This window comes from Pseudomonas sp. L7 (genome assembly GCF_046605565.1).
In the GTDB taxonomy this organism is placed as follows: domain Bacteria; phylum Pseudomonadota; class Gammaproteobacteria; order Pseudomonadales; family Pseudomonadaceae; genus Aquipseudomonas; species Aquipseudomonas wayambapalatensis.
This window is the reverse complement of record NZ_CP176784.1, coordinates 2,888,189-3,000,753: the sequence shown is the minus strand read 5'-3', so window position 1 is coordinate 3,000,753 and position 112,565 is coordinate 2,888,189. Positions and strand designations below refer to the sequence as shown.

Genomic DNA, 112,565 nt, shown 5'->3' with positions numbered 1-112,565 from the left:
CTACTCCTCTTCGCTGGTGTTGATCTCGCTGTGCGTGGCCATCCTGGCGTCCTACACCGCACTCGACCTCGCAGGCCGCATCGCCACCGCCAAGGGACGCGCGGTGTATCTGTGGATGGGCGGCGGGGCGCTGGCGATGGGAATCGGCATCTGGTCGATGCATTTCATCGGCATGTTGGCCTTCGAGTTGCCCATCGAGCTGGGCTACGACCTGGGCTTGACCGCGTTGTCACTGCTGATCGCCGTGTTATCTGCAGGCTTTGCCTTGTGGTTGGTCAGCCAGCCGCGGTTGAGTTGCCCGCAGGTGGGCTTGGGTGCGCTGTTCATGGGCACCGGGATTGCCTGCATGCACTACACCGGCATGGCTGCCTTGCAGATGCTGCCCGGGATCGACTACGACCCGGCGCTGTTCGGTGCTTCGCTGGCCATCGCCGTGGGCGCCTCGGCGGCAGCCTTATGGATTGCCTTCCGCCTGCGCAGGCAGACGCCGTACGTTCGGCAGATCCGCGGTGCCGCAGCGGTGCTGATGGGGGTTGCCATCGTCGGCATGCACTACACCGGCATGGCGGCGGCCAACTTCCCCGAGGGTAGTTACTGCGGTGCGCTGGTCGGCGGGTTGTCTGGCGACTGGCTGGACTATGCAGTACTGATCACCACCCTGGCGGTGCTGGCGGTGGCCTTGCTGACGTCGGTGCTGGACGCGCGCCTCGAATCCCGCACCGCGGAACTTGCGCGCTCATTGACCCAGGCCAACCAGGAGCTGACGCAACTGGCCCTGCACGACACCCTGACCGGGCTGCCGAACCGCACCTTGCTGGCCGACCGTATCGAGCAGGCCATGGCCAAGGTGGCAGAGCAAGGTGGTTGCTTTGCGCTGATGTTCATCGACCTGGACGGGTTCAAGCCGGTCAACGATGCCTTCGGCCATCATGTTGGCGACCAGTTGCTCAAGGCGGTGGCTGCGCGGCTGCGTGGACATCTGCATAGCCAGGACACCTTGGCGCGGATTGGTGGTGACGAGTTTGTCCTGCTGGTCGAGTTGCAGGAGCCGGACGATGCTGTGGGCGTGGCGGACAAACAGGTTAACTTGGTAGCCAGGCCATTTCGTGTTGCAGAGCACGACCTGCAATTGTCGGCAAGCCTGGGTATCGTGCTCTACCCGGGTAATGGCCAGGACCAGCACGAGCTGCTGCGCAATGCCGATGCGGCCATGTATCACGCCAAGAGCGCGGGCAAGAACGGCTACAGTTTTTTCGACACCTCGATGAACAGTAACGCCCGCCAACAGCTGCAATTGCTGCAGGACCTGCGCGCGGCGCTCGAGCATGACCAGTTCCGGCTGTATTACCAACCCAAGTTCGAAGCGCACCAATGTACGCCGATCGGTGCCGAGGCCTTGTTGCGTTGGGAGCACCCGCAGCAAGGGCTGTTGCTGCCGGACCGTTTCATCGGCCTGGCGGAGAAGACCGGCCTGATCATCCCCATCGGCGAATGGGTGCTGGGCGAAGCCTGCCGGCAGATGCGCCTGTGGCTGGATCAGGGCCATGGACACTGGCGCATCGCGGTGAACCTGTCGGCCATCCAGTTCTGCCATTCAGGGTTGGTTGACAGTGTCTCGCGAGCCTTGGCCGACAACGGCCTGCCGGCCAACCGCCTGACCCTGGAAATCACCGAAACCACCGCCATGCGCGATGCCGATGCCAGCCTGACGGTGTTGCAGCGCTTGTCGGACATGGGCGTCGATTTGTCCATCGACGACTTCGGGACGGGCTATTCCAGCCTGATGTACCTCAAGCGCCTGCCGGCGAACGAGCTGAAGATCGACCGCGGTTTTGTCCGCGACCTCGAGCATGACAGCGACGATGCCGCGATCGTTTCGGCGATCGTTGCGTTGGGGCAGGCATTGGGTTTGCGGATCGTTGCCGAGGGCGTTGAAACCGATCGTCAGCAGGACTTCCTGACCCGCCTGGGCTGCGATTCGCTGCAGGGCTACTTGCTGGGTCAGCCGGCACCGGCCGAGCAGTTCATGCAACGGCTGAAGCAGGGCGAGAACGGCTAACCCGCGTCGCGCAGGGTAGGGAAGGGGTTGAAGGCGTCCATCTCGGCTTCGACTGCCTCGATGATGCGCTCCACATCTGCCGCAGCCATGATCGCGGCGCAGGGAATGCCGGCGATGGCCAGCAGGGTTTCGCCAGTGGCCCGGTCGAACAAGCGCGCGACCATGCTGCGTGGTGCATCCATGCTGGCCTCGAAGCCCAGCGGGTGGAAATGCCAGCGCATCACCTGGCAGGCGTTGGGGAACGTCATCTTGTTCATGCCAGCCTCCATTTCCGGGTGTTCGGGCGCCTGGTCGCTGAACCCTGTGCCTGGCCTTGTCGTGAAGGGCGGGGGGACAGCGAAACTTAAACATAGCAGCTACGGCGCCAGTGTCGCGCAGCGAAGATGACAAATCGGCGAATGCATGACACAGGTCACATCCACGTGGCTCCGGCAAATCACGGGCGTCCATGGGGGCAAACGTTTTCCGCGTGGCTTGGCGAGCAACGGGCGCGAACCTGACCGACCTGCGCTTTCGGACCAGCGGTCAACTGAGCAGGCCGGCGGCGATATTGATGGTGAAACCCAGGATCGCGGTGTTGAACACGAAACTGACCAGGGAGTGGGCCAGCACCACCCGGCGCATGGCTCGGCTGGCCACGCCTATGTCCGAGGTCTGGACCGCGACACTGAGGGTGAAGGAGAAATAGTGGAAGTCCCAGTAATCGGGGTTGCGTTCGCCATCGGCGAAGCGCAGAGGGGGCTCCTTGTGGCTGTCGGTGTAGAACAGCCGCGCGTAGTGCAGGCTGAAGATACAGCCGATCAACAGCCAGGATCCGGCCACGGTCAGGCCGGTATACAGGTAGTGCAGGGCCTGCGCGCTGCCGTGCAGGCCGCGACTGGACGCCAGTTGCAGGGTCACGGCGACCAGGCTGGCAATGGCTGCAATGCAGACGGTGAACAGGACCAGGCCTGCGTTTTCGTCCTCGACATTGGCGACCTTGCGCACGGTTTGGGATGTAGCGCGCCAGGTCAGCCACAGCACCAGCGTTAGGTACAGCCAGACACCGAGGTTCCAGCCTGCGAGAAAACGCTGCGTCCAGTCGTCTGCGGGGATCAGCCAGCCGCCGAGCAGGCCGACAAGCGTGGCAAGGGTCAGGCGTGGGTGGGTTCGGGTCAGGCGGTGGAAAGCCATGGGCGCTCGGCGGTGGTCTGGGTTGTCTTCCACTTTAGCCTGCACCAGGTGGTGTTGTGTCGCCGCGCGTTCGATCCGTGGTCGATCATCAGGTACCATCCGCGTTCGCCATCGATAAAAGCCTTGTGTATCAAGGTGATGACTCGTTTCACGCTACAGGATCCACGTTTTGACCGATTCCCTGCACAATCCCTTGCTGCAGTACCTGGCGCGCCTGGCGCCCTCCAGCCAGTTGACCATGCGCTATATCCTCCAGGATGCCGCCGACCGGCTGGGGTTCGCCGATTGCGACATCGCCGCGGTGCCCTGGCACCTGATCGAACCTGGCCACGTCATTGCCCTGGTGGCAGCCTTGCGTGCCGATGGTTTTGCACCCAATACCTCTTCGCTGTACGTCAACGCGGTGCGCGGGGTGATGAATGAGGCCTGGCGCCAGGGGCTGATCGACCACGAGCATCTACTCAGGATTCGCGAGGTCAAGCCTGCGAGCGGCACGCGCCTGCCACCCGGGCGCAACCTGCGACGCAGCCTGATCCGTGAGCTGATGGAAGTCTGCGCTGCCGATCCGCGGCCGCAAGGTGTGCGCGATGCGGCGATCATCGCCTTGCTGTACGGCACCGGGATGCGCAAGTCCGAGTCGGTGGACATCGACTTGTGCGATGTCGACTTCCACGAACACAGCCTGCAGGTGCTGGGCAAGGGCAATCGGCAACTGGTCAAGTACGCCCCGGCCTGGGCCTTCGACAAGCTGCAGGCCTGGCTCGAGCTGCGCCGCGCGCAGTTGCCGGAGGGCGCGGCGGACGATCCCTTCCTCTTCAACCGGATTCGCCGGGGCAGCCATATCACCCGTGCGCGCATCACCAAGCATGCGATCTACTACATCGCCCGCCAGCGTGGCGCGCAGGTGGGAGCCAAGATCATGCCGCACGATTTTCGCAGGGCGTTCATTACCCGGGTGATCGAGGAGCACGACCTGTCGATTGCCCAGAAGCTTGCCCACCATGTGAACATCCAGACCACCGCAGGGTACGACCGACGTGACGACAACGAGCGGCGGCGGGCAGTGGAGCGCTTCGACTATTGAGATCGGCGTTGTGCCCCGCTCAATGAATGCTCGAGGCCAACTCGAAGATCGGCATGTACATCAGGATCACGATCAGCCCGATCAGCAGCCCGATGAAGGTCATCAGCAGTGGTTCGAACAAGCGCACGAACCACTCGACCCAACGACCGATCTCCTGGTCATGGAAATCGGCGCAACGTTCGAGCATCTGCCCCAGGTTCCCTGATTGCTCGCCCGCCCGCAGCAGACGCAGCGACACCGGCGTGACCAGCCCGCCAGCCTCCAGCGCCGCCGACAAGGCTAGCCCTTCGCCCACCTGCCGCGCTGCACGCTCCAGCCCTTCGCCTGCAGCGCTGCCGAGCAGTCCGCGCGCCATCCCCATTGCGGTCAGGATCGGAATGCCACCCTGCAGCAGGATCCCCAGCGAACGATAGAACCTCGCCAGCTCGTACATCAGCAAGCGCTGGTGCAAGGCCGGCAGGCGCTGCAGTTGGCGGTTGGCAACGCGGCGCACACGCGGGTGGCGGCGCAGCAGCACCAGGGTGAGGATGCCTGTCAGTGTGCCGAGCCCCAAGGGCAGTTGCTGGGCATGCAGAAACAGGCCGACCTTCATCAGCACCCGCGACAGCCACGGAAGTTCGCTGCCCATGCCCTCGAACACCAGGCTGAAGCGCGGCACCACATAACCGAGCAGAAACAATACGACCCCACCTCCGACCAACAACAGCAACAAGGGATAGACCGACGCGCCCACAAGCTTCTGGCGCACCAGGTCCAGGCGCTGGCGATAACTGATATAGCGGCCGAGGGCATCACCCAGGGCTCCGGTGCGCTCGCTGGATTGCACCAGCGCCACATAGAGCCCGGGGAAGATCCGGGGCTGCTGGGCCAGCGCCTGGGACAGCGAACGGCCTTCGTACAGCTGGCTCACCAGTTGGCCAAGCACCTTGCGCGCCGGGGCGTTCGGCGCCTTTTGCGCCAGGCTTTCCAGGGCGTCGATCAGGGACAGGCCGGCGTCGAGCAGAGTCCCCAGCTCCTGGCTGAACAGCACCAGGTCGAAGGGCTTAGCGCGCCGCCAGTTGCCATGCGACCAGGACAACCCCTGGCGTTGCAGGCTCACTACCCGCAGCCCCTGGTCCTGAACCTGGCGCCGGGCATGCTCGGCATCCTCAGCTTCGACCTGCATTTGCACGATACCCTGCCTGCCGAGGGCCTTGAGGCTGTAGCGCATGGCGAATGCCCTCACTGCCAACTGGTGACTTCGGCGTTTTCGCCGTCACCACCGGGCTGGCCGTGCTTGCCCATCGACAGCAGATCGTACTCGCCACCGTTCTCACCCGGCTGACGATAGATGTAAGGGCGGCCCCAAGGGTCTTGGGGCACGGCCTTCTGCAGATAAGGGCCGGACCAGCGCGCCTCGCCACCGGGGGCGGTGACCAGCGCCTGCAAACCCTGCTCGCTGCTGGGGTAGTGGCCCACCTCGAGGCGGTACAGGTCCAGTGCCTTGCCCAGCCCTTCGATCTGCGCCCGGGCAACCTTGGCTTCGGAGCGGCCGAGCTGGCTGAAGTACTTGGGCGCGACGATGCCGGCCAGCAGGCCGAGCACCACCAGCACCACCAGAAGTTCGAGCAGGGTGAAACCACGTTGTGTGCGAATGCGGCGCTGCATGGCGATGCCCTCCGATGCGTGTGCAGGCCCCCATGCAACAGCCGTGCACGTCTGCCTTGCGGCCTTGTGGCATGCGGCTCAGGCAAGCGGCACGCTGCTTGCGTGAGAGCTGCAGGGCCCGGGTTTTTCGGGGCATTTCCCCCACATCGGGGGGGGCACGGCGGGGAGACGACCGACATGCGTGGACTCATCCTTGGCTTGATCGGGCTGCTGGCAGGTGCGGCCCAGGCTGACGTGTACATCTCCATCGGCGCGGGTGGCACCTACGTGCTGTCCAACGTGCATCGACCGGGGCGCCAGTATGAGCGGGTCATCAGCGAGACCCGCCCCCAGGCCGGCCCTCTGGAGGCGCAACTGTTGACTGGGCGCCCCTACGCTGACCTGGTAGCGGATGCGGCCCGCCTGCACGAAGTGCCCCAGGCGTTGCTGCATGCCGTGATCAAGGCCGAGTCCGGCTACAACCCCAAGGCCCGCTCGGCCAAGGGGGCTGCCGGATTGATGCAATTGATGCCCGATACCGCCCGGGAGATGGGGGTCAAGGACGTCCTCGACCCCAAAGACAATGTGCAGGGCGGGGCGCGCTACCTGAAGCGCATGCTCAGGCTGTTCGACAACGACATCACCCTGGCCGTGGCAGCCTACAACGCCGGGCCTGACGCGGTGATCAGCCGTGGTCGCGTGGTGCCGCCCTTTGCCGAAACCCGGCGCTATGTGCCCAACGTGCTGCGCGACTACCGGCGCCTGCAGGGGCTCGCCGAGGGTGGGGCGTGGTGAGCGGTGGATCAGTGCGGGATGACGGAGGGCACTTCGCCGCCCAGCGAAAAGCGATAGCCAATGTCGATATCGGGGGCTGGCCGGTGGCAGTGGGTGCGACTGAGCAGGAACTCGAACGCCGGCTCGTACAGCCCGTCACGTACTACTGCGCCGGCAAGGACCTCGACCTGGTACCAGCCGTTGTCGAGTTCGATCATCGGTCGGCCCGGCACCTGGTAGCGGGCCATGAAGTCGCCAAGGGTTTTGTTGGTGAAGTGCTGCAGCATGCGCCAGGTGAACAGCATCAGCGCGCGGTTCTCCACGTGCAGCACGTAGCCTGCGCGGCGGTGTGCCACGCGACTGCCGGCTTCGAGCAGGGCCGGGGTTCGTTCGTCAAGGCTGAAGATGATGCGGTAGGGCAGGTTATCGATGCCTGCCAGGGGCAGTACCACGCCTTCGAGCACGGCGCGGTCGCCGCTGTCGGTGTCGGTGCGGGGGTGGGTGAATTCGTGGGCAAGGTCGTCGGGTAGCGCGTTGTCATCCTTGAAACGCGCCAGTCGCTGGATGTCGCCGACGAGGAAATAGTCGACCAGGTCGTTCAGGACTTCGCTGAATTCGTAGCGCATCGGATTTTCCTTGTTCTATGTGCGCTGGCGGGTAAACAGAATGTAGCGGATGCCGTGAGGGCTGTCGCCTCTGCCGGCAGTCCGCTGTGATCAATGGCGTTGGGCGATCTGGATCAGGTTGCCACAGGTATCGTCGAACACCGCCACGGTGACAGGCCCCATTGGCGTAGGCGGCTGGGTGAACTGCACGCCGCCGGCGCACAGGCGCGTGTACTCGGCCTGGATGTCACGCACGGCGAAGGAGGTGGCCGGGATGCCGTCGGCCTTGAGCGCGGCCTTGTAGGTTTTGGCAGCCGGATGAGCGTCGCGCTCGGGCAGCAGCTCGACACCATTGGGGTCGTTGGGGGAGGTGAGGGTGAGCCAGCGGTACTGGCCCATCGGGATGTCGTGTTTGGGCTGGAAGCCCAGAACGTGATGATAGAAAGCCAGAGCCTTGGCCTGGTCGTCGACGAGGATGCTGGTGACTACGATCTTCATAGGCTGCACCGTTCCTGAGGGTCGTAGCGTTAAGTAAAGACGCTGCGCGCCATTTGACCAGTCTGATGGCGGGGCGAGGCACCCTTGATCCTATCTGCAGGAGCGGGGGGCGGCGCTCCGACTTGACCCGCGATGGGGCGCGCAGCGGCCCCATGCATCCGCCTTACTGCGGCGACCCGAACAATGCCGTCCAGTAGATCCCCGCATCGCTCTTGGGATCTACGGCATAGGCTGCGCCCAATTCGCGGTAATCCGGGTTCATCAGCGTTGCGCAGTGGCCAGGGCTGGCCAGCCAGCCATCGACCACCTTGCGTGGCGTATCGCGGCCGGCAGCGATGTTTTCGCCGATCTGCTGATAGAGATAGCCGGCAAGCTCGGCCCGATCACCCGGCGTGCGGCCGTCGCGGTCGATGTGGTCGAAGAAGTTCTGGTTGGCCATCGCCCGCGTGTGGTTGGCGGCGACACCGGCCAGCGTGGTATTCCAGCTCAGGGCCGCTGCTGCTGCGAAAGGCTGCCCACCGCATTGGCGCGGTATCTTGCGCGCGGCGTTGACCTCCTGCAGCAGTTTCTGGCCTTCGGCTTGCCAGTCGCCGAGGCGCCCGCTGAGCAGCGGGCGTGCCAGCACGATGCGCCAGTCGCGGCCTTCCTGGCTGACACCGATATCCACGAACTGCGGGTCGAGCACCACCTGGCAGAAGCTTTCTTCGATGGCGCTCATCGCCGCCTTGGCATCCCGTGGCCCGGACAAGCTGATGGCCTGGACATTGACCATGGGGTAGGCGGCACGGGTCATGGCCTGCTGCAGGTCGCGGGTGCCTTCCGGCGACAGCGCCAGACGGGTGTCGCTATTGAGCGGCGGCAACTCCAGCGAACCTGCGTCGCCGCAGCGCTGGGCCTGGCTGCGGTAGGCATTGATCGACTCGATCAGTTGCGCTTCGTCGCCGCTGATCGCCAGGGCACTGGTGGAAATGACCAGGCCGAGTGACAGGGCGCCAAGGCAGGCAACAGATGACAGGACGCGCATCAAGAATCTCCCTATGACTGGCAGCGACCTCGTGTTGGCGCTGCCCATCCTACACAAGCTGCAGGCTTTTGGCCTCGTCTTGTGCGTTGCAGTAAACCACCGACAACCGATTGTTGCGGCAAAAGAGGCAGTAGACCGGCGAAGGGCGAAAAAGTGCAATTGATTGGAAATAATTCGCAATATCCATTATAAACACGACTCAATCGCAATCATGCATGCCAGGAAGGCGCTCCATTCACTTCATCGGGAGCCTTTCATGGCACGTTCCTGTCCTTTTCGTCCGACCCTGCTCGCCCTCTGCTGTTCCCTTGGCGTAGCCGCCCATGCCGCTGATGCGCCGCTGGAGCTCGACGCCACCGCGATCAACGCCGATGCCGTCAAGGCGCCTCGCACCCAGTTGCCGGAGGCCTTCGCAGGTGGGCAGCTGGCCCGTGGCGGGCAGATGGGCGTGCTGGGCAACCAGGACATGATGGACGTGCCGTTCACCATGACCAGCTACACCTCGCAGTTGATCGAGGATCAACAGGCCGAGGACATTGGTGATGTGCTGCTCAATGACCCCTCGGTGCGCCAGTCGTTCGGCTTTGGCAACCAGTCCCAGGTCTTCGTGATCCGCGGCCTGCCGTTGAGCGGCGACGACGTGTCGTTCAATGGCCTGTACGGCGTGCTGCCACGGCAGATGATCTCCACCGACGCGGTAGAGCGGGTCGAGCTGTTCAAGGGCCCCAATGCGTTCCTCAACGGCGCCAGCCCCACTGGCACCGGCCTTGGTGGCAACGTCAACCTGCAGCCCAAGCGCGCCGGCGACACGCCGACTCGTCGTTATACCCAGGACATCAGCAGCGATGGGCGCATCGGCGAGCACCTGGACATCGGCCAGCGTTTCGGTGAAGACAACCGTTTCGGCGCGCGCCTGAACCTGTCCCAGCGTGAAGGCGAAACCGCCGTGGACGACCAGGACCAACGCAGCAAGCTGTTCGTTGCAGGCCTGGACTATCGTGGTGACCAACTGCGCCTGTCGGCCGACATCGGTTACCAGAAGCAGCGCGTCAATCACCTGCGCAACTCGGTGCGCCTGGGCTCGGCGGTGACCAGCATCCCGCGTGCTCCGAGCGCCGATCACAACTACGGCCAGGATTGGTCGTGGACCGAGACCGAGGATACCTTCGGCATGCTGCGCGGCGACTACGACTTCAACGAGAACTGGAGCGGCTACATCAGCGGGGGCGTCAAGCACACCCGCGAGAACGGTTTCTATGGCACGCCGGTCCTCACCAACGCTGCCACGGGCGCCGCGACCATCGGCGGCTCGCAGATCCCGCACAACGAAGACAACACCAGCCTGATGGCCGGGATCAACGGCCGCTTCCAGACGGGCCCGGTGAGCCACCAGTTGAATCTCGGTGCCGCGAGCATCTGGACCCAGCAGGAAAACGCCTACGTCTTCTACAGTTCGCAGAACACGAATATCTACAACACCAGCCCACTGCCCAAACCGACAACGCCTACGCTGGTCGGCGGCATGCTCGACGACCCAGGTGTGACCGGCAAGACCCGCAACCGCAGCCTGGCGCTGTCCGATACCGTGGGGCTGTTCGACGACACGCTGCTGCTCACCGCTGGCGTACGCCGCCAGCAACTGCGTGTCGAAGGCTATGCCTACCGCGGCACGGGTGTGGACGCCGGGCGCACTGCGTTCTACGACGAAGCGGTCACCACACCAGTGTATGGCATCGTCTACAAGCTCAACCCGTCGGTCTCGTTGTACGCCAACAGCATCCAGGGCCTGGCCCAGGGCGCCACGGCGTCGGGCCAGGTGGTCAACGTCGGTGAGGTGTTCCCACCGGCCAAGACCAAGCAGATCGAGGCGGGCATCAAGTTCGACCGCCAGACCTACGGTGCCAACCTGGCGGTGTTCCGTATCGAGCGGCCCACCGATGGCTACGTGCAGGGCAACCTCTATGTGCAGGACGGCGAGCAGGTCAACAAGGGGATCGAGCTCAGCGTATTTGGCGAGCCGGTGCCGGGCCTGCGCCTGATGGCCGGTGGCACGCGCATGGACACGGAGCTGAAGAACACCCAGAACGGCACCAACGATGGCAACAAAGCGGTGGGGGTCCCGACCTTCCAGCTCAATGCCAGCGTCGACTGGGATGTGCCTGGGCTCGACGGCGTGGCGCTCAATGCCCGCATGCTGCGCACCGGCGGGCAGTACGCCAACCCGGCCAACACCCTCAGCCTGCCGACCTGGAACCGCTTCGACGTGGGCGCGCGCTATCGCTTCAAGGTGCAGGAAAAAGACATCACCTTGCGCATGAACGTCGAAAACCTGACCGACAAGAACTATTGGGCCTCGGCCAACGGCGGTTATCTGACCCAGGGCGACCCACGGCTGGTCAAGTTCTCCGGGACCATCGATTTCTGATGGCCCGTCGCCTCGCTATCGCGCCAGTGCCTGGTTGGGCTTGTAGAAGATGAAATGCGTGGTCTGCGCTGTGCGCCGATAGGCCTTGGCCCAATCTGGCCGCACAGTGCGATCATGGAAGTACAGCGCCCCCGCGGTGCTGTCCTGCAGCTGCTGGTTCAATGCCTTGCGCGCGATTTCCTTGGCGACCTCGTAGCGCTCCTTTTCCTCGACCTGGTCAGGGCGCCCGTCACACCACCAGGAGAACTGGCAGCTCTTGCTCTCGACGCCTTGCTTGACCACGCCGCAGATGGTGTCGGGGAAGCCGTCCTTGCCCAGGCGGTTGAGCACTACACTGGCCACTGCGCTCATGTCTTGCTCGTCAGCGCCCTTGGCCTCCCAGTAGAGGGTGCGGGCAAGGCAGGTGATGCTGTCGTCCAGCGGCGCTTGCCCGGCCGGATCCACGGCCTGCACCTCGGTGGGGGTGATCTTCTCCGGCGCCTTGGGTGGCGGGGAGTCGTTTACCACTTTCTGTTCCAGCGCCTGGGCCTTGTCTTCAGCGACTGCGGCCTTGGCGCTGTCGGCGGCATGCAACGGGCCTGCAGGCAGGGCCAGGAACAGGCTGATGACCATCCACGAGTGGCGCATGATCGGGCTTCCGCGTCAGTGAGCTGATTACATTCTAGCCAGTGGTTTCAACTCAGTGTGAGGCTCAGCATCAATGGCAGGGTGACCGCTGCGGCGACGGTCTGCAAGGCGATGATGGTCGCCATCAGCGGCGCGTTGCCCCCCATCTGCCGGGCCATGACGTAGGACGACGACGCGGTGGGCAGTGCCTGGAACAGCACGGCCACCACGGCGGCCTGGCCGCTGAGGCCGAGCAGGCGACACAGGCCGAAGGTGGTCAGTGGCATGACCAGGAACTTGAACGCCGAGGCGGCCACCAGTGGTTTGACCTGCTGACCCATCCGCGCGCCGCCCAGGGCCGCTCCGACGCACAGCAAGCCGAGGGGCAGGGCGGCCTGGCCAAGGGCCTTGACCGTCGGCTCCAGCCCCGCCGGCAGGCCAAGCCCGGTGACCCGCAGCAGCAGGCCACCCGCGCAACCTACGATCAACGGATTGGCGAAGATCGCCCGCAGCACGGTCAGTGGCGAGCTGTGGCGAGCACTGAAACGGGCGAATACCAGTACGCAAAGCAGATTGACCAGCGGCACGATCGCCGCGTTGGCCACGGCCGCCAGGGCGATGCCGGCGCTGCCGTAGATGCCCGCCGCCAGGGTCGCGCCAATGTAGTTGTTGAAGCGTATGCCACCCTGGAACACCGAGGTGAAATCAGCACCATCGTGGGCTGCCGCGCCCTGGTAGAGCACCAGCAGCAGCGCGCCTGCGAGGGTCGAGAGCATCAGCACCCCAACCATGCCGAACACCGGTACTCCGTCCAGGTTGGCGGTGGCCAGGCCATGCAGGAACAGTGAGGGCAGCAGCACGTAATAGCTCAGGCGCTCGGCGCCGGGCCAGAAACCCTCCGCGAGAAAACCGCGCACCCGCAACAGGGTGCCCAGGGCGATCAGCAAGATGATGGGCACCAGGGTGGTGAGGAGCAGAGGCAGCATGGTTGCGGTTCCGTGGTCGGGTACCGGCACAGGTTAGCGAGGTGAGTCAGCAGAAAAAAACGTTGTTTTCTGCATTCACCGTTGAGAAAAACTGCATGGTTGTAAACAGTTGCCTGATCAACTGCCCAGGGCGGTCTTGAGTACCGCGCTCAGGTGCCGGCGTTGGCTCTTTTCATGTTCCAGCAACACCACGTGGCGGCTCAGTTGCGGCTCGCCAAAAGGCAGCACCGTGGCGGGCGGCAGCCGTTGCAGGTCGTCGTCGCTCATCGGGATGATCGCCACCCCGAGGCCCATTGCAGCCATGCGTGCCAGGGCCTCCTGGCTGTCCAGCTCCATCTGTTCGCTGACCTGCAAATGCTGGCGGCGCAGTTCCTGTTCGATCTGCCGACCGGCCCAGGCGCGTTTGTCGAAGCGCAGGAACGGCTGGTTGGCGAGTAGTTGCGCCAGGCTTTGCCCAGCCAGGTCGGGGCTGGCCACGGCCCAGAAACGGTCGGAGAACAGCGGACTGAACTGCAGGCTCTGCGGGTAGGGGCTGACCGGTTCGGTGGTAATGGCGGCGTCCAGCTCACCGTCCTCGATCCGCCGCGCCAGTTCCGCGGACATGCCCGAGACCACGCTGATGTGCAGTTGCGGATGGTGCGCCTTGATCCACACCAGCGCCTTCGGCAGGCGCCGGGCGAGCACGGTATGGATCGCACCGATACGCAGGCGTCCACGCAGGCTCGGGCCGCTGGCCAGGGTATCGGCCAGCTCGTCGTAGGAGGCGAGAATGCTTTCGGCGCGCGCTACGGCCAGTTGCCCGGCTTCGGTGAGTATCACCTGGCGACGGCTGCGGTCGAACAGCGGCACTTGCAGTTCGTCTTCGAGTGTCTTGATGTGCAGGCTTACCGCCGAAGGGGTCAGGCTCAGCAGGTCGGCGGCGCGGGCGAAGGTGCCGTGGCGGGCGATGGTGACCAGGGTACGCAGGGCTTTGAGGGACACGCGACGGTTCTCCTGCACGGGAATGCCCGGCACGGTACGCGTATCGCGCCTCCTGGGGCAAGCGCCAGGCAGGTCAGTAGACCCACACCTCCACCCGGCGATTGCGCAGGCGCCCCTGTTCCAGGTCGTTGTCGGCTACCGGCAGTTCATCACCCATGCCGGTGACATCCCGGATCTCCACGCCGCTGCGCGCCAGTTCACGGCGCACGGCCATGGCGCGCAGGCGCGAGAGCAGGGCGGCGCGGCCGGGCGTTTCCTTGGGGTCGCCAAAGCCCACCAGTACCGTTTTGTCATGCAGTTTGCCGACCTGGCGCAGATAGTCGCTGACCCGCTGCACATCGCGCAGGGCCTTGTTGTCGAGGCTGGCGCTGCCCTCCTGGAAGCGGAAGTTGACGCTCAGCCGCCGGGCCTCCGCAGCCAGGGCACGGTATTGCGCGGGCATCTCGGCCTGCACTGCGACCGGCACTGCCTTGACCTGCTGCGAGACGAAACCCTGAGCGGCGACAATGGCCTGCCCGGCAGGGCCCTGGGTGAATTCAGCCAGCGCCCTGGCCTGGTCGGTCGCTTGGGCCGGCAGGTAGAAGAACAACCGCCGCGACAGCGGATAGTCTTCGCTGGCCACGCCAGCGGCGGTTGGCAACAGGGCCGGTGCATCGCCTTCGGCGATGGCCAGCAGCTTGGCGCCATGCACTGTGGTCAGGCTGCTGAAACCGATGGCCGCGGGATCGGCCTTGACCCGTTCGGCCAAGGCATCGCCGGATTCGAAGCGTTTGGCCCGTGGCGAGAGCTCCAGTGCCCGTGGTTGCAGTACCAGCGCGCGAAAGGTTTCGAAGGTGCCGGAGCGATCGTCACGGGAGTACAGGTGAATGGGGCCGCCCGCTACACCGAGTTGTTCCCAGCGTTGGATCTGGCCGGAGAAGACCTGGGCCAGTTGCGCGGTACTCAACTGCTGCAGGCGGTTGTCGGGGTGCACCATGACCGCAACGCCGTCCAGGCCGATCACCTGCTCGCTGGCCGCGCTGCGCAGGTCGCCCAGGCGCTGCAGTCGCAGCACTTCCTGGTCGGAAATCGGGCGCGAGGCGGCGGCAAGGTCGGCTTCGCCACTGTCCAGGGCACTGAAGCCGGTGCTGGAACCATGGGCGGCGATCGTGATCAGCAATGGCTGACCCTGGGCGTCGCGGGCACGGATATCAGTCTCGTTGGGCTGTTTCCCGCGCTCGCTGCGGATGTCTTGCGCACCTTGGCTTTGCAGCAGCCCACGCACCAGCGCAGGGCCCAGCGCCGCGCCGATGGTGTTGGAGCCCTGGATACGCAGTGTGGCTGGCTCCGCCTGAGCCAGCAGGGGCAGCAGGCAGAGCAGAAGAGCGAGTGGGCGGGGCATGCCGGGATCCTTGAGGCACAGATATGTCCGGCAGATTACGACAGCGGTGTGAATGAAAAATGACGGTCAGGCGCAGGCCAGCGGTCAGAAGGTGGGCGGCGTGATCACCCAGATGACCACCGTGTCCACCTCGCCAGGGTTGCCATAGCGGTGCGGCTCCTGGCTGGGAAAACTGAAGCTGTCGCCTTCATCGAGCAGGAAGTGGCGCTCTCCCACCCACAGCTCGAAACGCCCTGACAACACATACCCGGCTTCCTCGCCTTCGTGGCTGTAGCTCTCCTGGCTGTAGGCGCCCGGCGGGAAGCGCGAATGCAGCATCTCCAGCTGGCGGTTGGGCTGCGGGGTGAGCAACTGGTCGACCACGCCATCTTCGTAATGCACGCTCAGACGGCTTTGCCTGCGCACCACGAAGCCCTGGTCCTCGGGCGCGGTGCTGGCTTCGCTGGCGAAGAACCACTGGATGGTCACCCCCAGGCTGCGGGCGATATTGAACAGCGCTGGGATCGAGGGGTATGACAGGTTGCGTTCCAGCTGGCTGATGTAGCCGGCGGTCAACTCGCTGAGGCGGGCCAGCTCCGCCAGGGTCATGCCGCGGCGCTTGCGCAGGCCGCGGATGCGGGTGCCGAGGAACTGCGGCGCGGCGGCACCGCCTTCGGCGAGTTGCGGGACGAGGGGGCGCTGGCTCATCGAGGGTCGGTCCATCGGTAAAAACCGGGAGTATGACCAGCCTCAGAGCGACCAGGCAACCGCCAGGCCGTCATGGATTGCCTCTTCAGCTGTTCGTGGAGCCAAGCAATCGCCGATGCGCCGTACTTCGACCAGCCCGGCCAGTTCCTGGGCCAGGGTGTCGACAGGCTGGTGACCGAGGCACAGCACCAGGGTGTCGATCTGTTCGAAGATCATGGGTTCGCCACTGGCGGTGTGCTGCAAGTACACGGTGTTGTCGTCGGTGCCATAGAGGCGGGCGTAGGGGGTGATGGGGATACCCAGGCGGTGCAGTTCGCCGGCCATCTGGTCACGCACGTAGAGCGGCAGGCTCTCGCCGCAGTGAGTGCCATTGACAGCCAGTTGCACCTGATGACCTTCGCGCACCAGGCGTTCGGCGATGCCTGGGGCGATCCAGTCGCAGCGCCAGTCCAGCACCAGCACCGAGCGCCCCAGGGCGTGCTCGTTGCGCAGCACCTGCCAGGCATCCACCACCTGCAGCTCGCCGCTGCGCTCAAATGCAGGCCAGTAGGGGGTGGCACCGGTGGCCGCGATCACCAGGTCTGGCCGTTCGCGCTCGACCAGCGCGCGGTCTACACGGGTATTGCGTACCACCTGCACCCCTGCCAGTGCCAGTTCGCGCTGCAAGTTGGTGCTGGCGCCGCCGAACTCGCTGCGCCGTGGCAGCAGTTGCGCCAGCAGCACCTGGCCGCCGAGCTGCGGGCCCGCTTCGTACAGCGTCACTTCATGGCCTCGGGCGGCGGCGACGATGGCCGCCTTCATGCCTGCCGGACCACCGCCAGCCACCAGGATACGCTTGCGCTGCGGGGCCGGTGTGACGGTGCCGTACTGCAGTTCACGACCGGTTTCCGGGTGCTGGATGCAGGAGATCGGCAAGCCACGATGGAAGTGGCCGATGCAGGCCTGGTTGCAGGCGATGCAGGCGCGCACGTCCTCGACACGGCCTTGTTCGGTCTTGGCCGGCATTTGCGGGTCGCAGATCAGCGCACGGGTCATGCCGCACACATCGGCCTGGCCACGGGCGAGAATCAGTTCGGCTTCCTGCGGCTGGTTGATACGGCCAGTGACGAACAGCGGGATGTCCAGGCGCGCCTTGAAACTACCGGCTTCGCGGGCCAGGTAGGCCGGTTCGATGGCCATCGGTGGGACGATATGCACCGCGCCACCCAGGGTCGCCGAGGTGCCGGCGACGATGTGCAGGTAATCGACCTGATTCTGCACCGCGATGGCGGCCGCCAGTGATTCGTCTTCGCTCAAGCCTTCGCTGTCACGCTCGTCGGCACTGATGCGCAGGCCGACGATGAACTGTTCGTCAGTGGCTGCACGCACCGCTGCCAGCACTTCGCGCAGAAAACGCAGGCGTGCTTCGAGGTCGCCGTTGTAGCCATCGATACGACGGTTGACGCGAGGATTGAGAAACTGCGCGGGCAGGTAACCGTGGCTGGCCACCACTTCGACGCCGTCCAGCCCGGCCTGGTGCAGGCGCCGGGCTGCACTGGCGTAGCCCTGGACGATTTCGTCGATCATGGGCTGCTCCAGGGCGCGCGGCATCACGCGAAAGCGCTCGTTGGGCACCGCCGAGGCCGAGTAGGCCACTGCCAGCAGGCCATCGGCCGATTCCATGATCTCCCGGCCGGGATGGAACAGCTGCGACAGCACCACGGTGCCGTGTGCGTGGCAGGCCTAGGCGATACGTCGGTAACCGTCGATGCAGGCATCGTCGGTGGCCATCAGCACATGCGAGGTGTAGCGCGCACTGTCGTGAACCCCGGCGACCTGCAGCACGATCAGGCCGGCGCCGCCCTCGGCGCGGGCGCGCTGATAGGCGACAAGCTTGTCGTTGACCAGATTGTCGGTGGGCAGGCAGGTGTCGTGACCACTGGACATGATGCGGTTCTTCAGGCGTTTGCCACGGATCTGCAAGGGTTCGAACAGGTGAGCGAAGGCAGTCGACATGCGTACGAGCTCCAGCGTGCGTTCTTGTTTTTTTTCATGGAAGTGTACCTTAAGTAAAAAATCAACTTGTTTTTTTACTTTGGCAGGACTAGCGTTCGGCTCATCCCTTCGTACTGGGATAAGCTCGTCCCCACAAGAACAACCCTGGATGACACCATGCACCCCAGCGAACGTACCCTGCGTGAGGAACTGGCCGCCTGTTATCGGCTGATTGCGCATTTCCGCATGACGGACCTGATCTTCACCCACATCTCGGTGCGCGTGCCCGGCCCCGAGCATCATTTTCTGATCAACCCCTATGGCCTGCTGTTCGAGGAAATCACCGCGTCCAACCTGGTGAAAATCGACCTGCAAGGGCGTGCCGTGGAGGCGTCGCCGTACCCGGTCAATCCGGCTGGCTTCGTCATCCACAGCGCCATCCACGGCGCACGCGAGGATGCCCAGTGTGTGTTGCACACCCACACCCGTGCCGGGTGCGCGGTGGCGGCGCTCGAGTGCGGGCTGCTGCCGGTCAACCAGATCTCCATGGAGTTCTACGGCAAGGTCGCTTACCACGACTATGAGGGTGTCGCCCTGGACATGGACGAGCAGCAGCGACTGGTCGCCGACCTCGGGGACAAGCCGGTGATGATCCTGCGCAATCATGGGCTGCTGACGGTGGGGCGCACGGCCGGCGAGGCGTTTCTGCGCATGTTCTACCTGGAGAAGGCCTGCGAGATCCAGTTGGCGGCGCAGAGTGCCGGGAAGGTGGTGCTGCCATCGCCCGAGGTCTGCGCGCATACCGAGCAGCAGTTCAATGCTCCGGCGAGGCCGCTCAAGCCCGGTGAGCTGGCGGACCCGGATGCCATGGGGCTGGCCTGGGGGGCGCTGTTGCGCTTGCTGGAGAAAGTGGCGCCGGATTATCGGGACTGACGGCAGAAGCGGCTTTTTGTAGCGAAAGGCCGCTTCTGCAAAAGACCGGTGTCGTCGGTCAATGTGCCTGGGGTTCGATCAACTGCGCCGGCGCTTGCCTGGCCTTGCCACGGGCAACCCAGTAATACAGCACGCTGGGTACCACCAACCCGATCAGCCACGACACATCGACACCGCCCAGGTGCGCAACCATGGGCCCGGTGTACAGCTTGGTGTCAATGAAGGGCATCTGGATCAGCACGCCGATGCTGTAGACGATGATGCCGGGCCAGTTCCAGCGGCCATAGCGCCCGTCGGGATCGGCCAGGGCAGGGATGTCGTAACGCTCGCGGGTAATGAAGTAGTAGTCCACCAGGTTGACCGCGCTCCAGGGCACGAAGAAGGTCAGCAGGAACAGGATGAACGACTTGAACGCACTCAGGAACGAATGCTGACCGAGCAGGGCCACCAGCGTCGCAGCACCCACGATGCCGAGCACGAACAACAAGCGCTGCAAGCGACTGATCTGCAGGCTGCCGCGAAAACCGCTGATGATCGTGGCGATGCACATGAAGCTGCCGTAGCTGTTCAGGGTTGAGATGGTCACCTTGCCGAAGGCGATGGCGAAGTACAGCAGCGCCGCGGTGGTGCCGGCGCCACCCAGGCCGACGATGTAGGCCACTTCACGCCCCGAAAACTGACCGCCGGCAATCGCTGCGGCGAACACGCCGAGGATCATCGATGCCTGGGCGCCGATCACCGAGCCCAGGCCGGCGGCGAGGAAGGTCTTGAGCGGCGACGTGTTGCTGGGCAGGTAGCGTGAATAATCGGCGACATAGGGGCCGAAGGCGATCTGCCACGAGGCGGCCAGCGACACCGCCAACAGGAACGAGGCCCAGCTGAAGTGGCGGTTGTCGAGCAGTTGGCCGATATCGGCGAGCATCAGGATACGGCTGAACAGATAGACGAACGCAATGATTCCCAGCACGCTGGCGACACGGCCGATCCAGTGGATCACGCGGTAGCCGGCGAGGGTGGCCAGTACGATCACGCCAGCGAAGATCAGGATACCGGCACTGTCGCTGACACTGAGCAACTGGCCGATAGCCTGGCCCGACAGCACCGTGCCGGTGGCAGTGAACCCCAGGTACATCAAGCACACCAGCACCATCGGGATGGCGGCGCCATAGACGCCGAACTGCACGCGGCTGGAGATCATCTGCGGCAGCCCCAGTCGCGGCCCCTGGGCGGCGTGCAAGGCCATGACCGCTCCGCCAATCACTTGGCCCAGCAGCAGGCCGATCAGCGACCAGAACACATCACCGCCAAGCACGACGGCGAGGGCGCCGGTCACGATGGCGGTGATCTGCAGATTGGCTCCCAGCCACAGGGTGAACTGGCTGTACACGCGTCCGTGGCGTTCAGCTTCGGGAATGTAGTCGATCGAGCGCCGCTCGATCACGGGCTTGCTGGACATGTGGGGCTCCGCTTGTTTGTTGTTGTAGGGCGGGGAGGGCATCCAGAGGGATGACTCTGCTCTTATGTCATCATGTATATACAAGATGGTCAATGCGCAGGCATCGACTTTTGGGATAGCGAAAAGGTCACTGCAAAACCATCCACCACTTGCATAAACAGCTGACTGTTGCGCAACCCTAGGCCGCAACTGTGCTGGTCGCTGGCGAAGGAATACCCTTATGCTGTAACGAAATATGTCGTGAAATGCCTGATAGAAGGAACACCGCAATGCCAGTCAAGGACCTGCTGATCGCCCTGGTGGTGATCATTGCCTGGGGCGTCAACTTCGTGGTCATCAAGGTCGGGCTCGACGGCCTTCCGCCCATGCTGCTCGGCGCCTTGCGTTTCATGCTGGTGGCCTTTCCGGCGATCCTCTTCATCAAGCGCCCGAACCTGCCCTGGCGCTGGCTGATCGCCTATGGCGCGACCATCTCCCTCGGGCAGTTCGCCTTCCTGTTCCAGGCCATGTACAGCGGCATGCCTCCGGGGCTGGCTTCGTTGGTACTGCAATCGCAGGCGTTCTTCACCTTGGGTTTCGCTGCGCTGTTTCTGGGGGAGCGGTTGCGCCCGGCCAGTGTGCTCGGGTTGCTGGTGGCGGCCGGCGGCCTTGCGGTGATCGGCAGCGAAGACAGCAGTCATGTGCCATTGGTGGCGCTGCTGTTGACCCTGTGCGCCGGCGCCATGTGGGGCATGGGCAATATCATTACCCGGCGCTTTGGCTCGGTGGACCTGGTGGCCCTGGTGATCTGGGGCGGGTTGATCCCGCCGCTGCCGTTCCTGGCGCTGTCGTGGTGGTTGGAGGGGCCGCAGCGCATCGGTCATGCGCTGGCCAACATCGGCATGAGTTCGGTGCTGGCGTTGCTCTACCTGGCGCTGGTCGCCACCATGCTCGGCTACAGCCTGTGGAGCACATTGCTCTCGCGTCACCCGGCCGGCAAGGTCGCGCCATTTTCGCTGCTGGTGCCGGTGATCGGCCTGAGCTCCTCGGCCTGGCTGCTCGACGAGCGCCTGAGCGCCGCACAGGGTTGGGGGGCGCTGCTGGTGATGCTGGGGCTGCTGATCAATGTCTTCGGGCCCCGCCTGGGCCAACGCCTGCGAGCTGCCAGCGCGCAGTAACCTGTCGAACGCGAGGCTCTGTTAGCATCTGGGGTTTTCCAGAACCACGGAGCCGTGCCCATGATCATTTCCACCACCAGCCAGCTCGAAGGTCGCCCGATCAGCGAGTACCTCGGCGTGGTCAGCGCCGAATCGGTGCAGGGCGTCAACTTCGTGCGCGATTTCTTCGCACGCTGGCGCGACTTCTTCGGCGGTCGCTCGCAAACCCTGGAAAGCGCATTGCGCCAGGCGCGCGAGCAGGCCACCGAGGAACTGCTGGAGCGGGCACGTCGCTTGCAGGCCGATGCAGTGGTGGGCGTGGACTTCGAAATCAGCATGCCGTCCGTGCAGGGTGGGATGGTCGTGGTGTTCGCCACCGGGACGGCTGTGCGTCTTAAATAGCGGCGAGGTGCCACTGGTCGGGCAAAGGTCTTTCGTCCGGGTGGTCTGCAAATGACCGGCTAGTCTCAGTTCAACGAGCCGTGTTTCTCTGGGCAAGCAGGCTGCTTGCCGACGCGGTCGCCTTTGGAGGGGAGACAGGGTATGAGCGAGTCCTATATCGAAGACCTGAACGACGCATTCCCGATCAACAGCCAGGTACGTTGCGGCCAGACGGCCTTTCACCTGGGTTTTGCCAACATGACCCTGGACGAATCCGAGCAGCTTCAGCCGGCCCACTTGCAGCGCAGCAAGAAAGGGCGCTTCACGCCACGGGTGCCCGCCAAGAAGTCATCCTGACGCCTCATTGATGCCCATCGCAGGGGCCTGCTCCGGGCATGAAAAAGCCCGGCCTTGCGGGCCGGGCTCAAGTAGCGGTGTACAACTCAGTTGAGTGGGTCGATCACCTTGACGGTCTGCTGCTCACGGGCGGCAGGCCATTCTTGTTGCAGGGTCATGAGTACGCGTTCGACGAACTGAGTGTCGGCGGCGGCCTTCTTGCCGACGTAGCCCTGGCCACGGCGGTAGACCTTGAAACGGGCGCACATGCTGTCGGGCATATGCAGGTCGGATTCGTCTTCGACGGTGTTGGCCGGCAGGCGGTCGAGGCGGACCTCGCCAGTCTGGCTGACCCACAGCAGGTGGTCGTCGAGGCTGTCCTTGCGTGCGGCGAACAGCTGAGCCAATTGGTCGATCGTAGGATTGTTGTTCAAGTTCATCATAAAGCCCCCATTACCCATTCGTTGGTGATTTTCACAGTTGGCGCCACAGCGGTGTAGCGCTCTACCAAGGCTGCTACAGCAGCATCGCAACAGGGGCTTTCTCACGCTGCCTTTTGGACAGTTTCCCTCTCCACGGACGGCCTGCGTTACCGCGCAGGCCGTCTGGAACACCCTTGCCACCGCTCCCGATCAGGGAGACGGCCTCATCATGCACAAGGCTGGGGAAGGGCGTCAATGGGTTTGTAGTGAAAATTTTTAGTCACTACATCTTGTCGGACAATCCTGCTTTTTCAGGGGGGGAGCGTGTACTCAAGGTCATCCCTTTCAAGGTGTTCGCGTGCGATTGTGTGAGGGCTGGCAGGGGCTTGCCTGAAGCTGTTCAGCGTCTGTGAGATCGAGCGCCGCCCGCGCGGCGCTTCGCGGGCAAGCCCGCTCCTACATTTGTTTCGGGCCAATGAATTCTGTGGCATTTTCGCGCGACCCCTTTAGCGCACGGCGCGTTACCGAGTCGTACACACCAGGCGTCGAGCGCCTATGGCACAGGCATAACTGGCCCGAAACAAATGTAGGAGCGGGCTTGCCCGCGAAGCGCCGCGCGGGCGGCGCTCGATCTCATAGACGCTGAAAATCTTTCGGCGAACCCCTCTCAGCCTCTACGCAAACACCTTGAAATGCATGGCACTCAAGGCGCTACGGCAGACAGGATCGCGTGGGCTGCGCGGACCCGTTCATCGTTGGGGTAATTGCGATTGGCGAGCAGCGCGATGGCGACCCCCTTGGCAGGCACAAAGGCGACGTAGGCACCGAACCCGGTAGTGGCCCCGGTCTTGTTGTACCAGTACGCCGGGCCGGCCGGTTGTGCGGGTTGCAGCCGTGTAGCGATTTGCGGCTCACGGATCATCTGCACACCATTGCCCTTGATCAGGGTGTCGAGTGCGACCGGGTAGGGGTAGCGTTCCCAGCCCAGGCCCTGGGTCATGTCGCCCACCTGGAAGTAGCCGCCGTGGGTGATGGCGATCGCCTTGGCCATATCCGCCGACAATCCCCGTGGATCGAGTTGCGCGCGCAGGTAGGTGAGCATGTCGGTAGCGCTGGTCTTGATGCCGTAGGCTTCGTCGGCGAAGGCGCCAGGGCTTACGCGAATCGGGCGCTCATTGGCGTCGTAGCCCTGGGCGTAGTGGCCGCGTTCTGCTGCCGGGACCTGCAGGTAGGTGTGCTTCAGGCCTAGGCCCGGGAGCAGGCCTTGCTGCATCAGTTCGGCGAACGGGCGCTTCTGCGCCTGCGCCGCGAGGTTGCCGAACAGTCCCAGGCTCGGATTGGAATAGCAACGGCGGGTGCCGCGCTCGGTTTTCTGCTGCCATTGCTGGAGGAACACCAACGCCTGCGCGTCGTTGGCCACCGCGTCGGGGAACTGCAAGGGCAGGCAGTCGGCACTGTAGGCGCCCAGCTCCAGCACGCTCGCCGTACCCAGGTCCGACTTCGCCAGCGCTGGCTGGTAGCGGCTGGCCGGGGCATCGAGGTCGAGCTTGCCTTGGGCGCTGGCCAGGGCGACGAGGGTGGCGGTATAGGTCTTGCTCACCGAGCCGACCTCGAAAAGCGTGTCGTGGGTCACAGGCCGGTTGTCGTCCTTGTCGGCCACGCCGTAGCTGAAGTAGTGCGCCTGGCCGTTGGCGTAGACCGCCACGGCCATGCCGGGAATGTGTTGTGCCTGCATCAGTGGCTGGACGATGGCGTCGACCTGGCGTTGCAGGTCGTCGGCCAGCGCAGGGGGGGCGGACACCGCCAGGGCCAGGGTGAGCAGGACGGGGCGTAGGCTGTACATCGATAGGTTTCCTTGCCTGGAAGAGGGCCAATGTCCGTTCAGCGACACTGGCGGGGGTTCCGGCGTTAGCGCCGAGAGAGCGCAGACCTTATCGTCAGGCCTTGCACCATGACAAGACGGACACTTCATGAAGTACCTGCGCATGCTTTTCGATAAATTCACCCTGACCCTGCTCTCGGTGGTCCTGCTTGCCACCTTGCTGCCCTGCTCGGGTGACGGCGCGGTCGCCTTTGGCTGGCTGACCAACCTGGCGATTGCCCTGCTGTTCTTCCTGCACGGCGCCAAGCTGTCCCGCGAGGCTATCATCGCCGGGGCCGGCCACTGGCGCCTGCACATCCTGGTGTTCTCGTGCACCTTCGTCCTGTTCCCGTTGCTGGGCCTGGCGTTCAAGCCCCTGTTCGTGCCGCTGGTGGGCAACGAGCTGTACCTGGGCTTGCTGTACCTGTGTGCCTTGCCGGCGACCGTGCAATCGGCCATCGCCTTCACTTCGCTGGCACGTGGGAACGTCCCGGCAGCGATCTGCAGCGCGGCGGCCTCCAGCCTGCTGGGTATCTTCCTTACGCCGTTGCTGGTGATGCTGTTGCTGGGGGCTGACGGCGATACCGGTTCGGGGCTCGATGCAGTACTGAAGATCACCTTGCAGCTGCTGGTGCCCTTCGTGGCCGGGCAGATCGCCCGTCGCTGGATCGGCGCCTGGGTCAAGAAGAATGCACGCTGGCTGAAGATCGTCGACCAGGGTTCGATCCTGCTGGTGGTCTATACCGCGTTCAGTGAAGCGGTGGTGACGGGCTTGTGGAGTACCGTCTCGCCGCAGCACTTGCTGGGTCTGTTCGTCGCCTGCGGCGTGTTGCTGGCGGTGGTGCTGCTCGGTACCCGCTTGCTGGGGCGCGTGCTGGGCTTCAGCGTCGAAGACCGCATCACCATCCTGTTTGCCGGCTCGAAGAAGAGCCTGGCCACCGGGGTGCCGATGGCTCAGGTATTGTTCGTGGGGAGCGGGATCGGCGCGATGATCCTGCCGCTGATGCTGTTCCACCAGATCCAGCTGATGGTGTGTGCGGTGCTGGCACAGCGCTACGCAGCGCGTGAAGTGGTGGGCGAGGAAGCTTCGGCGGCGTCCTGACGCAGAGGGTGGTGTGAGCGGGACGCGAAGCGCGTACCGTTCACACCAACGCTCGCTCTATCCCGCCCGCCACCAGGCTCTCCATCAGCCCGACGCCCTGCAGCTCGGGCACGCCACGCGCTTGCAGCACGCCCGGCAGCTGGTTCAGCAAGCTGCCCAGCACATGGCCGGCCGCTGCCAGCACCTCGCCGCCATGCCGCGCCTTGGGCGCGACCAGTTGCAACAGCCCGGTTTCGTAGTCCTGGCGCAGCTCGCCCAGGCGTCTCTGCTGAGCCTCGCTCAGGCAGCAGAAATCCCGCTCTGCCAGACGAAACTGCAAGGGCCGTTCTGCATGCAGTTGCCAGTGTGCGGCAATCAGGCCAGGCAGTGCCGGCTTGCCCCGGGCCAGTGCCCGGCGGCCCTGGTCGAGCGTAGCCAGCAGTTCTTCGTACAGTTCCTCGATCAGGTCGAACAACAAGTCCTGCTTGCTCGGGAAATGGTGGTACAGCGAGCCCGCCGTCAGCCCGACATGCGCGGCCAGCTCGCGCATGCTGACCTGGCCGAAGCCTTTTTCGGCGAACAGCGCCATGGCCCTGTCGCGGCGTTCCTCGAAATTGGCGCAGCGCAGGGCAGCAGTGACTGGCATGGCGCGCGCTCCTCAGTAGGTGAAGAAACCACGGCCGCTCTTGCGCCCGAGGTATCCGGCGGCAACCATCTCCTTGAGCAGCGGTGCAGGGCGGTACTTGCTGTCGTTGAAGCCCTCGTGGAAGGCCTCCATGATCGCCAGCAGGGTGTCCAGGCCGATCAGGTCGGCCAGAGCCAGCGGGCCGATCGGTTGGTTGCAGCCCAGGCGCATGCCCGTGTCGATATCCTCGGCGCTGGCCAGTCCCTCCTGACGCACGAAGATCGCTTCATTGATCATCGGCACCAGGATGCGGTTGACCACGAAGCCCGGGCGATTGCCCGCAGTGATCGGTGTCTTGCCCAGTTTCTCGGTGACCAGCAGCGCCTGGGCGTAGGTCGTATCGCTGGTCTGCAGGCCACGGATGACCTCGACCAGGGCCATCATCGGCACCGGGTTGAAGAAATGCACGCCGATGAACCGCTCAGGGTGCTCGATGCTGGCGGCCAGCTGAGTGACCGACAGCGAGGAGGTATTGGTGGCGATCAGGCACTGTGCAGCGACACTGGCGGCCACCTGCTGGAGGATGCGCTGCTTGAGCGCCAGGTTTTCGGTGGCGGCCTCGATCACCAGTTGCGCGCTCGACAGCTGTGCGTAGTCGGTACTGGTGCGGATGCGTGTCCTGGCTGCTTCGGCTTTGTCCGCCTCAAGGGTGCCCTTGCTGACCTGGCGCTCCAGGTTCTTGCTCAGTGTGGCGACACCGCGCTCCAGCGCAGCGTCACTGACATCGATGAGCAACACCTGGAAACCGGCTATCGCGCACACCTGGGCGATGCCGTTGCCCATGGTACCGGCGCCGATCACGGCGATCTGTTGAATGGTCATGTCGATGCTCCCGTCACACGCGCTCGAAGACCACGGCGATGCCTTGGCCGCCGCCGATGCACATGGTGGCCAGCGCATAGCGGCCCTGGATACGCTGCAACTCGTGAATGGCCTTGGTGGCGATGATCGCGCCGGTGGCGCCGACCGGGTGGCCCAGCGAGATGCCCGAACCGTTGGGGTTGACCTTTTCCGGATCGAAGCCCAATGCCTGGGCCACGGCGCAGGCCTGGGCGGCGAAGGCTTCGTTGGATTCGATCACGTCCAGGTCGTTGACCGACAGGCCGGCTTTTTCCAGCACCTTGCGCGTGGCCGGGATCGGGCCCAGGCCCATCAGCTCAGGTTCGACCCCGGCATGGGCGTAGGCCACCAGCCGTGCCAGCGGCTTGAGACCCAGGCGGCGCACCGCATCGCCAGTAGCCAGGACCAGGCCAGCGGCGCCGTCGTTGATCCCGCTGGCATTGCCAGCGGTGACGCTGCCGTCTTTCTTGAACGCGGTGCGCATCCCCGCCAACTGCTCGGCACTGACATCCCCGCGCACGTGCTCATCGATGGCGAACTGCACGCTGCCTTTGCGGGTTTTCAGTTCGATCGGCACGATCTGGCTGTCGAAGCGGCCTTCGGCGATGGCGCGGGCGGCGCGACGCTGACTGGTCAACGCCAGTTCGTCCTGCATTTCACGGGTGATGCCGTGCTTGGCGGCGACGTTCTCTGCGGTGATACCCATGTGGAAGCCTTCGAATGGATCCTGCAGGATGCCGACCATGTAGTCGATGCCCTGCAGGTCACCCATGCGCGCACCCCAACGGGCTTGCGGGAGCAGGTAAGGGCCGCGGCTCATGGACTCGGCGCCAGCCGCCAGGGCAATGTCGGTATCGCCCAGCAGCAGGCCCTGGGCGGCGGATACGATAGCCTGCAGGCCCGACCCGCACAGGCGGTTGACGTTGAATGCCGGGGTTTCCTTGGGAATGCCGGCGTTCATCGCCGCCACTCGGCCCAGGTAGGCGTCGCGGGGCTCGGTCGGAATCACGTTGCCCATCACCACATGGCCGATCTGCTCGGCGGCCACGCCCGAGCGCTCGATGGCAGCGCGCGTTACGGCGGTGGCGAGGTCGGCCAGCGGCAGGTCCTTGAGTGAACCACCAAAACCACCGATGGCCGAACGCACTGCACTGACGACGTAGATTTCTGCGCTGCTCATATATAGCTCCGATTGCGAAGGCGTGGCGGGACGGTGCCGGGCTCTGCGAGAATGGCGACCGTTGCGGATGGGCTCCGAGTCTAGGCAAAGGCCGAGAAAGGGCCTATGCCGAAACTGCTCAGTCAACCTGGCATTTTTTGCCACTCAGCATAGACAGCGGATATCCGTCATGCGCGAAAGCGATTCGGTCGCGGTGTACTTTCTCAATGCCATGCTCCACGCCCTGCGCGATCGCCCCGAGGCGCGCGATGCGCAACTGCGTGCGGTCGGCATCGACCCGGCGCTGCTGGCCCAGCCCCAGGCGCGGGTGCCGGCCAAGGCGTTTGCCCGGCTGTGGCTGGCGCTGATCGAAGACCTGGACGACGAGTTTTTCCGTCTCGACAGCCATGGCATGCCGATGGGTAGCTTTGCCCTGATCTGCCGTGGCTTGATCCAGGAGCTGACCCTGGAAAAGGCCCTGCGCCAGTGCCTGGGCAATTTCGCACTGTTCCTGCGCGATTTGCGCGGCAGTTTTGCGGTGCGCGGCGGGCGTGCCGTGATCAGCGTGCAATCGAACATCGGCGATCCTCTGACCCGGGTCTATGCCGAGGAAACCTTTCTGGTGCTGGTCGTCGGCCTGCTGTGCTGGCTGGCTGGAAGACGCATCAGCATCGACCGCACCGAGCTGGCCGTGGCGCGCCCCGCACAGGACGACGACACGCTGCTGTGGGGACCGGACCTGCGCTTGGGCAGCGGGCGGACCGAAGTGGAGTTCGACAGTGCCTGGTTGCGCCTGCCGGTGGTGCAGGACCTGGCCGCGCTCAAGACCTTCCTGCGCAGCGCGCCACAGGGCCTGGTGATCCGTTTTCGCAACCAAGGCGACCTGGTGGCGGAGGTTTATCGCCATCTGCGCAGCCGTGGCTACGGACAGTGGCCGACCCTGACTGCCATGGCCGAGCGCCAGGGCCTGAGCGCCAGTACCTTTCGCCGGCAACTGGAGCGCGAGGGGCGCTCGTACCAGCAGATCAAGGACGAAGTGCGCCGGGCCATGGCGTTCGAGCGATTGCGCGAGGGGCAGTTGAGCATTGCCGAGATCGCCGAGCAGACCGGGTTCCAGGAGCCCAGCGCCTTTCATCGTGCATTCAAGAAGTGGACGGGGCAGAGTCCGGGGAGTTATCGGACCCGGCTGGGCGTGAACCCATAGATGGCCTGGGCCGCATGGCGGCCGCAAAGGCTCCACCTCAAGCCGGCACCATGGCAAAGCCGACACCAAAGCGGTTCCAGGCATTGATGGTAGCGATCGCCAGGGTCAGGTTGGCGACTTCGCCCGCTTCGAAATGCTCGAGCAGCGCTTCGTATTCGGCCTGCGGTGCACCGCGTTCGGGCAAGCGGGTGAGGCTTTCCAGCCAGGCCAGCGCGGCGCGCTCACGGGGCGTGAAGAAACGGGTTTCCTGCCAGACGCTCAAGGTCTGCAAGCGTGCCTCGGTTTCGCCTGCCTTGCGGGCATCGTTGGCGTGCAGATTCACGCAATAGGCGCAGCCGTTGATCTGCGACGCGCGCAGGCGCACAAGTTCGAGCAGTGAATGCTCCAGGCCGCACTTGGCCAGGACCTGCTCCAGGCCGACCATGGCCTTGTAGGCTTCAGGGGCGTGCCTGGCCCATTCGATTCGATCGTGCATGGTGATTCTCCAGTCAGTTCAAGTCAGGGGTGATTCGTGGTGCCAGCGTAGCGCCGTTGCCTGCAGGGCCCGATAGCCAATCCCACTATTTGCCGGGAGACCAATGCCGGCATTCGTGCGGCCACTGACCTGCATCCAATCTCTTCATTTCTGCCGCGCGCCAGCAGCCGGGATAATGGCTGCCTGTTGTTCGAGGAGTATCGATTCATGTCCAACGAAACCTTCATGCGTGAAGCATTGGCGCTGGCCCGCGCCAATATCGAGGCGGGTGGCCGCCCGTTCGGTGCAGTACTGGTGTATCAGGGCCAGGTCGTGGCCCGTGCGGTCAACGAGATTCACAGCACCCAGGACCCGACCGCCCATGCCGAATTGCAGGCGATCCGCAAAGCCGCCCAGGCCTTGGGCCGGTCGCGTCTGGACGGCGCTGAAGTCTATGCCAGCGGCCACCCGTGCCCGATGTGCCTGGCTGCCATGCACCTGTGCGGCATCGAGCGGGCATGGTTTGCCTATGACAACGACGAGGGCGAGCCTTACGGGCTGTCCACGGCGGCGGTCTACGCGCAGATGGCACGTGCGCCGCAGCAGCAGAGCCTGCCATTGCGGGCGCTCAAGCCTGAGGGCGAGGGCGGCCTGTACCAGCAGTGGCGGCAGGCGAACCCGGCATGAGAGGCGCGTTGAACCTGCTGCTGGTGATCCTGCTGGCCCTTAACCTGCGGCCGATCCTGACCAGCATTGGTCCCTTGCTCGAACCCATGCGCAACAGCACCGGGCTTGGCTACCAGCAAGCGGCGTTGCTCACGGCGCTACCGGTGCTGTGCATGGGGTTGGTACCTTTGCTGCAGCCTTGGCTGCGGCGTTGGATCAGTGAGCATGGCGGGATGCTGGGAGGGCTTTTGGCGATTGCCGTGGCCTGCCTGTGGCGCCTGCAGTTGGACAGCGCTTGGGCGTTGATCGCCAGTGCGGCAGTTGCCGGGGTTGGAGTGGCGGTGGTACAGGGCATGATGCCCGGGCTGGTCAATCGCTGGTTTCCGACCCGTCTGGCGGCGTCGATGGGGTTGTATTCGGCGGCCTTGATGAGCGGTGGTGGCCTGGCTGCGGTGCTCGGCCCGGCCGTCAGCGAGGCAGCGGGGCGCTGGCAGGCGGGGCTGGGCATCTGGGCAGTGCCAGCGCTGCTTGCGCTGTGCGGCTGGGCCTGGCTACGCCCGCGCCACGACACGCCTAACCTGGCCGGGGCCAGCGGCGGCCACTGGTTCGGTAATCGGCGTGCCTGGTTGCTGGCGCTGTATTTCGGCCTGATCAACGGTGGCTACACCAGCATGGTCGCCTGGTTGCCGGCCTATCACCTGGAGCACGGCGGTACAGCTCAGGGGGGTGGTGAGTTGGTGGGGTTGATGACCATCTTCCAGGTCAGTGGCGCGCTGGGGCTGCCCTTGCTGCTTAGGCGCCTGCATGATCGGCGGCCTGGCCTGTGGCTGGCGCTGGCGATCCAGTTGTGCGGGTTTCTCGGTTTGCTGCTGGCGCCTACCCAGGCCATGGGGCTTTGGGTGGCGATGATCGGCCTGGGGCTGGGTGCGTGCTTCAGCCTGAGTCTTACCCTGACCCTCGAGCATCTTAAAACACCGGGCGAGGCGGGGAGCCTGGCTGCTTTCGTGCAGGGTGTCGGCTTCATCGTCACCGGCACCGTGCCTTATGTGACCGGCTGGCTGCGCGCGTTCACCGGCGATTTCCAGGCTGCCTGGACGCTGCTGACGCTGACCGTGGTGGCGATGCTGCTGGTGACCGTACGCTTTGCCCCCCAAGGCTACGCCGCTGCCATGGCCCGGCGGGGGCGCTCGCTGCAGGCGACGACGCTCAACTGAGCTGCTGCAGGGCGTCGCGCACGCGGTCCAGCGCCGGGTCGATGTCCAGCCGCTCGATGGCGCCGAAGCCCATCAGCAGCCCCGGACGCACCGGCACGTCGTTGAAGAACGGCGCCAGTGAATAGACGCCGACTTCGACCCGGCGTGTCAGCCGGACCAGCAACTCCACATCGACTCCAGGTGCGGCCAGGGCGCTGAGGTGAAAGCCGGCGCTGGCCGGTACGGCGCTCAGCCAGGGCGCCAGGTCGCTTTCCAGGCGTGCGAGGATTCGTTCGCGCCGCGCGGCATAGATGTCGTGGCAGCGGCGAATATGGCGGTTCAGGTGCCCTTCGCCGATGAAGCGCGCCAGCGCCCACTGCTGCAGGCTCGGGCTGTGCCAGTCGCTGAGGTGCTTGGCCACGCAGGCGGCGCGCAGGACGCTGGGTGGCAGTACGGCATAGCCCAGGCGCAGCTCCGGCAGCAAGGTCTTGGAAAAGGTGCCGACATAGGCCACCAGCCCATGTCTATCCAGGCGTTGCAACGCATCGCTGGCCGGGCCCTGATAGCGAAACTCGCAGTCGTAGTCGTCCTCGATGATCAGCGCTCCCAACTCGGCTGCGCGGGCGAGCAGGGCGTGTCGGCGCCGCTCGCTCATCGGCATGCCCAGCGGGAACTGGTGTGACGGCGTCACGTAGATCAGCCGGGTGCCGTCAGCGATCTGCTCGACGCACAGCCCTTCATCGTCCACCGGCACCGACTGCAAATCGGCGCCCATCGCCAGAAACAGCTGGCGTGCCGGCGGGTAGCCGGGATCCTCCATGGCCACGCGTGTACCGGGTTCGATCAATACCCGGGCGATCAGGTCCAGCGCCTGCTGGGCGCCGTTGCACACCAACACATCGGCGGCGCTGCAATGTACGCCGCGGGCGAAGGCAATGTGATGGGCGATGGCTTCGCGCAGCTCGGGCAGGCCCTGGGCCGGGAACTGGCGCTCGCTGTGGCGCTGGCTGCAGCGCAGGGCGTACTGCAGGCAGGCGCGCCATTGATCGAAGGGAAACTGGCTCTTGGCTGATACGCCGCCGACGAAGTCGTAACGCGAGGGCGCCTCGAGCGCGGAGCGGCCGAGCACGGTGGCGCGTTGCTGCCAGCGTTCCAGGCTGCTGGCGGCGGCCAGGGCAATCGGCTCGACGTCGCTGGCTTGCAGGGCCCGGCGTGGGCTGACGAAGGTGCCACGTCCGACCACGCCGCTGAGCAGGTTGTCGTAGGTCAGCCGCGAGTAGGCTTCGGCCACGGTCTTGCGCGATATCCGCAACTGCTCGGCCAGCAGGCGCGTGGGAGGCAGCTGGGTGCCGGCTGCCAGGTGGCCGCTGTCAATGGCGCTGCGCAGCTGCTGGTAGAGCTGCTCGGCCAGGCCCTTGCGGCCCTCCAGGCGAATGTGTAGTTCCATGGGGCTATCCGGATGGGGGACGGCCTAGCTTCCGATTTTGGGGGGTGGCTCGCAAGTTTTGTTGCTTGGCGAAGGCTCTTTAGCGCCTATGAGATCGAGCGCCGCCCGCGCGGCGCTTCGCGGGCAACCCCGCTCCCACATTTGTTTCGGGCCAGTTATGCCTGTGCCACAGGCGCGCGACCGCCTGGTGTGTACGACTCGATATCGCGCCGTGCGCCAAAGGGGTCGCGCGAAAATGTCACAGGATTCATTGGCCCGAAACAAACTGTGGGAGCGGGCTTGCCCGCGAAGCGCCGCCCGCGCGGCGCTCGATCTCACAGGCCCTAAAAAGCTTTCGGCAAGCACCTGTCAGCCCTCACGCAATCGCACAGCCCGATCAACCCTGACGATAACGCGGCGCCAGTTGTTGATTCGACAGGTGCCCGTTCAACGCCTGACGGCTGACCTCGAACGCCTCAAAGCGTTCGAACTCGTGCAGCGACGGAATCGAGATCAGGCGCTTGGCGTCGAAATCGGCCAGTGCCGCTTCCACTAGGTCCTGCGCAGTCATGACGATCGCCGGATCCAGGTGCTCCACCGGCAGGCCGCCGATGCTCCAGAAATCGGTAGCGGTGGCGCCGGGCAGCACGGCCTGGACCTGCACGCCTTTGTCGGCCAGCTCCTTGTGCAGGCTCTGGGTGAAGGCGGTGACGTAGGCCTTGCTGCCGCCATACACGCCATTGAGCAGTTCCGGCAGCAGGCTGACCACTGAGGAGATGTTGATCAGCGCACCCTCGCCGCGCTCGACGAAGCCAGGCACCGCAGCATAGGTCAGGCGGGTGAGGGCGGTGATGTTCAGGGTGATCATGCGGGTCATCTGCTCGACGTCGCTTTCCAGCAGCGCGGTGTGGGTGCCGATACCCGCGTTGTTGACCAGCAGGCCGATGCTGGCATCTTCGCGCAGGCGGGTTTCGATGCGCGCCAGATCCTGGCTGTCGGCCAGGTCTGCCGGCAGGACTTCGACGCTGCGCCCGGTCTGGCTGCTCAGGCGCGAGGCCAGTTGATTGAGGCGTTCGCGGTTGCGGGCGACCAGGATCAGGTCGTGGCCACGGCGGGCCAGGTGTTCGGCGTAGAGTGCGCCAATGCCGGTAGAGGCGCCAGTGATGAGGGCTGTACGAGTCATGGTTGCTGCTCCGTGGGTGGGGTTGCAGCGATGATGCGCGGCTTTGCTTGTGGCGCAAATGACGCATATAGTACGTTTTCAGGACATCAAGCGAGGTGCGTCATGCATCGGGTCGGCTATCTGTTGTGTGAAAGGTTCCAAGTCATGGCGCTGGCGTCGCAGTCGGTGTTCGAGTTCGCCAATGTGCTGACGGGCAAGCGCCTCTACGCCTTGGGCAACTACAGCGTGGCCGGCGGTGTGCTGGTGTCGTCGCTGGGTATGCAGTTGCAGACCCAGGCGGTCGATACCCCGGGGCATGCCGACACCTGGCTGGTGGCGGGCACATTGTCGCCGATCGCCTCACCTGCCGATGCGGCCAGCGTGGACCTGGTGCGTCGGCTGGGCGAGCAGGCGCGGCGTACCGCCGGGATCTGTACGGGGGCCTTCACCTTGGCGGCAGCCGGCCTGCTCGACGGGCGTCGGGCGACCACGCATTGGGTCTACGCCCGGGAGCTGCGGCAGATGCACCCGGCGATCCAGGTAGAGGACGACCGCATCTTCATTGCCGATGGCAACATCTGGACGTCCGCCGGCATGACCGCCTGTATCGACATGGCCCTGGGCATGCTCGAGCAGGATCACGGCCATGAGCTCGCACGAGCCGTTGCGCATCGGCTGGTGATGCACCAGCGTCGCTCGGGAGGCCAGTCGCAACATTCGCAGCTGCTCGACCTGGCACCGCGCACCGACCGCATGCAGAGCGTGCTCGAGTACGCTCGCCAGCACCTGCGGCGGCCGCTGAGCGTCGAGGAACTGGCCGAGGTTGCGCACCTGAGCCCGCGCCAGTTCAGCCGGGTGTTCACTGCCGAAACCGGGCAATCGCCGGCGCGAGCCATCGAGGGCCTGCGCCTGGAGGCGGCGCGGCTGATGATCGAGCAGAGTCGCCACAGCCTGGATGTGGTGGCGCGCGAGACAGGATTTCGCGACCGTCGGCATTTGCGCGAGGCTTTTGTACGCGGGTTCGGTATTCCGCCCCAGGCGATACGTCGTGATGCGCGGCGCGTGGAACGTGAAGGAGTCGTCGCATGAAGAAGCGGGTGCGCATGGACGACCTTCAGGTGTTCGTCACCACTGTCGAGGCCGGTGGGCTTTCGGCGGCAGCGCGGCAGTTGGACATCTCGCCGGCTCTGGCCAGCGCCGCGCTGCAGCGTCTGGAGCACAGCCTGGGGATTCGCCTGTTGGTGCGCTCGACACGCCGTCTGCGCCTGTCGGACGATGGCGAGCGTTATCTGCCTCACGCGCGTCAGGCCCTGGACGCGCTGGTCGACGGCGAGATGGCGTTGGAGCAAGCACGCGCCGAACTGGCGGGGCCACTGCGGTTGTCGATGCCGTCGGACCTGGGGCGCAACCTGCTGTTGCCCTGGCTGACGGAGTTTCAGGCCGAATATCCACGACTCGACATGCGCCTGCGGGTCAGCGACCAGGTGGCCGATCTATTTGGCGAGCAACTGGATGCCAGCATCCGCTACGGGCTGCTGGGGGACTCCAGCCTGGTGGCCTTGCCGCTGGCCGCCGCTAACCGGCGTACGCTCTGTGCAGCACCGTCCTATATCGCCCGCCATGGCGCGCCGCAGACTCCGCAGGCGCTGGCCGGGCACAACTGCCTGCGTTATGTAATGGGTGAGCAGATCCACGAACGCTGGAGTTTCGAGAATGCAGGCGCAATGACCACGGTACTGGTCAGTGGCGACCGCTGCAGCGACGATGCCGATATCGTGCGACGCTGGGCGGTGGCAGGGCTCGGTGTGGTTTACAAGTCGCGCCTGGATGTGCTCGAGGACATTCGCGCCGGAAGGCTGGTGGAGTTGCTGACGGACCATGCAGGGCAGGCGGCACCGCTGCAACTGGTGTGCGCGCACCGGCAGTCGCTGAGCCCGGCGGTGCGGCGCTTGCATGGGTTTCTGGCGCTGAAGCTGCAGGCGTACCTCGCAGGAGCGGATAGGCCTGCAGCCACAGCGCTTCGGGTCACAGCACCTTGAAGCCGTGGGTGCCATCACGCTCCAGTTGCGCGATCAGACCGAACTCCCAGTCGAGGTAGCCTTGCATGGCTTCACGCGGGTTGTCGGTCCCTTCGTATGGCCGGCGGTAGCGGTCGGTACGCTCCACCGCCAGGCGCGTCTCACCTGTTTCCAGTGGCTTGCCGGCGGCGATCCAGCTCGCCGTGCCGCCTGTCAGCAGGTAGACCGGTGTGCGCGTCAGGGCTTGCAGGTCGGTGGCGGCAAAGCTTGCCAGCAGGCTGCTGCCGCAGGTCAGCACGTAGCGCTCGGCCTTGGGCAGGCGCTCCAGGGCCTCGGGCAACTGCGCGCGGATCGCCCAATAAGCACCTGGGATGTGGCGCTTGACGTAGTTGGCGCTGGCGGTGAAGTCCAGCAAGACGGTGCCTTCCTCGGCCAGCCAGGCCTGCAATTGCTCGACGTCGATCTCGGTATTGCGCGCCAGCGCCGGGCGGGGTGCCTGCCATTCGCCGGTTTCGCTGAAGTCGGCCTTGCTCAGGCCGTCGAGCACCGCCACTTCCCAGCCCATCTGCGCGAGCCACGAAGCGCTCATGTTGGCACGCACGCCGTCGTCATCGACCAGCACGATGCGGGCGCCGCGTACGCTGGCGTTGTGATCGGTTTCCTGCACCAACTGGCCACCGGGCGTGGAGCGGCTGTCGGGCAGGTGACCGGCAACGTATTCCTCGGGTGTGCGCACGTCGAACAGATAGGTGGTGCGCGCAGTCTCTGCCTGCCAGGTGGCCAGGCCCTGGCGGTCCAGGCGTCGCACTCCGGCCCGGTCGGCGACGGCGCGGGCGCGGTCGGCAGCGCTGCTGCGGGTGCTGTCGCCGACCTCGGCGAAGCGCTGCGCCTGGCCGTGGGCCAGTTGTTGACCGGCCAGTGTCCAGCCGATAGTGCCGTTGCGCAGCGCCGCCACCGGGTTGGGGATGCCGGCGTTGACCAGCGATTGTGTGCCGATGATGCTACGGGTGCGCCCCGCGCAGTTGACGATCACCCGCGTCGCTGGATCGGGTGCCAGTTCGGCGACGCGCAGCACCAGTTCGGCGCCAGGCACGCTGATGCCTCCGGGAATGCTCATGGTCTGGTATTCATCGAAGCGCCGGGCGTCGAGCACCACCACGTCGGCCTGGCTGTCGAGCAGGGCCTGGACCTCTTCGGCGGCCAGCGAGGGGGTGTGGCGCACACTCTCCACCAGCTCGCCGAACGCTTTGCTGGGTACGTTGACGTCGCGAAACAGCTCGCCACCGGCATCGCGCCAGCCGCCAAGTCCACCCTCGAGCACTGCCACATCGCTATAGCCCAGTGCCTGCAGACGCTCGACAGCGATGGCCGACAGTCCCTCGCCATCGTCATAGACGGTGATGGCGGTATCTCGGCGTGGCACGCGGGCGAAGATTTCCAGTTCCAGCTTCGAAAGCGGGATGTTGGCCGCGAACAGCGGATGCGCCTGGGCGAAGGGGTCTTCCTCGCGCAGGTCGATCAGGGCGACTTCTTCCTGGGCCAGCAGGGCGGTGCGAAGGTCATGGAAACTGCGAGTGCTGAGGCGGGTCATGGGGCAGGGTTCTCTTTGGACAGGTCCCAGATGTTGGGCAGGCTGGTGTTGGAATAACCGGAGATGAACGGCTTCTCGCTACCGTCGGGCAGGTATACGGCGCGGCTGACCGCACCGATGTTGGCGCCGTAGACATGGATGCTGATCGAGACCCGGTCGTCGAAGGCGTTGCTGACCTGATGGATATCGCCGATGCGCGGTGACACCGCTTCCACGTGGCCAGGGTCGATCCGCAGCCGCTCGCCCTGCGCCACCAGGGCGCCATGGGCGTCGCGGGTGAAGCCTTGGGCGTATTCGGCACCGCGCAACATACCGATCAAACACCAGACACGGTGGTCATGGATCGGCGTGCTCTGGCCTGGGCCCCAGACGAAGCTGACCACCGAGAAGCGCTGGCGCGAATCGCAATGCAGCAGGTATTGCTGGTAGCGGGTCGGGTCCGGCTGGGCAAGGGCTTCGGGCAACCAGTCGTCATGGGCGACCAGGCTGTGCAGCAGGGTGTGGCCCTGGTCGAGCAGAGTGGCTTCGTCGGGGTGGCGGTCCAACAGGTCGGAGAGTTCGCCAATGAAGTGGCGCAGGCGCTCCAGGCGCGGTGTCTGGCTCATGGTTCAGGCTCGGGCTGACGATCATGGGTAAACCCTAGCAACTGCCTGAATATTCTCAAAATTCAAATTACTCATAAGCTAATATGCAAAACAAGTATTTAAAAGTGGCGTGGCATGATCTGCGAAATCTGCATTTTGAATGCATTAGGTTATGCCTAAAACGAATTTCACAGGGTGTGATCAAGTGGTTAGCGTATAAGTAAGTCGGCAATTAGATTCAAACGCTATAAAAACCTAACTGACCTTGGGACACCTGCAATGAGCGTTCAATTCATCGGCATGATCGGCCATCGCCTGTCATCGGATATCCTGGCTCCCAACGGGCCCGTCTTCGACAACGACTACATCGCCCGTTTTGCCCAGGCCCATGAGCAAGTCGCGATGCCTTGCAGGCCTATTACGACCTGGGCGTGACCAGCTTTCTCATTCGCGGCTTCGACCCGCTGGCCGACGCCGAGGACTATGGCCGCATACTGATTCCGTTGACCCGCGCCAAGGTGGCAGCGCGCAACGCCTGACATTCACTGTTACACGCGACGAGACCGCACGCGCGGATCGCCCTGACTTGCCCGATGCGGCATCTGGAGACGAACGTGCGTTATCTCAAACAACTGGCCGCCGGTGTGCTGGCCACCTCGATCAGCCTTGCGGCTGTCGCGCAGACCCTGGTGGTCGGCGACCAGAGCTACAACGCCCGTGCCGTGATGGAAGCGGCCGGCGTGCTTGACGATTTGCCCTATACCCTGGAGTGGAAGCAGTTCACCGCCGGCTCCCCTGTGGCCGAGGCGCTCAATGTCGGCAGCCTCGACCTCGGCCTGTTGGGGGATGCACCGCCGTTGTTTCTTGGTGCACTCGGGGCGCCGATCAAGGTGGTGGCGGTGTCGCGGCAGAACCTCGAAGGCGTGGCGATCCTCGCGCGCAAGGATTCTGACATTCATAGCCTGGCCGACCTCAAGGGCAAGCGCGCAGCGATCTGGAAAGGTTCCTGGAGCCAGCAACTGCTGTTCAGCGCCCTCGACAAGGCTGGCGTACCCCGCGACGCATTGGAGCTGCGCTACCTCAGCGCCCTGGACGCCTCCCATGCGCTGGATGGCGGCTCAGTCGATGTGATCGCGACCTGGGAGCCTTATGTCACCCAGCAGGAGCGCCAGGGCGCACGGGTGCTGGCCACGGCCGAAGGGATCATCCCGGCGCAGAGTTTCGTGGTCGCCAATGCCAAGGCGGTGCAGGACAAGCGGGCGCAGATCGCCGACTTCCTCCAGCGCCTGAAGAAGGCGCGTCAATGGACCCTGAGCGACCCGGCACACACCGAAGCGTACGCCGACGCCTGGGCCAAGCGTACCCGTGCCGACGGCGACATCGCCCGCGCCTGGTTCGCCCGCGCGCGCACCGACCTGGCACCGCTCAACGCGCAGGTGATCACCGATGCGCAGAAGACCGTGGACTTCTTTGCCGGCATTGGCCTGATCAAGGGCTATCCGGCCGCGAGTCTGTTCGACACTTCGTTCTCGGCGGCGCTGCAGGACAGCTCCGTCACCCAGCACTGAGGCCCCGGCATGAGCAAGCGACAGATCAAACTGGGCGCCCTGACCATGGGCTGTGGTGGCCCCGGCCGACACAACCTGTGGCTGGACCCGGCGCTGCCTGCCGACGCCAGCGTCAATATCGACTGGTACATCGATATTGCCCGCCAGGCAGAAGCTGCGCTGTTCGACCTGATCTTCATCGTCGACAGTCAGTTCATCACGCCAGGTTCGCCGTCCCATTACCTCAATCGCCTCGAACCTCTGACCCTGCTCTCGGCTTTGGCTGTCAGCACCCGTCATATCGGCCTGGTCGGCACCCTGACTACCTCCTACAACGCGCCGTTCAACGTCGCTCGGCGCCTGGCCTCGCTGGACCTGATCAGCAAGGGGCGTGCCGGTTGGAACGTGGTCACCAGTGGCGATGCCGGCACCGCCGGCAACTATGGGCTGGATGAGCATTACGACTACGACACCCGCTACAGTCGTGCCCACGAGCATGTCGAGGTGGTGCAGAAGCTCTGGCATTCCTATGAAGACGATGCCTTCCCACGGGATCGCCAGAGCGGGCGCTTCCTCGACCCCGCCAAGCTGCACAGCCTCAATCACAAGGGTGAGCATTTCTCGGTGGTCGGCCCGCTGAATATCCAGCGCTCGCCCCAGGGCCAGCCGGTGATCTTCCAGGCCGGGGATTCCGAGCAGGGGCGTGACCTGGGGGCGGCGACGGCGGACGTGATCTTCACCCACGCTGCAAGCGTCGAGCAGGGCCAGGCGTTCTACCGGGACGTGAAGGATCGCGCCGCACGCCTGGGGCGTGATCCTGAGCAGGTGCTGGTGCTGCCGGGGGCCGAAATCTATGTAGGTGATACCGACGAGCATGCCCGCGAGATCGAGCGTCACTATCATCAGGCCGATCACAGCTTCGAGCTGGCGCTGAAGGAGTTCGGGCGTAACTTCGGTTGGCACGATTTCAGCCAGTACGACCTCGATGCGCCGTTTCCGCAGCAGAGCCTCGAGTTTGCCCGCAGCAGTTTCTTCACCAATGCCAAGCGCATCGCCGACCAGGCGCGGGACAAGGGTTTCAGCCTGCGCCAGGCAGTGGAGTTCGGCCGCCAGCTACGCCCAGGCGCCTTCGTGGGCTCGGCGCAGACGGTGGCGGCGAAGATGGCCGACTGGTTCGAAGCCCGGGCGCTGGACGGGTTCAATATCTACATCGGGCATCCGGGGCAGTTCCGACGCTTTACCCAGGAGGTGGTGCCGTTACTGCAGGAGCGAGGTGTCTACCGAACGGCATACGAAGGGACGACCCTGAGGGAGAGCCTGGGGCTAGCCATACCGCGCTTCGCTGGTTGAACCTGGCCGCTTCGGCGATGGCCTCACTGGCCATTTCCGGAAGCGGCAACCCGTTTCGGCTCAATGCACGCGCTTGCGCGTCGCCACGCAGGCCTGGGCCTGCAGCGTCAGTTCGTCAAGGTGCTCATCGCGCTGGCGCTCGGCGTCGATCATTGCCGCCTCGCCATGCTGCTTGAGCAGATAGGCGTGGATCTGACGCACTTCCAGGGTCTGGTAGATGGGCGCAATGTCCAGGCGTCCGACCAGCGCGCCGCTGGCCTTGCCGGTGCTGCTCATCAGCACTTGTGGCCCGGTGGCGCTCACGACCTGCAGGCCCATGGCCTCGAACCAGGGTACGGCATGAGCAAAAGCGCTCATCTCCACGCAGCTGTAGCGCGCCCGCAGGTCTGTAAGCAACCCACGGGCGATGCCTTCACGACGGTGGTCAGGGGATACGGCGAGAAACGCCAGAACACACGCGTGCTGATCATCCTGGGCCGGCAGGGCGAGGGCGAAGCCCAGCAGTTGGTCCGGGGCGTCGGCGTCCAGCGCCAGGACCAGCTCCACGGCCAGGCCACGGGTGCCGTCCAGGGCCTGCAGGTATTGGTGGACTTCGAGGCCGACACCGTACTGGTACAGCGGATACAGCGGGTTGTCCGCGGTGATGGCGACGCTGCTCAGCGCGCCGACATGTTCGATCACCAGCTGGCGGATCTGGTTCTGGAAGGATTCGGGCGGCACGCCGTCGAGGCGGCTCAGGATGAACATCGGGGGACAGGCTCCGGCGGTTGAACTGACCCCGCGCCTGAATGACGCGGGGTGTACAGTCTAACCGCTTTTACCGGCTTGGCCTCACTGGCGCAACGCGGCCAGCATCAAGTCGAGGTTCTGCACTGCAGCGCCCGAAGCACCCTTGCCCAGGTTGTCGAACACGGCCGTCAGCAGGACCTGCCCGTGCTCGGGATTGGCATACAGTGCCAGGCGCAGGTCGTTGCTGTCGTTCAGGGCCTGCGGGTCCAAGGGGGTCGCAGGCCCTTGCTGGTGCAGGGGCATTACCTGGACATGGCGTGCGCCCTGATAGTGCTGTTCGAGACAGGCCTGCAAGTGCTCGGCGGTGACGCCTGGCGACAACAAACGCAGCTGCAGCGGGATGCTCAACACAATCCCCTGGCGATAGTCGCCGTAGCCTGGCAGGAACATTGGGCGTGCGCTCAGGCCAGCGTGGGCCTGGATCTCCGGGACATGCTTGTGCGCCAACTCCAGACCATAGAGCTGCAGGGCCGGAGCAGGATCACCGCCTGACTGCTCATGGCGCTCGACCGCAGCGCGACCGCCACCGGAGTAGCCGGAAATGGCATGTACGCTCAACGGATAGCCCGCAGGCAGCAGGCCGGCGCGCACCAGCGGCCGCAGCAGGGCGATGGCACCGGTCGGGTAGCAACCGGGGTTGCTGACCCGTGTGGCCTGGGCGATGCGCTCGGCCTGCTGCTCGTCCAGCTCCGGCAAGCCATAGACCCATCCAGGGCTGGTACGGTGCGCAGAGCTGGCGTCGATCACTCGCACCGCCGGGTTGTGAATTGTCGCCACGGCCTCGCGTGCGGCGGCGTCGGGCAGGCAGAGCAGGGCAATATCGGCGCTGTTGATGGCCTCGCGGCGGCGCTGCGGGTCCTTGCGCTCGGCCTCGGGCAGGGTCAGCAGGCGAAGGTCGCCGCGACCGTGCAGGCGGGCATGGATCTGCAGGCCGGTGGTGCCTTGGTCGCCGTCGATGAATATCAGGGGCTGGTGCATGGTGGAGATCCGCTCAGGAAGGAAGTAGGTGTATCCTCGCGGTTGTTTGATCTGAAGAAAATTTGAATATCATGATGACGATGTTCAGTTTAACTGAATCAGGACATTCAACCGTACAAGGAGCAGCATCCTGCGAGAAATCAGCCTCGATCGCCTGCGCACACTGGTGGTGATCGCCGACCTTGGCTCCTTCGCCGAGGCCGCTCGCCAGTTGAACCTGGCACCACCGACCATCAGCCTGCACGTCGCCGAGCTTGAAACGAGGGTGGGGGCAGCGCTGCTTACCCGAACCCGCGGGCAGGTACGGCCCACGGTGGTTGGCGAAACCCTGCTGACGCGTGCCCGTCGGCTGCTGGCCGATGCCGACCAGGCGCTGGATGAAGTGCAGCGTCAGGTGGCCGGATTGACCGGGCGGGTGCGCCTGGGCGCCTCCACTGGCGCCATTGCCCACCTATTGCCCAGTGCGTTGGCGGCCCTTCGCAGTGAGCATCCGGGTATCGATGTGCAGGTTCAGGTGCTCACGTCGCAGGCATCACTGGCGCGCGTGCGTGACGGTAGCCTGGACATCGGCCTGGTGGCGCTGCCGCAGGTGGCAGTGAAGGGGGTCAAGCTTACCCCGTGGCGACGCGACCCGATCATGGCCTACCTGCCTGCCGACTGGCAGCCGCCGGCGCGGGTGACACCCGCCTGGCTCGGGCAGCGTGCACTGATTCTCAACGACAGCACCACGCAGCTTTCGCGGGTGACCAGCGATTGGTTCGCGGCAGCCGGGCTGTACCCTGAGGCGCGCATCGAGTTGAACTACAACGATGCAATCAAGAGCCTGGTGGCTGCGGGTTATGGCGCGACATTGCTGCCGCAGGAGGGGGAGGCGCCTGAACTGGACCGGCGCATCGCTCGACGCCCGTTGCGACCGGGGTTATGGCGGGCGCTGGGGATCGCCTGCCGCGAAGGGCAAGTGGAGCGGGCCACGGGGCATGTGCTGGAGGCGCTGGAGCGCTTGCGGCAATGACGGTCTGTGTCGGGTGTGGTCACAGGCATGTACCACAGTGATCTTTGGGCGGGCTTGCCCGCCAAAAGATCACTGCGGTGATGCGGGTTAGCCCCGCTCGCGCTTGCGCACCACCGTCACTGTCTCGCCACCCACTCCCCAGTTGTCGGTGGGCACTTCCTCGATCACCACGAAGGTACTGGCCGGTGGCTTGTTCAGCACCCGTTCCAGCAGTTCGGTGGTGCCTTCGATCAACAGGCGTTTGTGCTCGGCAGTGACCCCTTCGTCGGTCACACGGATATGAACGTATGGCATGGCAGGCTCCTCGGGTTTTCAGTGCCAGGTACCGGCGGTGCCACCGCCGTCTACCGGAAGTACGACGCCGCTGACGAAACGTGCGTCGGTCAGGTATAGCACGGCATCGACGATGTCCTGTGGCTTGCCGGTGCGCCCACTCGGCGACAAGACACCCAGGCCTGCGACGTCGTTGTTGTGCAGGGGCGTCTCGATGATCCCCGGAGCCACGGCATTGACCTGCACGCCGCTACCGGCCAGTTCCAGCGCCAGGCCCTTGACCGCCTGGTTCAAGCCACCCTTGACGAGGATCGGCAGTGCTGCGGGCACTCGCACGTTAGGCTGCATGGCGACCGAGGCGGTGATCGCGACGATATGGCCATGGCCTTGGGCGCTCATGATCTTTGCCGCGGCCTGGGAGGGGTAGACGAAGCCCTTGAGGTTGGTGGAAAACAGCGCGTCGATGTCCTGTTCGGTGTAGTCGGTGAACGGTTTGGGAATGAAGATCCCGGCATTGTTGACCAGGATATCGACGCGGCCGAACACTTCCAGCGCTGTATCGAACAGCCGCTGTGCGGTGCTGGCGTCAGCGATGTCGCCAGCCACGCCGACGAAGGCGGCCGGGTTGCCCAGCTCGGTGGCGGCCTGATCGAGGCGGGCCTGGGTGCGGGCGTTGCCGACCACATTGTCGCCACGTTCGATAAAGGCCTTGGCGAGGGCGAAGCCCAAGCCGCTGGATGCGCCGGTGATAACGATGGTTCTTGCAGTACTCATGGTGGGGCTCCAGTTAAGCGAGCCGGTTGGCTCGTTGGTGGAGCCACTCTAAGACCTCATCTGGAGTTGAAAAATAAGGCGGATGGCATTTCAATCGATACTTCATGTAATTAATCGAGCTGTCATGACCCGCCATTTCGATGATCTTCAACTGGGCAGCCTCGAGCTGTTCTGCCTGGCTGCCGATACCGGCAGCTTCACTGCCGCTGCCACCGAGGCCGGGGTCACGCCGGCAGCGGTCAGTCGCTCGGTGGCACGCCTGGAAGAACGCCTGGGTGTACGGTTATTCGTGCGTACTACGCGGCAGATGCGCCTGTCCGATGCCGGCCAGGCGTACTACCAACAGTGCCGTCTGGCACTGGGGCAACTGGTGGAGGCCGAGCGCGAAGTTTCGGGTGGCCAGATCGAGCCGCGTGGGCGCCTGCGGGTCAGTGCGCCGACGCCTTACGCCCATCACCGTCTGTTGCCATGGCTGCCGCGTTTTCGCGAGCGCTATCCGCAAGTGCAGGTGGACGTGCATGTCAGCAATCGCAATGTCGATTTCGCCGAGGAGCAGTTTGACCTGGCCATCCGCGGACGTGAGCCTGCTGATTCGCGGCTGGTGGCACGGCGCCTGGAAAACGCCGAGCTGGTGGTGGTGGGGACCCCGGGCTACCTGGCGCGAGCAGGTCATCCGCAGGTGCCGGAAGACCTGGCGCAGCATGAGTGCATCCTGTTCGAGATCCCCAGCAGCGGACGCAGTGCGCCCTGGACCTTTCGCCGTGACGGTGGCCTGGTGGAGATCGAGGTCGGCGGCTCGATCACCTGCCTGGGCGACTTTCTCGCCACCGCCACCCTCGCGCGACATGGTGCCGGCCTGATGCAGGCGTACCGCTTCACCGTGCAGGAGGCCCTGGACAGCGGTGAGCTGGTCGAAGTGCTACCGGCCTTCGGTGGTACGGCGCGGCCATTCACGTTGATCTACCCGCAGGCGCGGCACATGCCGCTGCGGGTGCGGCTGTTCATCGACTTCCTGGTGGCGGGTGGGCAATTACCCGCCACCTGATTGCGTCAGAACCAGCGGTCGTTGCGTTTACGCCCGCGGGTCAGCGCCGGCAGGATCAGGCCGGCCAGCAAGCCAGCACCGGCGATGCTGCCGCCGTAGACCATGTAACGCATCATCACCTGCTTGTTTTCGTCGCCCAGGCGCGCCTGGGTGTCGCGCAGGCTCGATTGCGACTGCTCGAGCTGTTCGTTGAGGGCCTTGTTGCGCGATTCCAGTTCATCGATAAGTGCTTTGCGCGAGTCCAGGGTTTCCTGCATGCCCTGGACGCGAGTCTTCCAGCTGTCGTCGATGGTATTGAGCTGGCCGGACAGTTCCGCGACCTGAGCATCGAGTTGCGGCAGGCGTTGGCTCTGGCCGGGCACAGTCTGCAGGTCGCTGGTGAGGATCCACACCAGATCGCCGCTCTGGCCGCGAACCTGGCTGTAGTTGCCCTGGGTGCCGATCAGCGACACTTTCTGTCCGGACTTGAGCGTGCCGACGATCCGGTGACCATCGGTCGGGCCGCTGCGCACGTAGGTGCTCAGGCTGTCGCTGACCCAGCGTGCGTCGCTGGAGGGCTCTTCGGCGTAGACGGACGGGGCAGTGGCGAGCAGGGCGGCGAGGGCGAGGGTGGCGAGGCGGAATTCGGGCATGGTGGTCTTCGCTGAAACAGTACGGTTGGAGGCCCGGTGACTGGGCCGTGAAGCGGTCGGTGGATTGACCGTCAGCGAAAGACCGTTTTTTTGTAGGCAGGTTCACTGCTTTAGGTGGGAATCGTCTGCAAGATGTTGCGGGTAAGGGGCTTGATCAGCGAATGGCGCGTGGGTGGATCAATCGCAGCGGCGTTTTACCGCTGCGATCGATCCACCCACAGGTTGTCACTGGAGCTGCTGCCCGGCTCAGGTCACGACCTGGTAGCACGGCACATAAGCCGCACCGCCGGGCAGTTTCATCCGGTGCTGGTCGACGAAGGCCTGCAGCAATCTGCCCAACGGGTCGAGGATCGCCTGATCGCCGCGGATCTGGTATGGGCCGTGTTCCTCGATCAGGCGAATGCCCTTGTCCTTGACGTTGCCGGCGACGATGCCGGAAAACGCCCGACGCAGGTTGGCGGCCAGCTCATGGGGCGGCAGGTCGCGGCGCAGGGCGAGATCGGCCATGTTCTGGTGGGTCGGGTCGAACGGGTGCTGGAAGCCACCGTCGATCTTCAGCAGCCAGTTGAAGTGGAAGGCGTCGTTGCGCTCGCGGCGGAACTGCTTGACCGTCTTGAGCCCTTCGACCATGTGCCGGGCGACTTCGGCCGGATTGTCGATGATGATCTGGTAATGGCGCTGCGCCGCTTCGCCGAGGGTGGCGCCGACGAAGGCATGCAGTTGCTGCAGGAACGGCTCGGCGCTGCGCGGGCCGGTGAGAATGACCGGGAAGGGCAGTTCCTGGTTGTCCGGGTGCATGAGGATGCCGAGCAGGTACAGGAATTCCTCGGCCGTCCCAGCGCCTCCGGGGAAGATGATGATGCCGTGGCCGACGCGGACAAAGGCCTCCAGGCGTTTCTCGATATCCGGCAGGATCACCAGCTCGTTGACGATGGGATTCGGCGCTTCGGCAGCGATGATGCCCGGCTCGGTCAGGCCCAGGTAGCGGCTGCCGTGCATGCGCTGCTTGGCGTGGGCGATGGTCGCGCCTTTCATCGGGCCCTTCATGACGCCCGGGCCGCAACCGGTGCAGACGTCCAGCTTGCGCAGGCCCAGTTCATGGCCGACTTTCTTGGTGTACTGGTATTCCTCGCTGCTGATCGAGTGACCGCCCCAGCACACCACCATCTTCGGCTCCACGCCCGGACGCAGGGTGCGTGCGTTGCGCAGCAGGTGGAACACATAGTCGGTGATGCCCTGGGAGCTTTCCAGGTCGATGCGCTGGCTGGCCAGTTCGCTTTCGGTGTAGACGATGTCGCGCAGGGCGCTGAACAGCATTTCGCGGGTGCTGGCGATCATCTCGCCATCGACGAAGGCGTCGGCCGGGGCGTTGAGCAGTTCCAGGCGCACGCCGCGATCTTGCTGGTGGATACGGACCTCGAAGTCCTTGTAGGCCTCAAGGATGGTCTTGGCATTGTCGACATGGGCGCCGGTGTTGAGGATAGCCAGGGCGCACTGGCGGAACAGGGTGTAGAGACTGCCGGTACCGACTTCGCTCAGTTGCTGGACTTCACGTTGCGACAGCGTCTCCAGGCTGCCTTTGGGGCTGACGGAGGCGTTGATGACATTGCGTTGGGGCATCTAAGTCTTTCCTGTGCGGGTAAAACATCCTTCTTTGACAACACCATACCGACAATTGCACGCGGCAACGAGGGGGGAAGGCAAAGATTCGGCGCTTGGCTCATTGCCAGCGCACGACGGCTCAGACGGGCACCTTGAACACATGGCGCAGGTAGGCGACGAAATTCGCGTCCCGGCACTGCGTCTTGCCGGGGCTGTCGGAGATTTTTGCGACAGGGGCGCCGTTGCAGGCGGTCATCTTGATCACCACGTTCATTGGCGTCACGCCGGGAATGTCACACGTCAGGTTGGTGCCGATGCCGAAGCTGACGTTGATCCGCCCGTGCAGCGCGCGGTAGAGCTGCAATGCCTTCGCGAAATCCAGGCCGTCGGAGAAGATCAGGGTCTTGCTCAGCGGGTCGATGCCCAGGCGCTCATAGTGCGCGATGGCTTTTTCCGCCCAGGCCAGGGGATCGCCGGAGTCGTGGCGCAGGCCATCGAAGAGCTTGCCGAAATACAGGTCGAAGTCCTTCACGAAGGCATCCATGCCGATGCAGTCGGTCAGGGCGATGCCGAGCAAGCCCCGGTATTCACGCACCCAGCATTCCAACGCCGCGACCTGGCTATCGACCAGGCGCGGACCGAGTTGCTGGTGGGCCATGAACCATTCGTGGGCCATGGTGCCGATGGGTTTGAGTTCGTATTCCCGGGCCAGGTGGACATTGCTGGTGCCAACGAAACGTCCGGGGAAGTCGCGCTTGAGGATATGCACTACCTGATCCTGTACAGGATAGGAGAAGCGTCGGCGGGTACCGAAGTCAGCGAGCTGGAACCCTGCCAGCTCATCGCTGCTGGCGTGCGTCTTGAGCCAGTCGAGTTTCTGGTACAGGCGCTCGCCCACCTGCGCCATCGTCACTTCGCGATAGCGGTAGCGATTACGAACCTCGCAAATGATTGCCAGTAACGGGATTTCATAGAGGATCACGTGCAGCCAGGGGCCGCGAATACGGATCGCCAGTTGCCCCGCATCGTCCAGTCCGACCTGGACATAGCGCAGGTTGAAGCGAAACAGGCTGAGGAAACGAATGAAGTCCGGCTTGATGAAGGGGATTTTTTCCAGGTAGGCCAGTTGGTCGTGGGTCACCGAGACCTCGGCCAACTGTTCGATCTGGTAGCGGATCTCGGCAAGGTAGGGCGAGAGGTCTTCGTCGTTGCGGCAGCGCAACTCCCACTCCACCTCGGCGTTGGGGTAGTTGTGCAGCACCGCCTGCATCATGGTGATCTTGTAAAAGTCGGTGTCCAGCAGGTTCTGGATAATCCGTGGGGCAAAAACGTCGTTGCTCATGGGCGGGGCTCCTTGAACAGTGCGAGCTGGCGGTCCAGCTCGCCTTCATCGGCGCACAGTACTACCCCGGCGGCAGCCAGCTCGCTGCAGGCAGCTTTGGCGCCGGCGTCGCTTAGTGCTCGGCAGGCGGGCAGGTAGAGCAGCACATGGACTCCGGCGCGGTTCAGTTGCAGCGCGGTGGCGCGCACGCAGTAATCCAGGGCCAGGCCGCCGACCAGCACGACCTCGACGGCGTGAACCTTGAGGTACTCGATCACCCCGGTGGAGCGGCGCTCGGCCAGGTCGTGGTAGCAGGCGCCGTAGGGGTGCAGGTCGGGCTCCACGCCTTTCCAGACGAAATAGTCGTAATCGATCGGGGCAGGCAGGCCGTGCAGCAGTTCGAAACCTGGTGTGCCGGGCACGCAGTGGCTGACCCAGGTGAGGTCGGCGTTGGTCAATGCCAATGGCTGAAGCATCTGCGCGGCATCGCCCACCACCCAGGCGGCATTGGCTGGGTGGGCATCCTTGCTGCCCAGGCGCAGGTCGGCACGACTTGCCATGGCATTGAGCGCCGGTGCGATCAGGTGACCGCCGGGTACCGGCAGCTCCTGCGGGGCGTTGGCGGTAAAGCCGTTCTGGGCATCGACGTCGAAACTGGCGATCTTCATCAGGACTACCTCAACTGGAATGCCTATATATTTCATCTGGTGTTATAAGTGTGTCAAGCGTCCTTGTTTATGGAGTAGGGCTTGCATCACAAAAAATACCTGGTGGAATATGGGGTGTGGAACGAGGAGTCGAGATGAGCGCAGTTGAAGTCATGGCCAGCGTGGATATCGTTGCGCTGCGCCTTGCCCCGGATTTGCAGGGGTTGCAGGTGTTGTTGCACCGCCGCGATCGAGAGCCGCATCGGGGGCAGTGGGCCTTGCCGGGTGTCATCGTCAACGGCAGCACGCCGGACAATAGCCTGGATGCGGCGGCCGAGCGGGCGCTGCAAGAGAAGGCACAGGTTCGGCCTCGGTACATGGAGCAGGTCGGCACCGAAGGCAACGCGTTTCGTGATCCGCGTGGTTGGTCGTTGAGTACCTACTACCTGGCATTGCTCGATCCGGTGCAGGCCATCGTCGGGGAGCAGTTGGCTTTCTTCGACCTCGACAGCCTATCGACCCGCAAAGTGCTGTTGCCGTTCGATCATGGGCTGCTGGTCCAGCGCACCCGCGAGCGGCTGGCGGCCAAGAGCCTGTACAGCAGCCTGCCTCTGTATCTGCTGCCGACGCGTTTCACGGTGCTCGATGCGCTGGGTGCGGCGCAAGCGTGCCTGGGGCGGCCGGTGAACAACACGTCGTTGCGCAAACGTCTGGAGCGTCTGAGGGAGGCAGGCTGGGTGCGTGATACCGGCGAACGCAATCAGCCACGACTGGGCCGGCCCCAACAGCTTTACGAGTACCTACCGCAAGGCGTGGGTCCGTTTCTGTTCGACCGTAGCCTGTTGCCGGAAGCATGAAGGCTCAAGCATGGCGTTTGGCGGCCGATATAGCGGTCAGGTCAAAATCCTTGCGGAGAAGGAAAATGGTAGGGATCACAAGTGTCAACGTCACTGGCGTGAACGTGCAGTCGTCTGCGCTGCAGACGGCCGCCCAGGCCAGCGACACTGAAAAGAGCAGCAGCTCGGCTGGCGGCGCCCAGGTCGCCATGCCGGCACCGTCTGACAAGGCCGACAAGGCCAAGAGCAGCGGCAGCAGCAGCGAGCCGTCACACATCCGCCAGTTGCGTGAGCTGATCAAGCAAATGCAGAAGCAGCTGGCCGACGCCCAGAAGCGGCTGTCCGAGGTTCAGGCGCAACCGATGGACGAGAAGGCCAAGCTGGCTGCGGTGGCGGGTGTCCAGGCGCAGATCGCGACCATCAGCGGTCAGATCCAGCAGGCGACCGCGCAGTTGCTGCAGGCCTTGAGCAAGCTGAACAGCAGTAGCTCCGGCAACTTGATCAGCACCATTGCCTGAGGGTGAGGGCAGGCGGACCCGCAACGGGCCGCCCTGAACCTGGTGACTTACTCGGACGCCACGCGCGAGCGGTTCTGGCGGTCTGACTTGTACTGCATCGCCACCGCCGGCGCCGCCTTGGCCGAGCCGGTTTCCAGCCATTGGCGCAGGCGCCCGGCATCGGCGAAGTGGGTGTACTTGCCGTAGGCGTCGAGAATCACCATCGCCACCGGGCGGTTGTCCATCTTGGTCAGCAGTACCAAGCAGTGCCCCGCCTCGTTGGTGAAGCCGGTCTTGGTCAGCTTGATGTCCCAGTTGCTCTTGTTCACCAGATGATCGGTGTTGCGAAAGCCCAGGGTGTAGTTGGGTTTGCGGAAGGCTACGGTCTTCTCGCGGGTGGTCGAGAGCTCGCTGAGCAGCGGGTAGTTGCGCGAGGCGATCAGCAGCTTGGCCAGGTCATGGGCGGTGGACACGTTTTGCGTCGACAGGCCGGTTGGCTCGACGTAGCGAGTATGGCTCATGCCCAGGCTACGAGCCTTGGCGTTCATCGCCTTGATGAACGCGCCATAGCCGCCGGGATAATGGTTGGCCAGGGTATTGGCCGCGCGGTTTTCCGATGACATCAGAGTAATCAGCAGGGTTTCGCGACGGTTCAGTTCGCTGCCGGGGCGTACGCGCGAAAAGACACCCTTGAGGTCAGGGTTGTTGGCGATGGTCATGGTGAGCATCTCGTCCATCGGCAGCTTGGCGTCGAGCACCACCATGGCGGTCATCAGCTTGGTGACCGAAGCGATGGGCACCACGCGGTCGGCGTGGCTGGAGTACAGCTCTTTGTTGGTATTCAGGTCGATCAGCAAGGCGCTGCCGGAAGCCAGGTGCAGTTTGGACGGGTCGCGTTGTGCCTGGGCCGGGGATTGTGCAGCAGCGGTCGACGGAAGGATCGCGGTTCCTGTGAGCGCCAGCAGCAGGCTGAGGATGGACAGGGAAGTTTTCACGTTGAGGCTCACTAATAGTTGGTATGTCGTTGGCTGTGCAAGGGTTTCCCCCGAAAACCGCTGCATTGTGGAGTATGGCTCAGCGGCTGTCGATTGCTCGTCCAGGCCCAGCGTCGAAATGAAAAAACCTTCATGCTGTATCGGTTTTTCCCGCCTGTTGCGACAAATGCTCCCCGCGCTTTCGCATAGGCGAAAAAAAGCCCGCCAAAGGCGGGCAGAAAGAAGCGTAAGGAGCAACGCACAACACATGAAACGGTCAACAAGAACGCTGGTCAGGCGGTAAGGGTGCCGGCCTGCAGCTGTTCGGCCATGGCCTGGGCCTTGGCGCGGGAATCCAGAGGGCCGCTGACGGGCTCGCCGTTGCGCATCAGGTACCAGCAGGCCAGCAGGCCTTGAGCGCGCAAGGGAGCAGGGACAGCACTGCCGACGACAGACATGATGTGGATAGTGGCCATGTTGGACCTCCTGTGAAACATGGCCCTACCTTACGCAGCAGCCGACGCTGTTTGAAATCAACTTGCTCGATAGTGGTCATTACTTTTTTCAACGACAAGGGCTGGTCACCAGCGCGGCGGGCCGTAGTACACCGGCGGCGGGCCGTAGTAGCGGCGATACACCGGCGGTGGCGCGGGTACATAGCGCTCGACGACATAGGGCTGGTAATACACCGGCGGCGGGGGCGCCTGCACATAGACCGGAGGCGGCGGATAATAGGCCGGCTGGCGTTCGACATAGACGGTACGGTCATGGCCGCCGGATACTGCTGCCCCGACTACGGCCCCGACCACGGCTGCACCGAGTACAGGGCCTGGGCCCCAACCGCCGCCATGGGCGGCTGCCTGCCCGCTGACGGCCAGTGCGCCGACCAGCAGGGCGATTCCGGGGATGAGACGGTTCATGAATGAATCCTCGCGATGACCCCACACTTGGGGCTTATCAATAAGACCGTGAAATCGGTAAAGAGAGCACAGGCGCAAGGTAAAGGTTGTGTAAGGGGCGACTGACGGTCAGGTCTGGTACGCTCACAGAAACGATTCAGTCATCAGCGACAGGAGCAGATATGGCGATTGCACCCAGCAGGGACACGACACTGTGCATTTCCCTGGCCGGACGCCCGGGCACTTTCGGTGTGCGTTTCCACAACCACCTCTACCAGCAGCTGGGTTTGGACTACTACTACAAGGCCATGACCACCCAGGACCTGCCTGCGGCAGTGAATGGCATCCGCGCCTTGGGTATCCGCGGCTGTGGTGTATCCATGCCCTACAAAGAGGCGTGCATGGCCCTCGTGGACGAGATCGATCCCTCCGCGGCGGCTATCGAGTCAGTGAATACGCTGGTCAACACCGACGGTCACCTGAAGGCCTACAACACAGATTACCTGGCGGTGCGCCAACTGCTGGAGTCGCACGAGGTCGATCCGGCCACGGCCTTTGCCCTGCACGGTAGCGGCGGCATGGCCAAGGCGGTGGCCAGTGCACTGCGCGACGCAGGTTTCAGCGAGGGTCTCATCATTGCCCGCAACGAGCAGGCCGGGCGGCAGTTGGCGGACACCTGTGGGTATCGCTGGCAGCGCGAGCTGGGCGACCTGTGCCCACCGATGCTGGTCAACGTTACCCCCATCGGCATGGCTGGCGGCCCGCAGGCGCAGGAGCTTGCCTTCTCTCGTGAGGCGGTCGAGGCTGCGCAACGGGTGTTCGACGTGGTGGCCATGCCGGCCATGACCCCGCTGATTCTTCTCGCCAAGGAGCTGGGCAAGCCGGTGATCACCGGACTCGATGTGATCGCGCTGCAGGCGCTGGAGCAGTTCGTGCTGTACACCGGCATCAGGCCGACGTTGGCGCAGGTGGAGAAAGCGGTCGCTTACGCGCGTGACGCCTGAACGGGTGCCATCACGGGAATCCCCGTGATGGCTTGAGTACCTCAGAAAACCTTTTGCCCGTTGTCCAGTCGCTCGTCCACAAGGGCGCGGCCGTGCGCGAGAGAAACGTGCTGGGCGTTTTCCAGGTCCGAGAAGAACTTCATAGGCATCGACAGGCGCCTGCTGGTATGGCCTTCGGGATCGGTGATCAGGCAGCCGGCGGCATAGGGCAGGGGAGAGTCGGGATGGGGCATCACACTGGCGGTGATGGTGTGCTTGCGGTACTCACAGTGAAGGGTTTGCATCGTCCTTACCTCGCTGTGCTGGTTTGGAAGCGCTCACCTCTATGTACCACAGCGAGGGGCCGGAAGTTCCCGGCCCCGACGAGCGTAACCTGCGTCGGTCAGCCCTTCAGTTCGGTCGGCTGGATGACTTCGACCCAGTAGCCATCCGGGTCCTTGACGAACGCCAGGTGGTTCATGCGGCCATCCTGCAGGCGCTTCTGGAAAGGCACGCCCAGCGCTTCGAAGCGTGCACAGGCCACGCGTACGTCCGGCACCGAGATGCAGATGTGGCCAAAGCCGCGCGGATCGGTGTTGCCGTTGTGGTAGGCGAACTCGGCATCGTGCTCGGTGCCGTGGTTGTGGGTCAGCTCCAGCACACCCGGAATCGATTTCATCCACTGGTGGCGTGCGGCGTCATCGGCAGGAATCTGTGCCGGGTCGACCAGGGCCAGGAAGTACAGGCTGAAGGCCGCCTCGGGGAAATCGCGCTTGTCTACCATGCGAAAGCCCAGGACGCGGGTGTAGAAGTCCAGCGACTTCTCGATATCCTTGACCCGCAGCATGGTGTGGTTGAAGACGAATTGGGCGGTAGCGGTGTCTGGTTGGGCAGTGACGCCAGGCAGGGTTTGCAGATCGTTCAGGCTCATGGGGGCTCCAGAGACAAGGCCGGCGCAGACAGCGCCGACGGTGAAAACAGGACGGCCATGATACGGCAGTGAAGCGATTGCGCAAATGAAAGCGCCCTGCACGAGGCAGGGCGCTGGAATTAGAGGCCCGCATGTGCGGGCGCGTGATGGGGTCGCTAGTCCTTTAGCTGGTTCGATACTCACCCAGGCGATGTGAAAAAACTGTGAAGCAGGCGTGGATGTTTCATCAGCGTACCCAGGATTCCACCGTGGCCGCGCCGTACTGTTGCTTCCACGCTTTCAAGCCACGGTGGTTGCCACCCTTGGTCTCGATCAGCTCGCCGGTGTGCGGGTTCTCGTAGACCTTCACCACGCGCGGGCGGCGTTGTTGCTTGGCAGGGCTGGCCGAGGTTCTCGCGCTGGCTTTCTGGCTCTTGGGGTCGAGGATCGCGACAATGTCGCGCAAGCCCTTGTCGTAGCTTTTCATCAGCCCGAGCAATTTCTGCTCGAACTCGATCTCGCGTTTAAGGCTGGCGTCCTTTTTCATTGTCTCCAGTTGCGCGATTTGCTCCTGAAGTGCTTTTTCGGCCGCACGAAACTCTGCAAGTCTGGACACTTTCATCACTCCTGTCAGTCAGCCGTGGCATGGCGTGACGAACATGCAACAGTAATAAACGCCGGCCACGCGGATGGGTGAAACTGTTCGCTGAACAAGAGTGTAGACGTGGCCCGGTGTTCGGTAAACCTCAAACTTTTAGCGGCAAGTAAGGAACTTTCAGCGCACCGCGCACCGCAAACTCAGTGTGTTTTCCGGGTGTCTGCGACAACGCTCATACCATGGTCCAATGGCCCGAGGTAGAGCACCCGAGGGAAAATGGCCCGTAGTCTTCATTTAATGTCGAGTACGTCGTGGCACAGGTGCCCGATAGTGCATCAGCATGTTTCTCGTCTTTTCTGGATGTTCCCCTGCATGTTCTCTCCCTTTCCTCTCGCCCCTGGCCGCAGTGTTGCCGGCCTGTCCTTGTTGTGCGCGGCAGCCGGTGCACAGGCCGGTGGTTTTTTCGAAGACAGTCACGCCAAGCTCGAGGCGCGCAATGTCTATTTCAATCGGGACTTTCGTGACGGCCACAGCAGTTCCAGCCAGGGGGCTTCCAAGCGCGAGGAATGGGCGCAGGGCTTTATCCTCGATGCCCGTTCGGGCTATACCGACGGCACGGTCGGGTTCGGTGTCGATGCGCTGGGCATGCTCGGTTTCAAACTCGATTCCAGCCCCGCCGACAGCAACAGTGGGCTGCTACCCTCCAGCGGGCACGACCCGCGCCATTCTGCCGATCAGTACGCCAAGCTGGGTGTGGCGGCAAAGGTCAAGGTGTCCAGGACGGTGCTGCGCTATGGTGCGATAATGCCGGACATGCCGCTGCTCAAGTACAACGATGGTCGCCTGCTGCCCACCCTGTTCCATGGTGCGATGCTGACCTCCGAAGAAGTGCGCGACCTGAAGTTCACCGTGGCCCGCCTGGACAAGTACACCGCACGAGATTCGAGCGACCGCCAGGATATTCGCGTGCATTGCAAGAACAAGCGTTACGCCTGCGATATTGAGGCCGACCACTTCGATCTGGCGGGCGTCGACTACCGCGTCAACGATCGCCTCAGTGCCCAGTACCAGGTGTCGAAGCTGGAGAACATCTATCGCCAGCACTTCCTCGGATTGGTCGCCACGCAGCCCTTGGCGGTGGGCGCGCTTTCGGCGGATGTGCGCTTGATCAAGAGCGACGATATCGGCAACGCCCGTGCCGGCGAGGTCGAGCACCGCGCGTTCAGCGGCATGCTCGGCTACAGCCTGGGCGGGCACAAGGTCAGTGCCGGCTGGCAACGCATGTATGGCGACAGTGCCATGCCTTACCTGGATGGCAGCAACCCGTATCTGGTCAACTATGCCCAGGTCAACGATTTCGCTGCGGCCGGTGAGCGCTCCTGGCAATTACGCTATGACTATGATTTCAAGGCATTGGGTATTCCCGGTTTGAGCTTCTTCACTCGCTATATCAACGGTGACCATATCCAGGTGCCCGGCAGCAGCGCCCAAGGCAAGGAATGGGAGCGTGACAGCGAACTCAAGTACCAAGTCCAGGGCGGCACCTTCAAAGACCTCAGCGTGCGTCTGCGTAACTCCACGTATCGCAGCAACTATGAACGATGGGCGCGCGACATGGACGAGACCCGGGTCATCGTCAGTTACAACTTCTCGGTGTTCTGAGGCACTTTGCCAAATGCCGCCGGGCGATGAACAATGATCGGCGGCAAGGGCAGCGAGGCAGTGCCATGAAGCAACTTCTGTTGATCGGTATAGGCCCGGGCGACCCCCGTCAGGTCACTTTCGAGGCCGTCGATGCGTTGCGCCGTGCAACGGTGTTCTTCGTGCTCGACAAGGGCGGCGACAAGGATGAGCTGTTGCGGCTGCGCAAACTCATTCTTGAGCGCTATGTTCCCGAGGGAAAGTATCGCCTGGTGCAGGTGGAGGATCCGCGCCGGGATGGGCAGGCCCAGGACTATGTCGGCGCGGTGCAGGACTGGCACCGTGCGCGCGCAGCCCTGTATGCCCGGATGTTCGAGGATGAACTGGGTGAAGACGATGTCGGAGCCTTTCTGCTGTGGGGCGAGCCGGGCCTGTATGACAGCACCTTGCGCATTCTTGACCGGGTGCGCGAACGCGGGGTGGCGCTGCAGCTTGAAGTCATCCCCGGGATCAGCAGTGTCCAGGCCTTGGCCGCGCGGCACCGGATCGCGCTGAACCGCATTGGTGAGCCGCTGACCGTACTGCCGGGGCGGCGCCTGGCCGAGCAGGCGGTGATCGACAACGTGGTGGTGATGCTCGACGGACAGTGCGCGTTCACCGCGCTGGATGACCCGGGCCTGACGATCTACTGGGGGGCTTATCTGGGAACGGCAGACGAGATTCTGGTGGCGGGCAAGCTGGCGGAGGTCAAGACACATATCGTGCAAGTGCGCGAGGACGCGCGGCGGCGCAAGGGCTGGATCATGGATACCTACCTGTTGCGCCGGGAAGGGTGAGGCCGAGGTCAGGGCACCCCGAGGATCCCCACGACCTTGTCACGCAGTTGGTCGATGCTGAATGGCTTGCCGATCAGATGCATGCCCTCGGACACACTGACGTTCTCGGCGTAGCCGCTGGCGAACAGCACCGGCAGCAGGGGCCGGATTTCCCGAGCTTTGGCCGCCAGCTCGTCGCCGCGCATGTCGGGGAGGCCGACATCGGTCATCAGCAGCGCCAGGGGCTGCGCGGTATCTTCAAGAATCTTCAAGGCTTCGGTGGCGTCCTGCGCCTCGATGGTGGTGTAGCCCAACTCGTCGAGCACTTCGACCATCAGCATACGAACGATGTCGTCGTCTTCGACTACCAGAAGGTGCATGGTTTGAATCCTGTCGCGTAAGGGAAATGTCTTTACTCTGTGCCTGCCGCACGGGCAGAAGTTCCTTCAGGATAGCGGCCCCTGCAATTGGATGGAACGATTGGCCGCGGATACCTTCAAATACTGGCTAAATGCCCTGCCAGATCAGGCAAAGCTGGTTAGACTCGTACCAGGTACGGGGGTGGCAGCGGCATACAACAATGACTGAATGTAGTGGCCACACACTGTTCAATGGACTTATTTCGCTCGGGCGTTATCAGATGATTCAAGCAGCCTCCATGGATCAACGCAGCTTTCGCAAGCTGCTGAGCCGTAACGTCGGCCTCCCGTTGGGTGTCGGCCTGCTGGGCGCCGTCGCCTTTGTCGCGGTGATCAACTATTTGCTCTCGGCCATGCAATGGGTCGAGCACACCGATCGGGTGATCGGCAATGCCAACGAAACGGTCAAGCTGTCGATCGATATGGAAACCGGCATGCGCGGCTTCCTGATCACCGGCGACGAGCGCTTCCTCGACCCCTACGAGGTGGCCAAGCCGAGAATCTTCAGCAGTTTGGACAGCCTGCGTGGCATGGTCCTGGACAACCCACCGCAGGTCGATCGTATCGACCGCCTGGTGGCGCTTCAGCGTGCCTGGAACGATTTCGGTAGCGAACTGATCAAGGCGCGCCGCGACCAGGGCGATTTTCGCGGTGTGATCGGCAGTGGTCGTGGCAAGCGCATCACTGACGAAATCCGCAAGGAATTCGACGACTTCGTTGCCACCGAGCAGCAGCTGCGCATGGCGCGCAACGAGACGGTCAGCACGGTCACCGTCACCGCGATCAGCGCATTCGTGCTGTTCATCGTCGGCCTCAGTGCGCTGCTGGCCTACCTGGGGCGGCGTGACCTGTTGGCGCTGTCGGAAAGCTACGTCAGCAACCTGCAGGCCCAGCAGCGTTCGGCCGAGCGTCTTGAACACCAGGCCTGGTTACGCAACGGACAGACCCAGTTGTCGCAGGAGGTCCTAGGGCAACTGACGCTGACCATGCTGGGCGACAATATCCTGCGCTTTTTTGCCGGCTACCTGGGCAGTGTGGTCGGTGCACTCTACATCCGCGATTCCCATGGCCGCCTGGTGCGCGTGGCCAGCTACGGGCTCGACGCCGAACAGCAAGGGCGCGAACAGGTGATGGCCGAGCACGATGGCCTGCTGGCCCAGGTGGTGCGCGAGCGTCGCGTGCTGCGCCTGGATGACCTGCCGCAGGATTACTACCGGTTGAGCTCCGGCCTGGGCAGCGGGCTGCCGCGCAGCGCTATGCTGGCGCCGGCCAGCGACAACAACCAGGTCAATGGCGTACTCGAGCTGGGCTTCCTGCGACCGTTGCAGGAGCGGGATGTCGAGTTGCTGGAACGGATCGCCGACAACCTCGGCATCTCCCTGGAGAGCGCGCGGTATCGCCAGCGCCTGCAGGAAGTGCTTGCCGAGACCCAGCAGTTGAATGAAGAACTGCAGGTCCAGCAAGAGGAGCTCAAGACTGCCAACGAGGAGCTCGAAGAGCAGTCGCGGGTGCTCAAGGAGTCCCAGGCTCATCTGGAGACCCAGCAGGCCGAGCTCGAGCAGACCAACGAGCAACTGGCCGAGCGCACCGTGGCCCTGGACCGCAAGAACAGCGAGCTCAATGCTGCGCAAATGGAACTGCAGGCACGTGCCGAGGACTTGCAGCGTTCCAGCAAGTACAAGTCCGAATTCCTCGCCAATATGTCCCATGAGCTGCGCACGCCGCTCAACAGTTCGCTGATCCTGGCCAAGTTGCTGGCCGAGAACGGTGAGGGCAACCTCAGCCAGGAACAGGTCAAGTTCGCTGAATCGATCTATTCGGCCGGTAACGACCTGCTCAACCTGATCAACGATATCCTCGATATCGCCAAGGTCGAGGCTGGCAAGCTCGAAGTACGTCCGGAGACCACCCAGGTGGTGCGCCTGGTCGAAGGACTGCGCGGCATGTTCCAGCCGCTGGCCGATGACAAGGGCCTGAGTTTCGAGGTGAAGCTGGAGTCGCAGGTGCCGGCGACCCTGTTTACCGACCGACAGCGTCTGGAGCAGATACTCAAGAACCTGCTGTCCAACGCCATCAAGTTCACCGAGCGTGGCCAGGTGAGCCTGAACATCAGTCATCAGGTCGGCATCGGCATCGTCTTTGCCGTGCGTGACAGCGGTATCGGTATCGCCGCCGACCAGCAACAGGCAATCTTCGGTGCCTTCCATCAGGTCGACGGCACCAGCAACCGCCGCTATGGCGGCACCGGTTTGGGCCTGTCGATCTCACGCGACCTGGCGCACTTGCTCGGTGGCCAGATCAGTGTCGACAGCAGTCCCGGTCAGGGCAGCGTGTTCAGCCTGATCATTCCCGAACGCTACGAATCGGTCGATAGCCAGGAAGAGGTCCATAGCCTGCGCCCGACCCTCGATCAGTTGCCGCCGGCACCACGCGCGCTGGCTACACCGCAGCAACCGCTACCGATTCCGGCATTTGCCGACGACCGCGAGCAGGCGCCGTTCGCCAATCGCTGCATCCTGGTGATCGAGGACGAGCCGAACTTCGCCCGGATCCTCTACGACCTGGCCCACGAACTGGACTATAACTGCCTGGTCGCCCATGGCGCCGATGAAGGTTTCGCGCTGGCGGCACAGTACGTGCCTGATGCCGTGCTGCTGGACATGCGTCTGCCTGACCATTCCGGGCTTACCGTGCTGCAGCGCCTCAAGGAACAGGCCAACACCCGGCACATCCCCGTGCACATCATCTCGGTGGAAGACCGCGTCGAGGCCGCCATGCACATGGGCGCGGTAGGCTACGCGGTCAAGCCGGCCAGCCGCGAGGAGCTCAAGGAGGTGTTCGGTCGCCTGGAAGCCAAGCTGACCCAGAAGCTCAAGCACATCCTGCTGGTGGAGGACGACGACCTGCAGCGCGAGAGCATCGCCCGGCTGATTGGCGACGACGACATCGAGATCACCGCGGTGGCCCTGGCTCAGGAGGCCCTGGAACTGCTGCGCGAGAACATCTACGACTGCATGATCATCGACCTCAAGCTGCCCGACATGCTCGGCAACGAGTTGCTCAAGCGCATGACCGCCGAAGACATCCGCAGCTTCCCGCCAGTGATCGTCTATACCGGGCGTAACCTGACCCGCGAGGAAGAGGCCGACCTGCTCAAGTACTCGCGCTCGATCATCATCAAGGGCGCGCGTTCGCCGGAGCGCCTGCTGGACGAGGTGACGCTGTTCCTGCACAAGGTCGAATCGCAACTGTCCCACGAGCGCCAACGCATGCTGAAGACGGCACGCAGCCGCGACAAGGTGTTCGAGGGGCGCAAGATCCTGCTGGTGGACGACGATGTGCGTAACATCTTCGCCCTGACCAGTGCCCTGGAGCACAAGGGCGCCATCGTCGAGATCGGGCGCAACGGCCGCGAAGCGCTGGAGCGCCTTGAACAGCACGAGGATATCGACCTGGTGCTGATGGACGTGATGATGCCGGAAATGGACGGCTATGAAGCGACCCGCCTGATCCGCCAGCAGGCACGCTGGCGCAAGCTGCCGATCATCGCCGTGACGGCCAAGGCCATGAAGGATGACCAGCAGCGTTGCCTGCAGGCGGGCGCCAACGATTACCTGGCCAAGCCGATCGACCTGGACCGCCTGTTCTCCCTGATCCGCGTCTGGCTGCCGCAACTGGAGCGAATTTGACTAGCGAACGCAACACCGATATCGAGATCCGGCTGCTGATCGAGGCGATCTACCTCAAGTACAGCTACGACTTCCGTGATTACTCAGGCGCTTCGATCAAGCGCCGGATCCTCCATGCCCTGCGTCAGTTCGACTGCCGTACCGTGACTGCGCTGCAGGAGCGAGTACTGCACGACCCAGGCATGTTCATGCAGTTGCTGCAATACCTGACGATCCCGGTCAGCGAGATGTTCCGCGACCCAGGCCACTTCCTCGCCCTGCGCGAGGAGGTGGTGCCGCTGCTGCGCACCTGGCCATCACTGAAGATCTGGATCGCCGGTTGCAGCACGGGGGAGGAGGTGTACTCCATGGCCATCCTGCTACGTGAGGAAGGGTTGCTGGAGCGCACCATCATCTACGCTACCGACATCAACCCAAGTTCCCTGGAGAAGGCCAAGCAGGGCATCTATTCGATGCAGAGCCTGCGTGAGTACGAGGAGAACTACCGCAAGGCCGGAGGGCGGCGCGACTTTTCCGAGTACTACACCGCCGCCTACGGCAACGCGATCATGGACAGCAGCCTGCGCGACAACGTGACCTTCGCCGACCATAGCCTGGCCACCGACAGCGTGTTTTCCGAAACCCAGTTGGTGTCATGCCGCAATGTGCTGATCTATTTCAACAAGGACTTGCAGGACCGCGCCCTGGGGCTGTTCCACGAGTCGCTGTGCCATCGCGGCTTCCTGTTCCTGGGCAGCAAGGAGTCGGTGGATTTCTCGGCCTATAGTGACCGCTTCGAGCCTTTGGTAAGGCCCGAGCGGATCTACCGCAAGACATGAACGGCGTGCGCGCAGTGGTCATCGGCGCCTCGGCCGGCGGCGTCGCGGCCTTGTTCGAAGTGCTTGGCGCCTTGCCTCAAGGTTTTGCCCAGCCGGTGCTGTGTGTGCTGCACCTGCCGGATGATCGCCACAGCCAACTGGCCGAAGTGCTGCAGCGCCGGGTGAATCGCCCGGTGCGCGAGGCTCGTGACAAGGAACGGATAGAGGCCGGGCAGATCTATGTTGCAGCGCCCGGTTATCACTTGTCGGTGGAGCGCGACCTGAGTTTGTCGCTGAGCCAGGAGGCGCCGGTACACTTTTCACGCCCGGCGATCGACTTCCTCTTCGCCTCGGCTGCCGATGCCTATTGCGAAGGGCTGCTCGGCGTCCTGCTCACCGGTGCCAACGAAGATGGCGCCGAGGGCCTAGCCTACATCAAGAAGTGCGGAGGCCGGACCGTGGTCCAGGACCCCCGCGACGCACAGGTTGCGCTGATGCCCGAGGCCGCACTGGCCCTGCATTGCCCCGACCATATTCTTTCTCTGAGCGGTATCGGACAGTTGCTCGCCACCCTGGAACCCAGCGCATGCTAAGCCACATCATCGCCAAACTGCTGATCGTCGACGATCTGCCGGAAAACCTGCTGGCCCTCGATGCCCTGATCCAGGGTGAGGACCGTGAGGTGCACCGCGCCCAGTCGGCCGAGCAGGCCTTGTCGCTGCTGCTCGAGCACGAGTTCGCCCTGGCCATCCTCGATGTGCAGATGCCGGGCATGAATGGCTTCGAGCTGGCCGAGCTGATGCGCGGCATGGAGAAGACCAAGAACATTCCGATCGTCTTCGTCAGCGCTGCTGGCCGCGAGATGAACTACGCCTTCAAGGGCTACGAGAGCGGCGCGGTGGACTTCCTGCACAAGCCGTTGGACACCCAGGCGGTCAAGAGCAAGGTGTCGGTGTTCGTCGACCTTTATCGTCAGCGCCAGGTGCTCGGTCGTCAGTTGGAAGCGCTCGAGTGCAGCCGGCAGGAGCAGGAGCAACTGCTGGCCCAGCTGCAGGTGGCGCGCAGCGAACTGGAGCGTGCGGTGCGCATGCGCGATGACTTCATGTCGATCGTCTCCCACGAGGTGCGCACACCGCTCAATGGCCTGATCCTGGAGACCCAACTGCGCAAGATGCACTTGTCGCGTGGCAACCTCGCGGCGTTCAGCGAAACCCACCTGAAGGCGATGGTCGAGCGCGACGAACGGCAGATCAACAGCTTGATCCGGCTGATCGAGGACATGCTCGATGTGTCGCGCATCCGCACCGGCAAGCTGTCGATCCGCCCGCGGCCGTTCGATCTGTCGCAGTTGGCGCGCGGCCTGGTGGAGAACTTCGCGGCCCAGGCAACGGCGCTGGATACCCACATCGAACTGCAACGCTGCGAGGTGCTGCAGGGGGAGTGGGACGAGTTCCGTATCGAGCAGGTGCTGGCCAACCTGCTGTCCAATGCCTTGCGCTATGGTGAGCGACGCCCGGTCCAGGTGCGGGTGTTCGAGCAAAGCGGCATGGCCTGTGTGCAGGTTCAGGATCACGGCATTGGCATCAGTACCGCCAACCAGCAGCGGATCTTCCAGCAGTTCGAGCGGGTTGCGGCGCATCAGGCCAGTGGTGGGCTGGGGCTGGGATTGTATATCTCCGAGCAGATCGTGCAGGCCCACGGTGGACGAATCCAGGTCGAGAGCGAAGAGGGGCAAGGTGCGACCTTCAGCATCCTGCTGCCGCTGGCGACGGCCGATCAACAAAGTGACCAGGCACAGGCAACCTCTGTGTGACCTGGTGGTCAGATGGCCAACTATTTGAAATTCAAGGCGTTGTGATGAGCGAAGATGCACAAGATGTGGTGCTGGTGGTCGAGGACGAACCGATCATTCGGATGATCCTGCGCGACTACCTGGCAGGCGAGGGCTACCACGTGTTGGTCGCCGAAGACGGTGAGCAGGCGTTCGCGATTCTGGCGAGCAAGCCGCACCTGGACCTGATGGTCACGGACTTTCGCCTGCCAGGCGGGATTTCCGGGGTGGAGATCGCCGAACCCGCGGTCAAGCTGCGACCGGATCTCAAGGTGATCTTCATCAGCGGCTATCCCGCAGAGATCCTCGAGTCGGGCAGCCCGATCGCGCGCAAGGCGCCGATCCTGGCCAAACCGTTCGACCTCGACACCCTGCATCAACAGATCCAGGCATTGCTCAGATAATGGGGCTTATACCGCCTTGGTGTTGAGCAACCGCACACCCAGCCCGATGAACAGCGCGCCCGTGGCGCGTTTGAACCAGGCTGCCAGGCGCGACGCCTTCAGGCGTCGACCGAAGCGGTAGGCGGTGAAGCAGTAGAACGAATGCACCAGCCCGACGATGGCCGCGATACTGATGAACATTGCCGCGAACTGGCCGAAGATCGGCCGGCCAGGTTCGAGGAATTGCGGCAGGAAGGCGCAGAAGAACACCAGGGTCTTGGGATTGCTCGCCGACACCAGAAAGGCCTCGACGCCGATCCGCCATTTCGCTCGAGGGGCGACCGGTGTGATTTCGCCTGCAGGCAGCTTGGGCTTGTCCCGTGACAGCAGTTGCCGCAGGCCAAGGTAGATCAGATACCCGGCGCCCACCAGCTTCAACGCCAGAAATGCCGCTGGCAGCGAGATCAACAGCGCACCGACACCCATCGCCACACCGCTGATCAGCAGCAACTGCGCACTGAGGTTGCCCAGCAGCGTCATGCCCATGCCGGACGGGCCGTAACGCAGGGCGTTGCGTACGGTCAGCAGGACGTTGGGGCCAGGGGTGAGCGAGGTGATCAGGTAGGCCAGTGAAAACGTCAGCCAGAGGTGCAGTGCCATGGAGCGCGGTCCTTCGCAGGAGAAAGCCTCAAGATGCCAGCAATCGGCGCCGGATGCCATGGCAATGGGTATTTCTGCACTGTCCGTACCTGACAGAAGGCGTCGCTACCAGAGCGCCACGGCGCCCGCTGCAATGACCCGTCCAAATACTTCGAGCGCCTTGTCCACATCAGCTTCGCTGCTGTAGCGCCCCAGGCTGATGCGTACGCTGCTGCGTGCCTGCTGCTCGCTCAGCCCCAGGGCCAGCAGCACGTGGGACGCGGCGTTGCTGGCCGAGTTGCACGCCGAGGTCGTGGAGATGGCCAGTTCGCTCGCCAGTGCCGCACTGCTGAAGCCCTTGGCCTCGATGCACAGGTTCAAGGTGTGCGGGATACGTTGCTCGGCGCACCCGTTGAGGCTCACACCCGGCAAGGCCAGCAGGCCGCCAAGCAGGCGTTGCGACAGTGCCTGGATCCGTTGGTGCTCGCTTGCGGCCAGGGAACCGGCCAGGGCGAAGGCACTCCCCATGCCGACGATCTGATGCCCCGGCAGCGTCCCGGAGCGCAGCCCGCCTTCGTGGCCGCCCCCATGCATCTGCGCATGCAGGCAGGGGCGAGCACGGCTGCCGACGTACAGCGCGCCAATGCCCTTGGGGCCGTAGACCTTGTGTGCGGAAAATGACATCAGGTCGACGGCTTGTCGCGCCAGATCGATGTTGACCTTGCCCACGGCCTGGGCGGCATCCACATGCAGCAGTGCGCCGTGTTCGCGGACGCATTCGCCGATCCGGGTGAAGTCGGTGATGGTGCCCAGCTCGTTGTTGACCGCCATCAGCGACACCAGACGAGTGTCGCCACGCAGGGCGGCCTGGACGACCTCTGGCTGTATCAGCCCCTGTGCATCCGGCACCAGCCTTGTGACCGCCCACCCCTGACGCTCCAGTTCGGCGACAGTGTCGAGCACGGCCTTGTGTTCCAACTGGCTGGTGATCAAGTGGCCTGGCTGGCCGGCGCCCTGGGCGATGCCCTTGAGGGCGAGGTTGTTCGACTCGGTGGCACCGGAGGTCCATACCAGCGATTCGGTCGCCGCGCCGACCTGCTCGGCGACCTGGCGGCGGGCCTGTTCCACCAGCTCGCGGGCGGCCTGGCCATAGGCGTGACCGCTGGACGCAGGATTGCCGAAATGAGCCTGGCGGCCCATGCAGGCAAGCATGCTTTCGATGACCCGGTCATCGACCGGGGTGGTGGCGGCGTAGTCGAGGTACAGCGGCAAGTTGTGCATCAGGCGGGTCCGTGCGGGCAGAGGCTGAGGAATGTCAGCATGCTAGGGGAACCGGGGGGGAATGAGTTTTCCTTGTTTTCGCCTTTTTCAGCGGTTGATGGAAATATTTTTCGTCGCAAGGCCGGTCAGGAGAAAACTATTCTGGCCGACCTTGCATCAAAGCCTCCAGCATCCTTCGAAGCGTTCGCAAACGCCATATTGCCGGTCAAGCTGCGCCATGGCCCGCAGGTGTTCGAGCTTCGCTTCAGCGGTGACCTGGCGGTAGACCCGCACGTAGTAACGGCCCATGTCGCGCATGCGTACCTCGCGGCCGTTGTAGCGATTACCCGGTTCCAGGCCCGCCCAGATCTGCAACTGCTGATCCTGCACGCTGTTGAGGTATTGGCGGTTATTGTCGCGGAATCTGGCCTGGGCGAGGGCCTTGACCTGGCCAAGGGCTTGCTCGAAATGCTGCAGATTGGCGCGGTACTGGTCCCAGTAGGCATCGGGCAGCGTGGCATTGCCCAAGGCCTGGCGACGTTCGGCGATCTGCCGATCGGCCGGAGGTTGCTGCAGGTTGCTGGCTTGCAGTATGTCGATCACTGCGCCGGACGAGGTCAGGCTGTCATTGATAAGGCCTTCGATCATTGCGCTGCGTTGCACGGAGGCGGGCAGTGGAGTGGGCGGTAGCGGGAACAGCGGGGAGGTGCCGCTACAGCTTGCCAGGGGCTCATCGCTCAGTGGGTAGGGGATGCGAACATCCTTGCCGTCGATGCGTTGCAGGCGGGTGAGTTGAAGCATGCAGTAACCGTCGCTGCGATCGACGCTCACTTCGTATTCGGAACCGGCGGCGGGGGTGAAGGTGACCCCGATCGAGCAAGGCGCGCCACCGGTGCTCAAGGTGTTGGCAAATAGATAGAGTGGCTGGTCGGGCTCCAGGCGGATCTCCAGGTAGCCACGGGTGTCGGCGGTGGGCGGCACGCGCATGTCGGCGCGGCGTCGAGTGTCTCTGGCCAGGAAATTGTTGAGCAGGCCGGTGGTGCTGCCCTCGCACCGGGGACCTCGGTAGACATCCAGCGTCGAGTTGGAGGTGTTGGCGACGTAGCGCAGTTTCGACGCGTCAGTGCGGCTGCTGTCCTGGTAGCTGCCGTTGAAGCTGCAGGCGCCGAGCAGTGTGCAGGCGGCAACCAGAGTGATGGAGCGTGCTGCGGTGGCGAGCATGATCGTCCTTGAGCGTTGGGTGAGGGCGGTGCAGATGCTAGAGGTGATGGCACCGTTCGTCCAGTGTGCCATCATCGACTGCGCCGCCTGGGCTTCAGTCGACTGCGGCCTGCGCGGCAATCTCCCGCTCATCCTGTGCCACCACCTGCTGGCACAGCTCGATGATCTGTTCGCGCATCCAGCGGTTGGCCGGGTCCTGATCAGTGCTTTCATGCCAGTACAAGTGCGTTTCCAGTGGCGGGACTTCTACCGGCAGCGTCAGGTAGCGCAACTGATGGCGGCGTGCGAAGCGCTCGGGTACGGTCATCACCATGTCGGTCTGCTGCAGCACCTGCGAGGCCATCAGGTAGTGTTGCGAGCGCAGCGCGATCTTGCGCTGCACGCCCATCTTGCCCAGCGCCAGATCGACGTAGCCCAGGCCGTTGCGACGGCTGGAAATATGGATATGGGTCATGCCCAGGTAGCTATCGAGCGTCAGCTTGGCCTCGCCCAGCGGGTGGCCCTGGCGCAGGGCGCAGACATAGCGATCCTGCATCAGCTTGACGTGGCGCACCTGGGGGTCGGTGTTCAGCGGAGCATCGACGGCGAAGTCCAGGCGGCCTGCGGCCAGCTCCTTGGTGGTCTCGCGGCGCTTGCACAGGAAGCTCTCGATCACCACACCCGGCGCCAGGCGGCGCAAGCGCTGGAACAGCAGAGGCAGGACCACCGCCTCGGTGAGGTCGGTCATGCTGATGCGGAAGGTCTTGCTGGCCTGCTGCGGATTGAAGATTCGGCTTTCCTGCACCGAAGTGCGCAGCAGGGCCAGGGCGTTACGCACCGGCCCGATGATGTTCTGCGCCATCGGTGTCGGCACCATGCCTTGGGCGGTGCGCACGAACAGTGGGTCGTTGAAGGTTTCGCGCAGGCGCGACAGGGCGTTGGAAACGGCAGGTTGAGTGATGCCGACGATCTGCCCGGCACGGGTCAGGTTTGCTTCGGTGTAGATGGCGTCGAAGACGATGAACAGGTTGAGATCGACCTTGCTGAGGTTCATAGGGGCGCCACGCGTTGTTGATGTTATTCGTCGATCATATATCGGTTATGAATGTTAATACACGCGGAAAATAGACTAGGTGGATTGACCTGGGCTGCTCTAGGCTCTGTGCATGTTCTTCATTCCGCAAAGGTAGCCCAGATGGATTTCGCCTATACGCCCAAGGTCCAGGCTCTGCGCGAGCGCGTCACCGCGTTCATGGACACCCATGTCTACCCCGCCGAAGCCGTGTTCGAGCGTCAGGTTGCCGAAGGTGATCGCTGGCAGCCCACTGCGATCATGGAAGAGCTCAAGGCCAAGGCCCGGGCCGAAGGGCTGTGGAACCTGTTCTTGCCCGAGTCCGAGTACGGCGCGGGGCTGACCAACCTGGAATACGCACCGTTGGCCGAGATCATGGGCCGTTCGCTGCTGGGGCCGGAGCCGTTCAACTGCTCGGCGCCGGATACCGGCAACATGGAGGTCCTGGTGCGTTATGGCAGCGAGGCGCAGAAACAGCAGTGGCTGGAACCACTGCTGCGCGGCGAAATCCGCTCGGCGTTTGCCATGACCGAACCTGACGTGGCCTCGTCCGATGCCACCAACATGGCTGCCACCGCCGTGCGTGATGGTGACGAGTGGGTGATCAACGGGCGCAAGTGGTGGACCTCCGGCGCCTGCGACCCGCGCTGCAAGGTGATGATCTTCATGGGGCTGTCGAACCCCGATGGCCCGCGCCACCAGCAGCACTCGATGGTGCTGGTGCCCACCGATGCTCCCGGGGTGAAGATCGTTCGCCCGCTGCCGGTGTTCGGTTACGACGACGCGCCCCATGGTCATGCCGAGGTGCTGTTCGACAACGTGCGCGTGCCTTACGACAACGTCATCCTCGGCGAAGGGCGTGGTTTCGAGATTGCCCAGGGGCGCCTGGGGCCAGGCCGTATCCACCATTGCATGCGGTCGATCGGCATGGCTGAACGTGCCCTGGAGCTGATGTGCAAGCGTGCGGTAAGCCGCACCGCGTTCGGTCGCCCGCTGGCCCGGCTGGGCGGCAATGTCGACAAGATCGCCGACTCGCGGATGGAAATCGATATGGCGCGCCTGCTGACCCTCAAGGCGGCGTACATGATGGACACCGCCGGCAACAAGGTGGCGCGTAGCGAGATTGCCCAGATCAAGGTGGTGGCGCCGAATGTCGCGCTCAAGGTGATCGACCGGGCGATCCAGATTCATGGTGGTGCGGGTGTGAGCGGCGACTTCCCGCTGGCCTACATGTATGCCATGCAGCGCACCTTGCGCCTGGCCGACGGGCCCGATGAAGTGCACCGGGCGGCGATCGGCAAGTACGAGATCGGCAAGTATGTGCCCAGGGAGATGCTGCGCAGCGGGCAGTAAGCCCGCTGGGCATGTACTTGCCGTCAAGGGCCGGTGTGGTTCGTGGCAGGGGCCGTGGATGATCCTGGCGCGGCGTCGCCAGGGGGCGCTTCGGCCTTGCTCGGGCTCTCTTGGGCCAAGGCAGGTTCTTGCCCTTCGCTGGCTCGGGTCTTGAACAGCGACAGCACCACGCCGCCCAGCAGCAACCCGAATGTCACGCCCAGCGACAGCAGCGCCGGCACCTTACCCACCAACCCGTGGTAGAAGATCTTGCAACCGATGAAGATCAGCACCATCGCCAGGGCGTACTTGAGGTAGACGAAGCGGTGCATCAACGCTGACAGGGCGAAGTACAGCGAGCGCAGGCCAAGGATGGCGAAGATGTTCGAGGTGTAGACGATGAACGGATCCTGGGTGATGGCGAAGATCGCCGGCACGCTGTCGACGGCAAACACCAGGTCGGCCAGTTCGATCAGCACCAGGGCGAGAAACAGTGGAGTGGCGTAACGCAACGCCTTGCTCTGGCCGGGTGGCGTGAGACGGACGAAGAAGTGCTTGCCATGGATCTGGTCAGTGACCCGCATGTGCCTGCGCACGAAGCGCAGCACCGGGTTGTTGGCCAGATCCGGACGGCTGTCTTCCCTGGAAAGCGCCATCTTCACCCCGGTGAACAGCAGGAACGCACCGAACAGGTAGAGCACCCAGGCGAAGTTCTGTACCAGCGCAGCGCCCACGCCAATCATGATCGCACGCAGGACTACCACGCCGAGGATGCCCCAGAACAGCACGCGGTGCTGGTAACGGCGAGGGATGGCGAAGAAGCTGAAGATCATCGCCATGACGAACACGTTGTCCATCGACAGCGACTGCTCGACCAGGAAGCCCGTGTAGAACTCCAGTGCCGACTGGGCGCCGAGCTCGTACCACACCCATACCCCGAACAGCACGCCCACGCTGAAATAGCCCGAGTACAGCAGCAGGCTTTCACGCATTTCGATTTCACGTTCCTGGCGGTGCAGCACGCCCAGGTCGAGGACCAGCAGGGCGATGACGATGGTGACGAAGACCAGCCATAACCAAGTGCTGGTGCCGAGCAGGGGTGTTGTGAGGAATGTCTGCAGAGCTGTCATGAGCCCCTCCTTGATTGTCGACGTTGCATGGCAACAGTGATTCCGACATGGCGGCGCAAACCGTCAGAGGGGCCCGGCATCACATGGGTGTAAGCCTAGTCCATGGAGTGCCGGGGCCAAGGGGAGGGGTGTTACATTTCTTTGCCTGATTAGGGTTTCCCGAGCGCGTCGACGACTTTGCGCGCCACTTCGGACGGCATCCAGGCTTCCCAGACCTGCGGATGCTCGCGCAGAAATACCTTGGCCGCCTCCCGCGGGTCCTGGCGTTTCTCGCTCATGATGGCCAGGGCCTGATTGAGGGTGTCGATTGGCAAGTCGACTTTTTCGAACAGGGCCACCAGGTCCGGGTACTGCGTCTTGAAAGCCCGCGATACGCCAATCGACAGTTTGGCGGGCAGCGAACTGCTGCCGCGTGGGGCGGGGTTGGCCGGGTCGGTCAAGGTGGCCCAGGCCTGGGCATCGTAAGGCGGCTCCTCCAGGCGTACGAGGTCGAAGCGGCCCATCAGGGGCGTGGGGCTCCAGTAATAGAACAGCACGGGCTGGCCGCGCCGAATCGCCGAGCTGACCTCGGCATCGAGGGCGGCGCCGGAGCCGGTGCGAAAATTGGTGTATAGCCCCTCTAGTGCGTAAGCCTTGAGCTTCTGGGTGTTGACGATTTCCGACGTCCAGCCGCTGGGGCTGTTGAGGAAGCGGCCTTTGGTCGGCGCCTCGGGGTCTTTGAATACCTGCGGGTAGCGCTTGAGGTCGGCGACGCTCTTGAGTTCTGGCGCCAGCGGCTTCAGGTTGCGCGCCGGGTCGCCCTTGATCACGTATGCCGGCACATACCAGCCTTCCACGGCGTTCTTCACGGTATCGCCCAAGGCGAACACCAGGCCTTTTTTCTCGGCGTCGACCCAAGCGGGGCTGCGGCCGGCCCATTCTTCGGCGATCACTTGCAGGTCGTTTTTCGCCAGTGCCACTTCCATGCTGACGGTACTGCCGGGGAGGGTGTCAGTGGGGTATCCGTAACCCTTCTCGACGATCAGGCGCAGGATTTCGGTGGTCAGGGCGCCGCTTTCCCAGCCGATGGCGCCGAACTGGATAGGCTTGGCTGACTCGGCGCGTGCCGCGCTGTCGGTACTGGCCAGGCCCAGCGCGAGCAGCAGCCCGGCCAGCAGCGTGGGAATCTTTTTCATCATGACCTCTTCGTTTGTGGGCTTGCCAACTGGGCAGTGTAGACCAGGGCATGGTAGGGCCGGGCTCGCGATGCTGCTTCCCTCTGCAAGCAAACCCTGACCTGCCCAATCATCGTCCCACCGGCGGATGGTTGCTTGCCGGCCCCCACTTCTACTTTCTTGCCCCGAGGGCTTGTGATGACTGACCTGAAATTTGTCCATTACCGCAGCTACCGCTTCGATGGGCTACTGCTCGTTCGCTGTACCGGAAGTGATCTTGAGAACATCAAGCGCATCACCTACCAGTTGCACAGGAAAGACGGGAATAGCGTCAGCTTGCTGCAGACCGAGACGGCACCTTCACATGCCTCCAGTGGTGAGTTGACCGACTATGGCTGCCCCATTACGTTCAAGGTCGATGCGCCTTACGGTCGTTTCGCCATCACGCCTACCGTGACCTGGATTCAAAAGGCGGGTGGCGCTACGCGCACATTTGCGCCACTGGAGTTCGACATTCAGCCCGGGGAATCGACGCGTACCTTTCTTGGCTCGGGCCGCAGCAGGCGCGACGCCACGTCTGATCCGGCGGCGCGCAAGATGCCGCAGTCGTTCGAGCTGGTCGACGACATGCTGCAGCAACACGACCCTATCAACTTCAAACCTGCGGTCGGCCCTTTGCTGGTGAAGTTTGCCGAGGGTGGTGCCGAGCGCTTCGCCGCAGACATGCAAGCGGATTCGAATTCCCTGCTGATGCGGCGCTGGCCGGGGCTGGAGCATCTTTTGCAATGGCGCCAGTACCTTGAGCCCGAGCAACGCGATATCGAAAGCTTGCAGGCATTGCGCGATTACTGGCAGATCGAACAGCCCGCCAGCATGAACAACGACACGTTCATCGTGCTCGGCAAACATGTGGCGCAACTGGACTATGTGGAGCATGTGCACCTGCACCCCGTGGGCGAACAGTCGGCCGCAGGGCCATTGCTTCTCGCTGGTGCCTTGGCGACGGTGCTGACCGGGGTCGCCGTTCACTACGGTAACAAGGCATATAACGAGTCGCAGCCCACCCCCGATTTCGAAGCGCTTCAGCGCTACCTTGACGAGCCGGATGCGTTGATCAAGGGTCTTAACATCCGCAAGGCCTGGGAAAAGGAGGTCAAGGGGCGAGGGGCACGCGTGCATCTGGTCGATGGTGGCCTTTACCCAAATCATGAAGAGCTGCGCGGCAACAGCGCTATCAAGGTCATTGTCCTGGAGCCAAACGGTAGCCCTGATCACGGCAGCTCATCGGCAGGGGTGATAATCGCCTCTGCCAACGGTACCGGGGTTACAGGCATCAGCCATCAGTCGGAAGTGTTCTTCTACAACTCCGAGGCAGGAAGGCGCACGCTCGATCAACTGCTGATCCGGGTCATGCCCGGCGATGTGGTCACCATAGTCCGTCAGGTCCACGATGCTAAAAGGCCGGAGGCGTACCTGCCGACGTTGCACTCCGCGATGTGGTCGAGCGTAATCGAACGATTGGTTGACCGTGGGGCTGTGGTCGTATGTGCAGCGGGTAATGGGTTCAACCAGGACAACAGCGATATCGGGGCAGTGGCAGGGACTGGGGTGAACCTGTCGCGATGGCGTTACTTCGATGCCACGAAAGACATTGGTGCCATCGTGGTAGGGGCGTGTGAGTCATGGTCTGGCCATCCCCACAGAAAATCCAACTACAACTACCCCTATCGCATGCTCAACGCCTGGGGAGACTCGGTGGTGACACTTGGTTTGTCACCCACTGGGTTCTTGCAGGACAAGGACGGCAATGACAGGGACTACACCAACATCTATGGCGGCACCTCGTCTGCGACAGCGATGATAGGTGGCGCGCTGACGCTGATCCAGTCCTACGCCATGGAACAGCACCATCTCTACCTGAACGCCTACGAGATGCATATGTTGCTGATGCAGACAGGCTACACCGACGCGATGTTCCCCCATGAATCCCAGCCGCCGATGGGCGTTCGGCCAAACGTGTACGCCGCGTTGAGGCGGCTTGACAGGATTCTTGATGGCGGCCGGTTCTACTCGCCCCAAAAAAACGAAGGCTGAGCGCGCCTGCGGCGGCAATTGCGCCGCAGGCTTTCTGTTCAGACCCGGAACTGGTCCATAAGCCCCTGCTGCTGGTTGGCAAGGCTATTGAGCGACTGGCTGACCCGCGCCGATTCGTTGGCCTGACCTGACAGCGATTCGGTCACGTCGCGAATGGTGGCCACATTGCTATTGATCTCTTCGGCCACCGCGCTCTGTTCTTCGGCGGCCGAGGCGATCTGCAGGTTCATGTCGCTGATCACGGTGACCGCCTGGCCGATGCGCTGCAGCGCGGTAACCGCTTGGCCAACCTGCTGCACGCCGCCCTGGGCCTGGCGATGACTGCTGTCCATGGCGCCGACCACTTCGCGGGTGCCGGCCTGTAGCGACTCGATCACCTGGCGGGTCTCTTCCACCGACTCCTGGGTGCGCCGCGCGAGGTTGCGCACTTCGTCGGCGACCACCGCGAAGCCGCGCCCGGCTTCCCCGGCGCGCGCGGCCTCGATGGCCGCGTTGAGGGCCAACAGGTTGGTCTGCTCGGCGATAGAGCGAATCACCTCCAGCACCGAACCAATCTTCTCGCTGTTTTGCGCCAGCCCCTCGACCTGGGCCATGGCGCTGCTCATGTCGGCGGCCAGCGCATCGATGCTGTCAGTGGTCCGATCGATCACGGCCAGGCCTTCGCGGGTGGCCTGGTCGGCATCGCGCGCGGCTTGCGCTGCCTGGGCCGCGCTGCGGGCGACGTCCTGGGCGGTGGCGCTCATTTCGTGGGAGGCGGTCGCGACCTGGTCGACCTGGCGGTACTGCTGCTCCATGCCCGCACTGGTTTCGCTGGCGATGGCAGCAGACTGGTCGGCCGTGCCGCGTGCTGCCTGCACCGAGCGTTTCACCTCGGCGATGGTGGGTTGCAGCTTGTCGAGGAAGCGGTTGAACCAGCCGGCCAGCTCACCCAGTTCGTCGCGCTTGTCGTAGTTCAGGCGACGGGTCAGGTCACCTTCGCCGCTGGCGATATCCTTGAGCATCGCGGCCACACCGAGGATCGGCCGGGTTACCCCGCGCGCCATCAGCCACACCGCCAGCAGGCCGGCGATCGCCGCAGCCAGGCCCAGGCCCAGCTCGAGCAGGGTGCCGCTGGTGTTGAGCACGTCGAGTTCGCGCTTGAGCGCGTCGGCAGGGCCGGTCAGGGCGCTTTCCGGTACGTCGAGCAGTACGCCCCAGGGCTTGCCGCCGGGAATCGGTGCGAACGCGGCCAGTACCTTCAGGCGTTGCTGGTCGTGAAGCACCTGCAGCTTGCCAGCGGTCAGCTTGCGCACCAGCTCGGCGCCCTGGCGGGTATCGACCTGGTCGAAGCGCTCGGCCAGCTTGCCGGCGTCCGGGCTGTAGCCGGCCAGCAGGCCCGCGGGGCTGAGGATGCCGACCTTGGTGCGACCTTCGTACAGGCTGCGGCTGGCGTCTTCGCTCAGGGCCTGCAAGCTGTTCAGGTTGGTGTCGATGGACAGGGTGCCGATAACCTTGCCATCCACCATCAGCGGGAAGACGATGCTGGTCATCAGCACTTGCTGGCCAGCGATTTCATAGAAGTAGGGCTCGATCACGCAGACCTTGCCGGTGCTGCGCGGGCAGGCCCACCAGGTATTGGCCGCCTCGCCGCTGGGGCCGATCTGGGTGTTGGCCATGTCACGCTCGGGCAACGCCATGGCGGTCAACTGGCCTGCGCGCGGCTGCGACCAGTACAGGGCGAAGCGCCCGGTTTCGTTGCTGCCAAGCTCGGCGAGGCCGCTGAACAGCTTGTCCTTGCCATCCAGGGCGTTGGCTTCGAACACCAGCGAAAGGCCGAGCAGGTCGGGGTTGGCCTGCAGTGCGGCGCGCACCTGGGCGGTCATGTCCTGGCGCAGGTCGTGGGCGTCGATGAAGCGCTTTTCGGCCTGTTCGCGCAGGAACAGGACCTGACGGGCGAAGCCGGCACCGTACTGGTAGGCGTCCATGAACCGACGACGAATGCTTAGCGCCTGGACCTCGCCTTGAGATTCGATGCGGGCCTGGGCGGATTCGGTGAGCATCTGCGAGCTGCTGGCCTTGACCAGGTCCGAGCTGTGGTCCATGCGATACAACGAAAGGCCGACGAGCAATGTGACGATGCTGGCCAGGCACAATCCGGCGAGCAGGGTGATCTTCCATTGGATGGAAAGTTGACGCAACGGCATGGTGTACATCCCTTGTAATAGTAGAGCTGGGGCTGACGACTGTTTCGGCGGGATCGGGTTTTTCTTTATATGAACGTTCAATAAAGATAAAGGCTCCTATACAAACGCCATCCCTCGGCAGTTTTGACATCCTCCCCCCAGTGCTTCAGAGTGTGCGCCCTCCATAACAACACCCCTGGTCCGGCCGCTGCCCAGCGCAGCTTGTCGCCGGAGCGCCCGCTTTTTGTCTGTCGTAATGAGGTATTGCACACCATGAATGCAGTGATCGCCGCGGTCGGTATCATGCTGGTACTGAGCCTGTCCCGCGTGCATGTGGTCATCGCCCTGATCGTTGGCGCCGTGACCGGTGGCCTGGTCGGTGGTCTGGGGATCGAGGGTACGCTCGCAGCCTTCAATGGCGGCCTGGGCGGCGGCGCGACGGTGGCGTTGTCGTACGCGTTGCTCGGTGCCTTCGCCGTGGCCATCGCCAAGTCCGGCCTGGCCCACGCCCTGGCTGACCGCGCGCTGGCGATGATCGACCGCCAGGGGCAGGTACAGAGCGGCACGCTCAAGTGGTTGTTGATTGGCCTGATGCTGGTGGTTGCGGTGTCGTCGCAGAACGTTCTGCCGATTCACATCGCCTTCATCCCGCTCTTGGTGCCACCGCTGCTCTACGTGCTGACGCGCCTGCGTATCGACCGGCGCTTGATCGCCTGTGTGATCACCTTCGGCCTGATTACCCCGTACATCTTCCTGCCCGTGGGTTTTGGCAACATCTTCCTCAACCAGATCCTGCTGGCCAACGTCAGCCGCGCGGGCGTGGACATCAGCGGCGTCAACGTCACCCACGCCATGGCCATCCCAGCGGCGGGCATGCTCGTTGGCCTGCTGGTGGCGGTGTTCATCAGCTATCGGCGCAAGCGTGACTATGACCTGGCTCGCATCGAAGAGGTCGAGCAGGTCAGCGTGCAGTACAACCCGCTGACTTTGCTGGTGGCCGGTGCAGCCATCGCTGCGGCATTCATCATCCAGTTGTGGCTGGATTCAATGATCATCGGTGCGATGGTCGGTTTCCTGATCTTCTCGCTGTCGGGCATCGTGCGCTGGCGCGAGACCGACGATCTGTTCACCGAGGGCATGAAGATGATGGCCATGATCGGCTTCATCATGATCGCGGCCTCGGGCTTTGCCGAAGTGATGAAGGCCACCGGGGAGGTGAAGAGCCTGGTCGAGACCTCGGCGCAGTGGATCGACCACAGCAAGGGTATCGGTGCGCTACTGATGCTGCTGGTGGGGCTGCTGGTGACCATGGGCATCGGCTCGTCCTTCTCCACCGTGCCTATTCTTGCCGCGATCTTCGTGCCGCTGTGTGTGCAGTTGGGCTTCGACCCGCTGGCCACGGTGTGCATCGTCGGCACAGCCGGTGCGTTGGGCGACGCTGGCTCGCCAGCCTCGGACTCGACCCTGGGGCCGACCTCGGGCCTGAACGTCGATGGTCAGCATCACCATATCTGGGACACGGTGGTGCCGACCTTCATCCACTACAACCTGCCGCTGCTGGCGTTCGGTTGGGTAGCGGCGATGGTGCTGTAGGCGATAGCAGCTCGATTGTGGCGGGTCGGGTGCGGTGGCATCATGCTCAAAGCGTGAATTCAATGCCCCGAGAATCCCTGCAATGAACACACCTCGTGCCGAGTCGCCGCTGCCCGAAGACCTGCGGGTGTTCCTTACCGTGATCCGCAAGTCAGGCTTCGCAGCGGCCGCGGACGAGCTGGGCTTGTCGCCAGCCTATGTCAGCAAGCGCATCCGCTTGCTGGAGTCCGCACTGGGCACGCGCCTGCTGCACCGCAACGCCCGCAGCATTGCCCTCACCGACGCCGGGGAGCGTGCCCAGCGCTGGGCCATCCGCATTCTCGGTGACATGGACGACTTCGTTGGCGAAATGAAGCAGGTGCGCCAGGAACCACGCGGCGTGCTGCACCTGTGCAGCAGCTTCGGCTTCGGCCGCAACCATGTCGCACCTGCCGTGGCGCAGTTGTCGGCGGCGTATCCGGCCCTGGAGATTCGCCTGGATGTGTTCGACCGGGTGGTGGATATCGTCGCCGAAGGCTTCGACCTTGAAATCCGTATCGGCGACGACCTGCCGGCGCAGCACATCGGGCGCAAGCTGGCGAGTAACCAGCGGGTGCTGTGCGCCACCCCCGAATACCTTGCCCAGCGGGGTACGCCGCTGACCCTCAAGGATCTCGACAATCACGACTGCCTGGTGCTCAAGGAACGCAACAATCCGTTCGGTGTGTGGCAGTTGCAGCATGCAGGGCGTGAAGAGAGGGTGCGGGTCAGCGGGCCGCTGTCGTCGAACAATGGCGAGATCGTGCTGCAGTGGGCCCTGGGCGGGCGGGGCATCCTGCTGCGTTCGTACTGGGACGTGCGGCCGTTGCTGGAGAGCGGTCGGCTGGTGCAGGTGCTGCACGACTACACCCAGAGCGCCAACGTCTGGGCAGTGTACCCGACGCGCTTGGCGGATTCGGCGAAACTGCGCGTGTGCGTGGAGTTTCTCGAGCGGCACTTCAGGGTGTTGCTGGGCTGAGAAAAGGTTCTTATCAGCCTGGCAACGTTCCGTGCATAGGTCGCTGATGATTAAGAGAGCGGCGAGCATTGCCGAAGAGTCGGCTCGGCTCGCACGCGCATTTGCTTACACCTTGAACGTGTTCTTCACCCCTTCATGTACAAGGCAACTGGGTCCGCCGGCGAGTCTCAGGTACACCTGCACTTTCTGTGAGGGGGAAAGGGTTGCAGTGCCATCTTGAAATACTGAATACGTGGCGATCATCTCACCAACGAAGATTTCGCTTAGCAGGTTCAACGGAACAAAAATGATGTCTGATTGTGTTGGGTTGGTGACCAACACCGAAAACTCGTACGACCCTACTTCCACTCCTTGCTCATCCTTTCCGATGATCGACACGTGCACTACAGCACCTGCTCGCATCCCAGCGACGACAGGCCTGATCAACCTCACGCCGATCCTGGCTGATTCACAGGTGACAATTCCATTGTATAAAGGCTCGAAGGTAGGCGGCTGGAGTTCGATGGGCAGCGCGGCGTTCGATGTCGTTTTCATGAAGTTGACTCCCAGGGGTTAATTGAGCGGTTCCAGCAACCGAAAGTTTTTGGCGTTGGCACACTCGAAACATAACCCATCGGATTTCATTGCGAACCTGACAAAAATATCAGGTATCTCATGCGTCGCCCGCTTGCCTGAATACCGCTGCGGCGCGCGTGATCGCGATACAAGGCCGTTCATGAAAGTTCAAGCCACCCACGGATGGGCCTGCAGATACCGTGCTTCGAAGGCGCGGATCTGCTCGGTGCGCTGCAGCGTGCTGCCAATGGCATCGAGCCCCAGCAGCAGCGCCTGCTTGCGCAATTGGTCGATCTCGAAGGCAATGCAGCGACCGTCGTGCAGCACAATCTGCTGCTGCTCCAGATCGATGCTCAGTTCGGCGCTGTCGGGTGTGCTGACCCACTGGCCAATATCCTTGACTTCAGCTTCGGCGAGCTGGATCAGCAGCACGCCGTTGCGCTGGCAGTTGTCGAAGAAGATCCCGGCAAAGCTGCTGCCGATCAGTGCGCGGATGCCCAGTTGCCTTAGGCCCCATACCGCATGTTCGCGGCTCGAGCCGCAGCCGAAGTTGGGGCCGACCACCAGAAAGCGCGCCTGCTGCCACGGTGCCTGGTTGAGCACGAACTCCGGGTTCGGCGCGCCGCCCGCAGCAAAGCGCAGGTCGAAGAACACCCCGCGGTCCAGGCCATTGCGATCGATGCCCTTGAGAAACTGCTTGGGCATGATCACGTCGGTGTCGACGTTGGCGGCCAGGAACGGGGCGGCGATGCCGGTCTCGGTGAGGAAGGGTTGCATGGCTCAGGCCTCCAGGGAGAAAGTGCGGACATCGACCAGGTGGCCGCTGACGGCTGCGGCGGCGACCATCGCCGGGCTCATCAGGTGCGTGCGGGCGCCGGCGCCCTGGCGGCCCTCGAAGTTGCGGTTGGTGCTCGAGGCGCAGCGGTCGCCGGGGCTGAGCACGTCGTCATTCATCGCCAGGCACATGGAGCAGCCCGACTGGCGCCATTCGAAACCAGCATCGAGAAACAACTGCGCCAGGCCTTCACGTTCGACCTGTTCGCGCACCTGGGTGGAGCCGGGCACGATCATTGCGCGTACGCCTGCCGCCACCTGGCGTCCGCGCACCACACGGGCGGCATCGCGCAGGTCTTCGATGCGGGCGTTGGTGCACGAACCGATGAAGGCATGGCTGATGGGGATCTGGTCGAGCTGCATGCCGGGTGTCAGGTACATGTAGCGCAAGGCGCGTTGCAGGTCCTGGCGGCGGATCAGGTCGGGTTCTTGCAGCGGGTCGGGTATCTGCTGGTCGATCGGGGCGGCCTGGTCGGGGCTGGTGCCCCAGGTGACCATCGGCGCCAGCTCGCCGACATCAAGGGCAACTTCCAGATCGAACTGCGCGCCCGGGTCACTGAACAGTGTGTCGCGCCAGGCCTGCACCGCCTGCTCCCAAAGCTCGCCCTTGGGCGCGCGGGGCTTGTCGGCAAGGTAGTCGTAGACTTTCTGGTCGGGCGCCATGAAGGCACCCCGGGCACCGGCTTCCACGGCCATGTTGCAGATGGTCATGCGCGCCTCGACGCTCAGGGCACTGATGGTCGGGCCGGTGAACTCGATGGCATAGCCGGTGGCACCGGAGGCACCGATGCGGCGGATCAGTAGCATGATGATGTCTTTGGAGACCAGGCCTGCGCCCAGCTCGCCGGTCACCGTGACACGCAGGGTCTTCAGGCGTTTGTAGACCAGGGTCTGGGTGGCCAGCAGGTGTTCGATCTCCGAGGTGCCGATGCCGAAACCCAAGGCGCCCAGCGCGCCGTAGGTGGTGGTGTGGCTGTCGCCAGCGGCGACCACCATGCCGGGCAGGATGAAACCTTGCTCGGGCGCTACCACGTGCTCGATCCCTTGGCGCTTGTCCAGCACATCGAACAGTTCGATGCCGAAGTCGCGGCAGTTCTGCTCGAAGTAGGAAACCTGCAGTGCGCCACCGGCGTCAGGCATGGTCGCGATGCGCACAGGGGCGGTGGGGTTGACGTGGTCGACTACAGCCAGCGTACAGGCCGGGCGCCAGACTTGCCGCCCGGCTTCGCGCAGGCCGCTGAATGCCTGGGGGCTGGTGTATTCGTTGGCGACCTGGCGGTCGATGTACAGCAGCACATGGCCCTGGTCGTCCAGGGTGCAGACGGTGTGGGCATCGAGGTGCTTGTCGTAGAGGGTTCTGGGGCGATGCATGGCTGTCACTCGCGATCGAATGGTCATAGGCGTAGGCGTCACGGTAAGCGCCCGGGTCTAGCTTATTCCGTTCAGATCGTGGAACAACGTGGTCATCGTAATGCTGTGATGCACGAATCGTGCGGCATGTCGGGCGAGCGTCCTGGCTGGTATGCTCTGCAGCGAATCCACCTCAAGAGACCACCATGGCAAGGCCGCGAAAACAGGACAGCAGCGACAGCGACGTCAAGGCACAGATCATCGACGCCGCGTTGCGAGTGATCCAGCGCGACGGTTCGGTGTGCGCCACCTACCGGCGCATCGCCAGCGAGGCCGGGGTTTCGCCAGGGACCATGACCTACCACTTCAGCACGATTCAGGAGATCGTCGCGGCGGCCTTCGTCAAGATGACCAACCGCATCGCCGATCAGTACTTCACTCGCCTGGGCGACGCGCGTGATGCCGAGCATGCCCGCGAACTGCTGGCCGACCTGATCTGTGGCGAGCTGTGGAAAGCTTCCGGGCAGATGCTGCTGATCTTCGAACTCTATGCCTTCGTCTCGCGCCACCCCGACTACACCTACATCATGGATGACTGGATGGCTCGCTCGCGGGCGGCGTTGCAGGTGCATTTCGACGAGAAGACCGCGCGGGCGCTGGATGCGCTGATCGAAGGCTTCACCATTCACAATGCGCTGAGCCGCACCGTGGTGAGCCGGGACGACATCCTGGCGTTGATCCGCGCCTTGTCATGAGCCTGACACTGGTGCGCGCGGCCAAGGCTGCAAAAAAAGCCCCGCGGACCAAGGTCGGCGGGGCAAAGGGTTGGGGGAGGACCAACCAAAGGAGAGGTTGAAACAGGTCGGGCGGGTTTACTTCACGCTGGCCACGGTGTCTGGCTGCCAGCCACCGCCCAACGCTTTGTAGATCGAGACGATGCCGCGATACAGCTCGACTTCGCCCTGGGCCTGGGCATCCTCGGCCGCAAGCTTTTCACGTTCGGCATCGAGCAACACCAGATAATCCACCGTGCCTTCGCGGTAGCGCACCGACGCGAGGTCAGCGGCCTTGCGGCTGGCATCGCTCTGGCGGATCAGCGACAGCAGCCGTTGCTGGCGCTTGCCGTAGTCGCTGAAGGCGTTGGACGATTCTTCCAGTGCCAGCAATACCTGTTGCTCGTAGGTTGCCAGCGCGCCTTCGGCGTCGGCCTTGGCGCCGCGCAGACGGGCACGCACGCTGCCCAGGTCGAAGGCTGCCCAGCTGATGCTCGGGCCCAGTGCCCAGGCATTGGCCGCGGAGGAACCGATCTGCGAGCCGCGTCCGGCGGTAAAGCCAAGGAAGCCGCTCAGGCTGACCCGTGGGAACAGGTCGGCCGTGGCCACGCCCACATTGGCGGTCGCGGCGGCGAGCTGGCGCTCGGCGCTACGGATGTCCGGGCGGCGGCGCAGCAGCTCGCCTGGATCGCCGACGGGCAGGGCCTTGGCGATGGCCGGCAGTTGCTTGGGCGACAGGTCCACGCTCAGCGCGTCCGGGCGCTCACCCAGCAGGGTGGCGATACGGTTGCGCGCCCGCACCTGCTCGGCCTGCAGTTGCGGCACGGTGGCCTCGACCGCCGCCAGGCGGGCATCGGCACGCACCACATCCAGCTCGTTGCCGACCCCGGTGTCGCGCAGGGTCACGGTGATGCTGCGCGAGTCTTCCTGGGTCTTGAGGTTGGCCAGGGCGATCTTTTCGCGCAACTGGGCGCCACGCAGCTGGCCGTAGGCGTCCACCAGCTCGGCGATCAGGCTGACCTGCAACTGTTGCAGGTCGGCTTCGGCGGCGTCTTCCTGAGCCTTGCTGGCCTCGATCTGACGCTGGATACGGCCGAACAGGTCGACCTCCCAGGCCATGTCCAGGCCCAGGTCGTAGCGCTCGCTGTTGACGCGGCGCTCGGTCTGGCCTGGTATCTGGCCCTTGCCGATGTCGCTGCTGGCGCGGCTGGTGACCACCGGCAGGTCATCGTTGGAGACGTCCTCGCGGATCGAGCGTGCGGCCTTGAGGCGGGCGAAGGCCACGCGCAGGTCACGGTTGCCCTGCAGCGATGCCTGCACCAGCTGGTTCAGGGTCGGGTCGTCGAACTGCTTCCACCAGCTGCTTTCGAAGCGGCTGCGGTCCAGGGCCTTGGCCGGTGTTTCAGTATCGAAACGCGCAGGCTGGGTATCTGGGGTCTTGTAGTCCGGGCCCACCGCGCAGGCCGCCAGGGCCAGCGCCAGAAGGCTAGGAGTCAGGGGTTTGAGCAGGTTCATGCATGATTCTCCAGCGCTTGCACACGCTCGGCCTTGCGGGCCTGGCGACGTTCGACGTGACGGCGGATCAGGTTGAAGAACACCGGCGTCAGGAACAGGCCGAACACGGTCACCCCGATCATCCCCGAGAACACCGCCACGCCCATGGCATGACGCATCTCGGCACCGGCACCGGAGGAGAACACCAGCGGCACCACACCCATGATGAAGGCGATCGAGGTCATCAGGATCGGACGCAGACGCAGGCGGCAGGCTTCCAGCACGGCGGCCAGTGGATCCAGGCCCTCGGCCTGCTTGTCCTTGGCGAACTCGACGATGAGGATCGCGTTCTTGCACGCCAGGCCCACCAGTACGATCAGGCCGATCTGGGTGAAGATGTTGTTGTCACCCCCGGAGATGATCACCCCGGTGATGGCCGACAGCAGGGTCATCGGTACGATCAGGATCACCGCCAGCGGCAGGCTCCAGCTTTCGTACTGGGCAGCCAGCACCAGGAAGGCCAGCAGTACGCAGAGCGGGAACACGAACAGCGCGGTGTTGCCCGAGAGGATCTGCTGATAGGTCAGGTCGGTCCACTCGTAGGTCATGCCGTTGGGCAGCTCTTCCTTGAGCAGCTTCTCGATCGCCGCCTCGGCCTGGCCAGAGCTGTAGCCTGGGGCAGCGGCACCGTTGATTTCGGCAGTGATGAAGCCGTTGTAGTGCATCACGCGGTCGGGACCGGAGGTGTCGCTGACCTTGAGGAAGGTCGCCAGCGGGATCATCTCGCCCAGGTTGTTGCGCACCTTCAACTGGCCAATCTGCTCGGCGTCGAGACGGAACTGCTGTTCAGCCTGGACGTTGACCTGGTAGGTCCGGCCAAAGCGGTTGAAGTCGTTGGTGTACAGCGAGCCCAGGTAGACCTGCAGGGTGTCGAAGATGTCGGTGATCGCCACGCCATGGGTCTTGGCCTTTTCCCGGTCGATGGCAGCATCGACCTGCGGCACGTTGACCTGGTAGCTGGTGAACAAACCGGCGAGCTCAGGCACGCTGCGGCTCTTGGCGATGACGTTCTGGGTTTCCTTGTACAGCGCCTCGTAGCCCAGGTTGCCGCGGTCCTCGATCTGCAGGCGGAAACCGCCGATGGTGCCCAGCCCCTGTACCGGTGGCGGCGGGAAGATCGCGATGTAGGCGTCCTGGATATCGGCGAACTGCGCGTTCAGCGCTGCCGCGATGGCCTGTGCCGACTGGCTCGGGTCCTTGCGCTCGTCGAACGGCTTGAGCGGGGTGAACACGATGCCGCTGTTGGGGCTGTTGGTGAAGCCGTTGATCGACAGGCCCGGGAAGGCCACCGAGTCGGCAACGCCCGGTTGCTTGAGGGCGATTTCGCTCATGCGCTTGATCACTGCCTCCGTGCGGTCGAGGCTGGCGGCGTCAGGCAACTGGGCGAAGGCCACCAGGTACTGCTTGTCCTGCGCCGGAACGAAGCCGGTCGGTGTGGACGAGAAGCCCAGGTAGGTCAGGCCCATCAGGCCGGCGTAGACGAACAGGGCGATGCCGCTGGAGCGGATGACCCGGCGCACGCCGCCGACGTAGCTGTGGCTGGCACGGTCGAAGAAGCGGTTGAACGGCTTGAACAGCCAGCTACCCAGCAGTTTTTCCAGGAACCGCGAGAAGCGGTCCTTGGGCGCATGGTGGTCCTTGAGCAGTACCGCAGCCAGGGCCGGCGACAGGGTCAGCGAGTTGAACGCCGAGATCACGGTCGAGATGGCGATGGTCAGGGCGAACTGCTTGTAGAACTGCCCGGTAAGGCCGGAAATGAACGCCGCCGGTACGAACACCGCGCACAGTACCAAGGCGGTGGCGATGATCGGGCCGGTCACCTCGCTCATGGCTTTTTGCGTGGCCTCCATCGGCTGCAGGCCCAGGCCGATGTTGCGCTCGACGTTCTCCACCACGACGATGGCATCGTCCACCACGATACCGATCGCCAGTACCAGCCCGAACAGCGACAGCGCGTTGAGCGAGAAGCCGAACAGGTGCATCACCGCGAAGGTGCCGATCAGCGAGACCGGTACGGCCATCAGCGGGATGATCGAGGCGCGCCAGGTCTGCAGGAACAGGATCACCACCAGCACGACCAGCACCAGGGCTTCGAACAGGGTGTGCACCACCGCTTCGATCGAGCCGCGCACGAACACGGTCGGGTCATAGACGATGCTGTAGTCCATCCCTTCCGGGAAGTCCTTCTTCAGCTCGGCCATCTTCGCCCGCACTTCGTCGGAGATCTCGATGGCGTTGGAGCCTGGGCGCTGGAAGATCGGGATCGCCACCGCCGGCTGGTTGTTCAGCAGCGAGCGCAGGGCGTACTGGCTGGAGCCCAGCTCTACCCGGGCGATGTCTTTCAGGCGCGTGATTTCGCCATCGGCACCGGCGCGGATGATGATGTTCTCGAACTCTTCCTCGCTGACCAGACGGCCCTGGGTGTTGATCGACAACTGGAAGCTGGTCGAGCCGGGGGCGGGCGGAGCGCCCAATTGGCCGGCGGCGACCTGGCGGTTCTGTTCGCGGATCGCCGCGACCACGTCACTGGCCGTCAGGTTGCGCGAGGCGGTCTTGTTCGGGTCCAGCCATACACGCAGGGAGTAGTCGCCCATGCCGAACAGCTGCACGTCACCGACACCGCCCAGGCGCGCCAGCTCATCCTTGATGTTGAGGATGGCGTAGTTGGACAGGTAGAGCATGTCGTAGCGCTGGTCCGGCGAGGTCAGGTGCACGACCATGGTCAGGTCGGGCGATGCCTTGTCGACGGTAATACCGATGCGCGTCACTTCCTCGGGCAGCTTGGGCTGCGTCCGGGTCACGCGGTTCTGTACCTGCACCTGCGCGTTGTCCAGGTCGGTGCCCAGGGCGAAGGTGATGGTCAGGGTCAGCTTGCCATCGGCGGTGGACTGCGAGGACATGTACAGCATGTTCTCGACACCGGTAATGGCTTGTTCAAGCGGTGCGGCGACGGTTTCGCCGATCACCTTGGGGTTGGCGCCTGGGAAGTTGGCGCGCACGACCACGGTCGGTGGCACTACTTCCGGGTATTCGCTGATCGGCAACTGGAACAGCGAGATGCCACCGGCGATCAGCAGCACGAGCGACAGCACGGCGGCGAAGATCGGGCGGGTGATGAAGAATTTCGAGAAGTTCATCGATGTTGTCCCTTAACCGCGCGGTGCCTGGGCACTGGCGACTTTCACGTTCGAACCTGCCACCGCCGGTGCCGGATTGCTGGCTTCCAGCGCCTGGCGCTGACGGGCGAGGGTGGCGAGGGTTTCTTCACTGGCCATCGGGGTTTCCTCCGGGGTGACCGGCGAGCCTGGGCGCACACGCTGCAGGCCCTTGACCACGATGCGGTCGTCCTTGCTCAGGCCGCTGCGCACGATACGCAGGCCTTCGAGCTTCGGACCCAGTTCCACCGCGCGGTAGGCGGCCTTGTTGTCCTTGTCCATGACCAGCACGAACTTCTTGCCAAGGTCGGTGCCGACCGCTTCGTCATTGATCAGCACGGCGTCGTACTTGGCGCTGCCGACCAGCTTCAGGCGGGCGTAGAGGCCCGGGGTGAACTGGCCGTCGCTGTTGTCGAACACGGCGCGACCACGGATGGTGCCGGTGCGCGGGTTGACCTGGTTGTCGACGAAGTTCATCTGGCCCAGGTGCGGGTTGCCGGTCTCGTTGGTCAGGCCCAGGTACACCGGGGTGGCCTGACCGCGCTGGCCCTGGCGGGCAAGCTGGGTGTACTTGAGGTACACGCGCTCGTCGGCGTCGAAGTAGGCGTAGACCTTGTCGGTGGAGACCACGCTGGTCAGCGGGGTGACGTCGGCGGTGACGATGTTGCCAGCGGTGAAGTCGGCACGGCTGACGCGGCCACTGATCGGCGAGGTGACCCGGGTGAAGCTCAGGTTCAGACGGGCCAGGTCGAGCTGGGCCTGGATCGCATCCACCCCGGCGCGGGCTTCGGCGGCGGCGCTGCTGCGCGATTCGGCAAGCTCGGCGGAGATGGCGTTGCTGTCGCGCAGGCGCTCGCCACGGCGGGCTTCGTTGGCGCTGCGGATGGCGGTGGCCTTGGCCTGTTGCAATTGGGCTTCGAGACGACGGACTTCAGCCTGGAACGGGCGTGGGTCGATCTGGAACAGCAGGTCGCCTTTCTTGACCTGGGCGCCTTCGGTGAAGGCCACCAAGTCGATCTGGCCGGAGACGCGCGGGCGGACTTCCACGGTTTCCGGGGCTTCCAGGCGTCCGGTGAACTCATCCCATTCGTTGATCGGCTGCTCGATCACCTTGGCTACGCTCACCTTGGGGGCGGCGGGAGCCTGCATGGCGTCGGGGGTTTTACCGCAAGCGCTGATCACCGCCACTGCCAGGGCAGCGAGGGGATAGCGCAGGGCCTTGAATGAATATTCCATGGAGAACTCCGCCACTGTATTGATAGTGGGCGGATCATGAGTGTGTTGCGTTACAGGAACGAATCGAATGGCGCGAAGGTCATTATCACGCGGAATGATATGTCGAGCCTGTTTATCGATGGCGACACATGTGGCAGTGAGGGCCGCAGTGTTCGACGTGCCCGCGACCCCCCTCACCACATGGCCGAAGTCAGTCCTCGAACCCTTCCAGCACGATCTTGCCCTTGGCCCGTCCACTTTCGATCAGCGCATGGGCGCGACGCAGGTTGGCGGCATTGATGGTGCCGAAATGCTCACCCAGCGTGGTCTTGAGCACACCATCGTCGATCAGTTTCGCCACCCGCTCCAGCAATTCGTGCTGCTTGATCATGTCGCTGGTCTGATAGAGCGAACGGGTGAACATCAGCTCCCAGTGCAGCGACAGCGATTTGCGCTTGAGCGGCACCACGTCGAGGCTGGCCGGATCGTCGATCAGCGCCAGCTTGCCCTGCGGGCGCAGCGCCGCGATCAGTTGCGCAAAGTGACTATCGGTGTGGGTCAGGCTGATCACCAGGTCGACCTCGGGGTAGCCAATGGCGTTCAGTTGCTCGACCAGCGGCTGGCTGTGGTCGATCACATGGTGCGCGCCCAGCTCGCTCACCCACTGACGGGTTTCGGGGCGCGAGGCGGTGCCGATCACGGTGAGGCCGGTGAGTTGGCGTGCCAGTTGAAGCAGGATCGAACCCACGCCACCGGCCGCGCCGATGATCAGCAGGCTCTGGCCGTGGCCACCGTTTTCAGGGACGCCCAGTCGGTCGAACAGCAATTCCCAGGCGGTGATCGACGTCAGCGGCAATGCTGCGGCGCTGGCGTTGTCCAGGCTGCGGGGCTTGTGGCCGACGATGCGTTCGTCGACCAGGTGCAATTGGCTGTTGCTGCCGGGACGATCGATGGCACCAGCGTAATAGACCTGGTCACCGGGCTGGAACAGGGTGACTTCGCTGCCGATTTCACGGACGGTCCCGACCGCATCCCAACCCAGTACCCGCGGGGCCGTCTTGCCGGCGCCGGCGCGGATCTTGGTGTCGACCGGGTTGACTGAAATGGCCTGGACCTCCACCAGCAGGTCGCGTGGGCCTGGGGTGGGGCGGGGCAGTTCGCTGTCGAACAGGGCCTGGTCGCTGTCGATGGGCAGACCGTGTTCGGTGAAGACGATGGCTTTCATGGGGGGTCCTTGGGTATCGATGAGCGATGGGCATACCTTAGCTAACGTGGTTTGGCTGAAAAACATCGTTATGGAAGTTAGACTTTCAGGGTTTTTTTGAAAGTGTGCTGTGGCAGGGCGAGCCCTGTCGCGGGCTGTCCCGCGAGAGGGCTGTTCTGCTGGCCGATCAGGCCCCGCGTGGTGGGAAGTCCACTTCGGTCCGGGCCACGTTGTTCAGGTAGTTGGTCAGGGTCAGCAGCGTCACCTGGGCGATCACGTCGACGATCCGCGCATTGTCCAGGCCACCGGCGCGCACTTCGGCCAGCACACCGTCGGGCACCTGGCCGCGGTTCAGCGTTACCGCGCGGGCAAGCACGGCCACCGGATTCAGGGTGCCGGCGCGTGCGGCCTGCATATCGGCCTCGCTCAGCCCGGACTTGCCGCCGAAGAAGCTGTGCGCGGCCACGCAGTACTCACAACCATTGACCTGGGAAGCAGCCAGTGCCACGACCTCGCGTTCGGCCGGGGTCAGGCTGTTCTTGCCCATGGCCTGGGCCAAGGCCATGTAGCCGTTGAGTGCGGCTGGGGAGTGGGCCATGGTGGCGAAGGCGTTGGGCAGGAAGCCCAGGCCTTTTTCCACGCCTTGCAGGGCAGGGCGGGCGGCTTCAGGGGCTTGTTCGAGGGTCAGGGCGGCGATGCGAGTCATGGTGAATCTCCTGTCTGAGTGGGGAGCTTGTTGTTCAAGCTTGGGTACAGATTACCCAGCAGGAATTGCTATTCGGGTTCAGATCGTCCAGCTTATGCGACTGATCGTCTAAAGCTGGACCTGCCATGGACCGCCTCGCCACGTTGCTCAACCATTTCGACTTCCACGCCTCGACCTTCCACCAGGGCGGCTTGTGCGGCATCTCGCGCTTCGAAGGCGAGCAGCGCAGTGGTCATGTGCATCTGCTGCGCGCAGGTCGCTTGCGTTTCAGGGGGCCGGCCGGCCAGGAGCAGGTGCTGGAAGAGCCCAGCCTGATTTTGCTGGTACGCCCTCAGTCCCACCAACTGCTGGCCAGCGAGGCGGACAATGCCGAGCTGGTCTGCGCCACCTTGGATTTCACCGGCGGCCCGGACAATCCGCTGACCCGTGCACTGCCGGACGCGCTGGTAAGCCCGCTGAGCGCCCTGACCGGGCTGCAGGCCAGCAGCGACTGGCTGTTCAATGAAGCCTTCGGCGACGACTGCGGTCGCGAACTGGTGCTCAACCGGTTGTTCGAGCTGATGGTGATCCAGCTGTTGCGGCAGTTGCTCGGGGAGGGCCAGATGGCTTCGGGCATGTTGGCGGGGCTGGCCGACAAGCGCTTGTCGCGGGCGTTGGTGGCGATGCATGACGCCCCTGCGCACAGCTGGACTGTGGAGGCGCTGGCATCCTTGGCGGGGATGTCGCGGGCGAGCTTTGCCGCGCACTTTCGGACGGTGGTGGGCAGCACGCCGGGGGACTACCTGGCGGATTGGCGTATCGGCCTTGCGCAGAAGCGTATCCGCGAGGGCAGGCCGCTGGCTCTGGTGGCGGATGAGGTGGGGTATCAGAGCCCTTCGGCGCTGGCCAGAGTGTTCAGGCGCAAGACTGGGGTGAGCCCTTCACAGTGGCGGGGATAAGGTTGAGATCACGGCTGTTCTTTTCGCGGGCAAGGTTGCCCCTGCAAAGGCAAGCGAATGCCCGCGAAAAGAGCACCACCGGCATCAATGGTCCGCGACAACCTCATCATGCGACAGCAGCGCCTTGGCCAGCTCTTCATCACTGACCTGCAACCCAGGATGGCTCTTGCGCACCTGCTCCAGCGCCGACTCCACATAGGCTCCGCGAATCGCGCCGCCACTGGCCACGAACGCAGACAGTTCGTCGCGTGCCGGGATGATCCGTTTGTCATCCTTGAACGTGGAGTAGAGCGAAGCAGAAACACCTGCCGAGGTGGCCACGTCGCCCGCGTCGACGCGGGCCAGGGCGGACCCTGCGGGGATGCACAGCAGCAGTGCCGGAACAAGCAGTGAATAACGCATGATCAGTCCTCCAGAAGCATTACAGCCCAAGGGATTTCGTGCATGCAATTAAGAGATGAGGCCATTGGCCAGAGTTCCCCCTGCAAGTAATTGCCAGACGAGCGACCGCATATCGGCTGCCCGGCTTCATCAACAATTGCGGCTTACACTATCAGCATTCTTGATACTGTCAGTGCACCTGCTGTTTTGCTGAAGTTGTGACCGTAGACTCATTCGTAACCGGCCACCCGAGCCGGCTCACAACTACAAGAAGCAAGTGGAGACACGAATGAGTAGCCAAGTTTCGTTCGAAGACCTCCCACTCAGCCGTTTTCATATCAAGACGGTGTTCAGTGGTACGGGCGGTCAATTCAGTGACGGATTCGTGCTAGGGATTATCGGCATCGCGGTCAGCATGGCGGCGGGGCCGTTGCAATTGAATGCGCTATGGATGGGTTTGCTCGGCGCGGCGTCACTGGCCGGTCTGTTTCTCGGCAGTTTGTTTGCAGGGCCCTTGGCCGATAAGTTCGGCAGGCGCCGTATCTTTGCCTGGGACATGTTGCTGTTCGCGGTTATTTCAGCTTCGCAGTTCTTCGTTACTTCCCCCGAGCAACTTCTGGCACTGCGCCTGCTGCTCGGACTGGTGCTGGGGTTCGACTATGTGGTGAGCAAGTCGCTGGTCACCGAGTTCGCCCCACGCCGTTATCGCGGGCGTTTGTTGAGTGTCCTGGCCGCCGCCTGGGCCGCAGGTTATGTCGCCGCATACCTGGTGGGCTTCGCCATTCGTGATATCGGCCCGGACGCCTGGCGCCTGATGCTGGCCTTGAGCGGCGTGCCGGCCTTGTTGATCCTGCCGTTGCGCCTGGGTGTGCCGGAGTCGCCGATCTGGCTGATGGCGCGCGGTCGCAGTGCCGAGGCGCTGACCATCGTCCAGGCCAGGTTCGGTGCGCACGTGACCTTGCCTGCCGCACCACCGGCAGCGGCGCAGCAACGCGGCAGCTTCAGCGAGCTGTTCAGCCGCCGCTGGCGCAAGAACACCCTGGTCGGCTGCGTGTTCTACACCTGCCAGGTGATTCCGTTCTTCGCCTTGGGCACCTTCGCGCCGCGTGTGCTCGAAGCACTGAACGTGCAGGACAAGTTCGTCGGCGGCCTGGTCTACAACGTGCTGTTGATGTTTGGCGCATTGTTCGGCCTGCTGATCATCGACCGCATTTCGCGCCGCAGCTTCTTGATCGGCACCTTCTATCTGAGCGCCGTGGGCCTGGCCGTACTGGCCTGGGCCAGCTTCGGGGCGCTGGGCACCATCATCGCGTTTGGCTTCTTTGCTTGCGTGCTTGCGGCAGCGGTCAACCTGGAGTTCGTCTACCCGCCGGAGCTGTTCCCCACCCACCTGCGTGCTTCGGGCATCGGCCTGGCCGTGGCCGCCAGCCGCTTCGGCTCGGCGTTCGCCACCTTCCTGTTGCCGATCGCCGTGCAGCATCTGGGGGTGCACACGGCGCTGGGCGTGTGCGTCGGGGTGCTGCTGTTTGGTGGTGTGTTCTGCCACCTGTTCGCCCCGGAAACCAGCCAGGAGCGCCTGGCAGCGGTGACGCCGGACGATGGTGCCGGCAAGCCGGAAGAACGGCCGTTGAACGTCCATTGATCATCAACACGGGAGCTTGAGCATGCCTGGCAACAGACTCATCGACATGTACGCGGTCCAGGTGTTCATCGCTGTGGCCGAGGAGGGCAGCATGTCCGGTGCGGCCAGTCGCATGGGCATCTCCCAATCCGGGGTGTCGCAGTTGGTACGCCAGCTGGAGGACGATCTTGGCGTGGTGCTGGTGGACCGCACCACGCGGCCGCTGACCCTGACTACGTTCGGCCTGGCCCTGCGCAACCGGGGCGCGCTGCTCAGCGAGGAGTTGTCCAATCTCAAGGCGCAGGTGCTCGATGCCGGGCGCGGGGTCAAACCCGACCTGCGCATTGGCCTGGTCGATTCCTTCGCCGCTACCTGTGGCTCGATGTTCACCCGCCAGATGCTTGGCCAGGTCACGCAGTTGTCGGTGCGCACCGGCCTCAGCCCGCAGCAGGGCGAGTCGTTGCTGCGCCGCGACCTGGACCTGATCGTCACCAGCGATCCGCTGATGGATGCCAACGACGTGATCCGCTATCGCTTGTTCACCGAGCGCTATTTCGTGATTACGCCCAAGGCGCTGGGGCGAGAGCTGCACAGCCTCGACGATGTGCGGGCGCTGGCCAATGTGTTGCCGGTGGTGCGTTTCAATCGCCTGTCGCAGGTCGGCCTGCAGATCGAGCGGCACCTGCGCGGCCTCAATGTGCGGGTGCCCAACCGCCTGGAGCTGGACAACGCCGACGCCCTGACCGCGATGGTCGCCGAAGGCATCGGCTGGGCGGTGACCAGCCCGATGTGCTTTCTGCAGGCCATGCCCTGGGTCGACAACGTCACCGCGCACCTGACGCCTGAGCTGAGCCTGGAGCGCTCGCTCTATCTGGTGGCGCGGCGCAACGAATACGGCGCCTTCTTCGCAGATGCCTGCGAGTCGGCGCGTGCTGTCATCCTCGATGCCTTCCTGCCGCGGCTTGCGGCGCTGGGCAAGGGCGTCGAGGCATTAGTCAAATTCGAAGAGGGAAATACCCGTGAGTACTTTTGATCGCCTCGATGCACGCGTCGAGCAGGACTATGTGGGCGAAGTGCGAATTGGCGCCGACAAACTCTATGGCGTGAACTCGCTGCGCGGCTTCGACAACCTGAGCGTGTCGCCGCTGAGCATCGCCCATTACCCGGCCTTTCGTGATGCCTTTGCCCAGTGCAAGTGGGCCGCAGCGCTGGCCAACCATGAATGCGGCGTGATTGCCCAGGCCCAGGCCGACGCCATTGCCCAAGCTTGCCAGGCGGTGATGGCCGGTGCATGCGACGACTCGCTGATCGTCGATCTGCTGGAGGGCTCAGGCGGCACCTCGACCAACATGAACTTCAACGAAGTCATCGCCAACCGTGCCCAGCAGTTCCTCGGCCATGCGCCGGGCAGCTATGAGGTGGTGCACCCCAACGACCACGTCAACATCTCCCAGTCCACCAACGACGTGTACCCGGCGGCATTGAAGATCGCCACCCACGCCATGCTTGCCGGGCTGATCGAGCAGGTGCGCCTGCTGGCCCAGGTGTTCGATGCCAAGGCGCTGCAGTTCGCCGATATCCTGCACTTGGGCCGCACCTGCCTGCAGGACGCCCAGCCCATGCGTCTGGGGCAGTTGTTCGGGGGGTACGCCGCGCTGACTCACCGCCTGGCCGACGAACTGGTTGCCGTGCGTGAAAAGCTGCACACACTGCCTTTGGGCGGCACCGCCATCGGCACCGGTTTCGGCGCGCCGAAGGCTTACCGCGCGGCGGTCTACCGGCATCTGGTGAAGATCACCGGTGTCGCCTACCAGGCGCCAGCCAACCCCTTCGATGCGATGCAGAACATGGATGTGTTCGGCCGCGTATCTGGTGAGCTGCGTACCTGCGCCACCTCGCTGGCGAAAATCGCCGCCGACCTGACCAAGCTATCGTCGGGGCCGGTGGGCGGCATGGGCGAACTCAAGCTGCCCGAAGCCCAGGCCGGCTCCTCGATCATGCCCGGCAAGGTCAATCCGGTGCTGCCGATGGCGATGATCCAGCTGAGCTTCGCGATCATCGGCAACGATGTGGCAGTGGCTCAGGCAGTGCAGTACGGCGAGCTCGAGATCAACCATTTCGAGCCGGTGGTGGCCTCGCGAGTGTTCGACAGCATCACCTTGCTCACTCAGGGCATCCAGCGTTTTCGTGAAAAGTGCGTGGCCGGCATCCAGGCTGACCAAGCCCGCAACCTGGCGCATTTGACCGATTCGATGGCGGTGGCGACGGCCCTGGTGCCGCGCCTGGGTTATGCCCAGGTCAGCAAACTGGCGCGTCAGTCGGTGCGTGAAGGGCGCTCGCTGCTGGCGATCCTGGCCGAGTCCGGTGTGATGACCGAGGCGCAGGCCATGGCAGCGATCGAGCAGGCGTCGTATCCGGTGTTCGAGCAGCGTTGATTGATGAATCCGCACCTGCAGACAGGTTACCACCTGCTGCAGGCGCGGCGGTTCGGCGCCTCGACTGCCCGCGAAGGCGCCGGAACGCCCGATACAGCGCGCGAAGGATTGAAAGTTGTGTGTTCCCAGAGAACTTCTGTTGGCCGGTTGTTGAGTTTCGAACAGCGGTCGTTATATCGAAATGCCCGAATCAAAGCTGAATTTTCTGGTGTGGCCTTGGACTGTTGTTTATTGAACAGCGGGTTGCACAAATAGCCCGTCATCCAACACGTGAATCGCTGAAATAGTGTATTCAGTGCCTTGGCACAACAACTGCAATAACCCCATTTGAATACCCGACCGTACTTCGTGAACAACAGCGAAACACGGCCCTATCTATAAATGGGGAGTATCAGTAGTGCGTGCGAAAGTCCGATTTTCCGCTCAGCCGCGTTTCAGCCTGGTGACCGCCGCCAGCCTGCCGTTGTTACTGGCCGCCTTCAGCCCGGCAACGCTGGCCGCCGAGGAATCCACCTTGGGCACGGTGACGGTCACCGGCGCTGCGGCAACCGGCGCCCAGCAGGACCAGAAGCGTCTGCAGAAGGTTGCTGGCAACACGGCGGTGGTCGACAACCGCAAAGTCGAGCAGGGCCGTGCGGCCAACGCCGAGGACGTACTGGCGCTGCAGCCCGGTGTGTTCGCCCAGGGCACCAGCGGTACTGCTGCGAACAAGATCTCGATCCGCGGCTCGGGGCTCAACACCTTCTACCAAGGCTACGTGCTGGGCACCAAGTTCCTCTTCGACGGTCTGCCGATCAGCGGTCCCGGCGGCACCCAGGAAGACTTTCTCGACATGCAGGCGGTGGATCACACCGAGGTGCTCTACGGCGCCAACGCTTACGAGTACGGCGCGTTGGCGCTGGGCGGGGCGATCAACATGGTGAGCAAGACCGGCCGCACCGACCCCGGCAACTACGCGCGCTTCGAAGTCGGCAGCTATGGCTACCGCAAGCAGCAGCTGAGCACCGGTGGAGTGGTGGGCGACAGCGATTACTACATCAACGTGCTGCACAACGAGCGCGACGGCTACCAGGACCACGCCAGCAACGAAGGCCGTGGCATCGCCGCCAACTTCGGCCACGTGTTCAGCCCCAAGCTGCAGACCCGTGTGTTCTTCAAGTACCGCGAAGAGCAATTGATCAACGGCAACACCCTGACCCGCGCACAGCTCAAGCATGATCCGCGCAGCAATCTGGTGCCCACCGGGCGGCGCAAGGACGGCACCACCTTCATCGGCAACAAGACCACCTACACCTTCGACGATGGCGCCAGGCTCGAAGTCGGCGCGTCGTACAACAACTACCCGCTGCTCAATGGCTGGCGTTATGCCGTGGCGCCGCAGGATTGGCGCTCGAAGGATATCAACCTGACCCTGCGCTACCTGCTTACCGGCGACACCTTCCTCGGCCTGCCCAGTGACAGCAGCGTGATCTTCAGCAACACCCGCGCCTACCTGGCCGATGTCAAGGCGCACAGCCGCGCCACCGGGCTCAAGACCCAGGAAACCAACTACACCGGTTCGCGCGATACCGTGCTGACCCTGGCCAACGAGCTGCAACTGGCCGATGACCTGTGGTTGTCGTCGGGGCTCTCGTTCGTCAACATCCGCCGCAAGGGCGAGATCGAGGCGAGCACCCTGACCGCGGCCAACCCCAGCAACTTCCCCACCCGCGTCGAGTACGTCGAGAACGACCTGGCGCCGCGCCTGGGCCTGCGCTACCAGATCAATCCCGAATTCCAGTTGTTCAGCAACGTCAGCCGCAGTATCGACCCGCCGGTGACCTGGCAACTGGGCAGCACCAGCAATCCTTTCCTCTACGATGTCCGGCCGCAGAAGGCCACCACCTTCGAGGTGGGGGTGCGCGGCAACCACGGGATCTTCGATGGCAGCCTGACCCTGTATCGCTCCTGGGTGCAGAAAGAGCTGTTGACCGTGGTCGTGCAACAGGCAACCGCCACCCAGGACCAGCTCACGGCCACCTCCAACGCCAGCCCGACCCTGCATCAAGGCATCGAGGCGGGGCTCAATGCGTTGCTGTGGACCGGTGCCAACGGCGACACGCTCGACCTGCGCCAGGCCTACACCCTCAACGACTTCAAGTATCGCCACGACGAACGTTTCGGCGACAACGAGCTGCCCGGCCTGCCGCGCCAGGTCTACCAGGCCGAGCTCGCCTATCGCCAGGCCAGTGGTTTCTACGCCTCGCTCAACCTGCGTGCGGCGTCGAGCTACTACATCGACTACGCCAACACCTGGCAGACCCCGTCGTACCTGTTGTGGGGCGCCAAGTTCGGCTACCAGGCGCCAAACCGCAAGTGGGAGGTATTCGCCGACCTGCGCAACCTCACCAACCAGCGCTATGCCAGTGCCACCAACACGGCCTATGACGCAGGCGGGCGCGATTCTGCGAATTTCTACCCAGGGGACGCGTTCAACGTGACCACTGGCGTTGCCTTCCGATTCTGAGTGCACGGAGAGCCTCATGAGCACAGATGTAGCGCAGATGAGCCTGGGCATGAACATCCTGGGGTTCGGCGCCCACGCCGGAGCGTGGCGCCAGGGCGAGGCGGCCATCGACGCCTATGTCGATGTCGCCTACTACCGGGATATTGCCCGGATTTCGGAAAAGGGTTGTCTGGATGCGGTCTTTCTCGCGGATGGCCCGGCGTTGCCCGGCGATGTCGCCAGCCAGCCGGGTGGACGGCTGGAACCGACCCTGCTGCTGACCGCCTTGGCCGCCGCCACCGAGCGCATCGGGGTGATCGCCACCTGTTCGAGTACCTACAACGAACCGTTCAACCTGGCCCGGCGCATCGCCTCGCTGGATCACATCAGCGGTGGGCGTGCGGCATGGAACGTGGTCACCAACGCCGGCGACGCGGCCGCGCAGAATTTCGGCCTGGCGGGTGCGCCGCTGCATGTCGATCGCTATGGCCGCGCCGAGGAATTTCTCGAGGTGACGCTCAAGCTGTGGGACAGCTGGGAAGAAGATGCCGTGATCGGTGACCGGGCGGGAGGGCGTTTCGCCGATCCGCACAAGATCCACACCCTCGATTTCAAGGGGCGGCACTTTCAGGTCAAAGGTCCGCTGAACCTGCCACGCTCGCCCCAGGGGCGTCCGGTCCTGGTCCAGGCGGGTTCTTCCGAAGGCGGCAAGGCGCTGGGGTCGCGCTATGCCGATGCAATCTTCACCACCCAGACCACCTTGCCTGACGGGCAGGCCTTCTACCGGGAGATGAAAGCCCGCGCCAAGGCCTGGGGGCGAGACCCGAGGCACCTGAAGATTATGCCGGGGCTGTCGACGGTGATCGGCAGCACCGAGGCCGAGGCCCATGCGCGTTTCGACGAGCTCAACGCCTGGCATGGCGAGCATGGCCTGTTGCAGCAAGTGGCCGGACGCATCGGTATCGATGCCCGCGAGCTGGACCCGGATGCACCCTTGCCCTGGGCCAGGATCGGCCCGGTGGCAGCGTTCGAGCAGGGCTCCCATGGCTTTCTCGAGGCGCAGCTGAACCTGGCCCGGCGCGAAAACCTGACCATCCGCCAGTTGTCACGACGCATCCTGGTGGGCCATCGGCTGGCGGTCGGCACCCCTGAGCAGGTCGCCGACACTCTGGCCGAGTGGTTCCTGGCCGGGGCGGGAGATGGTTTCAACATCATGCCCGACATGTTTCCTTCAGGCGCGCGGGTGTTCGTCGAGGAAGTGGTGCCGTTGCTGCAGCGGCGCGGATTGTTTCGACGCGAATACCAGGGCAGCACGCTGCGCGAGCACCTTGGCCTGCCCAAGGCAGTGAACCAGTTCTCGTTGCGGACATGACCCCCGATAAAGGGGAATTGCAGTGGGGAATCGCCCCCACTGCGATCCCTTTGGACATACAAGCTACTGAAAGCACAAGATTTTTTCCCATGGCATGACCCTTGCTCCGGCACCTCGCAGAGTCCCTGTGTCCCCGGAGGTGCAGCATGAAGACCCCGCCCAAAGGCTCCATCCTGACGTCACTCGCCCTGGCCGTGCTGGCCTGGCAGGCCACTGGCGAAGCGGCCGTGCAGTGCCAGCGCACCCTGGTGGCCAATGTGGTGGCGTTGGACCAGCCGTTGATGTTCAACCGCCTGGGCGCGCAGAACGCCAATGGCATGATGTTCGCCCTGCGCCACGATGTGGTCGATGAGCATCACGTTCCGCTGAGCCAGGGCGGCGCTGCGGTGCCGGGCAAGGTCACCCTGCGCCCGGACAAACGCCCGCGCCCGATCGTGCTGCGGGTTGCCGCAGGCGACTGCCTGACGGTCAACCTCACCAACTTGCTCGCTTACCAGGCCAATCCCAACAAGCACGGCATTCACCCCGAGGAAGCCGAGGGCGAGGAGGGCGAAGAGGTCGAGCTACCTGAAGTCGAGGACGACGAACACTTCGTCGCCGACGAACAGGTCAGCGATCGCCATGTCGGCTTCCAGGTCAACGGCATGCAGGCGGTCAACAGCATCGCCGACATCGCCGCCAATACCGGGCGCAACGCCAACTTCCTGATCGCCCCGGGCGGCACCCGCAGCTACACGCTCTACGCCGAGCGTGAAGGCGCCTTTGCCGCCTCCAGCCGTGGCGCGCCCTTTGGCGGTGAAGGCAATGCCGGGAATGTCGCCAATGGCTTGTTTGGCCAGGTGGTGGTGGTGCCCAAGGCCGGACGGACCTATCGCAACACCCTGACCGAAGAGGAAATGCGCCTGGCCACCTCAGGCCGTACCGCCACCGGCCAGCCAGTGATCGACTACGAGGCACGTTATCCGCAGGTCCAACCGTGGATCGCCGAAGGCAAGGCCGGCAAACCGATCATTGCCATGGTCGATGGCAACGAGATCCTCAGCAGCGAAACCGATGCCATCGTCATGGGCCCCAACCCCGATGGCAGCTTCCCGCGCGCGACCTACCCGCTGGAAAGCGTCGGCAAGCGCAACCCGGCATTGCCCAATCGCCTCGAAGCCTTCCGTGATTTCGCTTCGCAGTTCGCCGACGAGGTGGCCGGTACCCAGGCCTTCCCCGGTTACTGGGCGGACCCGGTGATGGGGCATGTGCTGGAGCCGGCACGTGACTCGTTCATGATCAACTACGGCTCTGGCGGCATGGGCGCCGAGGTGGTGGCCAACCGTCTGGGCGTCGGGCCGATGCACGACTGCCTGTCGTGTGCCTACGAGGAGTTCTTCCTCAGCGCCCATACCGTCGGCGATATCGGCACCCTGGTGGATGTTCCGGCCAACGTCGGCCTCGAGCACATCCGCCCTGGCGAAGTGCCGCCGGCCAGCGCCACAGGGGTGAAGGCGAGCATGGCCCTGTACCCGGCCGAGCCGTCCAACGTGCACCACAGCTATATCGGTGACTTCACCAAGTTCCGCAACACCCACAACGGCCACGAGCAGCACATCTTCCACCTGCACGGCCACCAGTGGCTGTTCAACCCCAACGACGACAATTCGGACTATATCGACGCCCAGGGCATCGGCCCGGGGGTCGGCTACACCTATGAAATCGCCAATGGCGGTTCGGGCAACCGCAACCGCGTGGCGGGCGATGCGATCTATCACTGTCACTTCTATCCGCACTTTGCCCAGGGCATGTGGGCCATGTGGCGGGTGCACGATGTGTTCGAGCCCGGCACGCGCCTGGCCGTGAGTGGTGACAGCGAGAATGGCTTCCACGCTACGCCGTTCGCCTTGCGCAATGGCAAGCCAGCCAGCGGCGCGCGGGCGCTGCCCGACGGCGAGATCGTCGCCGGTACGCCGATTCCGGCGGTCGTGCCGCTGCCAGGCAAGGCCATGGCGCCTATGCCGGGCAAGGTGACGGTGGTGCCGAAACTGGCCGAGACCCTCGTCGCCGAACAGGGTGACGACGAAGCTCAAGAGGAGGGTGGCGATGACCATGGGCAGGGCGCCAGCGCGCCACGGACCGTGGGGTCGCTGGCCCTGGTTGATCGCAGCGAAACCAATCGCAATGCCGACGGAACGCTGAAAAACCCAGGCTATCCGTTCTGGGTCGGTGGCATGGAAAGCAGTGTCGGTCAGCGTCCGCCAACCCCACCGCTGGACATGCTCGACCCGGCCCTGGCTCGCCAGCTCAAGGACAGCGGCAAGGCACTGTGGGCCAACCTGGACCCCAACCAGGTCGATGGCTGGGACGGCGGCCTCGGTCGCCATGCGCTGGACGGCGTATCGGCGGGCGGCGAGGCGGTGACCACCACCACCAAACTGGATTTCTCCAAGGTGGTGCACAAGGCCAAGCCGATCTACCTGCCCGAGGAGGGCACCGAGGTCGAACAGGCCGCCATGCAGTTCCACGCCAAGGCCGAGCACCCAAGCTTCGCCCTGATACCCGGCAGTGCACCGGTGGCCAAGGCCTTCCGTACCAACGGCGCCTTGCCCACCGCAGGCGCGCCATTCTACGAACCCTGCATGGATGATCGCGGCAAGCGCCTGACCCAATCCTCCGGGGTGGGTGAATTCGCCAGCGGCGAAAGCCTCACCGGCATGAGTTTTCGCGGCGCCTCGACCTTCACCGCCGACCGTCCGCGCGTCTACAAGGCCGCCAATATCCAGTTCGATGCGGTGTACAACAAGGTCGGCTACCACTTCCCGCAGGCGCGCATCCTGGCCCTGTGGGAAGACGCCTGGCCGGTGATCACCAAGCAGCGCCCACCGGAGCCGCTGGTGATGCGCATGAACACCTTCGATTGCACCCAGTACGTGCACACCAACCTGATCCCCTCGTTCTACGAGATGGACGACTACCAGGTGCGCACCCCGACCGACGTGATCGGCCAGCACATCCACTTGCCCAAATGGGACCTGACCGCCGCCGACGGCTCTGCCAATGGCTGGAACTACGAAGATGGCATTCTCTCGCCCGGCAGCGTGGTCGAGCGCGTGGATGCCATCCGCGCCTACAACGGCTGCAGCGAGGGCGATGCCCGCGATGGCTCGGCGGCCTGCCCGAAAGCACGCCAGCATCCGTACTTCGGCCGCTTCGGCCGGGCAGACTGGCTCGGCGCGCGCACGGCCATGCAACGCTGGTTCGCCGATCCTCTGATCAACGTGTACAACGTCGACCGTGGCCTGGGCACCATCTTCACCCACGACCACCTCGGCCCATCGACCCATCAGCAGTTGGGCCTGTATGCCACCGTGCTGGCAGAACCCGCAGGCTCCACCTGGTACCACGCCGAAACCGGCGAGCAGTTGTACAACCCGGCCCTGCGCCAGGATGGCGGGCCGACTTCGTGGCAGGCCGTGATCCAGACCGGCGACCACGATGGCGACGGGCGCAACGACAGCTACCGCGAGTTCTTCCTCGAGTACAGCGACTTCCAGCATGCCTATGAAGCGGGTGTGTACGTGGGGGCCGGCCCCGATGGCGTGCCTAACGGCCAGGCGTATCCGGCCACCGCCGACAGCTTCCGCTACGCCATCAACCCGCCGGTGCGGCAGAAGGCGTCGAACCTGTTGGAGGCGGTGGTCGAGTCGCGCGGCGGGCTGAGCCCAGGCTGTCCGACCCGGCCGTGCCCACAGGCGATTTCGGTGGATGATCCGGGGATGTTCGTCGTCAACTACCGCAACGAACCGCTGGCCCTGCGTGTGTTCGACCCCAACAAGGTCGGCCCGGACGGCAAGCGCGGCATGCAGGCCGACGGCCTGGGTGGCGACCTGGCCTATGCCCTGCAGACCCGCACCGACCGGGCGATTCCAGCGATGAACCTGGCGCCCTCGGCAATCACCTCGGCGATCGGCCCTACTGGCGGCACCACGCTGTTCCCGCCGCACATCAACAAGGGCACCGAGCCAGGCGATCCGTTCACCCCGATGCTGCGCACCTATTCCGGCGACAACGTGCGCTTGCGCATGCACGCCGGTGGGCATGAAGAGGAGCACAACGTGACCCTGCATGGCGTGAAGTGGCTGCAGAACGGTTCAGGTTTCGGCAGCAGCTCCAACTCGGGGTGGAAAGCCTCGCAGATGGTGGGTATCTCCGAGCAGATGGGTTTCATGGCACCGGTGTCGATGATCTCAAGCTCCGCCGCCAGCAACGGCGACTACCTGTATTCGCTGGATGCGGCGCTGGAGGGTTACTGGAACGGCATCTGGGGGGTAATGCGCAACTACACGGCGCAGCGGCCAGACTTGATTGCTCTGCCGAACAACCCGCAACCGGTGGCCATGCGCAACACCGTGAACTTCGACGGCATCTGCCCGAAAACCACGACCAATGCCAATGGCATCGGCACCCGGCCGACGGTCAAGCGCAGCTATGAAGTGGTTGCCGCGCTGGCCAATGACATTCTGGAGAACCGCCAGGGTGTCAGCATCAGCGATCCGGCGGGGGTCAACCAGCACGTCGGCGGGCCGTTGAAGAGCAACGGCGGGACCTTGGTGTTCAACAGTCGGCGCACCAGCATTCCATTGGCAACCGTGACCGACGAGGAGGACGGCACGACCTTCACCCTGGGCGGCCACAGTGCGCCGCTGCATGACCCGACGGCGGTGCTGTATGTGCGCAAGGCCGACCTCGATGCCGTGACCGGCAAACTCAAGCCAGGTATTCCAGTAGAACCCTTGGTACTGCGTGCCAATGCGGGGGATTGCATCAGCATCACCCTGGAGAACCGCCTGCCGCTGATGATGCCGGACCTGCCCAGTACGGCGGTGATGCAGAACGTGGTCAAGCGTGATCGCAATGCCAGCGAGGGCTCCACGGCCTTCAACAACAACCTGATGCGCCCGTCCAGCCATGTTGGCTTGCATGCGCAGTTGCTGGCGTACGACATCACCAAGTCCGATGGCGCCAACGTCGGCCTCAACCCCGTGCAGACTGTCCCGCCACGGGCGGGCAACAGTGGGACGTACCCGAGCAAGGTGTATCAGTACTACGCCGGGCATCTGGAGCGCGAGGGCAAGCCGGTGCTGCAACTGGGGCGTACGGTGGACAACATCAACACCACGGCCATCGAGTTCGGCGGGCTCAACCTGACCCCGGCGGACTTCATCAAGCAGCCTCAGAAAGGTCTTGTTGGCGCCATGAGCGTCCTTCCACAGACCGCCACCTGGACCGAAGACAGCGCCAGCCGCGCCCAGGCCACGGTCAAGGTCAGCGGCCAGGCCGACTACCGTGACCTGGTGACGGTATGGCAACGCTCGCTGAACATGCGCTGGGCCGATGGGCGTCCTGTGGAGGGGATCGCCACCGAGGGCAATGGCGTGCCGGGTGATCCGAAAGACAATGGCAACATGGCCATCAACTACAAGACCGAGCCCTTGTGGTTGCGCTTCGGCCTGGCACCGGATGCCCCCTTCGGCCACGCCGATGGTCATGGCTTCGCCGATGTCCCCAACGCCCATATGGCCTACAGCAACGCCCTGGTCAACGGCGATCCGCAGACACCGGTGCTTTGGGCCAAGCCCGGTCAACCGCTGCGCAGCCATGTGCTGATGCCCAGTGGTGGTAGCCGCGGTATCACCTACCAGCTCGACGGGCACCTGTGGCCGCTGCATGCCTACCAGGCCGAGAAGAACGACCTGGACGGCTACCCCATGGGCCTGCCGGGCATCGGTTCGGTGCGCTTCGGCTACAACCCGATGGCGATGTACATCGGCGCGCAGGAGAGCGTGCTGCCGGCGGCGCACTTCAGCTTCATGCTGCCCAGCGCGGGTGGTGCCAACGCGGTGCCGGGGGACTACCTGTTCCGCGACTACGCCGCCTACGGCAATACCGCCGGGTTATGGGGGATCCTGCGGGTGACCAACGAAGCGCCACCGACCACTGCACCAGCACAGTAACCAGGGTGTGCGGCCCCGCTGCCAGGCAACCGGCAGCGGGGCCGTTTCACATCAGCGGATGCAGGGCGCGAAAGGTCTGTGCTTCTTCCACCAGCCAGTCATGCACTGCGCGGGCGCCGGGTTGGGTCAGGCCACCAGGCGGGTAGAGCAGTACATAACGCTTGTGATTGGGGATCGGTACACCGAACGGAACGATCAGCGTGCCGCGCTCGAGTTCGTCGTTGAGCAAGGTCCGCCGCGCAATCGCAACGCCGATACCGGCAATCGCCGCCTCGATGGTCAGGTGATTGCGGTTGAAGGTGTGGCCGCGTCGTACGTTCAGGCCACCCGCACCGATACCGTCAAGGTAGAACTCCCACTCCGCGTACTCCGAACTGCCGCGCCAGGCCGTGATGTCGTGCAGCAGCGGGTAGTGCACCAGATCGGCCGGGCCGTGCAGGGGCGGGCGACCGCGCAGCAGGGCCGGGGAGCAGACCGGGAAGATCTGTTCGTCCAGCAGTGGGGTCGAGAGCATTCCGGGATAGCTGCCGTCGTTGAGGTCGATCGCCAGGTCGAAATCGCCGTCGTGCAGGGCCTGTTTGCTGTCCTCGGCCACCAGGCGCAGCTCGATGTCCGGGTAGCGCTGCTGGAAGCGCGGCAGGCGCGGGGTCAGCCATTTGGCGAGGAACGAAGGGATCGAGCGCAGGCGCAAGGTACCGCGAATTTCGCCGGCGTCCAGACGCAGCAGTTCAGCTTCGATGCTGCCATAGGCCTCGGCCACGGTCTGCGCCAGGCGCTGCCCTTCGGCTGTCAGCTCCACGCCACGGGCACGGCGCAGGAACAGGGCGAAGCCCAGGCGCTCTTCAAGCTGGCGCATCTGCTGGCTGACCGCCCCGGGGGTGATGTGCAGCTCTTCGGCACAGCGGGTGAACGACAGGTGCCGCGCGGCACAGGAGAACACATGCAACCAGACGAACACCTGGCCGTTGAGCTGCCCTTTCATTGTTTAGTCCTGCTAAAGGCTTGCTTAGGAATTTTCGTTGGTCATCGCCAGGCGAGCGCGGCAGTATCGCGCAAATTCGCAGTACCCATCAATTTTTCCGGAGGGCCGCGCAGCGGCGAATAACGTCGCGGCGGTCAGGCATTAGCATGGCTATCAGTGTTTTCGACCTCTTCAAGATCGGCATCGGGCCGTCCAGCTCCCACACCGTGGGGCCCATGCGTGCCGCCGCCACCTTCGCCCGGTTGCTGCGCGAGCGCGGCCTGCTGGCCCAGGTGCAGCGGGTCGAGGTGCGCCTGTATGGCTCGCTGTCGGCCACCGGCGTCGGTCATGCCACCGATCGCGCCTGCCTGCTGGGCCTGATGGGGCAGTGGCCGGACCGCATCGACCCGCACAGCATCGAGCCGCGCATCGACCAGTTGATGCAGGAGCAGTGCCTGATGCTCGATGGCTCGCACCCGGTGGCGTTCCAGTACAGCCGCGACATGCGCCTGCTCGACGAAAACCAGGACTATCACCCCAATGCCATGAGCCTGGAAGCGCTGGACGGGCAGGGCAGCCTGCTGACCCAGACCTACTACTCCGTGGGTGGCGGCTTCATCATCGAGCAAGCTGAAATCGATGCCCCGGTCAGTCGCGTCGCGCAGGTCGAGTTGCCCTACGAGTTTTCGTCAGGCGCCGAGCTGCTGGCGTTGTGCAAGACCCATGGCTTGACCGTGGGCCAGTTGATGATGGCCAACGAACTGGCCTGGCGCAGCGAAGATGAGATCCGCAGCGGCTTGCTGAATATCTGGGCGGCCATGCGCGAGTGCGTCGACAACGGCCTGCGCAATGAAGGCATCTTGCCTGGAGGGCTCAAGGTCAAGCGCCGGGCTGCGCGTCTGCATCGCAGCCTGCAGGAGTTGGGCAAGCCCAACGTGATCGGCTCGACCCTGAGCGCGATGGAGTGGGTCAACCTGTTCGCCCTGGCGGTCAACGAAGAGAACGCCGCGGGCGGGCGCATGGTCACGGCACCGACCAATGGTGCGGCCGGCATCATCCCGGCGGTGTTGCACTACTACATGAAGTTCAACCCGGGCGCCTGCGATGACGACGTGGTGGCCTTTCTGCTGGCAGCGGCGGCGGTCGGCATCCTGTGCAAGAAAAACGCATCGATCTCCGGCGCCGAAGTGGGTTGCCAGGGGGAGGTCGGTTCGGCCTGCTCCATGGCCGCTGCAGGCCTTGCCGAAGTGCTCGGCGCCACGCCGCCGCAGCTGGAAAACGCCGCTGAAATTGCCCTGGAGCACAACCTCGGCCTGACCTGCGATCCGGTCGGCGGTCTGGTCCAGGTGCCGTGCATCGAGCGCAATGCCATCGCCGCCGTGAAGGCGATCAACGCCGTACAGATGGCCTTGCGGGGTGATGGCGAGCATTTCATCTCCCTCGATCGGGTGATCCGCACCATGCGCGACACCGGCGCGGACATGCACGCCAACTACAAGGAAACTTCGCGCGGCGGCCTGGCCGTCGCCTTTGTCGAGTGTTGAGTCGCCCTGTTCGCAACCCAGCCCTGAAGGCGCAACTGCGAACACGGGCGTAGCCCGTGCCAGGCAGCGGTGTCTTTTTCGCGGGCAAGTCCGCTCCTACAGGTATCGCGTCGGTGCAGAGGACCGAGCACAGGCGCTCAAGGAGCCCGACTCAACACGCCTGAATCCACCTGCAACACCCGCTTCACCGAGCAACAAAAACAACTACAAAGGCGAAACCCATGACTGATGTACACAACACCACGACCGTTCGTGCGGATTCGGCTGCGCCGGCTTCGACCACAGCCACGCGCAGCTGGAACCGCCACGACACCACCTGGGCCCTGGGTCTGTACGGCACCGCCATCGGCGCCGGCACCCTGTTCCTGCCGATCAATGCCGGGGTAGGGGGCTTCTGGCCGCTGTTGATCCTCGCGCTGCTGGCTTTCCCGATGACCTTCCATGCGCACCGTGCGCTGACCCGCTTCGTGCTGTCCGGGCGCCGTGGCGGCAACGAAGACATCACCGAGGTGGTCGAGGAGCATTTCGGTGTGGGCGCCGGCAAGCTCATCACCTTGCTCTACTTCCTGGCGATCTTCCCCATCCTGTTGGTCTACAGCGTGGCCTTGACCAACACTCTCACCAGTTTCCTCGAACACCAGCTGCACGTGACCGCGCCGCCGCGTGCGCTGTTGTCGCTGCTGTTGATCGCCGGCCTGATGGTGGTGGTGCGCTGCGGCCAGCAGATCATCGTCAAGGTCATGAGCGTGCTGGTCTATCCCTTCGTCGCCTCGCTCCTGCTGCTGGCCCTGAGCCTGATCCCCAACTGGAACGGCGCCTTCTTTGCCCAGGCCGGCGAAGGCCTGAGCGCCTCCAGGCTGCTGCTGACCCTGTGGCTGGCGATTCCAGTGATGGTGTTCTCGTTCAACCACTCGCCGATCATCTCGGCCTTCGCCGTCGACCAGAAGCACCGCTACGGCGCCGACGCCGACCGCAAGAGCGGCCGCACCCTGGCCACCGCCCACCTGATGATGGTGCTGACGGTGATGTTCTTCTGCTTCAGTTGCGTGCTGGCCCTGAGCCCGGCCGACCTGGCTGCGGCCAAGGTGCAGAACATCTCGATCCTGTCGTACCTGGCCAACCACTTCCAGACCCCGGTCATCGCTTTTGTCGCGCCCCTGATTGCTCTGGTGGCGATCACCAAATCGTTCCTGGGCCACTACATCGGTGCCAGCGAAGGCTTCCAGGGCATGATCGTCAAGAGCCTGCGCAGCCGCGGTAAAAGCTGGTCGGCCAAGCGCCTGGAGCGTGTCACGGCGCTGTTCATGGTGCTGGGTTGCTGGATCGTGGCGACCCTCAACCCGAGCATCCTCGGCCTGATCGAAAGCCTCGGTGGCCCGGTGCTGGCCTGCCTGCTGTTCCTGATGCCGATGTATGCAGTGCGCAAGGTGCCTTCGCTGCGCAAGTACTCGGGCGCGCTGTCGAACGTCTTCGTCGTGCTGGTGGGGTTGATCACCTTGTCGGCGATCTTCTACGGCTTTGTTGCCTGAGGCCATGCGCCACGATTCGTGTTGCTTCGCTCTGCATTTGCGTTCTTGATGCCTTAGGTGCCGCAGCTATGCTCGGCACCTGGAGGGTCGCCTTGCGGCCTGAGTGCACACGAAACGGAGTGATTGGCATGTTCCAGGGTTTCAAGAAAGCCTTCCAGCACGTCGAAGGTATCGAGATCGCCTACCGTATCGGCGGCAAGGGGCCGGCATTGCTGCTGTTGCACGGCCACCCGCAGACCCATGTGATCTGGCACAAGGTGGCCGAGAAGCTGGCCGAGCATTTCACCGTGGTCGCCGCCGACCTGCGCGGTTACGGCGATTCGGCCAAGCCTGAGGCCGACGACCGGCATGAGGCGTATTCCAAGCGCCGCATGGCGGCCGATATGGTCGGGCTCATGCAGGCCCTGGGCTTCGAGCAATTCGCCCTGATGGCCCACGACCGCGGCGCGCGGGTCGCGCACCGCCTGGCGCTCGACCACTCCCAGCGCCTCACCCGCCTGGTGCTGCTGGACATCGCCCCGACCCTGGCGATGTACCGCCAGACCAACGAAGCTTTCGCCCGTGCCTACTGGCACTGGTTCTTCCTCATCCGCCCGGCGCCGCTGCCTGAAACCTTGATCGAAGCCAACCCGGAAGGTTACCTGCGCAGTGTCATGGGCGGGCGCAGTGCCGGCCTTGCGCCGTTCACCGACGAGGCGTTCGCCGAGTACCGTCGCTGCCTGTCGCTACCGGGCGCGGCGCATGGTGTGTGCGAAGACTATCGGGCCGCTGCAGGCATCGACCTGGAACATGACCAGGCCGATATCGATGCCGGCAACGCTGTGAAGACCCCGCTGCTGGTGATGTGGGGCCGTGACGGCGTGATCGGCAAGTGCTTCGACCCGCTCAAGGAGTGGCGCGCCTGTGCCGAGGACGTGCGCGGCAACGAGCTGCCCTGTGGTCACTACATTCCCGAAGAAGCCCCGCAAGCCCTGCTCGAGCACGCCCTGCCGTTCCTGCAGTACGCCTGATACGACCTGACCTGTCCTGGACGACATCAACATCTACAGGAGCCTCGCTGTGCTGTTTCCAACGGTCGCGAAAGACTGACCCGGCGCCGTTCACTGGCCCTTCCTGCGCAGCTCCACGACACTGCGGCGCATGTCGCTGGCCCAGCCATCGAGCACCGGCTTGACGTTCTCCAGCTTGAGCTGCGCGGTGTCGTTCTCCAGCGCCTCGCCGGCGCCCTTGCGCACCACCTGGGCCAGCACTTTCTGGTTGGCACCGTCGAGGAAGGCCGCCTCCACGGCGATGTCCACTTCCTGGTCACGACCACCGGCTGCAGTGTTCACCGCTGCGGCCACCAGGGCGATGGGCACCACTTCATAGGGCTTCAGGCCCTCGGTCTTGGTCGACACTGCGGTGATTGCGGGGCGTACCACGATCGTTCCCGGGCCTGGAGCGCTGACCACCGTCAGCACGCTGCCCAGTTCCCGGCGCATGGCGTCGTCGAAGTAGCGGGTGATCGCCTGCAGGGTCTGCGCCGAGATCACCGCGGTGGGTTGTGGCTTGGGATAGAACTGGCTGGGCTCGATGTAGACCTGTCGATACTGGCTGGCCTTGAGCCCCGGG

The 112,565-nt window shown here is 64.0% G+C and carries 98 protein-coding genes and 6 pseudogenes (2 of these 104 running past the window's edge); 46 read left to right on the top strand and 58 right to left on the bottom strand.

What is annotated here, in order from left to right; genetic code table 11:
* On the top strand, window positions 1–2,059 hold the 3' portion of the coding sequence (locus ACK3BK_RS13545; protein WP_411382599.1) for a putative bifunctional diguanylate cyclase/phosphodiesterase. It extends 14 nt beyond the left edge of the window; the window shows 2,059 of its 2,073 coding nt (coding positions 15–2,073); the start codon falls outside the window, past its left edge; the stop codon is at window positions 2,057–2,059.
* Here the strand turns inward: ACK3BK_RS13545 and ACK3BK_RS13540 are convergent.
* Window positions 2,056–2,316 carry a DUF1652 domain-containing protein gene (locus tag ACK3BK_RS13540; RefSeq protein ID WP_186664320.1) on the bottom strand — a complete coding sequence of 87 codons (261 nt, stop codon included), beginning with the start codon at window positions 2,314–2,316 and terminating at the stop codon, window positions 2,056–2,058. The genes ACK3BK_RS13545 and ACK3BK_RS13540 overlap by 4 nt on opposite strands.
* 268 nt (window positions 2,317–2,584) lie before the next feature.
* Window positions 2,585–3,232, bottom strand: a complete 648-nt coding sequence (locus ACK3BK_RS13535) for a DUF1345 domain-containing protein (RefSeq protein ID WP_186708991.1) — start codon at window positions 3,230–3,232, stop codon at window positions 2,585–2,587.
* Window positions 3,233–3,401: 169 nt separating this feature from the next.
* Between ACK3BK_RS13535 and xerC the strand changes: the two genes are divergently transcribed.
* Window positions 3,402–4,316 (top strand): tyrosine recombinase XerC, encoded by a 915-nt coding sequence (xerC, locus tag ACK3BK_RS13530; protein WP_411382598.1) that lies wholly within the window; start codon window positions 3,402–3,404, stop codon window positions 4,314–4,316.
* 19 nt (window positions 4,317–4,335) lie between these two features.
* On the opposite strand, the gene ACK3BK_RS13525 is transcribed toward xerC, so the two are convergent.
* Together ACK3BK_RS13525 and gspG are read right to left on the bottom strand one after the other, a co-directional pair.
* Window positions 4,336–5,526, bottom strand: a complete 1,191-nt coding sequence (locus tag ACK3BK_RS13525) for a type II secretion system F family protein (protein ID WP_411382597.1) — start codon at window positions 5,524–5,526, stop codon at window positions 4,336–4,338.
* Between the two features lie 11 nt (window positions 5,527–5,537).
* Window positions 5,538–5,963, bottom strand: a complete 426-nt coding sequence (gene gspG / locus ACK3BK_RS13520) for a type II secretion system major pseudopilin GspG (protein WP_411382596.1) — start codon at window positions 5,961–5,963, stop codon at window positions 5,538–5,540.
* A 177-nt stretch (window positions 5,964–6,140) separates the two neighbouring features.
* Here gspG and ACK3BK_RS13515 point away from each other — a divergent pair, with 177 nt between their 5' ends.
* Window positions 6,141–6,737, top strand: coding sequence for a lytic transglycosylase domain-containing protein (locus ACK3BK_RS13515; protein ID WP_186664327.1), 597 nt, complete (start codon window positions 6,141–6,143; stop codon window positions 6,735–6,737).
* 8 nt (window positions 6,738–6,745) lie between these two features.
* On the opposite strand, the gene ACK3BK_RS13510 is transcribed toward ACK3BK_RS13515, so the two are convergent.
* The 3 genes from ACK3BK_RS13510 to ACK3BK_RS13500 all read right to left on the bottom strand — a co-directional run bounded on the left by ACK3BK_RS13510 (window position 6,746) and on the right by ACK3BK_RS13500 (window position 8,843).
* Window positions 6,746–7,342: a hypothetical protein gene (locus tag ACK3BK_RS13510; RefSeq protein WP_186722194.1), complete on the bottom strand. Its 597-nt coding sequence runs from the start codon at window positions 7,340–7,342 to the stop codon at window positions 6,746–6,748.
* Between the two features lie 90 nt (window positions 7,343–7,432).
* Window positions 7,433–7,819 carry a VOC family protein gene (locus tag ACK3BK_RS13505; RefSeq protein ID WP_411382595.1) on the bottom strand — a complete coding sequence of 129 codons (387 nt, stop codon included), beginning with the start codon at window positions 7,817–7,819 and terminating at the stop codon, window positions 7,433–7,435.
* Between the two features lie 163 nt (window positions 7,820–7,982).
* Entirely contained in the window at window positions 7,983–8,843 is an 861-nt protein-coding gene (locus tag ACK3BK_RS13500; RefSeq protein ID WP_186664333.1) for a CAP domain-containing protein, read from the bottom strand.
* Window positions 8,844–9,099: 256 nt separating this feature from the next.
* Between ACK3BK_RS13500 and ACK3BK_RS13495 the strand changes: the two genes are divergently transcribed.
* A complete protein-coding gene (locus ACK3BK_RS13495) occupies window positions 9,100–11,268 on the top strand; it encodes a TonB-dependent receptor (protein WP_186664335.1) in 2,169 nt (722 codons plus the stop codon).
* A gap of 15 nt (window positions 11,269–11,283) precedes the next feature.
* Here the strand turns inward: ACK3BK_RS13495 and ACK3BK_RS13490 are convergent, their stop codons facing one another.
* The 6 genes and pseudogenes from ACK3BK_RS13490 to ACK3BK_RS13465 form a co-directional block, all read right to left on the bottom strand.
* Window positions 11,284–11,895, bottom strand: coding sequence for a cell wall hydrolase (locus ACK3BK_RS13490; RefSeq protein ID WP_411382594.1), 612 nt, complete (start codon window positions 11,893–11,895; stop codon window positions 11,284–11,286).
* A 47-nt stretch (window positions 11,896–11,942) separates the two neighbouring features.
* Window positions 11,943–12,860 carry an AEC family transporter gene (locus ACK3BK_RS13485; RefSeq protein WP_411382593.1) on the bottom strand — a complete coding sequence of 306 codons (918 nt, stop codon included), beginning with the start codon at window positions 12,858–12,860 and terminating at the stop codon, window positions 11,943–11,945.
* 117 nt (window positions 12,861–12,977) lie between these two features.
* Complete coding sequence (locus ACK3BK_RS13480; RefSeq protein WP_411382592.1) at window positions 12,978–13,841, bottom strand: LysR family transcriptional regulator; 864 nt, start codon at window positions 13,839–13,841, stop codon at window positions 12,978–12,980.
* A gap of 73 nt (window positions 13,842–13,914) precedes the next feature.
* A complete protein-coding gene (locus tag ACK3BK_RS13475; RefSeq protein ID WP_411382591.1) occupies window positions 13,915–15,222 on the bottom strand; it encodes a substrate-binding domain-containing protein in 1,308 nt (435 codons plus the stop codon).
* An 84-nt stretch (window positions 15,223–15,306) separates the two neighbouring features.
* Window positions 15,307–15,909 carry a cupin domain-containing protein gene (locus ACK3BK_RS13470; protein ID WP_186664345.1) on the bottom strand — a complete coding sequence of 201 codons (603 nt, stop codon included), beginning with the start codon at window positions 15,907–15,909 and terminating at the stop codon, window positions 15,307–15,309.
* A gap of 42 nt (window positions 15,910–15,951) precedes the next feature.
* A pseudogene (locus ACK3BK_RS13465) lies at window positions 15,952–17,904 on the bottom strand (FAD-dependent oxidoreductase).
* A 156-nt stretch (window positions 17,905–18,060) separates the two neighbouring features.
* Here ACK3BK_RS13465 and ACK3BK_RS13460 point away from each other — a divergent pair.
* Window positions 18,061–18,816, top strand: coding sequence for a class II aldolase/adducin family protein (locus ACK3BK_RS13460; protein ID WP_186664347.1), 756 nt, complete (start codon window positions 18,061–18,063; stop codon window positions 18,814–18,816).
* A gap of 58 nt (window positions 18,817–18,874) precedes the next feature.
* Here ACK3BK_RS13460 and ACK3BK_RS13455 read toward each other — a convergent pair whose 3' ends face one another.
* Window positions 18,875–20,272 (bottom strand): purine-cytosine permease family protein, encoded by a 1,398-nt coding sequence (locus ACK3BK_RS13455; RefSeq protein ID WP_186664349.1) that lies wholly within the window; start codon window positions 20,270–20,272, stop codon window positions 18,875–18,877.
* Window positions 20,273–20,541: 269 nt separating this feature from the next.
* On the opposite strand from ACK3BK_RS13455, the gene ACK3BK_RS13450 reads away from it, so the two are divergent.
* The 3 genes from ACK3BK_RS13450 (at window position 20,542) to ACK3BK_RS13440 (ending at window position 22,146) form a co-directional block, all read left to right on the top strand.
* On the top strand, window positions 20,542–21,429 hold the full coding sequence (locus ACK3BK_RS13450) for an EamA family transporter (protein ID WP_411382590.1): 888 nt from the start codon (window positions 20,542–20,544) through the stop codon (window positions 21,427–21,429).
* Window positions 21,430–21,489: 60 nt separating this feature from the next.
* Window positions 21,490–21,810 (top strand): YbjQ family protein, encoded by a 321-nt coding sequence (locus tag ACK3BK_RS13445; RefSeq protein ID WP_186708985.1) that lies wholly within the window; start codon window positions 21,490–21,492, stop codon window positions 21,808–21,810.
* Between the two features lie 141 nt (window positions 21,811–21,951).
* A complete protein-coding gene (locus ACK3BK_RS13440) occupies window positions 21,952–22,146 on the top strand; it encodes a hypothetical protein (protein WP_186664354.1) in 195 nt (64 codons plus the stop codon).
* A gap of 86 nt (window positions 22,147–22,232) precedes the next feature.
* Here ACK3BK_RS13440 and ACK3BK_RS13435 read toward each other — a convergent pair whose 3' ends face one another.
* Together ACK3BK_RS13435 and ampC are read right to left on the bottom strand one after the other, a co-directional pair.
* Complete coding sequence (locus ACK3BK_RS13435; RefSeq protein WP_186664356.1) at window positions 22,233–22,568, bottom strand: hypothetical protein; 336 nt, start codon at window positions 22,566–22,568, stop codon at window positions 22,233–22,235.
* Between the two features lie 682 nt (window positions 22,569–23,250).
* Window positions 23,251–24,390: a class C beta-lactamase gene (gene ampC / locus ACK3BK_RS13430; RefSeq protein WP_411382589.1), complete on the bottom strand. Its 1,140-nt coding sequence runs from the start codon at window positions 24,388–24,390 to the stop codon at window positions 23,251–23,253.
* 127 nt (window positions 24,391–24,517) lie between these two features.
* Between ampC and ACK3BK_RS13425 the strand changes: the two genes are divergently transcribed.
* A complete protein-coding gene (locus ACK3BK_RS13425) occupies window positions 24,518–25,510 on the top strand; it encodes a bile acid:sodium symporter family protein (RefSeq protein ID WP_186664360.1) in 993 nt (330 codons plus the stop codon).
* A gap of 40 nt (window positions 25,511–25,550) precedes the next feature.
* Here the strand turns inward: ACK3BK_RS13425 and ACK3BK_RS13420 are convergent, their stop codons facing one another.
* The 3 genes from ACK3BK_RS13420 to ACK3BK_RS13410 are packed head-to-tail and all read right to left on the bottom strand — an operon-like array spanning window position 25,551 to window position 28,194.
* Complete coding sequence (locus tag ACK3BK_RS13420; RefSeq protein WP_186664362.1) at window positions 25,551–26,135, bottom strand: TetR/AcrR family transcriptional regulator; 585 nt, start codon at window positions 26,133–26,135, stop codon at window positions 25,551–25,553.
* Between the two features lie 12 nt (window positions 26,136–26,147).
* Window positions 26,148–26,996, bottom strand: coding sequence for a 3-hydroxybutyryl-CoA dehydrogenase (locus ACK3BK_RS13415; RefSeq protein WP_065862766.1), 849 nt, complete (start codon window positions 26,994–26,996; stop codon window positions 26,148–26,150).
* Window positions 26,997–27,009: 13 nt separating this feature from the next.
* Window positions 27,010–28,194 carry an acetyl-CoA C-acyltransferase family protein gene (locus ACK3BK_RS13410; protein WP_186664364.1) on the bottom strand — a complete coding sequence of 395 codons (1,185 nt, stop codon included), beginning with the start codon at window positions 28,192–28,194 and terminating at the stop codon, window positions 27,010–27,012.
* Between the two features lie 169 nt (window positions 28,195–28,363).
* On the opposite strand from ACK3BK_RS13410, the gene ACK3BK_RS13405 reads away from it, so the two are divergent.
* Window positions 28,364–29,377, top strand: coding sequence for an AraC family transcriptional regulator (locus ACK3BK_RS13405; RefSeq protein WP_186664366.1), 1,014 nt, complete (start codon window positions 28,364–28,366; stop codon window positions 29,375–29,377).
* 37 nt (window positions 29,378–29,414) lie between these two features.
* On the opposite strand, the gene ACK3BK_RS13400 is transcribed toward ACK3BK_RS13405, so the two are convergent.
* Window positions 29,415–29,852, bottom strand: a complete 438-nt coding sequence (locus ACK3BK_RS13400) for a carboxymuconolactone decarboxylase family protein (RefSeq protein WP_186711473.1) — start codon at window positions 29,850–29,852, stop codon at window positions 29,415–29,417.
* A gap of 207 nt (window positions 29,853–30,059) precedes the next feature.
* Between ACK3BK_RS13400 and ACK3BK_RS13395 the strand changes: the two genes are divergently transcribed.
* Entirely contained in the window at window positions 30,060–30,518 is a 459-nt protein-coding gene (locus tag ACK3BK_RS13395) for a nucleoside deaminase (RefSeq protein ID WP_186664370.1), read from the top strand.
* Window positions 30,515–31,711, top strand: a complete 1,197-nt coding sequence (locus ACK3BK_RS13390) for a cyanate transporter (protein WP_411382588.1) — start codon at window positions 30,515–30,517, stop codon at window positions 31,709–31,711. The genes ACK3BK_RS13395 and ACK3BK_RS13390 overlap by 4 nt, the downstream gene beginning before the upstream one ends.
* On the opposite strand, the gene ACK3BK_RS13385 is transcribed toward ACK3BK_RS13390, so the two are convergent.
* Together ACK3BK_RS13385 and ACK3BK_RS13380 are read right to left on the bottom strand one after the other, a co-directional pair.
* On the bottom strand, window positions 31,704–33,137 hold the full coding sequence (locus tag ACK3BK_RS13385; protein WP_411382587.1) for a PLP-dependent aminotransferase family protein: 1,434 nt from the start codon (window positions 33,135–33,137) through the stop codon (window positions 31,704–31,706). The genes ACK3BK_RS13390 and ACK3BK_RS13385 overlap by 8 nt on opposite strands.
* Window positions 33,138–33,513: 376 nt before the next feature.
* Complete coding sequence (locus ACK3BK_RS13380) at window positions 33,514–34,299, bottom strand: SDR family NAD(P)-dependent oxidoreductase (protein ID WP_411382586.1); 786 nt, start codon at window positions 34,297–34,299, stop codon at window positions 33,514–33,516.
* A gap of 102 nt (window positions 34,300–34,401) precedes the next feature.
* Between ACK3BK_RS13380 and ACK3BK_RS13375 the strand changes: the two genes are divergently transcribed.
* Entirely contained in the window at window positions 34,402–35,367 is a 966-nt protein-coding gene (locus ACK3BK_RS13375) for a GlxA family transcriptional regulator (RefSeq protein ID WP_411382585.1), read from the top strand.
* A complete protein-coding gene (locus ACK3BK_RS13370) occupies window positions 35,364–36,317 on the top strand; it encodes a LysR family transcriptional regulator (RefSeq protein WP_411382584.1) in 954 nt (317 codons plus the stop codon). The genes ACK3BK_RS13375 and ACK3BK_RS13370 overlap by 4 nt, the downstream gene beginning before the upstream one ends.
* On the opposite strand, the gene ACK3BK_RS13365 is transcribed toward ACK3BK_RS13370, so the two are convergent.
* Both ACK3BK_RS13365 and ACK3BK_RS13360 read right to left on the bottom strand, forming a co-directional pair.
* Window positions 36,304–37,887, bottom strand: a complete 1,584-nt coding sequence (locus ACK3BK_RS13365; protein WP_411382583.1) for a rhodanese-related sulfurtransferase — start codon at window positions 37,885–37,887, stop codon at window positions 36,304–36,306. The genes ACK3BK_RS13370 and ACK3BK_RS13365 overlap by 14 nt on opposite strands.
* A complete protein-coding gene (locus ACK3BK_RS13360) occupies window positions 37,884–38,492 on the bottom strand; it encodes a cysteine dioxygenase (protein ID WP_411382582.1) in 609 nt (202 codons plus the stop codon). Before ACK3BK_RS13360 ends, ACK3BK_RS13365 begins: the two co-directional genes overlap by 4 nt.
* A gap of 258 nt (window positions 38,493–38,750) precedes the next feature.
* Here ACK3BK_RS13360 and ACK3BK_RS13355 point away from each other — a divergent pair, with 258 nt between their 5' ends.
* From ACK3BK_RS13355 to ACK3BK_RS13340, 4 genes and pseudogenes are all read left to right on the top strand, one after another.
* Window positions 38,751–38,906: a hypothetical protein gene (locus ACK3BK_RS13355; protein WP_411382581.1), complete on the top strand. Its 156-nt coding sequence runs from the start codon at window positions 38,751–38,753 to the stop codon at window positions 38,904–38,906.
* Window positions 38,873–39,010, top strand: a pseudogene (locus ACK3BK_RS13350) (alkanesulfonate monooxygenase); the annotation flags it as partial. The gene ACK3BK_RS13355 and the pseudogene ACK3BK_RS13350, both read left to right, overlap by 34 nt.
* 75 nt (window positions 39,011–39,085) lie before the next feature.
* On the top strand, window positions 39,086–40,039 hold the full coding sequence (locus tag ACK3BK_RS13345) for an ABC transporter substrate-binding protein (RefSeq protein WP_411382580.1): 954 nt from the start codon (window positions 39,086–39,088) through the stop codon (window positions 40,037–40,039).
* 9 nt (window positions 40,040–40,048) lie between these two features.
* Complete coding sequence (locus tag ACK3BK_RS13340; RefSeq protein ID WP_288377288.1) at window positions 40,049–41,368, top strand: LLM class flavin-dependent oxidoreductase; 1,320 nt, start codon at window positions 40,049–40,051, stop codon at window positions 41,366–41,368.
* A 60-nt stretch (window positions 41,369–41,428) separates the two neighbouring features.
* On the opposite strand, the gene ACK3BK_RS13335 is transcribed toward ACK3BK_RS13340, so the two are convergent.
* The gene (locus tag ACK3BK_RS13335) at window positions 41,429–42,115 is read right to left on the bottom strand and encodes a GNAT family N-acetyltransferase (protein WP_186708348.1); all 687 of its coding nucleotides are present in this window, start codon (window positions 42,113–42,115) and stop codon (window positions 41,429–41,431) included.
* 84 nt (window positions 42,116–42,199) lie between these two features.
* Window positions 42,200–43,135, bottom strand: a complete 936-nt coding sequence (gene argC / locus ACK3BK_RS13330; RefSeq protein ID WP_411382579.1) for an N-acetyl-gamma-glutamyl-phosphate reductase — start codon at window positions 43,133–43,135, stop codon at window positions 42,200–42,202.
* Window positions 43,136–43,265: 130 nt separating this feature from the next.
* On the opposite strand from argC, the gene ACK3BK_RS13325 reads away from it, so the two are divergent.
* A complete protein-coding gene (locus tag ACK3BK_RS13325; RefSeq protein WP_186708354.1) occupies window positions 43,266–44,147 on the top strand; it encodes a LysR family transcriptional regulator in 882 nt (293 codons plus the stop codon).
* An 87-nt stretch (window positions 44,148–44,234) separates the two neighbouring features.
* Here ACK3BK_RS13325 and ACK3BK_RS13320 read toward each other — a convergent pair whose 3' ends face one another.
* Both ACK3BK_RS13320 and ACK3BK_RS13315 read right to left on the bottom strand, forming a co-directional pair.
* Window positions 44,235–44,441, bottom strand: a complete 207-nt coding sequence (locus ACK3BK_RS13320; protein WP_186664387.1) for a tautomerase family protein — start codon at window positions 44,439–44,441, stop codon at window positions 44,235–44,237.
* Between the two features lie 18 nt (window positions 44,442–44,459).
* Complete coding sequence (locus tag ACK3BK_RS13315; protein ID WP_186664389.1) at window positions 44,460–45,194, bottom strand: SDR family NAD(P)-dependent oxidoreductase; 735 nt, start codon at window positions 45,192–45,194, stop codon at window positions 44,460–44,462.
* A 124-nt stretch (window positions 45,195–45,318) separates the two neighbouring features.
* On the opposite strand from ACK3BK_RS13315, the gene ACK3BK_RS13310 reads away from it, so the two are divergent.
* On the top strand, window positions 45,319–46,239 hold the full coding sequence (locus ACK3BK_RS13310) for a LysR family transcriptional regulator (protein ID WP_411382578.1): 921 nt from the start codon (window positions 45,319–45,321) through the stop codon (window positions 46,237–46,239).
* A 5-nt stretch (window positions 46,240–46,244) separates the two neighbouring features.
* On the opposite strand, the gene ACK3BK_RS13305 is transcribed toward ACK3BK_RS13310, so the two are convergent.
* The 4 genes from ACK3BK_RS13305 to ACK3BK_RS13290 all read right to left on the bottom strand — a co-directional run bounded on the left by ACK3BK_RS13305 (window position 46,245) and on the right by ACK3BK_RS13290 (window position 50,462).
* Window positions 46,245–46,871: a TIGR04211 family SH3 domain-containing protein gene (locus tag ACK3BK_RS13305; RefSeq protein ID WP_411382577.1), complete on the bottom strand. Its 627-nt coding sequence runs from the start codon at window positions 46,869–46,871 to the stop codon at window positions 46,245–46,247.
* A gap of 246 nt (window positions 46,872–47,117) precedes the next feature.
* Window positions 47,118–48,491, bottom strand: a complete 1,374-nt coding sequence (gene ppnN, locus ACK3BK_RS13300) for a nucleotide 5'-monophosphate nucleosidase PpnN (protein WP_186664394.1) — start codon at window positions 48,489–48,491, stop codon at window positions 47,118–47,120.
* 121 nt (window positions 48,492–48,612) lie between these two features.
* Window positions 48,613–49,815: a nicotinate phosphoribosyltransferase gene (gene pncB, locus ACK3BK_RS13295; RefSeq protein WP_186664395.1), complete on the bottom strand. Its 1,203-nt coding sequence runs from the start codon at window positions 49,813–49,815 to the stop codon at window positions 48,613–48,615.
* Complete coding sequence (locus ACK3BK_RS13290) at window positions 49,812–50,462, bottom strand: isochorismatase family protein (RefSeq protein WP_186664396.1); 651 nt, start codon at window positions 50,460–50,462, stop codon at window positions 49,812–49,814. The genes pncB and ACK3BK_RS13290 overlap by 4 nt, the downstream gene beginning before the upstream one ends.
* A gap of 134 nt (window positions 50,463–50,596) precedes the next feature.
* Here ACK3BK_RS13290 and ACK3BK_RS13285 point away from each other — a divergent pair, with 134 nt between their 5' ends.
* A complete protein-coding gene (locus tag ACK3BK_RS13285; RefSeq protein ID WP_186664397.1) occupies window positions 50,597–51,298 on the top strand; it encodes an NUDIX hydrolase in 702 nt (233 codons plus the stop codon).
* A 65-nt stretch (window positions 51,299–51,363) separates the two neighbouring features.
* Entirely contained in the window at window positions 51,364–51,795 is a 432-nt protein-coding gene (locus ACK3BK_RS13280; protein WP_186664398.1) for a hypothetical protein, read from the top strand.
* Window positions 51,796–51,842: 47 nt separating this feature from the next.
* On the opposite strand, the gene pbpG is transcribed toward ACK3BK_RS13280, so the two are convergent.
* The 3 genes from pbpG to ACK3BK_RS13265 all read right to left on the bottom strand — a co-directional run bounded on the left by pbpG (window position 51,843) and on the right by ACK3BK_RS13265 (window position 53,668).
* Window positions 51,843–52,769 carry a D-alanyl-D-alanine endopeptidase gene (pbpG, locus tag ACK3BK_RS13275; protein WP_346655284.1) on the bottom strand — a complete coding sequence of 309 codons (927 nt, stop codon included), beginning with the start codon at window positions 52,767–52,769 and terminating at the stop codon, window positions 51,843–51,845.
* A 272-nt stretch (window positions 52,770–53,041) separates the two neighbouring features.
* The gene (locus tag ACK3BK_RS13270; protein ID WP_054891266.1) at window positions 53,042–53,224 is read right to left on the bottom strand and encodes a hypothetical protein; all 183 of its coding nucleotides are present in this window, start codon (window positions 53,222–53,224) and stop codon (window positions 53,042–53,044) included.
* A 105-nt stretch (window positions 53,225–53,329) separates the two neighbouring features.
* Entirely contained in the window at window positions 53,330–53,668 is a 339-nt protein-coding gene (locus ACK3BK_RS13265) for a hypothetical protein (RefSeq protein ID WP_054891267.1), read from the bottom strand.
* A 161-nt stretch (window positions 53,669–53,829) separates the two neighbouring features.
* Here ACK3BK_RS13265 and ACK3BK_RS13260 point away from each other — a divergent pair, with 161 nt between their 5' ends.
* Window positions 53,830–54,651, top strand: coding sequence for a shikimate 5-dehydrogenase (locus ACK3BK_RS13260; protein ID WP_411382576.1), 822 nt, complete (start codon window positions 53,830–53,832; stop codon window positions 54,649–54,651).
* Between the two features lie 41 nt (window positions 54,652–54,692).
* On the opposite strand, the gene ACK3BK_RS13255 is transcribed toward ACK3BK_RS13260, so the two are convergent.
* The 3 genes from ACK3BK_RS13255 to ACK3BK_RS13245 all read right to left on the bottom strand — a co-directional run bounded on the left by ACK3BK_RS13255 (window position 54,693) and on the right by ACK3BK_RS13245 (window position 56,156).
* Window positions 54,693–54,935: a hypothetical protein gene (locus ACK3BK_RS13255; protein WP_186719523.1), complete on the bottom strand. Its 243-nt coding sequence runs from the start codon at window positions 54,933–54,935 to the stop codon at window positions 54,693–54,695.
* Window positions 54,936–55,033: 98 nt separating this feature from the next.
* Entirely contained in the window at window positions 55,034–55,561 is a 528-nt protein-coding gene (gene gloA, locus ACK3BK_RS13250; RefSeq protein ID WP_186708337.1) for a lactoylglutathione lyase, read from the bottom strand.
* A gap of 226 nt (window positions 55,562–55,787) precedes the next feature.
* Window positions 55,788–56,156, bottom strand: coding sequence for a histone-like nucleoid-structuring protein, MvaT/MvaU family (locus ACK3BK_RS13245; protein ID WP_186664406.1), 369 nt, complete (start codon window positions 56,154–56,156; stop codon window positions 55,788–55,790).
* A 354-nt stretch (window positions 56,157–56,510) separates the two neighbouring features.
* Here ACK3BK_RS13245 and ACK3BK_RS13240 point away from each other — a divergent pair, with 354 nt between their 5' ends.
* Window positions 56,511–57,800 carry an OprD family porin gene (locus tag ACK3BK_RS13240; RefSeq protein ID WP_411382575.1) on the top strand — a complete coding sequence of 430 codons (1,290 nt, stop codon included), beginning with the start codon at window positions 56,511–56,513 and terminating at the stop codon, window positions 57,798–57,800.
* A gap of 65 nt (window positions 57,801–57,865) precedes the next feature.
* Window positions 57,866–58,615 (top strand): precorrin-6A synthase (deacetylating), encoded by a 750-nt coding sequence (gene cobF, locus ACK3BK_RS13235; RefSeq protein WP_186664410.1) that lies wholly within the window; start codon window positions 57,866–57,868, stop codon window positions 58,613–58,615.
* Window positions 58,616–58,623: 8 nt separating this feature from the next.
* Here the strand turns inward: cobF and ACK3BK_RS13230 are convergent, their stop codons facing one another.
* A complete protein-coding gene (locus ACK3BK_RS13230; RefSeq protein ID WP_186664412.1) occupies window positions 58,624–58,974 on the bottom strand; it encodes a response regulator in 351 nt (116 codons plus the stop codon).
* 260 nt (window positions 58,975–59,234) lie between these two features.
* Between ACK3BK_RS13230 and ACK3BK_RS13225 the strand changes: the two are divergent.
* From ACK3BK_RS13225 to ACK3BK_RS13200, 6 genes and pseudogenes are all read left to right on the top strand, one after another.
* Window positions 59,235–61,373 (top strand): annotated as a pseudogene (locus ACK3BK_RS13225) (CHASE3 domain-containing protein); the annotation flags it as partial.
* Between the two features lie 102 nt (window positions 61,374–61,475).
* A pseudogene (locus tag ACK3BK_RS13220) lies at window positions 61,476–62,702 on the top strand (response regulator); the annotation flags it as partial.
* Window positions 62,699–63,520: a CheR family methyltransferase gene (locus ACK3BK_RS13215; protein WP_065862793.1), complete on the top strand. Its 822-nt coding sequence runs from the start codon at window positions 62,699–62,701 to the stop codon at window positions 63,518–63,520. The pseudogene ACK3BK_RS13220 and the gene ACK3BK_RS13215, both read left to right, overlap by 4 nt.
* Complete coding sequence (locus ACK3BK_RS13210; RefSeq protein ID WP_186664416.1) at window positions 63,517–64,092, top strand: chemotaxis protein CheB; 576 nt, start codon at window positions 63,517–63,519, stop codon at window positions 64,090–64,092. The genes ACK3BK_RS13215 and ACK3BK_RS13210 overlap by 4 nt, the downstream gene beginning before the upstream one ends.
* Complete coding sequence (locus ACK3BK_RS13205) at window positions 64,086–65,312, top strand: ATP-binding protein (protein ID WP_411382574.1); 1,227 nt, start codon at window positions 64,086–64,088, stop codon at window positions 65,310–65,312. The genes ACK3BK_RS13210 and ACK3BK_RS13205 overlap by 7 nt, the downstream gene beginning before the upstream one ends.
* A gap of 44 nt (window positions 65,313–65,356) precedes the next feature.
* Window positions 65,357–65,734 carry a response regulator gene (locus ACK3BK_RS13200; RefSeq protein WP_186664420.1) on the top strand — a complete coding sequence of 126 codons (378 nt, stop codon included), beginning with the start codon at window positions 65,357–65,359 and terminating at the stop codon, window positions 65,732–65,734.
* Between the two features lie 6 nt (window positions 65,735–65,740).
* Here the strand turns inward: ACK3BK_RS13200 and ACK3BK_RS13195 are convergent, their stop codons facing one another.
* The 4 genes from ACK3BK_RS13195 to ACK3BK_RS13180 all read right to left on the bottom strand — a co-directional run bounded on the left by ACK3BK_RS13195 (window position 65,741) and on the right by ACK3BK_RS13180 (window position 69,866).
* Window positions 65,741–66,373 carry a LysE family translocator gene (locus ACK3BK_RS13195; protein ID WP_411382573.1) on the bottom strand — a complete coding sequence of 211 codons (633 nt, stop codon included), beginning with the start codon at window positions 66,371–66,373 and terminating at the stop codon, window positions 65,741–65,743.
* Window positions 66,374–66,478: 105 nt separating this feature from the next.
* Window positions 66,479–67,633 (bottom strand): cysteine desulfurase family protein, encoded by a 1,155-nt coding sequence (locus tag ACK3BK_RS13190; RefSeq protein WP_411382572.1) that lies wholly within the window; start codon window positions 67,631–67,633, stop codon window positions 66,479–66,481.
* Between the two features lie 156 nt (window positions 67,634–67,789).
* Window positions 67,790–68,833 carry a hypothetical protein gene (locus tag ACK3BK_RS13185; protein ID WP_411382571.1) on the bottom strand — a complete coding sequence of 348 codons (1,044 nt, stop codon included), beginning with the start codon at window positions 68,831–68,833 and terminating at the stop codon, window positions 67,790–67,792.
* Window positions 68,834–68,927: 94 nt separating this feature from the next.
* On the bottom strand, window positions 68,928–69,866 hold the full coding sequence (locus ACK3BK_RS13180) for a LysR family transcriptional regulator (RefSeq protein WP_186708326.1): 939 nt from the start codon (window positions 69,864–69,866) through the stop codon (window positions 68,928–68,930).
* A 141-nt stretch (window positions 69,867–70,007) separates the two neighbouring features.
* Here ACK3BK_RS13180 and ACK3BK_RS13175 point away from each other — a divergent pair, with 141 nt between their 5' ends.
* The gene (locus ACK3BK_RS13175) at window positions 70,008–71,237 is read left to right on the top strand and encodes an acyl-CoA dehydrogenase (protein WP_186719502.1); all 1,230 of its coding nucleotides are present in this window, start codon (window positions 70,008–70,010) and stop codon (window positions 71,235–71,237) included.
* Between the two features lie 23 nt (window positions 71,238–71,260).
* Here the strand turns inward: ACK3BK_RS13175 and ACK3BK_RS13170 are convergent, their stop codons facing one another.
* Entirely contained in the window at window positions 71,261–72,346 is a 1,086-nt protein-coding gene (locus ACK3BK_RS13170; protein ID WP_411382570.1) for a TerC family protein, read from the bottom strand.
* 149 nt (window positions 72,347–72,495) lie between these two features.
* Window positions 72,496–73,521 carry an ABC transporter substrate-binding protein gene (locus ACK3BK_RS13165; protein ID WP_186665417.1) on the bottom strand — a complete coding sequence of 342 codons (1,026 nt, stop codon included), beginning with the start codon at window positions 73,519–73,521 and terminating at the stop codon, window positions 72,496–72,498.
* A gap of 177 nt (window positions 73,522–73,698) precedes the next feature.
* Here ACK3BK_RS13165 and ACK3BK_RS13160 point away from each other — a divergent pair, with 177 nt between their 5' ends.
* Window positions 73,699–75,594 (top strand): S8 family serine peptidase, encoded by a 1,896-nt coding sequence (locus ACK3BK_RS13160; RefSeq protein ID WP_411382569.1) that lies wholly within the window; start codon window positions 73,699–73,701, stop codon window positions 75,592–75,594.
* Between the two features lie 38 nt (window positions 75,595–75,632).
* On the opposite strand, the pseudogene ACK3BK_RS13155 reads toward ACK3BK_RS13160, so the two are convergent.
* Window positions 75,633–76,145, bottom strand: a pseudogene (locus ACK3BK_RS13155) (methyl-accepting chemotaxis protein); the annotation flags it as partial.
* A 393-nt stretch (window positions 76,146–76,538) separates the two neighbouring features.
* A pseudogene (locus tag ACK3BK_RS13150) lies at window positions 76,539–77,456 on the bottom strand (chemotaxis protein); the annotation flags it as partial.
* Window positions 77,457–78,029: 573 nt separating this feature from the next.
* Here ACK3BK_RS13150 and ACK3BK_RS13145 point away from each other — a divergent pair.
* Entirely contained in the window at window positions 78,030–79,349 is a 1,320-nt protein-coding gene (locus tag ACK3BK_RS13145; protein ID WP_186708320.1) for a Na+/H+ antiporter family protein, read from the top strand.
* 82 nt (window positions 79,350–79,431) lie between these two features.
* A complete protein-coding gene (locus ACK3BK_RS13140) occupies window positions 79,432–80,346 on the top strand; it encodes a LysR substrate-binding domain-containing protein (RefSeq protein ID WP_186664440.1) in 915 nt (304 codons plus the stop codon).
* 105 nt (window positions 80,347–80,451) lie between these two features.
* On the opposite strand, the gene ACK3BK_RS13135 is transcribed toward ACK3BK_RS13140, so the two are convergent.
* The 3 genes from ACK3BK_RS13135 to leuC all read right to left on the bottom strand — a co-directional run bounded on the left by ACK3BK_RS13135 (window position 80,452) and on the right by leuC (window position 83,106).
* Window positions 80,452–80,880 (bottom strand): hypothetical protein, encoded by a 429-nt coding sequence (locus ACK3BK_RS13135; protein WP_186664442.1) that lies wholly within the window; start codon window positions 80,878–80,880, stop codon window positions 80,452–80,454.
* 189 nt (window positions 80,881–81,069) lie between these two features.
* Window positions 81,070–81,678, bottom strand: coding sequence for a 3-isopropylmalate dehydratase small subunit (gene leuD, locus ACK3BK_RS13130; RefSeq protein ID WP_411382568.1), 609 nt, complete (start codon window positions 81,676–81,678; stop codon window positions 81,070–81,072).
* 3 nt (window positions 81,679–81,681) lie between these two features.
* Window positions 81,682–83,106, bottom strand: coding sequence for a 3-isopropylmalate dehydratase large subunit (leuC, locus tag ACK3BK_RS13125; RefSeq protein WP_411382567.1), 1,425 nt, complete (start codon window positions 83,104–83,106; stop codon window positions 81,682–81,684).
* A 185-nt stretch (window positions 83,107–83,291) separates the two neighbouring features.
* On the opposite strand from leuC, the gene ACK3BK_RS13120 reads away from it, so the two are divergent.
* Window positions 83,292–83,840, top strand: a complete 549-nt coding sequence (locus tag ACK3BK_RS13120) for a TetR/AcrR family transcriptional regulator (RefSeq protein WP_186664448.1) — start codon at window positions 83,292–83,294, stop codon at window positions 83,838–83,840.
* Between the two features lie 117 nt (window positions 83,841–83,957).
* Here ACK3BK_RS13120 and ACK3BK_RS13115 read toward each other — a convergent pair whose 3' ends face one another.
* The 5 genes from ACK3BK_RS13115 to ACK3BK_RS13095 all read right to left on the bottom strand — a co-directional run bounded on the left by ACK3BK_RS13115 (window position 83,958) and on the right by ACK3BK_RS13095 (window position 91,692).
* On the bottom strand, window positions 83,958–85,373 hold the full coding sequence (locus ACK3BK_RS13115; RefSeq protein ID WP_186664449.1) for an efflux transporter outer membrane subunit: 1,416 nt from the start codon (window positions 85,371–85,373) through the stop codon (window positions 83,958–83,960).
* On the bottom strand, window positions 85,370–88,549 hold the full coding sequence (locus tag ACK3BK_RS13110; RefSeq protein ID WP_186664451.1) for an efflux RND transporter permease subunit: 3,180 nt from the start codon (window positions 88,547–88,549) through the stop codon (window positions 85,370–85,372). The genes ACK3BK_RS13115 and ACK3BK_RS13110 overlap by 4 nt, the downstream gene beginning before the upstream one ends.
* Before the next feature lie 12 nt (window positions 88,550–88,561).
* Entirely contained in the window at window positions 88,562–89,803 is a 1,242-nt protein-coding gene (gene mexE / locus ACK3BK_RS13105; RefSeq protein WP_186664453.1) for a multidrug efflux RND transporter periplasmic adaptor subunit MexE, read from the bottom strand.
* A 190-nt stretch (window positions 89,804–89,993) separates the two neighbouring features.
* A complete protein-coding gene (locus ACK3BK_RS13100) occupies window positions 89,994–91,007 on the bottom strand; it encodes a zinc-binding alcohol dehydrogenase family protein (RefSeq protein ID WP_186664455.1) in 1,014 nt (337 codons plus the stop codon).
* A 166-nt stretch (window positions 91,008–91,173) separates the two neighbouring features.
* Window positions 91,174–91,692 carry a carboxymuconolactone decarboxylase family protein gene (locus ACK3BK_RS13095; RefSeq protein ID WP_186664457.1) on the bottom strand — a complete coding sequence of 173 codons (519 nt, stop codon included), beginning with the start codon at window positions 91,690–91,692 and terminating at the stop codon, window positions 91,174–91,176.
* A 125-nt stretch (window positions 91,693–91,817) separates the two neighbouring features.
* On the opposite strand from ACK3BK_RS13095, the gene ACK3BK_RS13090 reads away from it, so the two are divergent.
* Window positions 91,818–92,630, top strand: a complete 813-nt coding sequence (locus ACK3BK_RS13090) for a cupin domain-containing protein (protein WP_411382566.1) — start codon at window positions 91,818–91,820, stop codon at window positions 92,628–92,630.
* A gap of 84 nt (window positions 92,631–92,714) precedes the next feature.
* Here ACK3BK_RS13090 and ACK3BK_RS13085 read toward each other — a convergent pair whose 3' ends face one another.
* Window positions 92,715–93,032 carry a DUF2388 domain-containing protein gene (locus ACK3BK_RS13085; protein ID WP_411382565.1) on the bottom strand — a complete coding sequence of 106 codons (318 nt, stop codon included), beginning with the start codon at window positions 93,030–93,032 and terminating at the stop codon, window positions 92,715–92,717.
* A gap of 268 nt (window positions 93,033–93,300) precedes the next feature.
* Here ACK3BK_RS13085 and ACK3BK_RS13080 point away from each other — a divergent pair, with 268 nt between their 5' ends.
* The 6 genes from ACK3BK_RS13080 to mnxG all read left to right on the top strand — a co-directional run bounded on the left by ACK3BK_RS13080 (window position 93,301) and on the right by mnxG (window position 106,920).
* The gene (locus tag ACK3BK_RS13080) at window positions 93,301–94,653 is read left to right on the top strand and encodes an MFS transporter (protein WP_411382564.1); all 1,353 of its coding nucleotides are present in this window, start codon (window positions 93,301–93,303) and stop codon (window positions 94,651–94,653) included.
* 22 nt (window positions 94,654–94,675) lie between these two features.
* Window positions 94,676–95,665, top strand: a complete 990-nt coding sequence (locus ACK3BK_RS13075) for a LysR family transcriptional regulator (protein WP_186708302.1) — start codon at window positions 94,676–94,678, stop codon at window positions 95,663–95,665.
* Window positions 95,652–97,067, top strand: coding sequence for an aspartate ammonia-lyase (locus ACK3BK_RS13070; protein WP_186719480.1), 1,416 nt, complete (start codon window positions 95,652–95,654; stop codon window positions 97,065–97,067). The genes ACK3BK_RS13075 and ACK3BK_RS13070 overlap by 14 nt, the downstream gene beginning before the upstream one ends.
* A gap of 397 nt (window positions 97,068–97,464) precedes the next feature.
* Window positions 97,465–99,573: a TonB-dependent receptor family protein gene (locus tag ACK3BK_RS13065; protein ID WP_411382563.1), complete on the top strand. Its 2,109-nt coding sequence runs from the start codon at window positions 97,465–97,467 to the stop codon at window positions 99,571–99,573.
* A gap of 16 nt (window positions 99,574–99,589) precedes the next feature.
* Window positions 99,590–100,924 (top strand): LLM class flavin-dependent oxidoreductase, encoded by a 1,335-nt coding sequence (locus ACK3BK_RS13060; RefSeq protein WP_411382562.1) that lies wholly within the window; start codon window positions 99,590–99,592, stop codon window positions 100,922–100,924.
* A 146-nt stretch (window positions 100,925–101,070) separates the two neighbouring features.
* Entirely contained in the window at window positions 101,071–106,920 is a 5,850-nt protein-coding gene (gene mnxG, locus ACK3BK_RS13055) for a manganese-oxidizing multicopper oxidase MnxG (RefSeq protein WP_411382561.1), read from the top strand.
* Window positions 106,921–106,966: 46 nt separating this feature from the next.
* On the opposite strand, the gene ACK3BK_RS13050 is transcribed toward mnxG, so the two are convergent.
* Entirely contained in the window at window positions 106,967–107,902 is a 936-nt protein-coding gene (locus ACK3BK_RS13050; protein ID WP_186664474.1) for a LysR substrate-binding domain-containing protein, read from the bottom strand.
* 146 nt (window positions 107,903–108,048) lie between these two features.
* On the opposite strand from ACK3BK_RS13050, the gene ACK3BK_RS13045 reads away from it, so the two are divergent.
* The 3 genes from ACK3BK_RS13045 to ACK3BK_RS13035 all read left to right on the top strand — a co-directional run bounded on the left by ACK3BK_RS13045 (window position 108,049) and on the right by ACK3BK_RS13035 (window position 111,964).
* Window positions 108,049–109,425 carry an L-serine ammonia-lyase gene (locus ACK3BK_RS13045; protein ID WP_411382560.1) on the top strand — a complete coding sequence of 459 codons (1,377 nt, stop codon included), beginning with the start codon at window positions 108,049–108,051 and terminating at the stop codon, window positions 109,423–109,425.
* Window positions 109,426–109,646: 221 nt separating this feature from the next.
* On the top strand, window positions 109,647–110,954 hold the full coding sequence (locus ACK3BK_RS13040; RefSeq protein WP_411382559.1) for a serine/threonine transporter: 1,308 nt from the start codon (window positions 109,647–109,649) through the stop codon (window positions 110,952–110,954).
* A gap of 128 nt (window positions 110,955–111,082) precedes the next feature.
* Window positions 111,083–111,964, top strand: coding sequence for an alpha/beta fold hydrolase (locus tag ACK3BK_RS13035; RefSeq protein WP_411382558.1), 882 nt, complete (start codon window positions 111,083–111,085; stop codon window positions 111,962–111,964).
* 90 nt (window positions 111,965–112,054) lie between these two features.
* Here the strand turns inward: ACK3BK_RS13035 and ACK3BK_RS13030 are convergent, their stop codons facing one another.
* On the bottom strand, window positions 112,055–112,565 hold the 3' portion of the coding sequence (locus ACK3BK_RS13030; RefSeq protein ID WP_186664482.1) for a DUF3313 domain-containing protein. It continues 167 nt past the right edge of the window; 511 of the gene's 678 nt are visible here — the last part of the coding sequence; its start codon lies beyond the right edge, outside the window; its stop codon occupies window positions 112,055–112,057.

Coding starts and splice junctions, on each gene's coding strand:
- ACK3BK_RS13540 (WP_186664320.1), bottom strand. CDS start 2,316: ATGAACAAGATGACGTTCCCCAACGCCTGCCAGGTGATGCGCTGGCAT.
- ACK3BK_RS13535 (WP_186708991.1), bottom strand. CDS start 3,232: ATGGCTTTCCACCGCCTGACCCGAACCCACCCACGCCTGACCCTTGCC.
- ACK3BK_RS13525 (WP_411382597.1), bottom strand. CDS start 5,526: ATGCGCTACAGCCTCAAGGCCCTCGGCAGGCAGGGTATCGTGCAAATG.
- gspG (WP_411382596.1), bottom strand. CDS start 5,963: ATGCAGCGCCGCATTCGCACACAACGTGGTTTCACCCTGCTCGAACTT.
- ACK3BK_RS13515 (WP_186664327.1), top strand. CDS start 6,141: ATGCGTGGACTCATCCTTGGCTTGATCGGGCTGCTGGCAGGTGCGGCC.
- ACK3BK_RS13510 (WP_186722194.1), bottom strand. CDS start 7,342: ATGCGCTACGAATTCAGCGAAGTCCTGAACGACCTGGTCGACTATTTC.
- ACK3BK_RS13505 (WP_411382595.1), bottom strand. CDS start 7,819: ATGAAGATCGTAGTCACCAGCATCCTCGTCGACGACCAGGCCAAGGCT.
- ACK3BK_RS13500 (WP_186664333.1), bottom strand. CDS start 8,843: ATGCGCGTCCTGTCATCTGTTGCCTGCCTTGGCGCCCTGTCACTCGGC.
- ACK3BK_RS13495 (WP_186664335.1), top strand. CDS start 9,100: ATGGCACGTTCCTGTCCTTTTCGTCCGACCCTGCTCGCCCTCTGCTGT.
- ACK3BK_RS13490 (WP_411382594.1), bottom strand. CDS start 11,895: ATGCGCCACTCGTGGATGGTCATCAGCCTGTTCCTGGCCCTGCCTGCA.
- ACK3BK_RS13485 (WP_411382593.1), bottom strand. CDS start 12,860: ATGCTGCCTCTGCTCCTCACCACCCTGGTGCCCATCATCTTGCTGATC.
- ACK3BK_RS13475 (WP_411382591.1), bottom strand. CDS start 15,222: ATGCCCCGCCCACTCGCTCTTCTGCTCTGCCTGCTGCCCCTGCTGGCT.
- ACK3BK_RS13470 (WP_186664345.1), bottom strand. CDS start 15,909: ATGAGCCAGCGCCCCCTCGTCCCGCAACTCGCCGAAGGCGGTGCCGCC.
- ACK3BK_RS13460 (WP_186664347.1), top strand. CDS start 18,061: ATGCACCCCAGCGAACGTACCCTGCGTGAGGAACTGGCCGCCTGTTAT.
- ACK3BK_RS13455 (WP_186664349.1), bottom strand. CDS start 20,272: ATGTCCAGCAAGCCCGTGATCGAGCGGCGCTCGATCGACTACATTCCC.
- ACK3BK_RS13450 (WP_411382590.1), top strand. CDS start 20,542: ATGCCAGTCAAGGACCTGCTGATCGCCCTGGTGGTGATCATTGCCTGG.
- ACK3BK_RS13445 (WP_186708985.1), top strand. CDS start 21,490: ATGATCATTTCCACCACCAGCCAGCTCGAAGGTCGCCCGATCAGCGAG.
- ACK3BK_RS13440 (WP_186664354.1), top strand. CDS start 21,952: ATGAGCGAGTCCTATATCGAAGACCTGAACGACGCATTCCCGATCAAC.
- ACK3BK_RS13435 (WP_186664356.1), bottom strand. CDS start 22,568: ATGATGAACTTGAACAACAATCCTACGATCGACCAATTGGCTCAGCTG.
- ampC (WP_411382589.1), bottom strand. CDS start 24,390: ATGTACAGCCTACGCCCCGTCCTGCTCACCCTGGCCCTGGCGGTGTCC.
- ACK3BK_RS13425 (WP_186664360.1), top strand. CDS start 24,518: ATGAAGTACCTGCGCATGCTTTTCGATAAATTCACCCTGACCCTGCTC.
- ACK3BK_RS13420 (WP_186664362.1), bottom strand. CDS start 26,135: ATGCCAGTCACTGCTGCCCTGCGCTGCGCCAATTTCGAGGAACGCCGC.
- ACK3BK_RS13415 (WP_065862766.1), bottom strand. CDS start 26,996: ATGACCATTCAACAGATCGCCGTGATCGGCGCCGGTACCATGGGCAAC.
- ACK3BK_RS13410 (WP_186664364.1), bottom strand. CDS start 28,194: ATGAGCAGCGCAGAAATCTACGTCGTCAGTGCAGTGCGTTCGGCCATC.
- ACK3BK_RS13405 (WP_186664366.1), top strand. CDS start 28,364: ATGCGCGAAAGCGATTCGGTCGCGGTGTACTTTCTCAATGCCATGCTC.
- ACK3BK_RS13400 (WP_186711473.1), bottom strand. CDS start 29,852: ATGCACGATCGAATCGAATGGGCCAGGCACGCCCCTGAAGCCTACAAG.
- ACK3BK_RS13395 (WP_186664370.1), top strand. CDS start 30,060: ATGTCCAACGAAACCTTCATGCGTGAAGCATTGGCGCTGGCCCGCGCC.
- ACK3BK_RS13390 (WP_411382588.1), top strand. CDS start 30,515: ATGAGAGGCGCGTTGAACCTGCTGCTGGTGATCCTGCTGGCCCTTAAC.
- ACK3BK_RS13385 (WP_411382587.1), bottom strand. CDS start 33,137: ATGGAACTACACATTCGCCTGGAGGGCCGCAAGGGCCTGGCCGAGCAG.
- ACK3BK_RS13380 (WP_411382586.1), bottom strand. CDS start 34,299: ATGACTCGTACAGCCCTCATCACTGGCGCCTCTACCGGCATTGGCGCA.
- ACK3BK_RS13375 (WP_411382585.1), top strand. CDS start 34,402: ATGCATCGGGTCGGCTATCTGTTGTGTGAAAGGTTCCAAGTCATGGCG.
- ACK3BK_RS13370 (WP_411382584.1), top strand. CDS start 35,364: ATGAAGAAGCGGGTGCGCATGGACGACCTTCAGGTGTTCGTCACCACT.
- ACK3BK_RS13365 (WP_411382583.1), bottom strand. CDS start 37,887: ATGACCCGCCTCAGCACTCGCAGTTTCCATGACCTTCGCACCGCCCTG.
- ACK3BK_RS13360 (WP_411382582.1), bottom strand. CDS start 38,492: ATGAGCCAGACACCGCGCCTGGAGCGCCTGCGCCACTTCATTGGCGAA.
- ACK3BK_RS13355 (WP_411382581.1), top strand. CDS start 38,751: ATGAGCGTTCAATTCATCGGCATGATCGGCCATCGCCTGTCATCGGAT.
- ACK3BK_RS13340 (WP_288377288.1), top strand. CDS start 40,049: ATGAGCAAGCGACAGATCAAACTGGGCGCCCTGACCATGGGCTGTGGT.
- ACK3BK_RS13335 (WP_186708348.1), bottom strand. CDS start 42,115: ATGTTCATCCTGAGCCGCCTCGACGGCGTGCCGCCCGAATCCTTCCAG.
- argC (WP_411382579.1), bottom strand. CDS start 43,135: ATGCACCAGCCCCTGATATTCATCGACGGCGACCAAGGCACCACCGGC.
- ACK3BK_RS13320 (WP_186664387.1), bottom strand. CDS start 44,441: ATGCCATACGTTCATATCCGTGTGACCGACGAAGGGGTCACTGCCGAG.
- ACK3BK_RS13315 (WP_186664389.1), bottom strand. CDS start 45,194: ATGAGTACTGCAAGAACCATCGTTATCACCGGCGCATCCAGCGGCTTG.
- ACK3BK_RS13310 (WP_411382578.1), top strand. CDS start 45,319: ATGACCCGCCATTTCGATGATCTTCAACTGGGCAGCCTCGAGCTGTTC.
- ACK3BK_RS13305 (WP_411382577.1), bottom strand. CDS start 46,871: ATGCCCGAATTCCGCCTCGCCACCCTCGCCCTCGCCGCCCTGCTCGCC.
- ppnN (WP_186664394.1), bottom strand. CDS start 48,491: ATGCCCCAACGCAATGTCATCAACGCCTCCGTCAGCCCCAAAGGCAGC.
- pncB (WP_186664395.1), bottom strand. CDS start 49,815: ATGAGCAACGACGTTTTTGCCCCACGGATTATCCAGAACCTGCTGGAC.
- ACK3BK_RS13290 (WP_186664396.1), bottom strand. CDS start 50,462: ATGAAGATCGCCAGTTTCGACGTCGATGCCCAGAACGGCTTTACCGCC.
- ACK3BK_RS13285 (WP_186664397.1), top strand. CDS start 50,597: ATGAGCGCAGTTGAAGTCATGGCCAGCGTGGATATCGTTGCGCTGCGC.
- ACK3BK_RS13280 (WP_186664398.1), top strand. CDS start 51,364: ATGGTAGGGATCACAAGTGTCAACGTCACTGGCGTGAACGTGCAGTCG.
- ACK3BK_RS13270 (WP_054891266.1), bottom strand. CDS start 53,224: ATGGCCACTATCCACATCATGTCTGTCGTCGGCAGTGCTGTCCCTGCT.
- ACK3BK_RS13265 (WP_054891267.1), bottom strand. CDS start 53,668: ATGAACCGTCTCATCCCCGGAATCGCCCTGCTGGTCGGCGCACTGGCC.
- ACK3BK_RS13260 (WP_411382576.1), top strand. CDS start 53,830: ATGGCGATTGCACCCAGCAGGGACACGACACTGTGCATTTCCCTGGCC.
- ACK3BK_RS13255 (WP_186719523.1), bottom strand. CDS start 54,935: ATGCAAACCCTTCACTGTGAGTACCGCAAGCACACCATCACCGCCAGT.
- gloA (WP_186708337.1), bottom strand. CDS start 55,561: ATGAGCCTGAACGATCTGCAAACCCTGCCTGGCGTCACTGCCCAACCA.
- ACK3BK_RS13240 (WP_411382575.1), top strand. CDS start 56,511: ATGTTCTCTCCCTTTCCTCTCGCCCCTGGCCGCAGTGTTGCCGGCCTG.
- cobF (WP_186664410.1), top strand. CDS start 57,866: ATGAAGCAACTTCTGTTGATCGGTATAGGCCCGGGCGACCCCCGTCAG.
- ACK3BK_RS13230 (WP_186664412.1), bottom strand. CDS start 58,974: ATGCACCTTCTGGTAGTCGAAGACGACGACATCGTTCGTATGCTGATG.
- ACK3BK_RS13210 (WP_186664416.1), top strand. CDS start 63,517: ATGAACGGCGTGCGCGCAGTGGTCATCGGCGCCTCGGCCGGCGGCGTC.
- ACK3BK_RS13205 (WP_411382574.1), top strand. CDS start 64,086: ATGCTAAGCCACATCATCGCCAAACTGCTGATCGTCGACGATCTGCCG.
- ACK3BK_RS13200 (WP_186664420.1), top strand. CDS start 65,357: ATGAGCGAAGATGCACAAGATGTGGTGCTGGTGGTCGAGGACGAACCG.
- ACK3BK_RS13195 (WP_411382573.1), bottom strand. CDS start 66,373: ATGGCACTGCACCTCTGGCTGACGTTTTCACTGGCCTACCTGATCACC.
- ACK3BK_RS13190 (WP_411382572.1), bottom strand. CDS start 67,633: ATGCACAACTTGCCGCTGTACCTCGACTACGCCGCCACCACCCCGGTC.
- ACK3BK_RS13185 (WP_411382571.1), bottom strand. CDS start 68,833: ATGCTCGCCACCGCAGCACGCTCCATCACTCTGGTTGCCGCCTGCACA.
- ACK3BK_RS13180 (WP_186708326.1), bottom strand. CDS start 69,866: ATGAACCTCAGCAAGGTCGATCTCAACCTGTTCATCGTCTTCGACGCC.
- ACK3BK_RS13175 (WP_186719502.1), top strand. CDS start 70,008: ATGGATTTCGCCTATACGCCCAAGGTCCAGGCTCTGCGCGAGCGCGTC.
- ACK3BK_RS13170 (WP_411382570.1), bottom strand. CDS start 72,346: ATGACAGCTCTGCAGACATTCCTCACAACACCCCTGCTCGGCACCAGC.
- ACK3BK_RS13165 (WP_186665417.1), bottom strand. CDS start 73,521: ATGAAAAAGATTCCCACGCTGCTGGCCGGGCTGCTGCTCGCGCTGGGC.
- ACK3BK_RS13160 (WP_411382569.1), top strand. CDS start 73,699: ATGACTGACCTGAAATTTGTCCATTACCGCAGCTACCGCTTCGATGGG.
- ACK3BK_RS13145 (WP_186708320.1), top strand. CDS start 78,030: ATGAATGCAGTGATCGCCGCGGTCGGTATCATGCTGGTACTGAGCCTG.
- ACK3BK_RS13140 (WP_186664440.1), top strand. CDS start 79,432: ATGAACACACCTCGTGCCGAGTCGCCGCTGCCCGAAGACCTGCGGGTG.
- ACK3BK_RS13135 (WP_186664442.1), bottom strand. CDS start 80,880: ATGAAAACGACATCGAACGCCGCGCTGCCCATCGAACTCCAGCCGCCT.
- leuD (WP_411382568.1), bottom strand. CDS start 81,678: ATGCAACCCTTCCTCACCGAGACCGGCATCGCCGCCCCGTTCCTGGCC.
- leuC (WP_411382567.1), bottom strand. CDS start 83,106: ATGCATCGCCCCAGAACCCTCTACGACAAGCACCTCGATGCCCACACC.
- ACK3BK_RS13120 (WP_186664448.1), top strand. CDS start 83,292: ATGGCAAGGCCGCGAAAACAGGACAGCAGCGACAGCGACGTCAAGGCA.
- ACK3BK_RS13115 (WP_186664449.1), bottom strand. CDS start 85,373: ATGAACCTGCTCAAACCCCTGACTCCTAGCCTTCTGGCGCTGGCCCTG.
- ACK3BK_RS13110 (WP_186664451.1), bottom strand. CDS start 88,549: ATGAACTTCTCGAAATTCTTCATCACCCGCCCGATCTTCGCCGCCGTG.
- mexE (WP_186664453.1), bottom strand. CDS start 89,803: ATGGAATATTCATTCAAGGCCCTGCGCTATCCCCTCGCTGCCCTGGCA.
- ACK3BK_RS13100 (WP_186664455.1), bottom strand. CDS start 91,007: ATGAAAGCCATCGTCTTCACCGAACACGGTCTGCCCATCGACAGCGAC.
- ACK3BK_RS13095 (WP_186664457.1), bottom strand. CDS start 91,692: ATGACTCGCATCGCCGCCCTGACCCTCGAACAAGCCCCTGAAGCCGCC.
- ACK3BK_RS13090 (WP_411382566.1), top strand. CDS start 91,818: ATGGACCGCCTCGCCACGTTGCTCAACCATTTCGACTTCCACGCCTCG.
- ACK3BK_RS13085 (WP_411382565.1), bottom strand. CDS start 93,032: ATGCGTTATTCACTGCTTGTTCCGGCACTGCTGCTGTGCATCCCCGCA.
- ACK3BK_RS13080 (WP_411382564.1), top strand. CDS start 93,301: ATGAGTAGCCAAGTTTCGTTCGAAGACCTCCCACTCAGCCGTTTTCAT.
- ACK3BK_RS13075 (WP_186708302.1), top strand. CDS start 94,676: ATGCCTGGCAACAGACTCATCGACATGTACGCGGTCCAGGTGTTCATC.
- ACK3BK_RS13060 (WP_411382562.1), top strand. CDS start 99,590: ATGAGCACAGATGTAGCGCAGATGAGCCTGGGCATGAACATCCTGGGG.
- mnxG (WP_411382561.1), top strand. CDS start 101,071: ATGAAGACCCCGCCCAAAGGCTCCATCCTGACGTCACTCGCCCTGGCC.
- ACK3BK_RS13050 (WP_186664474.1), bottom strand. CDS start 107,902: ATGAAAGGGCAGCTCAACGGCCAGGTGTTCGTCTGGTTGCATGTGTTC.
- ACK3BK_RS13045 (WP_411382560.1), top strand. CDS start 108,049: ATGGCTATCAGTGTTTTCGACCTCTTCAAGATCGGCATCGGGCCGTCC.
- ACK3BK_RS13040 (WP_411382559.1), top strand. CDS start 109,647: ATGACTGATGTACACAACACCACGACCGTTCGTGCGGATTCGGCTGCG.
- ACK3BK_RS13035 (WP_411382558.1), top strand. CDS start 111,083: ATGTTCCAGGGTTTCAAGAAAGCCTTCCAGCACGTCGAAGGTATCGAG.